Consider the following 113,938-nt stretch of genomic DNA (forward strand, 5'->3'; position numbering starts at 1 on the left):
AGCCTCGGTGGACCAGGTCGCCACCGGCTCGAACCTGGTCAACCAGGCCGGCGCGACCATGGGTGAAATCGTCGCCTCGGTGCAGCGGGTCACCGACATCATGGCCGAAATCGCCGCCGCCTCGCAGGAGCAGTCCGCCGGCATCGAGCAGGTCAACCAGACCATCACCCAGATGGACGAGACCACCCAGCAGAACGCCGCATTGGTCGAGGAGGCTTCCGCCGCCGCGCGCAGCATGGAAGACCAGGCGCGCCTGCTCAGCGAAGCGGTGTCGGTGTTCGCCATCCGGAACGATGCGATGGACGCGCGGCTCGCGGACGCATCGCAGGGACGAACCACCGGCGCGCTCCCGTCGCGGCCGCCCGTCTCTCCCGCGAAGGGCGTGCGCGCGCTCCAGAAGAACGCCCCGGCGCGGCCCGCACCCGCGCAGCCGGTCGCTTTGCCTCATCCTTCGCAGCGCACGCGCTGAGCCGGTCAGGGGCCGGCGGGAACCGCGCGGCGGCGCGTTATCGCTCCGCCTGCCGCGTGGTCACCAGCCGCAGGAAGGCTTCGTGCTGGTAACGGCTCATCCGCAGTTCCTGTCCAGTGTCCAGGGTGACCACGTGGTGGCCGTTGAACCATGGATGGATCGCCTTGACCCGGCGCACGTTGATGATCGCCGAGCGGTGGATGCGGGCGAAGTGCCGCGGGTCCAGGCGTTCGGCCAGGGTGGACATGGTCTCGCGCAGCTCGTGCACGCGATCGGCCAGGTGCAGTTCCACCGTGTTGCGACTGGCCTTTATCCAGACGATGTCGTCCACCGGCACCAGCACCACGTGCTCGTCCACGCGCACCGGAATCCGCTGCAGCCAGGCGTCGCGCTGGCGCAGGTCCTCCAGTGCCTGCAGGATCCGCCGGGATTCGCCGCCGTTCGGCGCGCGACCGGCCGATAGGCGCTCCTTGGCGCGCGCCAGCGTCGCCGCGAAGCGTTCGCGGCTGAACGGCTTGACCAGGTAGTCCACCGCGTTGGCCTCGAACGCCTTCACCGCGTACTGCTCGTAGGCGGTGACGAACACCATCGCCGGCATCCGCGCCTGGCCGATCGCGTCGACCACTTCGATGCCGGTCATCGCCGGCATCTGGATGTCCAGGAACACCAGATCCGGCGACTGCGCGCGGATCGCCGCCAGCGCCGAGGCGCCGTCGCCGCATTCGCCCAGCAACTCGATGTCCGGATCCGCGCGCAGCTGGCGGACGATCGCATGCCGGGCGATCGGCTCGTCGTCCACCACCAGCACGCCGATGCTCATGCGGGCACGTGCTCCGGCACGTCGTCCAGTTCCTCCAGCGGCCGGTAGGGCAGGCGGATGCGGCAGGCCACGCCCTGCGGCCAGGTCATGTCCAGGCGCAGATCGGCGTCCTCGCCGTACAGTTCGCGCAGGCGCAGGCGGGTATTGGACAGGCCGATGCCGTGGCCGCCGGGGCTGCCGCCTTCCTCCAGCGTGCTGTTGCCGTTGCGCACTTCCAGCAGAAGCTGATCGCCTTCGCGCCGCGCCTCGATCTCGACACGATCGGCGCCCACCCGCTGGCCGATGCCATGGCGGATGGCGTTCTCCACGATGGGTTGCAGCAGCAGGCTGGGCACCGCGCCATCGAGGGTGTCCGGAGCGATGTAGATCTGGGTGGTCAGGCGGTCGCCGTAACGCTTGCGCTGGATGCCCAGGTACAGATCCAGCAACGCCAGTTCGCGCCGCAGGGTGATCTCCTGGCCGTCGTAGTCCTCCAGGAACGCGCGCAGCAGATCGCTCAGCCGCAGCAGCATGTCCTCGGCGCTGACCTTGTCCTCGTCCAGCAGGGTGACGATGGCGTGCAGGGTGTTGAACAGGAAGTGCGGCTGCAGCTGGGTCTTCAGCACCTGCAGCCGCGACTGCGCCAGTTCGGTGGCCAGCTGGCTGGCTTCCAGCTCGCGGCGGGCCTTTTCGGCCTGGAAGCGCAGCGAGTGCTGGATGGCGACCAGCGCGCAATAGGTCACCACGCCGATGGTGATGTACTTGGTGAAGAACTGGAAGAGCTGTTCGCCGAAGGAGCTGGGCTCGAAGAAGGTCGAGATGAAGGCGCCGGCCACCATCGACAGCAGGGTCAGGCCGCTGGCGGCGAACAGATGGAACAGCAGCGGCCCGGCGCGGTACGGCGGCTGCACGGGATGGCGTTCGGCCAGCCGGAACACCCACGGCGCCAGCGCGGCCCAGATGTACCAGACGATGATCGACCAGCGCAGATAGTCGGTGAGCGCCCACAGTTGGCCGGAGGCCAGGTCGTCGATGATGCCCTGCACGACAAACACCAGGGTCACCGGCAGCCACAGGGCCAGGTAGCGGGCCAGTCCTATTTCGATGGTTCCCAGGCGGATCTTCATGCGGGTATCGCGGCGGGCGGCTGGCAAAGGGGCAGGGCATCCTAAGCGCACTTCGGCGCAAACAAAAAGCGAGGGGCGCTTCACTACGATTGGGAACACGGCCACGACGATTCGTCCCGCATCCGTTGCCGGGAGTGCGCGGGACGCCGCCTGATGCACGCAACGGCGGCCATGGCGGCGGCCGGTTGCCCCCGGAGACTCCACCATGCGTCAGCGTCATTCCTTCCCGATGGCCGCGCTCGTCGCGGCACTGATGATCCTTTCCGCGACCACCGCATCCGCTTCGGAGCCCGCGGCGTCGACCGGGATCCGTTACCTGGCGCTGGTCAACCGCGCCCACGACGGCATCGACCGGCTGGAAGTGGCCGAACCCGGCAGCGGCGCGTTCCAGGAAGTGCCCCTGGGCGAAACGGTGCGCGGCGGCGGGGATTCCTCGACCGTCGAACTGCGCGGGACCGGATGCCGCTACGACGTGCGCTTCACCTTCCGTACCGGCCGGCGCATGGTCTACGAGAACGTCGACGTCTGCCGGCTGCAGGCGCTGCGCGTGCAGCCGCCGCCGCGCGACCGCCTGGATCGGCGCCAGGCCACCACGCCCTGAGCCGACGCGTGGTTCAGCCGGCCGGGAAGCGCGCCGCGCGCAGCCAGCCGCGCGCGCTTTCGCGGGCCCGCGCGGCCTCGCCTTCCAGCCATTCGCCGAAACAGGCGATCTTGCGGCTGGCGTGTCGCGCCACCGGATAGGTGAACCAGAACGCGCGGCCATCGCCGGCGACGTGCGGATGCGCCGGCACCAGCCGGCCGGCGGCGATTTCGTCATGGAACAGCAGCGGCGAACCGATCGCGATGCCCTGGCCGGCGATGGCCGCGGCGATGTCCAGGTGTTCGGCGGACAACTGGGTGGCGAAGCGTTCGGGCGGCAGGGGCGTGTCGGCACCGACGCCGCGGAACCACAGCGCCCACCAGTCCGGCCGGCCCAGCAGCGGCACCGGCGACGATCGTTCCGGCCTCGCCAGATCGGCGGCGGCCTCGCGCAGCGCCGGCGCGCACAGCGGCATGAAGATGCTGGGGAACAGTTCGACGCTGCGCAGGCCGGGCCATTGCCCGTCGCCATTGCGGATCGCCGCGTCGAAACGGCCGCCGCTCAGATCCTCGGCCTGGGCCGACAGATCCAGCTCGATCGCGATGTCCGGATGGCGCCGGCGGAAACCGCCGAGTTTCGGGGTCAGCCAGCTCGCGCCGAGGGTCGGCAGGGTGGTCAGCGACAGGCGCGCCTCGTTGACCGCGGCCGCGCGGCTGAAACTCGCGCGCAGCGCGGCGAATGCGCGGATCGCTTCCTGGGCGACGATTTCGCCGGACTCGGTCAGTTGCACCCGGTTGGCGCCGCGCAGGAACAGCGGCGCGCCAATCTGCTGTTCCAGCCGGCGCACGTGGTAGCTGACCGAGGCCGCGGTGGTGTCCAGCTCCTCGGCCGCGCGCGCGAAGCTGCCCGACCGCGCGGCCGCCTCGAAGGCGCGGATGGCGGCTAGCGACGGAAAGCGATGGGGTTCACCGACCATAAGTGCGGCTTAGTCTGGGCACCGAGGTTCGCGTGGTCAACGTGCGCCGTGGCGCGCCAGCATGGCGGTGAATCTTCCTGCCACCGCCGGGACCGCCATGCCGAACGCCACCTCCCTCGAATTCGATGCGCAACGCCGCCGGGTACTGCTGGCGTTCGCCGCGGGCACGGCCTGCGCGCTGCCCTGGCCCACGCCGGCCGGCGCCCAGGCCAGCACGCGGCCGGCCGACCCGCGCGCGGATTGGCGCTGGCTGGTCGGCAACTGGGACGTCCGGCATCGCCGGTTGAAGGAGCGGCTGGCCGGCAGCGATCAGTGGGAGTCGTTCGGCGGCCGCAGCGCGGCCTGGTTGACCCTGGATGGACTCGGCACCATCGACGACAACGAAATGGAACTGCCCGGCGGCACCTATCGCGGTCTGGGCATTCGCGCCTTCGATGCCGCCTCCGGCCAATGGGCGATCTGGTGGCTGGACGCGCGCAATCCCCGCCATATCGAGCCGCCGGTGCGCGGCGGTTTCAGCGGCGACGGGGGAAGCTTCATCGGGCAGGACACCCTGCGTGGCAAGCCGATCCTCATGCGTTTCCGCTGGCACGACATCCATGGCGCGCGGCCATGGTGGGAACAGGCGTTCTCCGGCGACGGCGGCGGCAGCTGGGAAGTCAACTGGCGCAACTGGTTCACCCGCACGGCGGCCGAGCCCACGCCGCTGCCGCGGTTGGCGGACGCGCCGGACGACTGGAATTTCCTGACCGGCCGCTGGCAGGTGCGCCACCAGCGCCGCCCGCGCCTGTCGCGCGCGGATCGCTGGGACGAATTCGACGGCACGTTTCACAACTGGCCGGTGCTGGGCGGCTTCGGCAACGTCGGCGACAACCTGATGCGGATGCCGGACGGCGACTTGCGCGGCATGGGCATACGCGCGTGGGATCCGGCGCAGGGCGAATGGTCGAGCTGGTGGCTGGACGGACGCATGCCGGATCGCATCGGCGCGCCGCTGCGGGGACGGTTCCGCAACGGCGAGGGCGTATTCACCGGCGAGGAGATCGTCCAGGACCGCGCGATCCGCACGCGGGTGATCTGGTCGCGGATCACGCCGCGTTCGGCGCGCTGGGAGCAGGCCAGTTCCAGCGACGGCGGGACGAGCTGGGACACCGACTGGATCAGCGATTTCACCCGCATGGGCTGAGGCGACCGTGATGACGATGCGATGGATGGCGATGTTCCTGTGGACAGCGCTGGCCGGCGGTGGCGAACCACCGGCGCTGGCGATCACCGGTCAGGTCGAGCGTTTCGCACCGGGGGTCGTATCCACGTCCTTCAGCGAAATACGCCTGACCCTCAGTCCGGACGGTGGCACCGCGATCTGGTTCAGCCGGGATCGGCCGGGCGGCGCGGGTGGCTACGATCTGTGGATGTCGCGCCGCACGGGCGAGGGTTGGTCGGTGCCGGCACCGTTGCCGTTCAATAGCGCGGGCCGCGATTTCGATCCGGCGTTCTCGGCGGATGGGCGCCAGCTGTATTTCTGTTCGGACCGGCCGGGCGGCCTGGGCGGTGACGATCTGTATCGGGTTGCGGTCACGGGCGACGGGTTCGGCGCGGTGGAATGGCTGGGGCCGACGGTCAACAGCGCCGGCAACGAGTTCGCGCCGATGCTCTCGCCGGACGGCGGCCGCCTGCTGTTCTCCAGCGATCGCGCCGGCGGTGCCGGTCGCCAGGATCTGTATCTCGCCGCGCGGGACGGCAACGGTTTCACCCCGGCGCATGGTTTGCCGGGCAGCATCAACACCGTCGCCGACGAGTTCGATGCCACCTTCCTCGGCGACGGCGCCACCATCGTGTTCAGCCGCGCGGCGGATCTGCGACGCGACCGCGTGGACCTTTACGTCGCCGCCGCCGGGCCGGGCGGATACGCGGCGGGACAACGCCTGGCCGATGGCGTGAATCATCCCCGCCACGACAGCTACGCGCCGATGCTGGACTGGTCGCAGCCGGATCGGCTGCTGTTTTCCGGAAAGCGCGACGAGCATGGCGGCATGGATGTGCTCCGGGTGGCTTACGCGCTGCCGGCGACGCGGTGAGGTTCGATTCCATGGTCGCGCGCGGCCGCGTGGTTGGCAGGGCGGGGACAGCGGCCTAACCTGTTGCCTTCGCCGCGACCGGAAGGCTGCATGTACAGGGAACGTGTAGTGCTGCTGGGCGTGGGGCTGGCCATCGCCGCGAGCCTGGCCGCGCTCGCGGGAATGGGCTATCTGGGCTGGCAGTCCGGCCTGCGCCAGGAGCAGGCACAGCTGCAGCGGCATGCGGAACGCGCGCTCGGACATACCCGCGAGGCATTCGTGGAGGTCGGGGCAGCATTCGAGGAACTCGCGCGTTCCACCGCCGCGCCGTGTTCATCCCGGCACATCGAGGAGCTGCGCCGAGCCACCCTCGGCACCCGTTCGGCCGAGGACGTGGCCTACTTCCGCGATGGCCGGCTGCGATGCAGTTCATGGGGCGACCTGCGCGATCACGTTCCCCGCGCCGTGGTCGAATTCACCACCGCCGATGGCATCGGCGTGAGCACGCGGGTGCAGCCGCGCATCCGCAACGCACCACCGATGCTGGTGCTGCATCGTGGCGACTACAGCGCGCTGGTCAATCCCGAGCGGCTGCTCGACGTGCTGGCCGAGGACGACGTGCGGATCGCGATCCGCGCGCCGGGTGAGCACCTGCTCACCGCCAGCACGCCATCGACGGCGTCGCTGCTGGCGCGGTGGACGAAGGATTCCAGCGGCACGGCGGCGGGCCAGTTGTATGGCGTGTCCCGTCGCGATGGCTGGCAGGCGATCGCCACCCGTCCGCTGGCCGGGACCACCGGGCGCCTGCGCACGGATCTGCTGAAACTGCTGCCCCTGGCGCTGATCGTGCTGGCGGCGCTGGCCACGCTCTCGATCCGGCTGATCCGCCAGCGCCTGTCGCCGTTGGCCGAACTGGAGCGCGCGGTGCGGCGCCGGCAGTTCATCGTCCACTACCAGCCGATCATGGATCTGCGCAGCGGCGCCTGCGTCGGTGCCGAGGCGCTGGTGCGCCGGCACCACGAGGGCAGGCTGGTTCCGCCGGACGAGTTCATTCCCCTGGCCGAGGAAAGCGGATTGATCGAAGCGCTCACCGATCAGGTGCTGGATGGCATCGTCGGTGATCTGGAAGCGGAACTGGCCGCCGACCGGGCGCTGCACATCGCCATCAACCTGTGCGCGGCGGACATCCGCAGCGGCCGTTTCCTGCGTGTGCTCGAACAGGCGCTGCCACGCACCCGGATCCGGCCGGAGCAGATCTGGCTGGAGGCGACCGAACGCGGCTTCATCGACATCGAGGCGGCGCGGGTGACCCTGGCGCAGGCGCGAGCGGCCGGCCATTCGGTGGCCATCGACGATTTCGGCACCGGCTATTCCAGCCTGCGCCATCTCCAGGATCTGCCGCTGGACGCACTGAAGATCGACAAATCCTTCGTCGACGCCATCGGCCTGGACACGGCCACCAGCCTGGTCACCGCGCATATCGTCGAGATGGCGCAGGAACTGAATCTGCATATCGTCGCCGAAGGCGTGGAGACGCCCACGCAGCTGGATTATCTGAAGACGCGCGGAGTGGATTACGCGCAGGGTTGGTTGTTCTCGCGACCGTTGCCGGCGGCGGATTTCATCGTCTTCCTGCGCCATTCACGCGAAGCGCATGGCGCCGGCCCGGAGGTTATCCGCCGCCCGGAACGCTGAGCGTGGATGGGTCGCCCAGTCCTCTCACGCAAGCGGAGGATTGAGCCGAATCCGTGGTCGTTTTTTCTTCGCCGGAAACAGAAGATGGATCCGGCCGCCGCTTCCACCCCTTCCCCCGCGTGCGGGGGAAGGTTGGGATGGGGCGCTCTCGGCGGGATAAGCGGTACGGAGAGATCCTGCCCCCACCCCGGCCCTCCCCCGCAAGCGGAGGAGGGGGCGCAATGCGTGTCCGCTCGTTTTCCTGCGAACCATGAAGGCAGGAGTTGTATGGGTGAATCGTCCGCTTTTCCGCCGCAAGCAGAAGATAGAGCCGGCTGCCGCGTCCGCCCCTTCCCCGCGTGCGGGGGAAGGTTGGGATGGGGGCGCTTTCGGCGGGATAAGCGGTACGGAGAGATCCTGCCCCCACCCCAGCCCTCCCCCGCAAGCGGAGGAGGGGGGGCAATCCGTGTCCGCTCGTTTTCCTGCGAACCATGAAGGCAGGAGTTGTATGGGTGAATCGTCCGCTTTTTTCGCCGCAAGCAGAAGATAGAGCCGGCTGCCGCGTCCGCCCCTTCCCCCGCAAGCGGAGGAGGGGGTGCAATCCGTGTCCGCTCGTTTTCCTGCGAACCATGAAGGCAGGAGTTGTATGGGTGAATCGTCCGCTTTTTTCGCAGCAAGCAGAAGATAGAGCCGGCTGCCGCGTCCACCCCTTCCCCCGCGTGCGGGGGAAGGTTGGGATGGGGGCGCTCTCAGCGGGATAAGCGGTAATGGAGACGTCCTGCCCCCACCCCAGCCCTCCCCCGCAAGCGGAGGAGGGGGCCCATTCCGTATTCGCTCGTTTTCCTGCGAACCATGAAGGCAGGAGTTGTATGGGTGAATCGTCCGCTTTTTCGCCGCAAGCTAAAGATAGAGCCGGCTGCCGCGTCCGCCCCTTCCCCCGCGTGCGGGGGAAGGTTGGGATGGGGGCGCTCTCGGCGGGATAAGCGGCAAGGAGAGATCCCGCTCCACCCAAGCCTCCCACGCAAGCGAAGCAGGAAGCCGAATCCGCGTTTCGTTCGCGTCCCCGCGAACCATCAGCGGAACTGACGTGCGGCGACGGCTGGCTGGAGAGGGGATCACCAGGCCGCCCACCGCACGTCAGTAGTACCCGGTGATGTTGAGGAACCAGCCCTTGTGGCGATAGTCGAGCTGGGTGAGATCGCCGCTGAAGTCGGTGAAGTTGTAGCCCACGCCGACCTTGAAGTTCTCGCGGATCTGGCGATCCAGACCGACCAGCCAGCCGCGCCGGTCGCCACCGTCGCGGACCTTCAGCCAGCGGTATTCGGCCAGGCCGTCCCAGCGTCCAATCAAGTGATAGCGGATCTGGAGCGCGGCGAAGTCGGTGCGGCTGTCCAGCCAGGCGCCGCCGCCGCGGCCCATCCGGTAGTCGCCCCAGCGCCCGGCCAGTTTGCCTGCCAGCTGCCAGCGGTCGTCGAGTTGCGCGGTGCCTTCGAACGACAGCACGTGCGAGCGCTGGTCGTATTGATCGGCCTCTTCCTGGCCCGGCGAAGCGCGGTCGTACAGGTAGGTGTACTTGCCGAACGCGGCCCAGCGGGTGTTGTCGTGCGGGCGCCAGGCGAAGCCCAGGTTGGCCTCGGCCAGCCGCGCGCCGGCGGCGGGATTGAGATCGTCCTTGGTGTCGGCGTAGTTGGCGCGCAGCGCCAGCCGCCAGTCCTCGTCGACCCGGTAGAACAGCCGGTTGGTGGTCACCCATTGGGTGCGCTGTTCGGCGCCGCGATCGCGGCGGTATTCCAGCTTGCTCGACCAGTCGGTGCGCGCATCGGTGCGACCGCCGCTCACGCTGTAGGCGCGCCGATCGACCCGGCCGTCGCGCGCGTCCAGTTCGCCGTCCATCACCGTGAAGCCGAGGTTCCAGCCGGGCGCGGGCCGGAAATCCAGGCCGAAGGTGTGGACGATGCCGTCGCCGTCGCGGCGGTTGTCGCGCAGGTACTGGCTCTCGTTGTAGACGTTGACCTGGTTGTTGAGGCGCCAGCGCTGGCCCAGCGTCCAGCCGGATTGGAGCGCGCTGTCGAACAGGCCGTCGCGCTCGGTGCGATCGCTGCTGTAGTGGTAGGCGCCGTACAGGGTGTGGTCCGGGCTCAGGCGGTATTCCGCGTCCAGCTTGCCGCCGTGGCCGCGGCTGCCACTGCTGACTTCCGCACCGATGCTGGAGCGATCGCCGAACAGGTATTTTCCGCCCAGGGTGAGCAGATTGTTGCGGTCGTAGCGGCCATCGTCGTCGTCCAGGGTGTACTGGCCGACGCCGTAGAGTTCCCACTTGTCACCGAAGCGCTGGCGATAGCTGAGCGCCAGCAGGGTGGCGTCGGCGTCACGACCGCCGTCGCGTTCGCTCAGGTGGCGCAGTTCGCCACCCAAGCGGCCGTCCTCGGTCAGCTGCCAGTCGAAGGTCAGCTGGGTCTGCTCCAGTTCCTGCGCGCCGTGCGAGGCGTGGCTGTAGCGTCCGTACAGGCTGAAGTCGTCGTTGAGATGGCCGAGGAATTCCGCGCCGTATTCCTCGATCGCCAGGCCGGTGTCCTGGCGGCCGATCGAGAAGCCGGCGTCGACGTCGCGCCACCAGGCGCCCATCGACCATTCGCGGCGGGTCCAGCCCAGTTCCTGCAGGTTCACGCGCGCCTCGACCATGCGGGCGTCGCCGGACCGCGCGCCGCCGACCGGGTTGCGCTGGATGAAGCTCAGGCCGCCGTTGTCGGAATAGAAGATCGGCGCGACCGTGGATTCGCTGCGGGTGGCTTCCATGCGCAGGTAGGTGCCGCGCCCGGCCTGCAGGGTCAGATCCGCGCCCCTGAGCGAGTAGTCGTCGCCGCTGCGGTTCTCGTCGACATAGGTCGCGCCGACCGCGACGTGATCGCCGAGCCATTGGCGACCGCGCAGGCCGACGGTGGCGTCGTCCGAATCGAAACCGGACGGCACGTATTCGTAGTCCACCAGCAGCACCTGGCGATAGCCGTCCAGCGGCGTGTCGCGGGTCAGGGCGCGCACGTTCTCGCGGGTGATCTGCGACAGCGCGCGGGTCAGGAACAGGCGGCCCTGCAGATCATCCATCTCGTAGTCCACGCCCGGCCGCAGGTTCACCCGCGCCTCGACCCGCCCGGTGGTCGGATCGCGCACTTCCATCACCACCTGTTCGGAACCGGGCAGCACATCGGTGTGGCGCAGGTAGTACAGGCTGCCGCCGGTGCCGAGGAATTCGGTGTGGCCGAGCGCGGTGCGCGCCTCGGCGCCGAACACCTTCAGCAGGCTGCGCGGATCGCCCAGCGCGGTGGCCGCGTTCGAGCGCCAGTTCAGCGCCGCGCCGTACAGGGCGCGGTTGTACTGCGCGTACTCGGTGCCGGTGAAGCCGGTGGCGTAGTTGCCCCACAGCGCCTGGTTCTGATCCCAGTCCAGGCGCAGGTACAACTTGCCCTGGGTGTCGACGTCGCGCCAGGTGCGCGAATCGTCGCCATACACCGGGTAGTACAGATCCGGATCCAGGCGACGGAAGATGTCGGTCGGACGCGCGTCCAGGAAGCCGTCGAACAGCCGATCCAGTTCGTTCTCCCAGGTGTCGGCCTGCGCGGTGAGCAGGTAGCGGCCCTTCCATTTGCCCTTCGCATAGAAGGCCAGCCGGCCCTCGCGCAGGAAGCCATCGTCCTGGCGGATGTCGCCGGCCAGCGCATCCAGCCCGCCGCTGGCCCTGCTGCGTGACAGGGTCAGATCCGCGAGCGCGGTGACAAAGGCGTAGCGGCCGCTGACATCCACGTCCAGCGGCGTGTCGGCGATCAGCCCCTGCGCCGACTTCACCTGCACCCGGTAGCGATGCGGGCCGACCGGCTGCAGGAACTCGGCGACGAACTTGCGTTCCTGGTCGATCGGGAAACCCTGGCCGTCGATCACCACCTGCATGCCTTCGGGAATGTCGCGGCCGAGGATGCGAACGCGGGATCCGTATACCGGGATGTTGCGCAGGCGCAGATCGCTCTTGCCGTAGATCGACTCGATGATCTGCGTCGACTCGGCGGTGGCCGCGTCCAGGGTGTCGGCATGGCTGCGCTGCACCTCGTCGCGCAGCACCTGCGCGCCACGCGCGTAGTCGCCGGGCGTCACCAGCTGGATGCGGCGCGGATGGGTTTCATCGAAGCTGCCGTCGGGCGCGCGGGCGTGCGCGACGTATTGCAGGACGTCGCCCGCCTGCAGGCGCAGCCCGGCCGGCAATGCGCCGTCCCAGCGCGCATCGGTCACCGCGCCGACCGGCAGGGTGACGGTGGCCAGCGGGGTCACCCGATCGGTGTCGTCGCCGCGATAGATCATCACCTGCAACTGGTCGTAGAACGCGGCGTAGTTGCTGTAGGCGTGGAAGCGCACCGGCTGGGTGATGCGGCCATCCTCGAACGGCGCCAGCGATCCGGCCTGGACGTTGAGGATGGGCTGGCCCAGCGCCGGATCCTCGGTGGCCCACAGGGTGCCGCCCTGCGGCAGATCCACGGTGAAATGCCCGCTGATGCTGGCCTGTCCCTCGGCCAGCACCTGGCTGGTGCCCTGATAGGTCTGCGCGGTCACGGTTTCCACCCGCCGGTTCCGTTGCAGCGCGCCCGCGTCGTCGCCGCTGGCGACGGGCTGACCCTCGCCATGCGCGCTGATCCGGAACAGCGCGCCCTGTCCGTTGCGGCACCCCTGCGCGTCGCATTGCACCTGCGGGGCGGACGGGGCCGATGCGGGGGCACCCGCCGGCCTCGTCTGCGCCGCGGCGGCGCCGGCCAGCGACAGGCCAAACGCGGCCAGGAACACACGGCGGGGAATGTGTTTGCTGATATCCATGGTCATGTCCCCTCAGCGTCCTTTCCCGCGCGCGGCGGTGGGTGTGGGTGGTCCCGTTTCCACCCGCAGGCGCGTGCGTGCCGCGGGCGAGAGCCGCGCGGCCAGCGCCGCCGCGACCGCGTCGGCGCGATGCCGGCTCAGGCGCAGGTTGTGTTCTTCCGTGCCGCGCGCGTCGGCATGGCCGGTGATGCTCACGATCACCTCGGGCCCGCGTTCGATCCGCTCCGCGATGGCCTCCAGCAGCGGCCGGTACTGCGAACGGATGGCCGCGCTGTCGGTGTCGAACAGCAGGTTGCCCACGCCGATGTCCTGATCCAGCGTGACCAGCGCGGTCAGGCCGTCGACCTGCGTGCGCAATTCGATCGTGGTGGCCTGGCGCAGTCCGGCGTCCAGCCGCGCGTCCAGCGCGGCGCGCACCGCGACCGCGCGATGGAAGGCCAGTGCCAGTCCGTCGGCCTGGGCGGTGACGATCACCCGGCCGCCGTCGTCCTCGCGCAGGCGCTGGGCGATCCGCTCGAACAGGGGCGCGTGTTCCGCCGGTACCTCGGCGCTGCCGCTGGCGAAGAACACCTGGCCCAGATCGATATCGACCTCGCCGGTGCCACCGCCCAGCGGCATGCCGGGCACCTGCACGCCGAAATCGAAGCGCACCGGCACCCCGGGGGTGATGCGCAGGACGCGCGGATTCTCGGTGGTGAAGCGGCTGCCCGGCGGCAGCGTCGCCGCGTCCACCTTGATCAGGAAGTTGCGTCCGCGCGCCCAGCGCCCCCCATCGATGCCGGCCAGGTGGAAGCGGCCATGGCGATCGGTTTCGATCAGCAGGCCTTCGACCGTGCCCAGGCGCACGCCCGGCAGGCCACGCTCGCCCGGATCCTGGCGGCCGTTGGCGTTGGCGTCGTGGAAGACGCTGCCGATGATCAGGCTGTCGTCGAGCAGCGGATCGCCGGTGATTTCCACGTCGGCGGTGGCTTCGTTGCTCAGCGCGGCGCCTTCGTCGTCGCGGACGATGGCGCGGTTGGTGTGCACGCCCGGTCCTACGCCCGCGCCCACCCGCAGCACGTAGATGACGGTGGCGCTGCGGCCGGCGGCGATGTCCAGCGCGCCGATCCGCAGCGGGCGTGCGTTGGACAGCGCGCCGGCGGCATCGCCGTCGATGACCTGCAGCGATTCGGGCACCAGCACGAAGCCCTCGGGCAGGCGATCGAACAGGCTGACCTGCTCCGCATCGGCCTCGCCCACGTTGTCGATCCGCAGCGTGTAGCGCACCAGATCACCGACGCGCGCGCTGCGCTGCGCGGCGGTCTTGCCCAGGCGCAGGACCACCGGTACGGCCTCGACTTCGATCTCGACCGCCGCCTGTGCGCAGACCGGCGTCGGCACCGAGACATCGCACACCCGATACTCGAACCGGTCCAGGCCCACGTAGCGCGCGGTGGCGGTGTAGGTGCACACGCCCTGCGCGCAGACCACCTGGCCGTGCGCGGGCGCGACGATCACGCTCAGCGACGCCGGATCCAGCGGCGCATGTTCGACGGTGTCGTTGGCCAGCACCGGGATCGTCACCGGTGCCTGGCGCGCGCGGGCCTGGTCATCCACCGCGGTGACGGTGTTCGCCAGCACGGTGACGGTGACCGTGGCGGTGGCGCAGTTGGTGGGCACGGCCCGTTCGCAGGCGTCGTACTGGAAACTGTCGTCGCCGCTGAAGTAGCCGGTCGGCGTATAGGTCACGCCGCCGTCGGCATTGACCGCCACCACCCCGTGAGCGGGCGTGGTGAGGTTCTGCACCTGCACGCGGGTGGCATCCGCCGGCGCGCCCGCATAGGTGTCGTTGGCCAGTACCGGTATCACCAACGCGGTGCCCTGCGGGGTCTGGCCGGCGTCATCGCTGGCGGTGATCGCGGTGGCGTTGACCACGAGGGTGACCGTGGCGGTGGCGCAGTTGGCCGGGTTGATCGCGTCGCACAGCGTGTAGGTCAGCGTGTAGCTGCCGCCCGGCGTTCCAGCCGCCACGTCCACGCTGCCGTCCGCGTTGAGGGTCAGTGGCCCCTGCGTCAGCGGCGCGAGGATGACCGCGGGCGATGCCGCGGCGCCGCCGTCGTAGTGATCATTGGCAAGCACGTTGAGCACGCCGGTGGCGCCCGTGCCACCGGGGATCGGCGGTGCGGTGTCGTCCTGGGCATCGATGGCCGGCAGGGCGACCGCCAGGCTGGCGACGGCGGTGTCGCAGTTGGCCGGATTGAGGCGCTCGCACAGGCGGTAGGTCACCGTGTAGGTGCCGGCCGGCGTGCGCGGCAGCACCGTCACCGCGCCGCTGCCCGCCTGCAACTGCACGTTGGCGTGGGTACTGGCGGTCTGGCTGAGTTCGACCTGGGCCGGATCCACCGCCATGCCGTTGAGCAGGTCGTTGATGGCGACATTGGCGATCGCCTGGCCGCCGGCCACGGATCCGACCGGCGTCGGCGCGCTGTCGTCGATCGCATCGATCGCGGCGGCCTGCACCTGCACGGTCACGGTGGCCTGATCGCAATTGGCGGGATTGAGCAGTTCGCACAACCGGTACGTCACGGTGTAGCTGCCGGCGGGCGTGTTCGGCGCCACGTCCACCCGGCCGTCGGCCTGCACGGTCAGCGGTGTGTCGGCGGACAGCACGGTGAAGCCCACCTCGGAGGGCGCGACGGTGGCGCCATCGAGGGTGTCGTTGGCGAGCAGATTGACCACGCCGGTGGCCCCGGCCAGGCCGCTGACCGGCCCGGCCGGGTCGTCGATCGCGTTCACCGCCGCGGGATTGACGGTGACCGCGACACTGGCATCGGCGCAGTTCGCCGGCGCGGCCGCCTGGCAGATCCGGTATTGCAGCGTGTAGTTGCCGGCCGGCGTGGCGGCGGCCACCGTCACCGCGCCGCTGGAGGTATCCAGCACGATGCCGGGATGCGCGGGTGCGGCGACCTGGGTGAGGACGATGCTGGCCGGAGCTGGCGCGACGCCGTCCAACCGATCATTGGCCAGCACGCTGGCGATCGCGGTGCCGCCGCCGCGGCCCGCGGCGGAGCCGCTGTCGTAGCCCGCGCTGATCGGCAACGGCCCGGCGAGCACGTTCACCGTCACGCTGGCGGTGTCGCAGATCGCGGGTGCGCTGATGGCGCAGAGCGTGTAGGCGATGGGGTAGCTGCCGGGCGGCGTGCCCGGCGCGACGATCACGTTGCCGTTGGCGTCGACGCTCAGCGGCGGGGTCGCGGTCGCGCTGACGGTGGCGCTGGCGACGGTCGCGGTGGCGCCATCGACACTGTCGTTGCCGAGCACGTTGCCGGCGATGCCGCCGGCCGTGCCGTTGCCCAGGTTGAGACTGTCGTCCAGCGCGTCCACCACCACCACCGTCACATTGACGGTGGCGGTGTCGCAGTTGGCCGGGTGGCCGGTCTCGCAGATCGTGTAGGTGGCGCTGAGCGGGCCCGGCGGACTGCCGGCGGCGACCGACAGTACGCCGCTGGCGTCGATGCCCAGCGGCGCGGCAGCGGTGCTGGCCAGAGTGACGCTGCCCGGGGCCACGGCGGCGCCGTTGAAGATGTCGTTGCCCAGCATGTTGGCGACGCCGGCATTGCCGGTGGCGCCGTTCACCACGTAGGGACCGTCGTCGACCGCGTCGATCGCCGCCAGCACCTGCACGGTGACCGTCACCTGCGCGCTGTCGCAGTTGGACAGGTTGCCGGCTTCGCAGATCTGGTAGCTGGCGCCATAGACGCCGGCGGGCGTGCCGGCCGGTACCGAGACCACGCCGTTGGCGTCGATGTTCACCGGCGAAGCCGCGTTGGGGGTGAACACCACGTCGGCGAGCGTGACCGGCGCGCCGTTGAAGGTGTCGTTGTCCAGCACGTTGCCGGCGTTGGTGCTGCCGGTGGCGCCGTCGATCGGACCGAAACCGTCGTCGACCGCGTTCAGCGCCGCGTCCGCGATCACGTTGACGCTGACGCTGGCGGTGTCGCAGATGGACGGCGCCGCGACCTGGCAGATCTGGTAACTGGCCGTGTAGGTACCCGCGGCGGTGCCGGCGGTGACGGTGACGTTGCCGTCGGCGCCGATGGTCAGCTGCGGGGTATTCGACGGCGCGAGGGTGACCGCGGTGGTGGCGAATGGCGCGCCGTCGAGGCGGTCGTTGGTCAGCACGTTGCCGGCGCTGCCGCCGATTCCGCCGTTGACCGGCCCCAGGGTGTCGTCGACGGCGTCGAGCGTGCTGACCGCGACGGTCACGGTCGCGGTGTCGCAGTTGCCCGGATTGATGACCTCGCACAGATCGTAGGTGGCGGTATAGGTGCCGGCCGCGGTGCCGGCGGCCACCGAGACGGTGCCGTTGGTGCCGATGGTGATCGGGGCGACGTCGTGCGGCGTCACCGTCACCTGCGGCGCGGTCACCGGCGCGCCGTTGAGGGTGTCGTTGTCCAGGATGTTGCCGGCGGCCGCGCCGCCGGTGCCGCCATTGACCGGACCGAGCGCGTCGTCGACCGCGATCAGCGTGCCCGCCGCGACCGTGACGGTGATCGTCACGCTGTCGCAGATCGTCGGCTGCGCGACCTGGCAGATCTGGTAGCCGCCGCTGAGCGGGCCGGCGGGCGTGCCGGGCGCGATGGTGACGGTGCCATCGGGGGCGATGGTCAGCGCCGGGCCGCCGCCGGTCTGGGTCAGGGTGACCGCGCCGGGCGTGGCGGGCGCGCCGTCCACGAAGTCGTTGGTCAGCACGTTGCCCGCGTTGCCGCCCGCCGGCGCGGGACCGAGCGCGTCGGTCACCGCGTCGATGGTCGAGACCGTCACGGTCACCGTGGCGGTGTCGCAGTTGTCCGGCACCGCCGCTTCGCAGATCTGGTAGCTCGGCGTATAGACGCCGGCCGGCGTGTTCGGCGCGATGCCCACCGTGCCGTCGCCGGCAATGGTGACCGGACCGGCGTTGGTGGGCATCAGCACGATGTCGCCCGGCGTCACCGGATTGCCGTCGAGGGTGTCGTTGCCCAGCACGTTGCCGGCGTTGGGATTGCCGGTGACGCCGTTGATGCCGCCGAAGGCGTCATCGTTGGCGACCAGCGTGCCGGGGGTCACCACCGTGATCTGGACGCTGGCGGTGTCGCAGACCGTCGGCGCGTCCAGGTAGCAGATTGTGTAGCTGGCGGTGTGCGTGCCGGCGGCGGTGCCGGGCGGCACGGTGACGGTGCCGTCGGCGTTGAAGACGATCGCGGCGGTGCCGGCGCCGGCCAGGCTCACCGTCGCCAGCGAAGCGGGCGTGGCGCCGCCCGCGCTGTCGTTGCCCAGCACGTTGAGCAGGGAGGCCGCGCCGGTGGCGCCGTTGATCGGGCCGGCCACGTCGACGACCGCGTCGATCGGCGGAACCACGCGCACCGTCGCGGTGGCGCTGTCGCAGTTGCTGGGAACCGCGGTTTCGCAGATCTGGTAGGTCGCCGAATAGGTCCCAGGCGTCGCGGCCGGATCCAGTGTCACCGCGCCATCGGCGGCGATCGTCAGCGGGCCGCTCGGGGTGGAGGTCAGCGTGACCAGTGCCGGAATGATCGGAACGCCGGCCAGCGTGTCGTTGCCGAGCACGTTCTCGGTCAGCGCGATGCTGCCGGCCGCCTGCGGTGGCAGCGGGTCGTCGACCGCGTCGATGGTCGCGGCGGAATTGACCGTCACCGTGATCACGCCGGTATCGCAGTTGGCGGGATTGGCGGCTTCGCAGATCTGGTAGCCGGTCGTGTAGCTGCCATTGGCGGTGCCGGCCGGCACGTCCACCGAGCCGTCCGCATTGACGATCAGTTGTGCGGTGCTGGTCGGGGTGAAGATGACCTGCGCGGGGATTACCGCTGCGCCGCCGAGGGTGTCGTTGGCCAGCACGTTGACCACGTTGGCCTGGCCGGCGATGCCGTTGACCGGACCGGCGCTGTCGTCGACCGCCACGATCGGGCGCGCCGCCACCGGTATCGGCGGCACGCTGTCGGTGTTGTCGCCGGGATCGGGATCCGTGGTGCCCGGCGGCAGGGTGACGGTGGCGGTATTGGCGCCGATGGTCGAAGGCGTGGTCGGCGGTGCGGTGCCGGTGACGTCGACGGTGACGGTGCCGGCCGCCAGCAGGCTGACGACCAGGGAAACATTGCCGGTGCCGCTGGCGGCGCCGCAGCTGGATCCGGCGCTGGCCGTGCAGGTCCAGCCGACGTTGCCCAGTTCCGCGGGAACCGTGTCGGCGAGCGTGGCGCCGAGTGCGGCCGAGGGGCCGGCGTTGGTCAGGGTGAGCCGATAGGTGACCGTGCCGCCGGTGACGACCGGGGAAGCGCTCAGCAGTGTCTTGTCCAGCGTGAGCGCGGCCTCGGCCGCCAGCGCGTTGGTATCGGTGCCGCTGTTGTTGCCCGGTTGCGGGTCGGTCACCGTCGGCGGCAGCGTCACCGTGGCGGTGTTGCCCAGGTTGGCCGGATAGGTCTGCGCGGACGCGCCGGTGGCGGCCAACAGCCATCCCAACAGCACCACCGCGCCGCCCGCCACGCGCCGGAAGCCGGTGCGCGGCGGAACCATGGTCCTGGATGTCGATAGCGCTCGGGTGTCCATACGGTGTTCCTCGCGGTGGCTTGCGGCGTCGGGTGCGCGGACAAGCGGGGCGTGCAGGTGGGTTCGGTGCGATGCCGCGGGCATCGGTGGCGTGCGGTCAGTACGCCGCGGGGTCCGCGCTGAAGGAGACCGGGACGGTGATCGTCGCGGTGCCCGTCGCATCCAGGCTCACGCTCAGGCTGATCGCCGCGTCGCCGGCAGCGCCTCCGTTGGCAGGACAACTGCTGCCCGCTCCGATCGCCACGCATGTCCAGGGGGCGGAGAGCCGGGCGCCGTTGGGCAGGATGTCGTTGACCACCACGCCGCTGACCGCGTCGGGACCGGCGTTGGACACCGTGATCACGTAGCTGGCGCTGCCACCGGGCGTGTAGGTGCCGGAACCGTCGCTCTTGGTGACCGAGACATCGGAACGGAATGCGCGGCTGTTGGTGATCCGGCAGGTGATGCTGACCGGATTGGGGCCGGCGGCCGGCGCGGTCAGGCTGAAGCTGGCGCCGCTGCCGGAACTGATCGCGGTGCCGTTCTGATCAGTGCATGCCCAGGTGGTGGTGTAGCTGTCCAGCAGCGTGCCGGTGCCCGCGGTCTCGGCCAGGTCGTAGCTCAATCCGGGCGTGGTCAGCGCCGGCGCGGTGCTGCCGTTGTTGCCGACGTTGCTGGCCGAGGCCACCGTGGTGGCGCCCTGGCTGATGCTGAGATTGAAGCGGCCCGGATCCGTGGTGGGCGCCAGGATCTTGGCCAGCGCCAGGGTCGCGACGCAGGAACGGCTCACGCCTTCGACGGTGAACACCGCGTTGCCGACGCGGATGCCGAGCAGCGCCAGCAGGTTGTCGACCAGTCCGCCGAGCAACGCGGTCAGCACCGGTTGCAGCAGCGGCACCACCGCGCCCTGCAGGGTGGCTTCCACGGTATCGACGATGGTGTCCAGGATCGGCACCAGCGCGTCCGGCAGCGCGATCACCACCGGCGGCAGCGGGAATGGCGGATTCAGGGTGACCACCGGCGTTCCCCGGCTGACCTCGATGTCCAGGTTGTTGAGCAGATCCACGATCAGCGTGCCCGCGCTGACGGTGCCGCTGCTGGCGGTGCGCGTCTGCGGATAGGGCGCATTGACGGTGAAATTCTGTAGTGCCGGCGATCCGGTCGCGGCCGCGCGGCCGGTGACCGTCAGCGGCACCTGCACGTCCAGCAGGCCGACGCCCAGCAGGTTGAGGCGGAAACCGAGTTGCAGGTTGTTGATGACCACCGGCGACACGTCGGCATTGGTCACCACGCGCGAGCGGTTGAAGAAGATGCTGTCGGCGATGGTGCCGATGTAGAAGTTGACCAGGCCGGGACGGGCCTGGAACGTCACCGCGCCGGCGACGTAGTCGATCGCGGTGATCGTGCCTTCGGCGCGTGCGACGTCGGCGTACAACTGGAGCTTGAGCACGTCGGCGGTCAGGGTGATGTTGGCCAGCCCGAGGCCGGCCGCGTTGAGCGCGTTGATGATGGCCTGGGTGTTGAAACCCTGCAGCACGTCGACATTGAGCTTGATGCGGATGGCGCTGCTGTGGAAGGAAGTGCCCTGCGGACCGCAGACGATCACCGGCGGCTCCACCACCTGCAGCCACAGCTGAAGGTTGGCGACGCCGGTCAGCCCCAGCGCCGCGGTGTTGACCGCGATCGGCGTGGGCGTGGTCAGCACGTTGCGGAAGTTGTAGAGCTGGGCCGAACCGGTGACCAGATCCAGCACGTCCAGATCGATGTCCGCCAGCGAACCCTGCGGCAAGCTGATCTGCAGCAGATCGGCCAGGCGGATCTGGCCGGTCAGTCCGGCGAAGTTGAGCGGCAGCGCGTTCAACGCGTTGACGGCGGCGGTCTGGCCGTCGGCCTGCAGCACCTGCGCCATCGCCAGCTGCAACTGCGCCAGGGTGATGTCGGTGTTGAGCACCTGGCTGGTGTCGCTGATGCCGAGGTTCAATCCCAGCTGGGTGATCAACGCGTTGAGGTTGATGTCCGCACCGGCCAGCGCGTTCCAGTCCAGTACCGAGACGTTGACCGTGGTGCCGGGCAGCAGCGATTGCAGCAGCAGGTTGAGCACCGGTCCCTGGGTGCTGTCCACCGAGACCAGTCGCGGTCCGGCCGAGATGCAGGCGCCGGTGGTGCAGCCGGTCTGCGCCTTCAACGGCGCCGGGACGATCGCGAACGCGGTGATGGCCAGCAGCGTGGCCAGGATGACGCGGCGGAAAAAAAGCCGAACGAAGCCCTTCGTATCCATCAAACTACCCCCCGTAGTCGATGTACAAGTCCGTCTGAAATCGTTTTCGTTTTCTTGGATTCCGGATTACGCCTGCGGCGATCTTTCCGGTGTGCGGACAGTGCGACGAATGCCGTTGATAGATGGGCGCGCTGTCGTTACATTCCCCGGCGTCGTTACTAATCCGTGAGCGTTGCCTTGGCAACGCGCAGGAAATGCAGATGCAGTAAGAGACGCTTGCCGGTCATTTGATTTCGCGCCCGCGGACATTGGGGCGAGAGGGGAGGCAAGCGGAACCGGTCAAGTTTTGGACAGTGTCACTTGTGGGGCAGCAACACTGACTTTTGGTCCCAGCGGGAAAGGAGTTCCTGATGATTCCGATGGCATTGCGCATCCGGCGCGCGCGCGTCCTGGCCAACCTCTCGCAGGCGGAACTGGCGCAGAGAGCCGGCGTAAAGCGGAGCGCCGTCACACAATGGGAGCGCGAGGGCGGCACCCATCCCAGCCTCGAACACCTCACCTTGATCGCGGTGGCCACCCACGTACCGTTCGAGTGGTTGGCGACCGGTCGCGGCGAAGCCGGCAACCATCCCGTGTTCGAAGTACCCGCGGTCGCGCCTTCCGGGCAGGTACTCGATGACGTGGAAGCACGGGTCCTGGTGCTGTTGCGACGGATGCCGGTGCGCAAGCGCCAGGCGGTGTGTGCGTTGCTGGAAATGCTGGTATAGAAATGCCGGCGGGAACGGGCTCGTCCGGCCCCACCCCGCCCGCCCTGTCCCGGATACCTCCATCCCCGATGCTCCGCGCCCTCGAAACCCGCGTTCCGCCGCCCATCGTCCTGTTGATCGCCGCCTGCCTCATGTGGGGCCTGGCGCGCCTGTCGCCTGGACTGCGGCTGGCGTGGCCGGGAGCGGGATGGCTGGGCGCGGCCCTGGCGGTGATCGGGCTGGCCTTGAACGGGGTGCCGAAATGGTGGTTCGGCCGCGCCGGCACCACGGTCAATCCGTTGCGCCCCCAGGCCGTGCGGCAACTGGTGGTGGCCGGTCCCTATCGCTTCAGCCGCAACCCGATGTACCTGGGCCACGCGCTGTTGCTGCTGGCCTGGGCCAGCAGCCTCGGTCATCCGCTCGCGCTGGCCGGCGTCGTTTTCTACATGGCATGGGTGATCCGCTTCCAGATCCGGCCGGAGGAGCGCGTGCTCGCCGAGCGGTTTCCGGATGCGTATCGCGACTACCGCGGGCGTGTCCGCCGCTGGCTGTGATCAGCGGGAAGCGCGGCGCGTGCGCGACGCGCGGGTGGCCGGCGCGCAATAGGCATCGTACAGCGCCTGCATGACCCCGAACGCGGGTCCGGGCAGCGGGGAATACAGGATCGACTGGGCCACCCGCCGGTTGCCCACCAGCCCCGCTTCGCGCAGGACCGCCAGGTGCTGGGACAGCGCGGACATCGACAGCCCGGACAGCGCCTGCAGATCCGAGACGCTGGCTTCGCCTTCCAGCAGGCGGCACATCACCAGCAGCCGCGCCGGATGCGCCAGCGCCTTCAACAAGGCGGCCGCGTCCTCCGCGTGCCGGGTCATGCGTTGCATATCGGTAGGAGACGCCATGGCTTGATCGTTATTTAAGTCAATGCTAATTTAGCAAATACTTTAATAAAACTCAAGGAACAGGACCATGCCCATTTCCCCCGTCCGTCCTCGCGTCGACAGTTTTTTCCACGCCGATACCAATACCTTCACCTATGTGGTGTCCGGCACCGACGGCGGCGCCGCCGTCGTGATCGACCCGGTGCTGGACTACGACGCCGCCAGCGCGCGTACCGCCACGACGTCGGCGGATGCGGTGCTGGCGCACGTCCGCCGCCATGATCTGAAGGTCGAATGGATCCTGGAAACCCATGCCCATGCCGATCACCTCAGCGCCGGTGGCTACCTGCGCGAGGTACTGGGCGCGCCGCTGGCGATCGGTGAAGGCATCGTGCAGGTGCAGGCGCGCTTCAAGGACCTGTTCGGGCTGGGCGACGACTTCGTCGCCGACGGCCACCAGTTCGATCGCCTGCTGCGCGATGGCGAGCGCCTGGACGTGGGGGACATGGCGGTGCGCGTGATCGCCACCCCGGGCCATACGGACGACAGTCTCAGCTACGTGATCGGTGATGCCGCCTTCATCGGCGACACGATGTTCGCGCCGGAAACCGGCACCGCGCGGGTCGACTTTCCCGGCGGCAACGCGCGCAAGTTGTATGCCTCCATCCAGACCCTGCTCGGTCTGCCGCCGAAGACCCGCATATTCCTCTGCCACGACTATCCATCCGGGCGCGAGCCGCGTGCCGAGACCAGCGTGGCGGCGCAGCGCGAAGGCAACATCCATGTCGGCAACCAGCGCGGCGAGGAAGCGTTCGTCGCCCTGCGCGAAGCGCGCGACGCGACCCTGCCGGTCCCACGGCTCATCCTGCCGGCCTTGCAGGTGAACATCCGCGGCGGCCGGCTGCCGGCCGCCGATGCGAACGGCATCGCCTACCTGCGCCTGCCGCTCAATCAGTTGGGGCGTGCCCCGTGATGCCCTGGTCGGCCCTGACCGGCGGCGTCCTGATTGGCCTGGCCGCCACCGCGCTGCTGTGGTTCAACGGTCGCATCGCCGGTGTCAGCGGGATCGTCAACGGCCTGGCCAACCGGGCGGCGGGCGAACGCGGGTGGCGAATCGCGTTCCTGCTTGGCCTGGCCGGCGGCGGCGTGCTGGTGATGACACTGACCGGACAGGCGGTGGCATCACCGGCGAGCATGCCGATCCTGGTGCTGGCCGGCGTACTGGTCGGTTTCGGCACCCGCCTGGGCAGCGGCTGCACCAGCGGTCACGGTGTATGCGGATTGGGACGGTTGTCGTTGCGTTCGCTGGTCGCGGTGATGGTGTTCATGGGCTCGGCGATCGCCACGGTGTACGTCAGCCGGCACCTGCTGGCAGGCACGGCATGACCCGCTGGTTCGCGGCGTTGTTGGCGGGGGCGCTGTTCGGTGCGGGACTGGCGCTGTCGCGCATGACCGATCCGAACATCGTGCTCGGCTTCCTGGATCTTGCGGGCGACTTCGATCCGCGCCTGGCATTCGTGCTGGCCGGTTCGGTCATCACCACCCTCGTCGCTTTCCGCTGGGTGCTGCGGCGTCCGCGCCCGCTGCTGGATGATCGCTTCCGCCTGCCGCTGTCGCGGGCCATCGATCGGCCGCTGGTGACGGGCGCGGTGCTGTTCGGCATCGGCTGGGGACTGGCGGGTTATTGCCCGGGTCCCGCGCTGGTCGGGGCTGCCGCGGGCGTGGACAGCGCGCTGATCTTCGTCGCCGCGATGCTCGCGGGCAGCCTGCTGCAAGCGATGATGGCGCGCACACGGCCGGCGTGACCGGAAACGCGTGCCACCATTGGCACGCTGCTTTGCGCGCGAGCCATTGCAAACACGCCACGGCCTTCTAGACTTGCAGCTTCCGGTCGAGCAAGCGATGGCGAAGCGATGAACGATGTGATCCTGTTGTACGGCACCAACGACTTCGAGCGCGAGCGCTGGGATGATCTTCCCGATCTGGTCGAGCGCCGCGGCATCGTGCTGTCGCGCAAGGCCGGGCCGCGCACGCCACTGCCGACCGATCACGCCTGGGAGCCGGTATCGGTCTATGCCTCCGACGAACTGACCGAGGAGGAATTCCAGGAACTGTACGAAGCCAATCGCGCGCACGTCGCGGAGCTCAACCTCAAATACTGAATCCCGCGCTCGCGTCCGCGCGACCGGTGGATCATCCGTTCGCGCGCGGCGTGAGCTGGTGCAGCAGGATGGAATTGCCTTCGCTGTCCTCGCACACGGCCATCCGGCATACCGGGCTGTGGATGACGTCGCTGCGGAACGCGACCCCGCGCGCTTTCAACTGCGCCATCAGGACATCCAGATCCTCCACTTCGAACGCGATCGTGCCGCCGGCGCTGGCGCTGGGTTGATCCTCGATGAAGTTGGTCAGCGCCAGGCAACCGCCACCGGGCAGATCGTATTCCAGCCAGTATTGCTCGCCCTGGTTGCCGACCGAACCGGCCCGCAGGCCGAGCGCGTTCTCGTAGAAATCGCGGGCGCGCGCGACATCGCGGATCGGATACATCGTGAACGCCACTTTCTTCAGCATGGGACGACTCCGGTGAAGGGGCATGGGTCGAAAAGCGTGACCACGATACCGATACCGGGCTCGACCATGATGCGTCCCGCCTCTTCACCGCGCATTTCCGACGAACGGTCCATCCGGCGACCGGTCTCCGGTCGTGAAATGCGTTGTTCCTGCTGTTCCTGTCATGTTGCGCGCGGATATTGGGGGTGTCCGCCGACCAAGGAGGCATAAGGAGATGTTGTTGCAAGGACTCACCCAGGAAGGCAAGTGCGAAGTCATCGACGTCGAGGCCGAGCTGCAGCGGTGGCAGCATCTCGGCCCGATGCCCGGGCATCGCGACCATGAGGCGTTCCGCCGCTTCGAACCGACCTTCAGGTTCGCCTACGATCTCTATCTGCAATGGCATCGCGAGCCACTGGACGCGCTGGGCGATCGCATCGAAGGCGCCTACGAGCGCCAGTTGCCGCCGGGTGAACGCCTGGATCGCGAAACCGTGTTGACGATCGTGGCCGCGGTGTGGGAACGCATGGGCGGACGCATGCAGGCCTGCCGCATACCCGCCACCGCGCGTCCGCGCGCAACGTCGGGCGAGCGCCAGGCACCGCCGCCGGTCTGAGCGGACCTCGGACGATCTAGCCGTTTCGCCGCGGTGCGCTGTCCGGATCCTGCTGCGACAACCAGCGCCAGGCCTCGTGGATCAGCATGCGCGCCACCGGCCAGGCCGATACCGGCGGATTGGGCAGCGTGTCCCAGCGGATCTCCAGTTCACCCTCGACCTCCGCGTCGGTGCGTCCAGCGTGGCTGGCATGGGTCGCCAGTGCCAGCGCATAGGCCCGGCACGCATCGCTCCAGGCGAGATCCGGGTGCAGGCGTATCCGGCGCTGGAAGTCCTGCCGACTGAAGGCCTCGAAGTCCTCGGGAATGTCCGGGAGTTCATCGCGGGCCAGGCAGGCCGCGACCTGCTGGCTCGCGCGCTCCAGGCTGGCGCTGCCGTAGGAACTGCGAAGGTATTCCATGGGCGGACTCCGTGGGGTTTGCAGCGATTGTCGGCAGGAAGGGCATGACCATTCCGTGAAAACCCGGAGAAGGTTCCGTTGATGACTCGGCGGCGGATTAAAACCGGATTAAACCGGACATGCCTATCGTGCCGGACCCGCGTGTCCCCCACGCCCTTTCCGCAGGAGTCCGCATGTCGCCGTTCCGTCCCCTGGTTTTCCTGGGCTTGCTCGCCAGTGCCGCCGCGCCCGTATCGGCGCAGGTCGTCTCCGAATCCAATCGCGAGGCGGGGCAGGCCTCCGATTCACGCTGGCGGGTCGGACTGGCGGTCGCCAGTCGCGAAGGCGTCTACGCCGGCGAGGACAGTCGCACGCTGGTGTTCCCGAATGTCTCCTACGAAGGCGAGCGTTTCTTCTGGCGCGGCGTGCAGGCGGGCGCCCACCTGTTCTCGCGCGACGGTTTCGCGCTGGATGGCTATGTGGCCGGCCGCTTCGATGGCATCGACGCGGATGACTTCGGCATTCCCGAACTGGCGGAGCGCGGCATCGATCGCCGGCTGCTGGAGGATCGCGACGATGCCCTGGATGTCGGCATGAGCGCACGCTGGCGCGGCGCGGCGGGCGAACTGGAACTGGACGCGCGCGCCGACGTCACCGGCACCAGCGAGGGCTACCAGGCGTCGCTCGCGTATCGTCATCCGTTCCAGGCCGGCCATTGGCAACTCACCCCCGGCGTTGGCGTGCGCTGGTTGTCCTCGGATCTGGCCGACTACTACTACGGCACCCTGGACGAGGAAGTCGCGCGCGGCGTGGTGCGCTACCGGCCCGGCAGCGCCACCGTGCCCAATGCGAGCCTGACCGTGTTGCGCCCGTTCGCGGAGAAGTGGCTGTTCATCGCCAGCGCCGAGTACCGCCGGTTGCCGTCCGCGTTGCGTGACAGCCCCTTGATCGATCGCGACGCCGATGGCGGCACCACGGTGATGGTGGGGTTCTCGCGGGGCTTCTGAAGCCCCGCGTTGCGTACCGGCCTGGTGGATCGCGAGTCAACGGCTCGTGAATCCGCGACTCGTGAAACAGGGACGCGTCGCGTCCCTCAGCGGCTCATGGAGTAGGGGCGCGCCTCGCGCCCCCATTGGCGGTTCGGCTCCGCCTGCATCGTGAAGCGCAGCTCGCCGCCGGCGAGGATTTCGGCATGCTCCAGGTAGGCGCGGTCCAGCGGTTTGCCGTCGAGGGTCGCGCCGCCGATGTAGGGATGCGCCTCGTCCAGGCCCTCGGCGATCACGGTGAAGCGCTTGCCGTTGGGCAGGTTGAGCGTGGCGCGCGGCAGGAACGGCCGCCCGATCACGTACTGGTTGCTGGCCGGCGCGACCGGATAGAAGCCCAGCGCGGTGAATACGTACCAGGCCGACATCTGGCCGAGATCGTCGTTGCCGGCCAGTCCATCCGGACGCGGCGCATATTGGCTCGCCATGATCGCGCCCAGTCGCGCCTGCGTGCGCCAGGGCTGGCCGGCATGCGCGTACAGGTAGGCGACGTGGTGGCTGGGCTCGTTGCCGTGCGCGTACCAGCCGATCAGGCCGGTGATGTCTTCCATGTGGGCGAAGATCTTCGGATCGACCTTGGCGTCGAACACCGCATCCAGTCGCGCCAGCAGCTGGTCTTCGCCGCCGTGCGCCCGCGCCAGCCCGGCCACGTCCTGGGGCACGTACCAGGAGTACTGCCAGGCATTGCCCTCGGTGTAGTCGGTCCCGTAACCGCTGGCGGCGGGATCGAAGGGCTCGCGGAACGCGCCGTTGCGCTTGCGCGCGCGCATGAAGCCGGTGGCCGGATCGAACGCGTGTTTCCAGTTGGCCGCGCGCCGACTGAACTCGGTCGCGACGTCCTTGCGGCCCATCGCTTCGGCCATCCGCGCGATGGTCCAGTCGTCGAACGCGTATTCGAGTGTCTTGGAAGCCGCCTCGCCTTCCTCGTCGATCGGCACGTAGCCCAGCTCGCGGTACTGGGCGATCCCGTCATAGGGACCGTAGCTGGCGCTGGCGACCATCGCCTCCAGTGCCTCGTTGGCGTCGTAGCCGCGGATGCCCTTCATGTAGGCGTCGGCGATCACCGGCACCGCGTGGTAGCCGATCATGCACCAGGTCTCCTGGCCGTGGAACGCCCACACCGGCAGCACGCCGTAGGGACTGTGCCGGCGCGCGGCCAGCAGCGACTGCACGAAATCGTTGCTGCGTTGCTCCGGCTGCACCAGGGTGAGCAGCGGATGCAGCGCGCGATAGGTGTCCCACAGCGAGAACGTCGAATAGTGGGTGAAGCCCTTGGCCTGGTGCACCGCGTTGTCCGGACCGCGATAGCGGCCGTCGCTGTCCATGAACAGGGTCGGGCCCAGCAGCGCGTGGTACAGCGCGGTGTAGAAACTGCGGCGCTGCGGTTGCGGCGCGTCCACGTCGATTGCGCCGAGCGCCTGCGTCCACAGCCGGCGCGCGTCGGCGCGCGCGCCGTCGAAATCCCAGCCGGGCACTTCGGCGTCGAGGTTGGCGATGGCGTTGTCCTCGCTGACCGGCGAAATCGCGACCTTGACCAGCAGCGGCCCCTGCGCGTCGGCGAAATCGAAGGCGGCCACGATCTGGCGTCCTTCGATCTGCGCGCGCTGGCGGGGATCCTTTTCACCCGGTGGCGGAAAGCCCTTGTAGGCCACGTCCTGCTCGGTGTCGTGCAGTTGCCGGCCCTGGATCGGGCGCGAGAACCGCAGCGCGAAGTACAGCTGCCGTCCCGGCGCCCAGCCACGGGTTTCGCGAAAACCGGTGACGGTGCCATCCGGTCGCAGGCGCAGCCGCGACCACAGCACCTTGCCCGGATAGTCGTACAGGCTGGTGCGCAGATCGATCAGCACGTGGGCGGGTTTCCCGCGTGGAAAGGTATAGCGGTGCACGCCGACCCGCGCGGTGGCGGTAAGTTCGGCGCGCACCCCGTAGTCGTCCAGGGTCACCGCGTAGTAGCCGGGCTGCGCGGTCTCGCCGTCGTGGCTGAAGCGCGAGGTGTAGCCGCTGCCGGGCTGATCGGGGTTGCCGCGTTCCAGTTTCACTTCGCCGCTGATCGGCATCAGCAGCACGTCGCCCAGATCCGAATGGCCGGTGCCGGAGAAATGGGTGTGCGAGAAACCGACGATGGTGTGGTCGTCGTGGCGATAGCCGGCGGCCCAGCCGTAGGCATCCTTACGCGGCTGGATGCGGGTATCGGGGCTCAGCTGGACCATGCCGAAGGGGACGGTCGCGCCGGGATAGGTATGTCCCTCGCCGCCGGTGCCGATAAAGGGATCCACGTCGGCGAAGGCGCGCTCGCCCGCGGCCGGGGAGGGGGTGTCCGACCTCGCCGCCGCCGCCGGCAGCATCATCAGTCCCAGGCAGATCGCGCTGGCCGCGCGTGTCCACATCGTCCGCATGCCGCGTCCTCGTGATGGAGAGGGCGCGAACGTAGCATGCCGGGCGGGACACGCCCGGAACCGCGTCACGCCGCGCCTTCGCGTCGCAATAGTTCGCGCTTGCGATCCACGCCCCAGCGGTAGCCGGACAGCGCGCCGTCGCTGCGGACCACGCGGTGGCAGGGAATGGCCACCGCCAGATGGTTGGCGCCGCAGGCCTGCGCGACCGCCCGCACCGCGCGCGGCATGCCGATGCGCTGGGCGATCTCCGCATAGCTGGCGGTGCTGCCCGGCGGAATCTGCCGCAATGCCTGCCACACCCGCTCCTGGAAGGCGGTGCCGCGCACGTCCAGCGGCAGGTCCAGGCCGATGCCGGGTGCTTCGACGAAACCGACCACACGCGCCACCCAATCCTCGAAGCCGGCGTCGCCGCCGATCAGGTGGGCGCGCGGGAATTGATCCTGCAGGTCCCGCACCAGCGCTTCCGGATCCTCGCCCAGCAGGATCGCGCAGACGCCGCGCTCGCTGCGCGCGACCAGGATCGCGCCGAGCGAGCACTGGCCGATGGCGAACCGGATCTCGGCGTTCGCGCCGCCGGCGCGCCAGTCCTTCGGGCGCATGCCCAGGCGCTGGTTGGAGGTTTCGTAGAAGCGGCTGTTGGATCCGAAGCCAGCGTCGAAGATCGCGTCGGTGATCGAGGCGCCACCTTCCAGGCCCTCGCGCATGCGGCGCGCGCGCTGCGCCAGCGCGTAGGCCTTGGGGGTCACGCCGGTCACCGACTTGAACACGCGGTGGAAATGGTAGGGGCTCATGCCGGCGGCTTCGGCCAGCTGCGCCAGCGGCGCTTCTTCCTCGGCGTTCTCCAGTTGCCGGCAGGCGCGGGCGACAAGGTCGGCGTGATGGCGGGCCAGCGCCGTGCGATCGGCGGCGGCGCGGCGGCTGGGCCGGTACCCGGCCGCCTCGGCAGCCTCCGGGGTGTCGAAGAACTCCACGTTCTCAGGACGCGGCAGGCGCGAGGGGCTGCCCGGATGGCACCAGACACCGGTGGTCTTCACCGCGTAGACGAAACGGCCGTCGGCGGCCGGGTCGCGGGCGCGCAATGCGGCCCAGCGGGGATCGTCCTGGATGGCGGTGGCAGCGACCGTCGGGCGCCGGCGGGAAGAAATGGGTGTGTTCATGGCGAATGGGCGTGTCGTGGGGACGACGCCATCTTGGTTCCCGCCAGCCTAGCCGACACTCCGCGCCTTGCGATCAAATTCGTGCGCGGTGGGGGTATTCGCGCGTCGTTTGGCAATCCGCAAACGTCGGAACGTATTCACGCATGGCGCACTGCGACCCCCGGCAAGCCAAAGACCGACCCGAACCCGGACACCGTCCCTTCCCCCGCTCGCGGGGGAAGGTTGGGATGGGGGCCGCTCGCAGCGGACGCAGCAGTGGCGTTTCGCCCCCACCCCGGCCCTCCCCCGCAAGCGGGGGAGGGGGCCGTATCCATGCGTCGTTGTGCAATCCGCCAACGTTGGACCATCCGCCCACCGCGACCGCAAGCCAAAGGCGGCCCGACCCCGGACACCGCCCCTTCCCCCGCTCGCGGGGGAAGGTTGGGATGGGGGCCACTCGCAGCGGACACGGCAGTGCCGTTTCGCCCCCACCCCGGCCCTCCCCCGCACGCGGGGGAGGGGGTCGTATCGGTGCGTCGTTGTGCAATCCGCCAACGTTGGAACATCCGCGCACGGCGCACCGCCCCGCAAGCCAAAGGCGGCCGACTCCGGACGCCGCCCCTTCCCCCGCTCGCGGGGGAAGGTTGGGATGGGGGGCGCTCGCAGCGGACACGGCAGCGCCGTTCGCCCCCACCCCAGCCCTCCCCCGCACGCGGGGGAGGGGGCCGTATCGGTGCGTCGTTGTGCAATCCGCCAACGTTGGACCATCCGCCCACCGCGACCGCAAGCCAAAGACGCCCCGACCCCGGACACCGCCCCTTCCCCCGCTTGCGGGGGAAGGTTGGGATGGGGGCCGCTCGCAGCGGACAGGGCAGCGCCGATTCACCCACACCCGGATCTCTCCCACGAACGGGCTTCACAGGTTCTCCGGGCGGAAGGCCCGTCGGCGGCTGAGGGTGCGCCCGGAAATCATGAACTCGCCGTTGCCGCGGTAGTGGACGGTTTCCGGCAGGCGCGGCGAGGCGGCGACATGCGCGGCCACCACCTCCCAGATGAACAGGTGGTAGGCATCGGTCTGGCGCTGTTCGTACAGGCGGCACTCGAAATTGGCATGGCACTCGCGGATCAGCGGCGCGCCCACCTTGCTGGCGCGGCCGGCGGTGAGTCCGAAGCGTTCGAACTTGTCCACCTGCGCGCCGCTGCAGTTGCCGATGCCGACCACCACGTCCAGCAGGTCCGAGCCGGGCAGGTTGATCACGCATTCGCGGCTGCGCCGGACCAGCCCGTAGGTATGGTTGCCGCGCCAGAGATAGCAGGCGAACAGCGCCGGCTCGAAGCCCATCATCATGTGCCAGCCCAGGGTCATGATGTTGCGCTGGCCGGCATGGGCCGAACTGACCAGCACCACCGGGCCGGGTTCGAGGAAGCGGCGGATGTCGTCCAGCGGATAGGCGCGTTTGCGGCGTGTCTTCATTCGCATGTGCCGGCGGAACCTGCGCCTGGATTCCAGCATGCCGCCGTGCACGCGCGATGAAGGCAGGCGGTTCAGTTGCCCGGCAGCTGCGCCAGGAACGCCTCCAGCGCGGGCGAACGCCTCCGGTTCAGCAGCTCCAGCCGATACAGGCGACGGCTCAGCGCGGCCTGTCCGTCCAGCGACAGCGTGCGCACCCGGCGCATCGCGATCAGATCCTCCACCACCACCGAGGGCAGGATGGCGACGCCGGCGCCGGCGGCCACCGCGCGGGCGATCGCCTCGTTGCTGCCTATTTCCACCTGGTGCTTCGGGGTGATGCCGTGCGCCTGCAGCAGGCGCTCGGCCACCCGGCGCGTGCCCGAGCCTTCCTCGCGCAGCAGCCAGGTCTGTTCGCTCAGGCTGGCGGCCGAGGCCAGCCGGTTGCCGCTGGCACCCAGATCGTCCGGGGCGATCACCACCAGCGCCTCTTCGCGCCAGACCCGCCGATCAATGCGCGGATCGTCCACCGGCCCTTCCACGAATGCCGCGTCCACCGTGCAGTCGATGATGGCCTGGGCGATCTGGGCGGTGTTGGCGACCATCACCTGGGTGCGGATGTCCGGATGCCGGCGGGCATAGCCGGCCACGTGCACCGGTAGCCAGTAGCCGGCCACCGTGGTGCTGGCGCCGATCCGCAGCTCGCCCTTGCGCAGGCCGACCCGTTCGCGAATGTCCTCCAGCGCGATCCGCTCCATCGCGAAGATGCCGCGCGCGTGCTCGTACAGCGCCTGTCCGCCTTCGGTCAGGCGAATGCCGCGCATGCCGCGCGCGCCGCCGGGGGCACGGTCGATCAGCGGCAGGTCGAGCTGGTGTTCCAGCTCGCGGACCGCCTTGGAGACCGCCGATTGGGTGATGAACATCGTCTCGGCTGCGCGCGAGAAGCCCTGCTGCTCGACCACGCTGACGAACACCCGCAGCAGATGGAGGTTAAGTGAATGAGGATTATTCATGCATGAGGGAATTATATGCATTGGACTCATTCCAAGGGCGGGACTAAGGTGCCGTCCGTCGGCGGATTTGTCCCGCCCTTGTCTCCCGTCAGTCCTCCGGTTTCCCGATGTCCAGCCAATCGATGTCCTCCGTGTCCGTCCCTCCGCATCGCCAGTCCGGCTGGTGGCTGGGGCTTGGCCTGGCCGCGCTGCTGGCGGCGGCGGGACTGTGGATGGCCAGCCTGCCGACCGTGCAGGGCTGGGGAATCAGCGCCCTGACCGCCGCGATCCTGCTGGGCATCGTCGCCGGCAACACCGTGTTCCCGCGCATCGCCGCGCGCACGGCCCCGGGCGTGGATTTCGCCAAGAGCACCCTGCTGCGCCTGGGCATCGTGCTGTACGGCTTCCGCGTGACCGTGCAGGACATTGCCCAGGTCGGCATGGCCGGGCTGGTGATCGACGTGATCGTCGTGGCCTCGGTATTCCTGCTGGCGGTGTGGCTGGGCACGCGCCTGTTCAAGCTGGATCGCGAAACCTCGATGCTGATTGGCGCGGGCAGCGCGATCTGCGGCGCGGCGGCGGTGATGGCGGCCGAGCCGGTGGTGAAGGCGCAGGCGCACAAGGTGGCGGTCGCGGTGGCCACGGTGGTGGTGTTCGGCACCGTGGGCATGTTCCTGTATCCGGCGCTGTATCCGCACCTGGGCATCGATGCGCACGCCTATGGCGTGTATGCCGGTTCCACCATCCACGAAGTCGCGCAGGTCGTGGTCGCCGGCAAGGCGGTCAGCGAGACCGCCGCCTCGGTGGCGGTGATCGAGAAGATGATCCGGGTGATGCTGCTGGCGCCGTTCCTGCTGATCCTGTCCGCGCGCCTCGGCGCGGAAGCCGGCACCGATGCCGGCGGCGCGCGGCCGAAGCTGATGATCCCGTGGTTCGCGGTGATGTTCATCGTGGTCAGCCTGTTCAACTCGCTGCACCTGCTGCCGACGCAGTGGGTGTCGGTGATCGTCCAGCTGGACACCGTCCTGCTGGCGACCGCGATGGCCGCCCTGGGCCTGCGCACCCACGCCGGCGCGATTCGCCAGGCCGGCGTGAAGCCGCTGCTGCTGGCACTGAGCCTGTTCGCGTTCCTGTTGCTGGGCGGCGGTGCGATCAACTGGCTGGTGATGCGCCTGTTCGGCTGACGTTCCCGCCGCGCGTGCCGGTGGCCTGATCCGCTGCGACGCTTCCGGCACCTCCCGCATCCAGGAGGAAGTGGGCCGTCCGAGGGGACGGTCCGTTTCTTTCCGCGCCGCTGCAACCTTTCGGCTTCGGCCCGCATCGAAACCGGATGCTGCCCGGGAAAGGGGCGCCACTGGATCGGGATACGCATGAGAACCCTGCCGTTGCTGTTCGCCGCATGGATGACCCTGTGGCAGATGTCGTCCACCGCCCTCGCGCCCGCGGGTGGTTCGGCCTCCACCGCCACCTCTTCCGCGAAGCCCGCGCCGATCGCGACGACGGCGGCGCCGGCGGGGCTGGAGGATTACCTGCACGAGAAGATGGCGCGCCGGCGCATCCCCGGCATGCAGGTCGCGGTGGTCCGCGATGGCCGCATCGTGTTTTCCGGCAGCTACGGCAAGGCCAACCTGCAGGACGACATCGCGGTGACCCCGGACACCGTGTTCTCGATCAACTCGGCGACCAAGACCTTCACCGGCGTGGCGATCCTGCAACTGGCGCAGGCCGGCAAGCTGTCGCTGGACGCGCCGGTGTCGCGCTACCTGGATGGCCTGCCGCCGGCCTGGCAGCCGATCACCGTCCGGCAATTGCTCAACCACACCTCCGGTTTGCCCGACATCCTGGTGCCGCCACGCGGGCAGGGCACCGGCGGGCTGGTGGGCGAGGGCGGCGAGGACGCGGCGTGGGACGCCGTGCGGAAACTGCCCATGGATTTCCCCACCGGGACGGCCTACCGCTACAACCAGACCAACTATGTGCTGCTGGGACGGATCATCGATTCGCTCGGCGGCATGCCGTTCACCCGCTTCATCGCCGAGCGCCAGTTCGCGCCGGCGGGCATGGTCCACGCGGGATTCGGCGATTCGCGCGACGTCACCCCGCACCGCGCGCAGCCGTATCGCTATGCGGGCGGCGCCACCGGTTCCAGCCCGGGCGCGCTTGAACACGCTTTCGACGAATTCCCGCGCATGCTGCGCACCGGCGCCGGCATCAACACCACCGCCACCGACGTCGCGAACTGGTTGATCGCCCTGCAGGGCGGTCGCCTGCTCGATGCCGGCAGCCTGCGCGAGCTGTGGGCGCCGGGCCGGTTCAACGATGGCCGCGCCACCTCCTGGGCGTCGGGCTGGCCGCGGATTGATCGCGAGGACCATCCGGCGGTGGCGGGCATCGGCGGTCGCCGTTCCGCGTTCTTCGTGTATCCGCAGGATCACCTGGCGGTGGTGGTGCTGACCAACCTGGCCGGCGCCAACCCGGAGGAGTTCATCGACGAAATCGCCGGCTTCTACGTGCCGGATCTGAGCGTGCAGAACGGCGGTGGATTGCCGCGCCGGGTCAAGGCGCTGCGGAGCGGGCTGATCGCGCGTGGCTGGGAGCAGGGCATGGCGGTGGTCGCCGATCTCAAGCGCAAGGATCCTGGCTACGCGCTGCGTGAGGACGATCTCAACGCGTGGGGCTATCGGCTGGTCCAGGATGGCCAGGTGAAGGAAGGCCTGGCGGTGCTGAAGCTCAATACGGATCTGTATCCGCGCAGCGGCAACACCTTCGACACGCTGGCCGAAGCCTATGCGATCAGTGGCGATCGCGAGGCGGCGATCCGCAACTACCGCCTCTCGCTGGAACGCGATCCCGGCAACCGCAATGCGGTCGACCAACTGCGCGCGCTGGGCGCGCCGGTCGCATCCGGAGCGCCACCCCGGCAATGAGCCGGCTTGCCCACTGGCGCGGACTGATATCCAATCGGTCCGTTGACCACGGGGAGCGGTACACATGCATGAGGGGCCCGCCGGTATGCTCGGCCGACGCACTTTCCTGGGAGCCGCGGTGGCCGGCGCGGCGCTCGCGGCGCTGCGTCCCTCGCCGCTGCGCGCGGCGGATCCGGCGCAATACGACCATCCGTGGATTCCGTCCGATGCGTTCCTCGCCGGATTGCCGGAATGGATGCGCGCCTTCGGCGTGCCGGGCCTGGGCATCGCGGTGGTCGAGGACGGCGAGGTTGCCTGGCATCGCGCCGTCGGCATCGCGGACACGTCGGCCGGCACGGCGGTGGACGCGGACAGCGTGTTCGAATGCGCCTCGCTGAGCAAACCGGTGTTCGCCTACATGGTCCTGCAACTGGTCGACGCCAACCTGCTGCGGCTCGACCAGACGCTGGCCCACTACCATCGCCCCGACTACCTGGCCAAGGACGATCCGCGCCTGGATCGGATCACGGTGCGCGATGTGCTGCGGCACAGCAGCGGCCTGCCGAACTGGCGCGAGCATCCGGATCGCGAACCGTTGCGGACGCTCGCCGAACCGGGCCAGGGCGTGAACTATTCGGGCGAGGCGTTCTACTGGCTGCAGCAGGTGGCGGAGACCGTCACCGGAGAAAGCCTGGATCAACTGGCCTGGCGGCACCTGTTCGAACCGGCCGGCATGCGGGCCAGCACCTACACCTGGAACGCGCACGCGGCGCGGCACTCGGTGATCGGCCAACCCGCACCGGGAACCACGCCGACCGTGCAGACCTTCCATCGGCAATGGTCGCTGCTGCAACCCCTCGCCGAGGCGCGCGGCAAGCCGCTGCGCGAATGGACCTGGGACGACGCGGTGCGCGCGCTGCCGCAGGCACGGGCGTCCGCGCCCGAGGGCATGTTCGTGTGGCCGGGCGATCTCCTGGCCAATGCCGCCGCCAGCCTGCGCGGGCCGGTGCAGGACTATGCGCGCTTCATCGCCCATGTCATGTCACGCCCATCGCGCGGTTCCTGGGAAATCAGCGAAACCACCCGCCAGGCCATGTTGGCGCCGCAGATGCCGTTGCGCGCGGGCTGGCTCGACAAGGGCCTGGGCTGGAACCTGGAAAGCATCGACGGACAGACGCGCTGGTTCTTCCATGGCGGCGCCAACGCCGGCCGCTACAAAACCTTCACGCTGGGCGATCCGCAGCGTCGCCGCGGACTGGTGGTGATGACCAACGGCGGTGGCGGCACCGGTGTCTACCAGCGCGTCGTCCGTGCCGCGACCGGGCGGGATCTGCTCGCGTTCGATCTCTGATTCCGGACCCGTTCCGGAAAAAAGCGCGGCAATCACCGCGCTGACGCGGTTCCGTCATCCGCGCCGCGTACTCTGCCGCCCGCTCAGGGGGCAGTCACACGATGAAATCACGCGGTTACCGGATCCTTCCCGTTCTGTTGGCGCTTGGCGCCTGCCAGCCGTCAGCGCCCGTGGCGGTGACGTCGGCACCCTCCGCGCAGGCATCCGCGCCCGCGGTGTCGCCGGATGGCGCCATCGACAACAGCGAGCTGCTGCGCCTGGCCGCACAGGCGTTGCAGGCGCAGCGCCTGTACGCGCCGGCGGGCGACAATGCGGTGGAGTTCTATCTGGCCGCGCGCGCCAGGCGGCCGGATGACATCGCCATCCGGGCGGCGTTGACCGAGCTCCAGCCGTATCTGCTGATCGCGACCGGACAGGCACTGGAGCGGCGCGATGGCATCGAGGCCGCGCGCCTGTTCGAACTGCTGCGTCGACTGGATCCGCAGGCGCCGGCCCTGCCGCGCCTGCAGGCAGGCCTGACGGCACTGCCGGCCGCACCGGAAACCGTACTGGCGCCACCCGCGATCCCGTTGCCCAACGCACCGGCCGCACCCGCCGTGTCGCCAGCGGCATCCGCGCAGCCGCCGCGCCCGTCCGGGATCGCGACGGCATCGCCGCCACCCACCACGCTGGAACGGCCCACGCCGGACGAAGTGGTGATGGCCCCGGTGTCCACTGCGACCGCATCGCCCCCGCCGGCACCGGCGCGTGCGGCCACGCCATCGGCGCCCCGCCTGCTGCAGGACGCGCAACCACGCTATCCGTTGCCGGCGCTGCGCAACCGGCTGGAAGGGGAAGTGGAGCTGGCGTTCGTGATTCGTCCCGATGGCAGCGTCGGCGATGTGCGCCTGACCGCGGCGCAGCCGCAGGGCGTGTTCGACGCGGCCGCGGTGGCGGTGGCATCGCGTTGGCGTTTCGAGGCCACCGGGCGCTCGCAGGCCTGGCAGCGCACCGTGCGGTTCCGGCTGCCACCGCAGTAGGTCGCTGGCACCGGTGCGGCGGTACGGCGACAATGGCGGCATGAACGACACCGTCACCGAACTGCTGGAAACCGTGGAACAGGAAACCGGCGCCGCGCCGGCCTGGTCCGTGCTGTGGCTGCATGGCCTGGGCGCCGATGGCCATGATTTCGCGCCGATCGTGCCCGAACTGGTGCGACCGGACTGGCCCGCGCTGCGCTTCGTGTTCCCGCATGCGCCGGTGCGCGCGGTGACCATCAACAACGGCGTGCGCATGCGCGCCTGGTACGACATCGTCGGGATGGACTTCGCCACCCGCGCGGACGCCGACGGCATCGAGGCATCGCTGGTCCAGGTCGATGCGCTGATCGCGCGCGAGCTCGCCCGCGGCATCGCGCCGGAGCGCCTGCTGCTGGCCGGCTTCTCCCAGGGCGGCGCGATCGCGCTGTCCGCGGCGCTGCGGCGCAAGCTGCCGCTGGCCGGGGTGATCGCATTGTCGACCTACCTGCCCGGCGCCGAGGCGGCCCACCGCCATCTCGACACGGCCGCGACGCGGCAACCGGTATTCATGGCGCACGGCATCGGCGACCCGGTGATTCCGCTGGTGCACGCCGAACGCAGCGCGCAGGCCCTGCAGGCCATGGGATTTGCCGTGGACTGGCACCGCTATCCGATGGCCCACCAGGTCTGCGCGGAGGAAATCCGCGATCTCGGTGACTGGATGTCGCGCGTTTTCGCGTTGTAACCGGAGAAACCGCGATTCTTCGCCATGGATGACGTCCGCAACGACGGGGGCTAACATCGGTGGAGACGTCCCTGGCGTTCGAACGAGAGGAACCTCGTGCCGTGAAGGTAGTCATTGCCGACGACGAACCGCTGGCCCGCGAGCGCCTGCGCGCGCTGCTGGCTGAACAGCCCGGCGTGGAAGTGGTGGCCGAGGCCGAGAACGGGGTGGAAGCCCTGCAGGCCTGCGCCGAGCACAGGCCCGACGTGGTGCTGCTGGACATCGCCATGCCCGGCGTCGACGGACTGGAAACCGCGCGTCACCTGGCGGCATTCGATCCGCGTCCGGCGGTGGTGTTCTGCACCGCCTACGACGCGCACGCGTTGTCGGCCTTCGAGGCCGCCGCGATCGACTATCTGATGAAACCGATCCGCGCCGAGCGCCTGTCCGCGGCGCTGGAGCGCGCGCGGATGTTCGTGGCCGGCCGGGCCAATGGCAACGGCCACGACCCGCAGGCCGGGCCCGCCCGCCAGGTCCGCACCCATTTGTGCGCGCGCATGCGCGGCAGCCTGCGGCTGATCCCGATCGAGGAGGTCCACTACCTCCAGGCCGAGGAGAAGTACGTGGTGGTGCACCACGCGCGCGGCGAGGATCTGATCGAGGAATCGCTGAAGTCGCTGGAAGAGGAATTCGGCGACCGCTTCGTGCGCATCCATCGCAACTGCCTGGTGGCACGGCACGAACTGGTGGAACTCAAGCGCGCCGGCGACGGCCATGTCCAGGCCATCCTGCGCCACGGCAAGGCGCCGCTGGAAGTCAGCCGCCGCTGCGTGGCCGGCCTGCGCGAGACCGTGCGCCACCTCTGACGCCCCGGCCGTGCCCGCCGGCGCGAGGTGCGGGATAATGCGCGGATGAAACTCCGCATCGCCACCCGCAAGAGCCCGCTCGCCCTCTGGCAGAGCGAACACGTCGCCGAACGCCTGCGCGCCGCCCACCCGGACCTGGAGGTGGAACTGGTGCCGATGAGCACCCGCGGTGACGAGGTGCTGGATCGTTCACTGGCCGCCATCGGCGGCAAGGGCCTGTTCCTCAAGGAACTGGAAGTGGCGATGCTGCGCGACGAGGCCGATTGCGCGGTGCACTCGCTGAAGGACGTGCCGATGGATCTGGAGCCGCCGTTCGCGCTGGCCGCGATCCTGGCGCGCGCCGACGCGGCCGACGCCTTCGTGTCCAACCGCTACGAGGATCTGGACGCGTTGCCGCAGGGCGCGATCGTCGGCACCTCGTCGTTGCGCCGACAGGCGCAGCTGCGCGCGCGCCGCCCGGATCTGCAGCTGCGCGATCTGCGCGGCAACGTCAACACGCGGCTGGCGAAACTGGACGCCGGCGAATACGACGCCATCGTGCTCGCCTGCGCCGGACTGCAACGGCTGGGTTTCGACGCGCGCATCCGCGCGCGCCTGCTGCCGCCGGAATGGTTGCCCGCACCCGCGCAGGGCGCGGTGGCGGTGGAATGCCGTGCCGGCGATGCCGCGACCATCGCGCTGTTCGCCGCGCTGGATGATGCCGACACCCGTTGCTGCGTGGAGGCCGAGCGGGCGATGAACCGCGCCCTGCACGGCAGTTGCCATGTGCCGGTGGCGGCTTTCGCCACACTGTCGGCCGATGGCGCGGAACTGCATCTGCATGGCCTGGTGGGGTCGGCGCAGGATGGCCGGGCGGTGCGCGCGGACGGCAGCGGATCGTCGCGGTTTCCGGAAGAACTGGGCAAGGCCGTCGCCGCCGAACTGCTGGCGCATGGCGCGGGCGAACTGCTCGACGCCGCGCTGGCCTGAAAGCAAATCCCCCTCGGTCCCCCTTTTGCAAAGGGGGAGGCAAAAAGCAGCCGGCCCCTTTTCAAAAGGGGAAGCAGGGAAGCAGTTAGCCCCCTTGGAAAAAGGGGGCGGGCACCCGCGCCAGCGGGTGACGGGGGATTTGCGCGCTGGAGTGGGGAAAGCAGGCGCGCCCGGCGTGGCGCCAGCCTGAAAAGCCAATCCCCCTCGGTCCCCCTTTTGCAAAGGGGGAGGCAAAAAGCAGCCGGCCCTTTTCAAAAGGGGAAGCAGGGAAGCAATTAGCCCCCTTGGAAAAAAGGGGGCGGGCACCCACGCCAGCGGGTGGCGGGGGGATTTGTGTGCAGGAGTGGGGAAAGCAGGCGCGCCCGGCGTGGCGCCAGCCTGAAAAGCAATCCCCCTCGGTCCCCCTTTTGCAAAGGGGGAGGCAAAAAGCAGCCGGCCCCTTTTCAAAAGGGGAAGCAGGGAAGCAGTTAGCCCCCTTGGAAAAAGGGGGCGGGCACCCACGCCAGCGGGTGGCGGGGGATTTGCGTGCAGGAGTGGGGAAAGCAGGCGCGCCCGGCGTGGCGCCAGCCTGAAAAGCAATCCCCCTCGGTCCCCCTTTTGCAAAGGGGGAGGCAAAAAGCAGCCGGCCCTTTTCAAAAGGGGAAGCAGGGAAGCAGTTAGCCCCCTTGGAAAAAGGGGGCGGGCACCCGCGCCAGCGGGTGACGGGGGATTTGCGCGCTGGAGTGGGGAAAGCAGTTGCTCACGCCGACCGATCGAATACGGAAAAGAAGCAGACACCGTCGACACCGCGATGGGTGAAGCAAACTCCGGTATCGCGTCAGCGGAGCACGCGCCGCTCTACTTGAACTTGTAGACCACGTTCATGGTGGTCAGGGTGTCGGTGCGCTTGAGGTTCTCGGCGGCATCGCTGTTGTGGCGCGCCTGCCAGCCGGCTTTCAGCGCCAGGTGCGAGTTCATCGTCACCGACAGGCCCAGATCGTTCTGGGCGAAGGTGTTGTACTCGCCCGATTCCACCAGCAGCTTGTTGACCAGTTCGGTGTTCTCGCTCAGCGATACCCGCAGATCCACCAGGCCGCGTCCGATCACGCTGGATTCGTTGCGCTCTTCCAGGGTGTCGTAGGCGCGGCGGAAGCCCGGACCCACCTGCAGATCCAGTTGGGTGCGATCGCCATCGACCACGCGGTTGCCATAGCTGACGCTGACCGAGGTCTGCCGGCTGAAGGTGCCGAAATCGTCTTCCTCGTGGCGCAGCGACGTGTTCACGGTGCCGCGCGAGTCGGTCCGGTAGGCACCGTTGCCGGTCAGCGTGTAGCGGTTGGCGGTGGTACGCCGATCGCGCTTGACCGAACCGTCGGCCTGGGTCGACTTGTATTCGGAACTGGCACGCAGGCCGGACAGGCTGCCGCTGTATTTCCACGCGCCGCCATCGGCGTAGTTCAGATCCAGGCGCGCATTGAGGCTTTCCGTGCTGCTGTTGCCGTGGGCCGAGGCGAAACCGAGCTCGCCACCGCCGCTCCAGGGCGAACTGGGCTGCAGCGGTTCGGCGGGAACGCCGGTGTCGGGACGCGGCGGCGGAACCGGCAGCGCCGGTCCCTTGTGGCTGACCGCAAGGGATTCCTTCTGGGTCACCGCGCCGCCGGCCTTGGCCTTGGCGGCGGAGGCGGCACTGCCCGTTTTCAGGTTGTCGTCCTGTGGAATGCCGTCCTGCGCATGCGCGAGCGGCGCGCCGGCCAGGCACAGCAGGGAGAGGGACAGGGCGAGCAGGTTGGGACGGGGCATGAAGGGCCTCGGCGGGCGGGGACGCGCTTGCGGCGTCAGCGCCGTGTGAACGTCGAAAACGGTTACAGGATAACAATCCAAACCCCTTGCCTCAAGGCAAGTGATTGTTTGGATTCAGATTCGTGTCCGATTCTGCCACGCTTTTATTCACATTTGTCGCGTCCCGACGCCCCCGGATCAGGTGAGTTTCACGTTTTCGCACTTCCGGGCGGATAGGGCGTTCAACGCATGCACCGGAACGCGTATTCATCCAGTTCCCGGCCCAACTGCTCGCGGCCGGGGTCGCTGAGGTCGGTCATCAGGCCGTCCACGTTCTGGCGGATGCGCCGGCAGGGATCGGTGTCGTAACCCGGCCCGGCGAACAGCAGGCCGATGAACCTGACCACCTGTTCCGGGCTGACCGAACGGTGCATCACGAAACGACCCGGGCGATCGCCGCCGGGCAGGCGCGCGTGGCGCTGGCGCAACGGATTGCTGCCGAAGTCCGGCTTCGGCGCGGAGGCGTTCGCCCAGGCCGCGCCCTGGGCGAGGAGATCGGCCGCGGAGGCGGGAAGCGGATCGGGGTCGGCGACCTGGACCGCCGCCTGCGCGGACCCGGTCGGCGGCGTTGGCGCGGGAGTACGCGCGGGGCGGGGGGATGTCGCGGTCGCGGCGCGGATCGGTTCCGATGTCCGCACCGGCGCTTCGCGCGGCAGGAAACGGATGCGCGGACCGGATTCGCGCGCGGCGGTCGCGTCGGAAGTCGTCGGCAGGCGCCAGAGCAGGCTCACCATCAAGGCATGCAATGAAACGACGACGAGCACGGCGATGCCGTTGTGCTTGATGCGTTCGGACAATCCTGTCGCTCCCCCTTCCCGGTCCCGGAGTGTGGCCGTGCGCGGGTTAAACAGGAGTTACGCATGACCATCCGCACGGGCATGACGTCCGGACGTTCCCGCCATCGCGCCGCGCCGGCGGAATCCGGACGATGCCGGTTTCCGCCGGCCGGACACGGGTGCTCGCCATGCCCAGGAAGATCCCAATCGGTCTGTTGATGGTGGCGCTGGCCTGCGCCATCGCCGGTTCCGGCTATGCCTTCGGCGAATACCTGGCGCAGCGTGACCGCGCAGGCGAGGCGCCCGCCGCGATCGGCTAGGGCGACTCGATGGTGATGGCGGGATCGTCGAAGCGCGAGTACGCCAGGGTCATGGTGTAGGGACCGCTGGCGGTCTCGCCGCTGTGGCGCAGTTGCAGCGGCCGGCCATCGCGATCGATCCAGTACAGGAATTCACCGGGTTCGGGCTGGGTGTGGCGCACCCGGTAGCGGCGCGCGCGCTGGCCGTCCACGTTTTCCTCGCCGAGGAACTCGGTGGACATCCCGCTGCGGTTCTCGCGGATCTTCATCGGATCCCGCCACTGGCTGACCGTGCCTTCCGGGATCGGCACCTTCGTCTGCTGCCCGTGCATCTCCATGTACATGGTGTCGCCGATGATCACCTGGGTGCCGACCGGCATGATCATGCGATAGCGATCCGGCGCGACGAAGTCCATCTCGTTCTGCATCGGCTGGCTGCCTTCCACGGTCATCACCGCATGGAAACTGCGCGCGGCCAGGAACCGCTCCATCGAGGCGGTGACCTCGGCCAGCGCGTCCACCGTCGGCGCCGCGGGCGCCGGCGCCGCTACGTCTTTGGCCGCGGTCGCGGTTGGCGCCGGTTCCGGCTGCCGGGAGCAGGCGCCGGTCGCGACAACGACCAGCAGCAGGCCGGGAAGCCATCCGGCCGGGCGGGAGGACAACACGCGGGGGAGGGACATGGCGGGCTCCAGAGTACGGAAACAGTGGCCGCTTGGGTCCGTGCGTTGGGGGAGTCCGGGCGGCGCGTCCGCGCGCCGGGCCCCTGGCACCGCACGGGCCCAAGCGGCCCGGGCGGTGCATATTCCCAAGCGAACCGGGCGGCGAAAACGGCCACGGCTCGGCCATAATCATGGCATGGACAAGATCGAACGCATCACCGCCCTGCATCGCATCCTGAAGGCGTCGCGCTACCCGGTCACGGTCAAGCGCCTGCAGGAGGAACTCGGCTGCTCGCGCGCCACCGTCTACCGCGACCTGGCATACCTGCGCGATGCGCTGATGGCGCCCATCGAGGGCGACGGCGAAGCCGGCTTCCGCTACGAGGCGGCCGAAGGCGAACGGTTCGAGCTGCCCGGCCTGTGGCTGAGTTCGGAAGAACTCTACGCCTTGCTGGCGGCCCAGCAGCTGCTGGTGCGCACCGGCGGCGGCGTGCTGTCCGGCGCGCTGGCGCCACTGCAGAAGCGCATCGAGGGCCTGCTTGCCGATCATGCCGGCGTCTCGCAATGGCCGGTGGACCGGGTGCGGGTGATTCCGCACCGCGGGCGCCGGCTGGACGAAGCCAGCTTCCGCACGGTGGCCTCGGCGGTGCTGGAGCGCAAGCAGCTGGCATTCGAATACCGCGCCCGTTCCACGGACGAGCGCACCCGCCGCACGGTTTCGCCGCAGCGCATCACCCACTACCGCGACAACTGGTACCTGGACGCCTGGGATCACGAACGCAAGGCGTTGCGCAGCTTCGCCGTGGATCGCGTCGGCGGCGCCCGCCTGCTGGAGGATGCGGCGCAGGATCTGTCCAACGAGGATCTCAACCAGCACCTGGCGTCGAGCTACGGCATCTTCTCCGGCGAGCCCAAGGGCTGGGCGACGATCCTGTTCAGCCCCAAGGCCGCGCGCTGGGTCGCCGACGAGCAATGGCATTCCAAGCAACAAGGGCGCCTGTTGCCGGATGGCCGCTATGAACTGAAGGTGCCCTACAGCGTTTCACGCGAGCTGTTGATGGACATCCTGCACTACGGCGCCGACGCGGAAATCGTCGAACCGTCGGTGCTGCGCGAGCAGGCCAAGTCGCTGCTGGAACTGGCGCTGTCCAACTACGACAAGAAGCGCTGAGCGGCGGGCACGGAAAAACGCTTTGAACGGCAGGTCAACCACCGTGCCGCAGCGACGGTGGCGGAGAAAGATCGCTCCGATAGCCCCCTTCGCAGAAGGGGGCGGGCACCCGCGAAGCGGGTGACGGGGGATGGACCCGCCATTCGGCTGTTGAGGAGCGCTTGCTCTTCGCGCAGGAAACAAACGCCTCCCGGCGCCCGGACGGTCAATTCCCCTTAAGTCCCTCGGTCCCCCTTTCCCACGCTCCTCAACAGCCGAATGGCGGGTCGAGGGCGAGCCGAAGCGGAACCTGACTCCGATTCCCGATTCCCGATTCCCGATTCAGGGATTCTTCGGATCCGCGAAGCCCGGTTGGCCCACCTGCGCCGGGGTCTGCGGCTCGCGGACGAGCTGGCGCGCGTTGACGCCGTAGTCGCGCATCTTGCGGATGAGCTGCTGGTAGAGCGCATCGTCCATGTCCGGCGAGCGCGAGAATATCCAGCCCAGATCGCGCTCGGGATAGCTGATCAGCGCCCAGGAATAGTCCGGCGCGACCTCCAGGATGTGGAACTTGGCCGGGACCACGCCGACGAACCACAGGGTCCAGTCGCGGTTGCCGCTGCCGCCCTTCACCGAGGCGCGCGCTTCGCGGACCTGTTCAGGCTCACCGAAGCCCTCGCGATGCAGGTAGCGCACGCCGATGCGGTCGCCTTCGCGGGCGGTGTACTCGTAGCGTCCGGTCACGTGGCCACGCTCGGCGAAGTACGGAATGTGCGCCGTCACGTACCACGTCCCCATGAAGCGCGGCAGGTCGATCTCCGCCGCCTGCACCGTCTCCAGGCCCATCGGCCGGGTTTCGCTCTGGCTGGCACAGGCAGTCACCGCGGCAATCAGGGCGCACGTCAGGACGGCGCGAAGACGGCACAGCGATGGGGACATGCAGGACTCCTGGGTGATGGATCGTCGCGACCCGTCGCGGGAACGCCGGGCAACGCGAATATCGCATATCGGCATGAAGGCGAGAATCTCCGGCCGGCGCGAAGCGTCGCAGCCCGTGAGAAGGCGGCGCGGCAGGCTGGAGCCCTGTCCACCGGAGCCCTGCCATGCGCGACTTTGTACATTCGATTTCCGCCGACGCCCGCCTGTCCCGCGCGCCGGACCCGCAGCTCGAAAGGTTGTTGCGCCGCGTCGTTGCGATTGGCCTGGCGCTGGTGCTGCTGTTCCCGCTGGCCCGCGGGCAGATCCCCTGGCTGGGGTGGGCGCCGTTGTGGCTGGTCGGCATGCCGCTGGCGGCCTGGTGGGCGCTGCACCGCTTCCGCCTGCCGCAATGGCCGAGGCACCGCGAGGCCGGGCGCCGACGCAGCGGCCCGCAGGCGCGGCGCCGGGTCCGGACTCCGCGCGCCGCCTGGCTGCGCGCGGCCTGAGCGGCCAGGCCCGCCCTGGCCGGACTGACGTTCGACAGGGGAGGGCGGTCGCGGACTTGTGCTAGCGTGAAGGAATTGTCTTCGATCCGGAGTTTCCTTCATGTCCAAGCTCGTCCATGCCTGCCTGGCGGCAGGCCTTGCCGCCGCCGCCGTCAGCGGCCACGCCCAGGAGCAGAAAACCGTGGCCAACGACCCCTACGCGTGGCTGGAAGAGGTGGAAGGCCAGAAGCAGCTGGACTGGGTGCGCGCCCAGAACGCCAAGGCCGAGGCGGAAATCGCTTCCACGCCGGCGTTCAAGGAACTGGAGGCCAGCATCCTGGCCATCCTGGATTCGGACGCCAAGATTCCGGGCGTGCAGAAAATCGGCCCGTACTACTACAACTTCTGGAAGGACAAGCAGCACGAGCGCGGCCTGTGGCGCCGCACCACGCTGGAGGAATACCGCAAGCCGCAGCCGCAGTGGGAAACCGTGCTGGACCTGGACGCGCTGAACAAGGCCGAGGGCAAGAACTGGGTCTGGCACGGCGCGGATTGCCGCAAGCCGGACTACACCCGCTGCCTGATCGCGCTCTCGCGCGGCGGCGCCGACGCCGACGAGACCCGCGAATTCGACCTGACCACCAAGACTTTCCTCAAGGACGGCTTCTATCGTCCGGAAGCCAAGGGCGGCCTGGGCTGGAAGGACGCCGACACCGTCTACGTCTTCACCGATTTCGGCGAAGGCAGCATGACCACCTCCGGTTATCCGCGCATCGTCAAGGAGTGGAAGCGCGGCACCCCGCTGTCGGCGGCCAGCGTGGTCTACGAAGGCAAGCCGGACGACATGTACATCGCCGCGTTCCACGACGACACGCCGGGTTTCCAGCGCGACTTCGTCAGCCGCACCCTGGCGTTCTACAACGACGAACTGTTCCTGCGCGGCGCGGACGGCAAGCTGGTCAAGATCGATGTGCCCAACTCGGTCAACAAGGGCGCGTTCCGCGAATGGCTGACCCTGGAACTGCGCGAGCCGTGGACCGTCGGCGGCAAGACCTACAAGGCCGGTTCGCTGCTGGTCTCCAGGATCGATGACTTCATGGCCGGCAAGCGCGAATTCGACGTGCTGTTCGAGCCGACCGATCGCACCTCGCTGGCCAGCTTCACCTTCACCCGCCATCACCTGGTGCTGAACGTCCTGGAGGACGTCAAGAACAAGCTCAGCGTGCTGACCCCCGGCGAAGGCGGCTGGAAGAAGAGCGCGTTCGTCGGCGCGCCCGCGTTCGGCACCCTCGGTGTCAGCGCGGTCGATGCGGACGAAAGCGACGCGGTGTGGCTGACCGCCACCGACTACCTGACCCCGACCACCCTGTCGCTGGCCGAGATCGGCAAGCAGCCGGAACAGCTGAAGACGATGCCGGCGTTCTTCGACGGCTCCAAGGACGTCATCGAACAGCACTTCGCCACCTCCAAGGACGGCACCAAGGTGCCTTACTTCGTGGTGCGCCCGAAGGACCTGAAGCTCGATGGCAACACCCCGACCCTGCTGTACGGCTATGGCGGCTTCGAAGTCTCGCTGACGCCGGCCTATTCCGGCGCGGTCGGCAAGGGCTGGCTGGAGAAGGGCGGCGTGTACGTGGTCGCCAACATCCGCGGCGGCGGCGAGTACGGCCCGCGCTGGCACCAGGCCGCGCTGAAGGCCAACCGCCACAAGGCCTACGAGGACTTTGCCGCAGTCGCGCAGGATCTGGTCGCGCGCAAGATCACCACCGCCAAGCGCCTGGGCACCCAGGGCGGCAGCAACGGTGGCCTGCTGATGGGCAACATGCTGACCCAGTATCCGGAACTGTTCGGCGCGGTCGTCGTGCAGGTGCCGCTGCTGGACATGAAGCGTTACAGCCACCTGCTGGCCGGCGCATCGTGGATGGCCGAGTACGGCAATCCGGACACGGCCGACTGGGACTACATCAAGACCTTCTCGCCGTACCACCTGTTCGATCCGGCCAAGACCTATCCGGCGACCCTGTTCACCACCTCCACGCGCGATGACCGCGTCCACCCCGGCCACGCGCGCAAGATGATGGCCAAGATGCTGGAAGCCAACAAGGACGTGCGCTACTACGAGAACATCGAAGGCGGCCACGGCGGCGCGGCCAACAACGCCCAGGCCGCGCACATGAGCGCGCTGGCCTACACGTTCCTGTGGCAACAGCTGGCCAAGTAAGCGCAAGCGCATGAAGGCCTTCCCCGTTCACGGGAAGGCCGGACAGTTTCCTTCCCCCGCGTGCGGGGGAAGGTGCCCGAAGGGCGGATGGGGGCGAACCCGCGGCCGTGACGCAACCGCCGCCAACCCCGATCGCCCGACCATTGCATCCCGCCGGAACGGACCCCATCCATGAAAACGACCTCCCTCCTGTTCGCGACCGTACTGATGACCGCTCACTTCGCTTCCGCCGCCGCCGACCTCACGCCGCCCGATGCCGCCAGGAAGCCGCATGTGGTCAAGGCACCGTTCGGCGCCGAGCGCAATGACGAGTACTACTGGCTGCGCGACGACGATCGCAAGAACCCCGAGATGCTGGCCTATCTCAAGGCCGAGAACGAGTATGCCGACGCGCTGATGGCGCCGCTCAAGCCGCTGCAGGAAGCGCTCTACAAGGAGATCGTCGGCCGCATCAAGCAGGATGACAGCAGCGTGCCGTACCGCGAGCGCGGCTACTGGTACTACACCCGTTTCGAGACCGGCAAGGACTATCCGGTGCATGCCCGCCGCAAGGGCAGCATGGAAGCGGCCGAGGAAGTGCTGCTGGACGTCAACGCGCTGGCCGAAGGCAAGGGCTATTACAGCGTCGGCGACTACGAGGTCACCCAGGACAACGGCATTCTCGCCTACGCCGAGGACGCGGTCGGTCGCCGCCAGTACGTCATCAAGTTCAAGAACCTGGCCACCGGCGAGTTGTACCCGGACCAGATCACCGGTGTGTCGCCCAACCTGGTCTGGGCGGACGACAACAAGACCCTGTTCTACGTCGAGAACGATCCCGAGACCCTGCTGACCGTACGGGTGAAGAAGCACGTGCTGGGCACGCCGGCCTCGCAGGACGTGCTGGTCTACGAGGAGAAGGACGACAGCTTCTACATGGGCATCGGCCGCACCCGCGACGACAAATTCATCTGCATCGGCGTGGAAAGCACGGTCTCGTCCGAGTCGCGCTGCGCGCCGGCCGCCAATCCGGCCGAGTTCACCGTGCTCGCGCCACGCGAGCGCGACGTCGAATACAGCGCCGATCACCTGGACGGCCGCTGGGTCATCCGCACCAACTGGAACGCGCAGAACTTCAAGATCATGACCGCGCCCGATGGCGCCACTTCCCGCGACCAGTGGAAGGAGTGGGTGCCGCACAGCGACAAGGTCTACATCGAGGGCTTCGAACTGTTCGACGGCTTCACCGCCATCAGCGAGCGTTCCGAGGGCCTGGAGCGGATCCGCCTGCTGCGCGCCGACGGCAAGGAGGAATACGTGAAGGCCGACGAGCCGGCCTACTCGATGGGCCTGGACGTCAATTCCGAGCACGACACCGACTGGCTGCGTTACAGCTACACCTCGATGACCACGCCGGCCACGACCTATGAACTGAACACGAAGACCGGGGAGCGTCGCCAGCTCAAGCAGCAGCCGGTCATCGGCTATGACGCAACGAAGTACACCACCGAGCGCGTGTGGGTCGAGGCCCGCGACGGCACCAAGGTGCCGGTGTCGCTGGTCTACAAGAATGGGTTCAAGAAAGACGGCACCGCCGCCCTATTGCAGTACGGCTACGGCAGCTACGGTGCGTCGATGGATCCGGGCTTCAGTGGTCCGGTGGTCAGCCTGCTGGATCGCGGCATGGTCTACGCCATCGCCCACATCCGCGGTGGCCAGGAAATGGGCCGGGCCTGGTACGACAACGGCAAGCTGCTGCACAAGAAGAACACCTTCACCGACTTCGTCGACGTCACCGACGCGCTGGTCAAGCAAGGTTATGCGGCCAAGGACCGCGTCGCCGCGATGGGCGGCAGCGCCGGCGGCCTGCTGATGGGCGCGATCACCAACCTGGCGCCGGACAAGTACCGCGCGATCGTCTCGCAGGTGCCGTTCGTGGACGTGGTCACCACCATGCTGGATCCGACCATCCCGCTGACCACCAACGAATACGACGAGTGGGGCAATCCGGAGAAGAAGGAGTTCTACGACTACATCGTCACCTACTCGCCATACGACAACCTCAAGTCGCACGCCTATCCGGCAATCTTCGTCGGCACCGGCCTGTGGGACTCGCAGGTGCAGTACTGGGAGCCGGCCAAGTACGTCGCCCGCCTGCGCGACGTCAACACCGGCAAGCTGCCGGTGCTGTTCCGCACCAACATGGAAGCCGGCCACGGCGGCAAGTCCGGCCGCTTCCGTCGCTACCAGGAAATGTCGGAGTACTACGCGTTCGTGCTGGATCAGCTGGGTGCGGACACCGCGGTGAAGTAACCCACCGCGCTTCATCGTGATGCTTGCAGGAGAGCCGGGCCACGCCCGGCTCTTTTCTTGTGTCTGGTTTGTCGAGCGGTTGGTACATCGCTCGCCCCATCCCAGCCTTCCCCCGTGAACGGGGGAAGGGGCTTTCTTTCTCTTCGCTCATTTCTCCGCCACCGGAAAAAAGCGGCTCCCTCCCCCGCTTACGGGGGAGGGTTGGGGTGGGGGCAGGCCGGCATCGGTGACGTCGGTGGGCCAGGAGCAGGCAGCGAACGCTGCAACGTCTGCCTCAATCGATGCTCCTCTCTTTGCTCGCCCCCATCCCAGCCTTCCCCCGTGAACGGGGGAAGGGGCTTTCTTTCTCTTCGCTCATTTCTCCGCCACCGGAAAAAAGCGGCTCCCTCCCCCGCTTGCGGGGGAGGGTTGGGGCGGGGGCAGGCCGAGCCAGTGACATCGATGCGCCGGGATCAGGACAGGACCCGCCATCCAAACGCCCGAGTGCCTCCCTCGCTCGCCGACAAGACGCGACTGGCCAGGAAATCCGCACGTGATGCCCGACAACCTGATGGCGGCCATGCATCCGCGACACCTTGAAATCGCTCGATGGAACTGGACGCCCGCATGGCCTGTGTCACCCGACGGCTGACGCAATCCGCCCACATGCGGTAAAAGGTGCCGGTGAACGACGACACGCCTCCGCCGGCTTCCTCGCGCCGCTTCCGCTGGGCCTGGTGGCTGCTGGCCTACGCCAGCCTGGGCACCGGCATCCTGGGCATCTTCGTGCCGGGGCTGCCGACCACGGTATTCATCCTGATCGCGGCCTACGCGGCCTCGCGCGGGTCGGACCGCCTGCACCATTACCTGATGACGGACCCGCGCTTCGGGCCGATGATCCGTGACTGGCAGGCCCATGGCGCGGTGTCGCGGCGGGCCAAGTGGGCGGCGACCTGGGCGATGCTGGCCTGCGCGCTGATCCTGCTGGCGGTGATGCTGATCGCCGGTTCGCACCGGCTGTGGATGGTGCTGCTTCCCATCGGCTGCATGGCGGTGGTCGCCACCTGGCTGTGGCGGCGCCCGGAACCACCGCGCTGACGTCATTCCGATTCATCCCCGGCTGGCTATACTGCGCCGCATGAACCGATCGCTCCGCCTGCTGTCCGCCGCCATCGCCATGGCGCTCCTCGCCGCCTGCGGCGCCAAGGGCCCGCTGTTCCTGCCGGAGAAGCCGGCGCCGGAGACCGAAGTCCCGGCCGAGGCGCCGGTCGAGGCGCCGGTCGAACCGGCTGCGGAAGGCACGCAGGCCCCGCCGGCGGATTCGACCGACACCGCGACGCCGCCCGCCGAACCCACCGAGCCGGCCAACCCGCCCAGCACGCCATGAGCGCGCGGCCTCCGGCCTCGTCGATGGGTTTCACCAAGATGCACGGCGCGGGCAACGACTTCGTCGTGCTCGACCTGCGCGGCGACGTCCCACCGCCGGGGCCCGAACTCGCCGCGCGCTTGGCCGACCGCCATTTCGGCGTCGGTTGCGACCAGATCCTCACCATCGAACCGCCGCGCAGCACCGGCGCGGTGGCGTCCTACCGGATCTGGAATTCGGACGGCTCCACCTCGCAGCAGTGCGGCAACGGCGCGCGCTGCGTGGCCGCCTGGCTGATGCGCGACGGGACCGCGAGCGGCGAACGGTTCCGGGTCGACAGCCCGCTGACCACGCACGACGTCGAGCATCTGGGCGGTGATCGCTATGCCATCGCCATGGGCGTGCCGGAGTTCGTGCCGGCGCGGATTCCGCTGGCCGGTTTCGATCAGGCCCAGGGCGAATACGACGCCCGCATCGACGAGCACCTGCGCCTGAGCTTCGGGGCGGTGTCGATGGGCAACCCGCACGCGGTCATCGAGGTGGCCTCGGTGGCCGACGCGCCGGTGCTGCGGGCCGGACCGGCGCTGCAGCAGTCGCACTGGTTTCCGGAGTCGGTCAATGTCGGTTTCGCCGAAGTGCTCGCGCGCGATCACGTCCGCCTGCGCGTCTACGAGCGCGGTGTCGGCGAAACCCTGGCCTGCGGCAGCGGCGCCTGCGCCGCGGCGGTGGTGCTGATGAAGCGCGGCCGCATCGATCGCGCGGCGACGGTTTCGCTGCCGGGCGGCGACCTGTACATCCAATGGCCGGCCGACGATGCCGAAGTGGTGATGTCCGGCCCGACCGCATTCGTATTCGAAGGGGAATGGAACGCATGAACGAGAACGAGAAGCTGGGTGCCCACGAAATCGCCGCCTGGCTGCGCCGCCACCCCACCTTTCTGAAGCAGTTTCCGGATCTGGCGCTGAGCATGGTAGTCCCGCGCGACGACGGCCGTACCGCCTCGCTGGCCAGCTACCAGCTGGAAGTGCTGCGCGACAAGAACCGCGAACTGTCCAAGCGCCTGGGCGATCTGTTCGCCAATGCTCAGGAAAACGAGCGGCTGGCGGTGCGCACCCACCAGCTGACCCTGTCGCTGCTCAAGCAGAACAACGCCGCCGACACCCTGCGCGCGATGGCCGCCTCGCTGGCCGAGGACTTCAACGGCGACCGCGTCAGCATCGTGCTGCTCAAGCCGGTCGCCGGCCTGGAGGACGCGGAGTGGTTGCAGATCATCGCCGAAGGCAATGCGATTCTCGCGCCGTTCCGCGACTGCCTGAAGGACGGCGAGCCGATCTGCGGCCGCCTGCAGCCGGAAAAGAACGTGGTGCTGTACGCCGCCCGCGCGGAGGAAGTGCAGTCCTCCGCGCTGCTGCCGCTGCCGGGCGTGGGCTTGGTCGCGGTCGGCAGCCTGGACGGCAATCGCTTCTATCCCGGCATGGGCACGCTGTTCCTGCGCATGATGGGCGAAGCGCTGACCGCGGCGCTGAAGCGTTTCGAGGCCTGAGCGGCACGGCGTCCCGACTCCCTGCGCATCCCCGAGCGTCATTCCAGCGCAAGCTGGAATCCATGTTCGGCCGGTTCCGCGTGGAGGGGACACAAGGGCAAAAGCCCGATGGATCCCGGCATCCGCCGGGATGACGACGTTGGAATTCATGGGGCGGGGCGAGATTCGCGCGGCGTATCTCACCCCGTCGTTCCAGCGTATGCTGGAATCCATTGCGCAGGACGCAAGCGCGGTAAGCGATGAGCAGGGCCCGTCAGCACAAGTCAAATATCGAACCCGCACCGGCGGCTCGCCAAGGTGAGGCCGGCCACGGCGAACCCCGCGGCGCCATCGACGAATTCCTCGCCCACCTGCAGATCGAGCGACGCATGTCCGCGCACACGCTGGACGCCTATCGGCGCGATCTGATCGCGCTCGCGGCCTGGGCGACGGAGCAGGGCGCCGACATGGTGGGCCTGCATACCGAACAACTGCGCAGCTTCGTCGCCAGCGAACACCGTCGCGGCCTCTCGCCCAAGAGCCTGCAACGCCGATTGTCGGCCTGCCGCAGCTTCTATCAGTGGCTGCTCAAGCACGGACGCATCACCGCCAGCCCGGCCGCCGCGCTGCGCGCGCCGAAGGCGCCGCGCAAGCTGCCGCAGGTGCTGGATGCCGACGAGGCCACGCGACTGGTCGAGGTGCCCACCGACGTGCCGCTGGGCCTGCGCGACCGCGCGCTGTTGGAACTGTTCTATTCCTCCGGCCTGCGCCTGAGCGAACTGTGCGCGCTGCGTTGGCGCGATCTGGATTTCGCGTCCGGCTTCGTCACCGTGCTCGGCAAGGGCAGCAAGCAACGCAAGGTGCCGGTCGGCTCGCACGCGCGCAACGCGCTGGAGGCGTGGCGTGCCGAGCAGGGCGGCGCCAACGAGGCGCATGTGTTTCCCGGCCGCGGCGGCGGCCCGATCTCCCAGCGCGCCGTGCAGATCCGGCTCAAGCAACTGGCGCAGCGCCAGGGCTTGTTCAAGCACGTGCATCCGCACATGCTGCGGCACAGCTTCGCCAGCCACATCCTGGAATCCTCCGGCGACCTGCGCGGCGTGCAGGAACTGCTCGGCCACGCCGACATCGCCACCACCCAGATCTACACCCATCTGGATTTCCAGCATCTGGCGAAGGTCTATGACGCGGCGCATCCGAGAGCGAAGCGGAAGCGGTGAGCTTCGCCTCTCCCTTTGAAAAAGGGGGCTATTTCTCGCATAAGCTGTTATTGCCTCCCCCTTTGCAAAAGGGGGACTGAGGGGGATTTGCTTTTGGCGCCAAAAGCAAATCCCCCGTCACCCGCTAGCGCGGGCGCCCGCCCCCTTCTTCGCTTTCAACAGCCGAATGGCTGGTCAAGGGAGCTGAGCCCCTCCCCAAAAGTCACGCTTGATCCACCCCCGGGCGTCCCCACCTCAGGGAGAACCCCCCGGAGGCCCCCATGGACCCCAGCCAGAATCCCAACGTGTTCCACGCCACCACCATCATTTCGGTCCGCCGCGACGGTCATGTCGCCGTGGCCGGCGACGGGCAGGTGACGCTGGGGCATACCGTCATGAAGGGCAATGCGCGCAAGGTGCGCCGACTGGGCCGCGACGGCCAGGTGCTGGCCGGTTTTGCCGGCGCCGCCGCCGATGCCTTCACCCTGTTCGAACTGTTCGAGGCCAAGCTGGAAAAGCACGGCCAGTTGCAGCGCGCCGCCGTCGAACTGGCCAAGGATTGGCGCACCGAGCGTCGCCTGGGCAAGCTGGAAGCGCTGCTGGCGGTGGCCGACAAGGAAACCTCGTTGATCATCAGCGGCACCGGTGATGTCATCGAGCCGGAGGACGGCATCATCGCGATCGGTTCCGGCGGATCCTACGCGCTGTCCGCCGCGCGCGCGCTGCTGGCGCATACCCAACTGGACGCGAAGTCGATCGCGGTCGAGGCGCTGAACATCGCCGGCGATATCTGTATCTATACCAATCGCAACGTAGTCGTCGAAGAGCTCTAGTCCGGGATTGGGGATTCGGGATTTGGGATTCGCGAAAGCGGATCCGTACCTCGACCCTCCCATTGCCGCTTTCCTTCCCTGTTTCCCACGAATCACGAATCCCCCATGGCCAATCCCGAATCTTCCACCATGACCCCGCGCGAAATCGTGCAGGAACTGGACCGGCACATCGTCGGCCAGCATGCGGCCAAGCGCGCGGTCGCCATCGCCCTGCGCAACCGTTGGCGGCGCATGCAGCTGCCCGAGGCGCTGCGCAACGAGGTGATGCCCAAGAACATCCTGCTGATCGGCCCCACCGGCGTCGGCAAGACCGAGATCGCGCGTCGCCTGGCGACGCTGGCGAACGCGCCGTTCGTCAAGGTCGAGGCCACCCGCTTCACCGAGGTCGGCTATGTCGGCAAGGACGTGGAGCAGATCATCCGCGATCTGACCGACACCGCGGTCAAGATGTACCGCGAACAGGCCAAGGTGCGGGTGCGCACCCAGGCCGAGGAACGCGCCGAGGATCGCATCCTCGACGCGCTGCTGCCGCGCCGCAGCGTCGGCGTGGGCTTCGATCCGGAAGCCGCGCGCCATGAGCCGTCGGCGCAGGACAACGACACCCGCATCAAGTTCCGCAAGATGCTGCGCAACGGCGAGCTGGACGAGCGCGAGATCGAGCTGGAACTGGCCGCCAATGTCGGCGTGGACATCATGACCCCGCCGGGCATGGAGGAGATGGGCCAGCAACTGCGCCAGATGTTCTCCAACCTGGGCGGCGCCAAGACCCACAAGCGCACGGTCACCATCAAGGCCGCGCGCCCGCAGCTGATCGAGGAAGAGGCCGCCAAGCTGGTCAACGAGGACGACATCCGTGCCGCCGCCATCGAGGCCTGCGAGCAGAACGGCATCGTCTTCATCGACGAGATAGACAAGGTGGCCAAGCGCGGCGACAACGTCGGCGGCGGCGACGTCAGCCGCGAGGGCGTGCAGCGCGACCTGCTGCCGCTGGTGGAAGGATCCAACGTCAGCACCAAGTACGGCACGGTCAAGACCGACCATATCCTGTTCATCGCGTCCGGCGCGTTCCATCTGGCCAAGCCCAGCGATCTGATTCCGGAGCTGCAGGGCCGCTTCCCGATCCGGGTGGAACTGTCGGCGCTGTCCAAGCAGGATTTCATCCGCATCCTGACCGAGCCCAAGGCCGCGCTGACCAAGCAGTACGTGGAGCTGATGCGGACCGAGGGCGTGGCATTGGATTTCAGCGACGACGCGGTCGACCGCCTCGCCGAGATCGCCGCGCAGGTCAACGAGCGCCAGGAGAACATCGGCGCGCGCCGCCTGCACACCGTGCTGGAGCGCCTGCTCGACACCCTGAGCTACGAGGCGCCGGATCGCGACGGCCAGGCGGTGTCCATCGACCGCGCCTACGTCGATTCGCACCTGGGCGAACTGGTGCAGGACCCGGATCTGAGCCGGTACATCCTGTAAGCGCGGAATCGCGACCGTCCACGACGGTCGCGCCATCTTCGCGATGGGCGGTGCGGATGCGCCGCCCGTTTTCGTTTGCGGGAACCGGAAACCGGGACGAACCGGTCAATCCGCCGCCCGCGCCGCCTCGTCGATCAATCCCGCCACCGCCGCGGCCTGCGAGGCCAGCGAGGCGTGGCTGGCGTCCAGCGCCAGCAGCGTGCGCGGATTCATCCGCTCGGCCATGCGCTTCTGGTTGTCCGGATGGATCATGCGGTCCTGGGTCGACAACTGGTACCAACTGGGTTTCTTCTTCCACGCCGGCGCGGTGACGGTATCGCCGAAGGTGCTCGCCAGCGGCGCTTTCTGAGTGACCGCCATGACCAGGGCGTCGTCGGCGTCCAGGTCCTGGCAGAAGCTCTCGTGGAACTTGTCGTCCTGGATCCACAGGTAGCCGTCGCTGTCCGGGGCGAGGTTGGCGATCGCGGCAGGAGGGTGCGCCTGGCTGATGCCGCCGGGGCTTTCGCCGGCGTCCGGCGCGAAGGCGGCGATGTAGACCAGGCCGACGACGTTCGGTTGATCGCCGGCTTCGGTGATCACCGCGCCGCCGTAGGAGTGCCCGACCAGCAGTACCGCTCCCGATTGCTGGGCGACCATCCTGCGCGTGCGTTCGGCGTCGTCGGCCAGCGAGGTGAGAGGGAGTTCGACCGCGCGGATGCGGTCGTGGCCCTTGCGCGCGAGTTCGAGGATGACGTTCCGCCAGTGCGCCGCGCCGCCCCAGAAGCCATGAACCAGGACGAGGGTGGGTGTGCTGCTCATGAGCCGACTCCCTTGGTTGGAGGATGTTGCCGGTGACCGCCGTTGGCACCGGGCGGGGCGCCGGTGGGAGCCGGACTATGCCACGACGATTGTTCAGTCCGGGTCTGCGTTCGACGTTGCCCGGATGACGGCGGAGGGCGGCGGGCTTCAGATGATCCGCAGGGTGATCGCCTTGAGCACCGCGCGGGTGCGATCGCGGGTGCCGAGCTTGTCGAACACCTCGGTCAGGTAATTCTTCACCGTGCCCTCGGTGACGTGGATGACCTGGCCGATTTCGCGGTTGGTATAGCCGCCGGCCAGCAGGCGCAGGATGTCGATTTCGCGCTGGTTGAACTGCCCGGACGGCGGCACGCGATCGCGGTAGGTGTAGCGCTCGCGGATGGCGTCGGTGGCCACCGGCGCGATGGCCTGGCGGCCGGTGGCGACGTCCTCGATGGCTTCCACCAGTTCCAGCGGCGAGGCGTCCTTGAGCAGGTAGCCGCGCGCGCCCGCGCGCGCCGCCGCCAGCGCCTGGCCGGGATCGTCGAAGGTGGTCAGCAGGATCACCGGCGGCGCGCCCGGCAGGCGGCGCAGGCGCGCGCAGACTTCCAGGCCGCCCAGGCCAGGCATGCGCACGTCGCACAGCACCACGTCCACCGGCTTGCCGTCCAGCGCCGCCAGCAGGCCTTCGCCATCGGTGGCTTCGGCCACCACTTCGAATTGTTCGAAACCGCCGAGCAACGCTTTCAGGCCGCTCAGCACCAGTGCCTGATCGTCGGCCAGGGCGATGCGTATGGGTGTCGGCGCGTTCACACCGGCACGCTCGCGCGCAGCAGGAAGCCGCCGCCATCGGAGGGTCCGAACGCCAGCGCGCCGCCCACCGCGTGCAGGCGCTCGCGCATGCCGCCCAGGCCGTGGCCGGGCGCGGCGTCCGCGTCGATGCCGTGGCCGTCGTCGCGCAGCTCCAGCACCAGGTACCCGTCGTGGCGGTACAACCGGGCCCACAGATGATTGGCCTCGCCGTGGCGCGCGGCGTTGGTCAGGCCTTCCTGGAATGCGCGCAGGATGGCGTCGGCCTGTTCGAGCGTGCGCACGCGCGCATCGGGTTCCACTTCCAGATGCACGTCCGGACGCGGGAACGGCGCCGCCATCCGCGCCAGGGTGGGGCCGAGTTCCAGTCCGTCGTGCAGGCGCAATTGATGTACGACGCCGCGCAGATCGTCCAGCAGCTCCTCGGTCAGCCGGCTGCACAGCGCCACCGTTTCGGTCACGTCCAGGCGGCGGTTGTGGCCAAGCGCGGCCAGGTTCAGGCGCAGCGCGGTGAGCTTGTGGCCGGCCACGTCGTGCAGTTCGCGCGACAGGCGCAGGCGTTCCTGCCCGCGCGCGGCTTCGGACAGCAGGCCGCGGGTGGCGAGCAGTTCGGCATGGGTCCGCGCCAGTGCGGCGCGCGCGCGCTCGGCGCTCTGCATCGACCGCACCAGCAGGATGGCGAACAGTTGCAGGCTCGCGTGCACGCCGACGTGGGTGTACGGCGCATCCATGCCGCGGAAGGCCAGCACCACGCCGAGCAGCGCCAGGTTGACCGCGACAAAGACCACGGCCAGCGCGCGCACGCCCAGCAGGTAGGCGAATTCCACCATTGGCACCACCAGCAGCGCGGCGGCGGAGTTGTAGCGGTACGAGGCGACCAGCAGCAGCGCGTCCAGCACCAGCAGCGCCGCCACGGCCAGGCGCGCCTGCGGCGACAGGCGCAGGCACAGGAACACCAGTTGCAGGACACCGAACAGCAGGTGCAGGGTCCGCACCAGCGCGGTGACGGCGGACGGATCGACCAGGAAGGTGCTGGCCATCACCGGCCGCATCCACAGTTCCAGCCCGACCGCGGCCCAGGCCAGCAAGCCGGCCACCGCCAGCGCGGGATTGCGGAGGGTGGAGGTCTGGTCCATGCGGGCTAGCTTCGCGTCGGCGGGGCGTCGTGACAAGGCGCGCGATGCAACCGATGACTTTCGTCACCGCGCCCGGTGGCTTCCTTCATCTGTCCGGCCGGCGCGGGGGCCGCGAGACTGCCGGCGTCCATTCGGGAGTCCCGTCGATGAAGATCCGACCCTGGAAGGCCGTTGTCATCGGCCTGTCCGCCTGCCTTTCGCTGGCCGTCGCCGTGGCCGCCCTTCCGCCGTTCCGCACCGGGGAGCGCAACGCCTTCGCCACTTCCCTGCCGCCTGCCCGCGTGGTCGATCCGGGCGCGCTGGCGCAGGCGCACGCGTTCCTGGTCCACGAGACCCGCTTCGATGCCTTCGTCGCCCTGCACGAGGGACGGCAGTTGATGGCGTGGGGAGAAGCGGACCTGCCCATCAACACCCATTCGGTGCGCAAGAGCCTGCTCAGCGCGCTGTACGGGATCGCCATCGCCAAGGGATATCTGCGGCTGGACCAGACCCTGGCCGAGCTGGGCATCGACGACGCGGTGGTGCCGCTGACCGCCACCGAGAAGCAGGCCACCGTGCGCGATCTGCTGATGTCGCGATCCGGCATCTACCTGGAGGCGGCGGGCGAGGTGCAGGCGATGAAGGACCGACGTCCGCGCCGCGGCTCACACCGGCACGGCGAGCATTTCTACTACAACAACTGGGACTTCAACGTGCTGGGGGTGATTTTCGAGCGGCGCACCGGCCTGGGCATCGGCCAGGCGTTGTACGAATGGATCGCCCGGCCGACCGGCATGACCATGTTCAAGCCGGAACATGTGATCTACGAACAGGCCCGTCATTCGGAGCATCGCCAGTTCGTGATCTTCATGTCGGCCGCGGATCTGGCGCGTTTCGGCATGCTGTATGCCGATGGCGGGCGCTGGCGTGGCCGGCAGATCATTCCGGCGGCGTGGGTGGAGGAAAGCGCGCGGCTGTGGTCGGCGGTGGCCGACCCACCGCCGTTCGACGGCTACGGTTACCTGTGGTGGATCGATCGCGACGCCGGCACGTTCTGGGCCGATGGCTGGGGCGGACAGTTCCTGCTGGTGGATCCGCGTCGGCGGCTGGCGCTGGTTTCGCGCAACGACACCGGCCGCAGTCGCCTGCAACTGGGCTGGTTCGTGCTGTTCGACGACGATGGCTGGCGCAGCCACCATGAGTGGCTGCACCGCTGGATGATCCAGGCGGTCAGGCATGGACAAGGTGCCACCGCCTTGAAATGAGCAGGGCAGCCGAGCCGATGTAACTTGACAACCAGTTTCCATTAATGGAAACTGGTTGTCATTACTGGTTTCCGCGATACAACCATGGCTGCCGCCGTTATCGATCCCCTTACCGGCATTATGCTGTCGGTGTTCCGCGTCAACGCACGCCTGCTGGAAAAAGGCGATGAATTGGTTGCTCCGCTGCAGCTCACGAGTGCGCGGTGGCAGGTTCTTGGAGCGATTGCATTGGCCGACGGTCCGCTGACCGCGCCGCAGATTGCCACCGCCATGGGCGTTACCCGCCAAGGCGTTCAGAAACAACTCAACCTTGCGATGCAGGAGGGTTGGATTCAGCCAGGCGATAATCCTCGTCATGAACGTTCACCGCTCTATGCGTTGACCCGCGCGGGGCATCGCGTATACGACGCTGCGATGGCGCTGGAGCAAAACTGGTCGGAAGCGCTGTCTGCCGGCTTGGATGCCGGGGAACTGGCAGTGGCGCTTCGGGTCCTGAAAGCGCTGGAAGAGCGCCTGGCGGTGACGCCATTGCCTGTACGGGGACGGCGCGCGTGATCAGGATGATCCATCGGGGGGTGAGTGTCCTGGCGATACTCCTGGTCGCCATGTTCTGGTGCTCGTCGGTCGTGGCCGAACTCGCGAGGTACCCCGACGGAGTGGCGATGGTCAAGCGCACCATCGCGCTCTACGGAACTCCGTTGCTGGTAGTGACGATGGCCGCACTGGGTGGAACAGGGCGGGTTCTGGCGAAACGGCGCCGGGGCAGCATTCTCTCCGGAAAGAAAAAGCGCATGATGATTCTGGCTGCCAACGGAGCCTTGCTGCTGATTCCCGCCGCCTGGTTCCTGCACTACCGTGCGTCGACGGGCCGTCTTGACGGGGTGTTTCAACTCGTCCAGATATTCGAACTCGCCGTGGGCCTGATCCAACTGAACCTAATGCGCCTCAACGCGCGCGACGGGCGCATGCTGGGGAGAGCCCCGCGCCAGGCATAGCGACCGATCAATCCTCGCCGATATCCTCGTTCCAGACTTCGGGATTGGCGCGGATGTAGTCGCCGAGCAGGGCGATGCATTCCTCGCTCTGCAGGTCGATGACGTTGACGCCGTTCTCGCGCAGCCAGTCGATGCCGCCGCGGAAGTTCACCGATTCGCCCACCACCACCGTGCCGATGTTGAACTGGCGTACCAGCCCGCTGCAGTACCAGCACGGCGCCAGGGTGGTGACCATGATGGTGTCGCGATAGCGGCGCTGGCGTCCGGCCTTGCGGAAGGCGTCGGTCTCGCCATGCACGGACGGGTCGTTTTCCTGGATGCGCCGGTTGTGGCCGCAGCCGAGCAGGCGGCCATCGTCGTGGTACAGCGCCGCGCCGATCGGGATGCCACCTTCGGCCAGGCCCTGGCGGGCTTCGGTGATGGCGGTCTCAAGCAATGCGCGATAGTCGATGGACATGGACGATTCCGGGTGGCGGGCTGGGCGTGATACTGCCATGCTCGGCCATCGGAGCGGGCGTGGGGCCCCGCGCCGTCTGGCCGCAACCGGAATGCCGGGAAAAAAAGGGGAGCCGCATGGAACACCGGAATCTATCGTCGCGCTGGCACGCCGCGTGGTTCGCCTGCCTCGCGATGGCGGGAGCCGCCTTCGGCGCGGCGGACGCGCGGGCGCAAACCACGGATACCACCATCGTCCAGGGCCGCCTGGCCCTGCACTGGGGCGATCCCGCGCCGGTGGCGGGGCCACGGATCGCGCGTCCGGCGCGCCTGCGCGCGGTGCTGCTGGCCGATGACGGCCGCAGCATTCCGCTGGATCCCGATCAGGCGAAACGCGCCGCGGTGGACCTATACGCGCTGGCCAACCGTCGGGTTGCGGTGTCGCTGCCGACCCGGATGCAGGGGGTTTCCGCCAGGGAACGGTTCGCAGACGCGATCGTGCCCGCGGACGGGTTGGCCCAGGCGGCGCCGGTGCTTGGCGGCAAGCAGGTGTCCGCCGCCGCCGCGGTGATGGGCAACACCCGCTGGGTGACCGTGATGTGCAAGTTCTCCGACATCGCCACCGAACAGAAGGACAAGGCGTTCTTCACCAGCCAGTACGGCAATGCGGTGGGACAGCTGGGGCATTACTGGAGCGAGGTTTCCTACGGCCAGATCAATCTGGCGGGAAGCTCCGCCTATGGCTGGTTCACGCTGCCGAAGCCGAGATCCGGCTACGTGACCACCGTCGATGGCAAGGACGATGCCAACCTGGACAGCCTGTTCCAGGATTGCGTCGCCGCGGCGGACGCGCAGGTCGATTTCACCGGCGTGCAGGGCATCAACATGATGTTCAACGGCGATCTGGACGGCTATGCCTGGGGTGGCGGCGCATGCGCGGTGATGGATGGCGCGCGCCGATGCCCGCGCGCGACCTGGAATCCGCCGTGGTCGTTCGCCAACCTGGCGCCGCTGGCGCACGAGATGGGACATGGCTACGGCCTGCCGCATTCGGACAACTCGGATGGCGACGACGATACCTACGACAATCCGTGGGACGTGATGAGCGATGGCTGGCGCAACGCGGTCGCCGACCCGGTCTACGGTACGCGGCCCAAGCACATCAACATGATCCAGCGGGACCGCCTGGGCTGGGTGGCCAGCGCGCGTAAATGGGTAGTACCCGATGGCCTCAGTGGCAGCTGGCAGTTCGAACTGGAGTACGCGGCGCTGGCCGATGGCACCGGCCGCCAGCTGGTGGTGCTGAACACGCCGGATCAGATCGATCCCGCCTTCACGGTTTCCTACACGCTGGAGGCGCGCAACCGGGCCGGCGCCTACGAGGGCGGACTCGCCGGCACCGCGGTGATCGTGCATCGCGTGCGTGGCGGAACCGCCTACAGCGAGGATGCCGATTTCCCGCCGGCGAACGTGGCCAACAACGAAGGCTCGATGTTCAAGGTCGGCGAGACCTGGTCCTCGCCGAATGGCGGCTATCGGCTGCGCGTGGACGGCGCCACCGCGCGCGGGTTCCTGGTCACGCTCACCGCGGGAGGGCAGGTCACCGGCGGTCCCCTGCGCCCGCGCACGGGCACGCCGCCGGCCAGTTCGCAGGCACCCGCGGCGGTCGGGAACCACCGCATCAGTCCGCGTCCGGCGCTGCAGCGACGCGCGCCATTCCGGGATCGCCGCCGGATCCGCTGATGCCTGTGTTTCAGCGGGCGGCGGCGGTATCCACGCTGACCACCACCGACATGCCCGGGCGCAGCCGGGCCGCGGCGGCCTGTCCGGAATCGATCGCGATCTTGACCGGAATGCGCTGGGCGATCTTCACGTAGTTGCCGGTGGCGTTGTCCGGCGGCAGCACGCTGAACTCCGAGCCGGTCGCCGGCGAGATTTCCAGCACCCGTCCGCGCAGGCGTTCCCCGCCCAGCGCATCCACGGTGAAGCTGGCCGGCTGGCCCAGCCGCACCTGCGCCATCTGGGTTTCCTTGAAATTGGCGATCACCCACATCGTGTCCGGGACCAGCGCCATCAACTGGGTGCCGTTGGTGACGTAAGCGCCCTGGCGCACGGTGACCTGGCCGAGCTGGCCGTCGCGCGGCGCGTGGATGCGGGTGTTGTCGAAATTGATCTGCGCCAGCTGCACCGCGGCGCGCGCGCTGGCCACCGCCGCTTCCAGCGCGGCGTGGTTGACGTCGACGCTGCGCACGCCCTGGCGGGCGACTTCCAGCCCCGCCCGGGCCTGGCTGAGGTTGGCCTCGGCCTGCGCATTGGCGGCGAAGGCGGTATCGCGATCCTGTTCCGAGAGCAGCCGCTCGTGGGCGAGTTGATCGGCGCGGCGCAGCGCCGAGCGGGTGCGCTGCTCCTGCGCGGCATTGCTGGCGATCACCGCGCGGCTCTGGGCGACGTTGGCCTCGGCGCTGCGGTGCTGCTGGGTCCAGTTGGCGAGATTGGCCTCGGCGGCCTGCAACTGCGCGCGCGCCTGATCCAGTTGCTGGCGATGGATGCGATCGTCGATCGCCACCAGCAGCGCGCCCTTGCGTACGTGCTGGAAATCCTGCACCGGCACCTCGGTGACATAGCCGCTGACCTGCGGACTGATCAGCGTGGTCTGTCCGCGCACCATCGCATTTTCGGTGGTCTGCAGCGCACTGGTAAACGGCGGCAGCTGCCAGGCATAGAGCACGATGCCCACGCCCAGCAGGGCGAGCAGCGCGAAACCGGCTAGGCCGAGCAGGCGGCGTCGGCGACGTGCGGCCCGGCGGGCGGCCGGTTCGGCGTCGGGAGAAGCGGAGGCGGCTGTGTTCATGCTTGCGTCGGTTGCGGTGAAGGAGAAGAAGGTGGCGCGGTGGAGGGCGCGGCCGGGGTGGGTGGATTCAACCGCCGCCACCACAGATCCGCGTAGATCCAGAGCAGGGTGAGGATCGCCAGCCAGGCCACCACCAGGAACACGTCGTTGTAGGCCAGCACATTGGCTTCGCGGGTGACGGTCGCGCCCAGCGCGCGCATGCCTTGGGCATTGCGCAGCGAGGGATCGCCGACGTTGTGCGCGTAGCCGGCGACCGTGCCCTGGAGCCGCGCCGCCACCTGCGGATCCAGCAGGGTGACGTGTTCGGCCAGCTGGCTGGCATGGAACTTCTCGCGCATGACCTGGAAGGTGCCCAGCAGCGCCGAGCCGAGCAGGCCGCCCATGTTCTGGGTCATGCCGAACAGCACCACGAAACTGATCAGGTTGCCGGGCTGGGCGAGGATCGCGCCGATGCCGCTGATCATCGCCGGGCCGATGAAGAAAGTGCTGCCGAACGCCAGCAGGAACTGGCTGACATACATCTGCGCAGGACGGGTGAGGTTGTTCGAATGCGCATCCATGAACGCGCCGGTGGCGATCAGCAGCACCGCGAACATCAGGTGCTGGGCGGTGTGCTGCGGGCGGATGAGCAGCGCGCTGGCCGCGATGCCGGCCACGCAACCCACCAGCACCCAGGCATACAGCGTGTGCAGTTCGTCGTTGTTGAGCCCAAGGTTCTGCATGAAACCCACCGCACCGACACTCTGCTCGGACAGCACGATGCGGATCAGCAGGATCGACAGCGCCAGCCGCAGCATGGTGCCGCTGGCCAGCCACCGCGTGTTGATGAGCGGATTCCTGCGGTAGTGCTCGATCGCCACCGAACTGACCAGCAGGACGATCGCCATCGCCAGGGCCACCCCCAGCCACGGATTCTCGGTCCACCACAGATAGCGACCCAGCGACAGCACCGCGGCCAGGCACGCCGCGCCGCCGGCGAACAGGGTGAAGGTCAGGAAATCCAGTTTCTCGAAGACCTTCGTGCGATCGCTGGGAGGCAGCTTCAGCACCAGCACGCACGCCAGCGCCACGATCGCCAACCCCAGTTCGAACAGGTACAGGCCGCGCCACTCGCCGTATTGCAGCAGTTCGGTGGAGAACAGGCGCGCCAGCGGCAGCGCCAGCTGGCTCAGGCCCAGGCCGATCACCACCGCCTTGAGGCGCATCCGCGCCGGGAACGCCTGGATCATGTAGTACAGGCCCAAGGTGCTGAGCGCCGCGCCGACCAGGCCGTGCGCGGCGCGCACGGCGATCGCCGAGCCCAGGTCGTTCACGAACAGGTGGGCAAAGGCGATCAGCGCATACAGGACCAGGAAGATCTCGGTGAACAGGCGCAGGCCGTACTGCTGGCGGAACTTGACCAGCAGCAGGTTGGCCGAGACGTTGGTCATCACGTAGGCGGCCGGCAGCCACGCCATTTCCCAGGCGTAGGCCCCCAGGGTGCCCTGCAGGTTCAGCAGGTTGGCGGTGACCAGCGCGTTGCTCAGGCCACCGGTCAGGGCGACCACCACGCCGACGATGGCGAACTGGATGCGGCGGCGGACCGGGTGCAGCGGTGTGGAGGGCGACCCGGGGAAGGTGGGGCGCTCGTGCGGCAGCCATTCGCGGGGGACGTAGCGGCTGCTCACGGGCGGGTCGGCATCCTCTGGAAGACGAATGGCGTTGTCACCACGGTATTGTCCCACGGGCGCGCCGGCAAGATGCCGCCGACGGTGCGATAATCCGTCCCATGAGCGAATCCCCCTACCAATCCGGCACCACCCATTTCGGTTTCCGCGACGTCGCCGCCCGCGACAAGCAGAAACTGGTCGGCGAGGTGTTCACCTCGGTCGCAGGCAAGTACGACCTGATGAACGACCTGATGAGCCTGGGCATCCACCGGGTCTGGAAGCGCTATTTCGTCGGCACCTGCCAGGTCAAGCGCGGCGACCGCGTGCTGGATCTGGCCGGCGGCACCGGCGACATCGCCGCGCTGCTCAAGGACCGGGTGGGCGAGACCGGCGAGATCGTGCTCGGCGACATCAACGCCGGCATGTTGTCGGTGGGGCGTGACCGCATGACCGATCGCGGGCTGGTGTCCGGGCTGGATTACGTCCAGTGCAACGCCGAGGCGCTGCCGTTTCCCGACCAGAGTTTCGATCTGGTCACCATCGCCTTCGGCCTGCGCAATGTCACCGACAAGGACGCGGCGCTGCGCGAGATGCACCGGGTACTGAAGGTCGGCGGCCAGGCGCGCGTGCTGGAGTTCTCGGAAGTCACCGCCGAGTGGTTCAAGCCGGTCTATGACTTCCATTCGTTCAAGGTGCTGCCGAAGCTGGGCCAGCTGTTCGCCCGGGATGCCGGCAGCTACCAGTACCTGGCCGAGAGCATCCGCAAGCATCCGCCGCAAGAACAGCTGAAGGCGATGATGGACGAAGCCGGCTTCGCCCGCGCCAGCTACAAGAACCTCAGCGCCGGCATCGTCGCGGTGCATACGGGTTATCGGGTGTAAGGCGGTCCTCCCTCTTCATGGAAGGGGGAGCCAGGTTCCGCGCGAAGGGCAAGCGCTCCTCAACAGCCGGATGGCGGGTCAATCCCCCGACACCCGCTGGCGCGGGTGCCCGCCCCCTTTTGCAAAGGGGGGGCTGACCAGGCGGCGGTGCATTTGGAAGTGAAAGCCATGCTTTTCCTCCCCCTTTGGAAAAAGGGGGTATCACATCGTCATGTGCTCGCAATGGCCGGCTTTTCCTCCCCTTTGACCCGCCGTTCGGCGGTTGAAAGCGAAAAAGGGGGACCGAGGGGGATTTGCCTTTGGAGCCACCCCAAGCTGCGCCGCATCAAGGCATCCCGGCGGCGGGCAGGTAAACTGCGCGCTTCCCTGACGCAGGAATCCCTGATGCGCGCCGTAATGTTGTCCCTGTCCTGCGCCGCCGTGCTGGCGGCCGGCTGCTCCCAAGAATCCGCCCCCGCCCCCGAGGCACCCGCCGCCAAGCCCGCGCCGACCGCCGTGAAGACCGAACGCAGCCACGATGAAAGCTCCTACGCCGAACCCGGCAAGGTCGTCATCAAGGATCTCGCGCTGGACCTGGCGGTCGACTTCGACAACAGGCAACTGGCCGGCACCGCCAGCTACACGCTGGAGTGGAAGGACAAGGCCGCCAGGCAACTGGTGCTGGACACCCGCGACCTGGGCGTGGAGAAGGTCGAAGGCCAGGACGCGGCCGGCGCCTGGGCGCCGCTGCAGTTCAACCTGGCCCAGGCCGACAGGATCTTCGGCAGCAAGCTGACCATCGAGGCGCCGGCGCAGAACGCGCACGTGCGCATCACCTACAAGACCTCGCCGCAGGCGTCCGGCCTGCAGTGGCTCGAACCGTCGATGACCGAAGGCAAGCAGCTGCCCTTCATGTTCAGCCAGTCGCAGGCCATCCATGCGCGCAGCTGGGTGCCGCTGCAGGACACCCCGAGCGTGCGCTTCACCTACAGCGCGCACGTGACCTCGCGTCCGGACGTGATGGTGCTGATGAGCGCCGACAACGATCCGGCCGCGCCGCGCGATGGCGACTACAGCTTCAAGATGCCGCAGCCGATTCCGTCCTACCTGCTGGCGATCGCCGCGGGCGACCTGGCCTTCAAGCCGATCTCCAACCGCAGCGGCGTATGGGCCGAGCCGGCGATGGTCGAGAAGGCCACGAAGGAGTTCGAGGACACCGAGAAGATGATCGGCGTGGCCGAGTCGCTGTATGGCCCGTACCGCTGGGAACGCTACGACATGCTGGTGCTGCCGCCGTCGTTCCCGTTCGGCGGCATGGAGAATCCGCGCCTGACCTTCGCCACCCCGACCGTGATCGTCGGCGACAAGTCGCTGGTCTCGCTGATCGCGCATGAGCTGGCCCACAGCTGGTCGGGCAACCTGGTGACCAACGCCAGCTGGAAGGACATCTGGCTCAACGAAGGCTTCACCACCTACGTGCAGGACCGCATCACCGAGGCGCTGTACGGCAAGGAACTGGCCGAGATGGAGCGCCAGATCGACCAGACCGAACTGCTGGGCGAAGTGAAGAACATGTCGCCTGCGGATCAGGCGCTGGCGCTGCCACCGCTGACCGATCGCGATCCGGACGATTCGCTGAGCCAGGTCGCCTACGTCAAGGGCGCGTGGTTCCTGAAGTTCCTGGAAGAGCGCTTCGGCCGCGCCGCCTTCGATCCATTCCTGCGCAGCTGGTTCGATGATCACGCCTTCCAGAGCGCGACCACCGATCAGTTCGTCGACTACCTGAAGAAGAACCTGCTGCCGAAGAACCCGAACGCGGTGACCGAGGCCGAACTCAATGCCTGGCTCAATGAACCCGGCATTCCGGCGTTCGCCGCCAAGGCGCAGTCGCGCGGCTTCTCCAGCACCGACACCGCGCGCATCGCGTGGCTGGGCAGCGGCCAGTTGCCGAACCCGCAGGTGACCTCGGGCTGGGTGACCCAGCAGTGGGTGAACTTCATCAACGGCATGGGCGAGAAGCTGACCGTCGAGCAGCTGGCGCAGTTGGACAAGGCCTACCACTTCACCGGTACCCAGAACGGCGAGATCGCCATGCGCTGGTATCCGCTCGCCGTGCGCAGCGGCTACCTGGACGCGCGTCCGGAGCTGGGCAAGTTCATCGAGCGCGTCGGTCGCCGCAAGTTGATCATGCCGATCTACGAGGAACTGGTGAAAACCCCGGACGGGCTGGCCTTCGCCGAGGAAAGCTTCGCCCGCGCCAAGCCGGGTTACCACCCGATCACCACCGCGTCGGTCGAGGCCCTGCTGGCCAAGGCCAAGGCGGGCGAAAGCAAGTAAGCGATGCGTCGCCGGCGCATCTCCTGGAAAACGGTCGCCATCGTGGCGACCGTTTTCGTTTGCGCGCTGGCCCTGTGGGTCTGGCGCGATCCGATGGTCCTGGTGCGCGCGGAGTTCGCGCGGCAGCGCTGGTCGGCCGGATTGTCCCCGCGTGAGGTCGAGGTGGCCGGACATCGCTGGGCCTATGTCGAGCGCGAGGCGAAGGATCCGGCGGCACCGACGCTGGTGATGATCCACGGCTTCACCGGCAGCAAGGAGAACTGGTATCCGCTGGCCGAACGCCTGGCGGGCCAGTACCGGGTGGTGATTCCGGATCTGCCGGGCTGGGGCGCGAGCGAGCGCAAGCCCGGCGAGGACTATGGCTTCGACGCGCAGAACCGGCGGGTCGCGGCATTCATCGCCCGGGTCGCGCGTCGCCCCGGCAGCCCGCTGGTGCTGCTGGGACACTCGATGGGCGGCGGCATCGTCGCGCTGACCGCGGCGGACCGCCCGGATCTGGTGGATCGTGTCGGCCTGGTCGACGCCGCCGGCGTGCGCTTCCGCGACAACGTGTTCGGCGAGCAGGTGCTGGCCGGGCACAACCCGTTCGCGGTGCGGGATGAAGCCTCGCTACGGCGCTACCTCGATACGGTGTTCCATCGCGAGGAAGCCAAACCGCTGATTCCCTGGCCGGCCTCGCGCGCGGTCATCGACTGGCGCCGCGCGCAGGCGCCGTTCGAGCAGGCGGTGCTGGATCGGATCGGCCGCGGACCGGAGGCTTTCCTGCCCGGCCAGGCCGCCGCGCGCATCCGCCAGCCGACCCTGCTGCTGTGGTGCGCGCAGGATCGCGTGATCGATCCCAGCGCGCTGGACCTTTACGGCGAACGCATCCCGCAGGCGGTTAAAGTGCGGCTGTCCGACTGCGGCCACATGTCCATCATGGAGCGTCCCGACGAGGTCGCCGCCGCCGTCGATTACCTGATACGCAATGGAGTCCCCCGATGAAACGCATCCTGATCGTTCCCGTCCTTGCCGGCGTCCTGGCCCTGTCCGCCTGCGGTGACCGCGAGGCCGAGCAGCGCGCCGCCGCGCAGGCGCAGGCGGCCGCCAACGAGGAATCGGCCAACCAGTTGGCCGGAAAATTCGATGCCGCGCAGGCGTCGCGCGACTGGGACATGGCGCGCATCCACGGCGTCGCCCTGCTGGATCAGTATCCGGACACGCAGGCCGCCGCGCGGATAAAGCCGTTGCTGGAGGAAGTGAAGGCCAAGGCCGAGGGCGCGCGCGAGGAACGCCGCCTGCAGGCGCTGTGGGACTACGCCCAGATCGCCGCCGATGGCGGTACCCAGCGCACCGCCGCCATCCATGGCAAGGATCCGGTGGACGTGGACGGCAGCGGCGCCAAGCCGGTGCAGCTGATCTTCCGCGACCACCCCAAGTGGAAGCGCAGCAGTTACCTGGTGCTGCAGGCCGGTGATTTCCGCTGTGCGGGCGGTTGCAAGGTCAAGGTCACCGCCGATGGCGCGCCCGCGCGCACGATGGACGCGTGGCGCCCGGATACCGACGAGGCCATCGCCATGTTCATCACCGACCAGAAGGCGCTGTGGAAACTCGCGCGCAAGACCCGGGTGCTGGAAATCGAATTCCCGGTGAAGGCCGGCGGCACCCGCAAGGCGATGTTCGAGACCGGCGGCCTGGATGGCAGCCAGATGCCCGGCTGGGACTGAGCAACGCAGGCCGCCCGGCGTTTGCCGGACGGCGGCCTACCGTGCCGGCGACGACAACGCCCGTTCCATCCGGTTGCGGCCGTTGAACTTGGCCTGGTACAGCGCGTGGTCGGCGTGCTTGAGCAGTTGTTCCAGCGGTTCCCCGGCGGCCAGCGGTGGTTGCATCGCCAGGCCGATGCTGATGGTGATGTCCAGCCGGCGGCCGTCATCCAGTTCGAACGGCTGCGCCGATACCCGCAGCAACTGATCGGCCAGCCGCAGCGCGTCCCGTTCGCCGGCTCCCGGCATCAGGATGGCGAATTCCTCGCCGCCGAAGCGGCCCAGCAGATCGCCTTCGCGCAACAACCGGTGCGCACGCTCGGCGAACGCCACCAGCACCGCGTCGCCGGCGGCGTGTCCATGGCGGTCGTTGATGGCCTTGAAGTGATCCAGATCGACCATCAGCACCGCGACCGCGCCGCCCTGCGCCCGCGCGCGTTCGACCGCGGCCTGGCCCCGGCGCTCGAAGGCGCCGCGGCTCAGCGTCTGGGTCAGCGCATCGTGGTTGGCGGCGTGGTTGAGCGCGTCGAGCAGGCGGTTGCGGGCCGCGTGCGCGCCGGCCACGGTCAGCGGCGCCACCGCGACCAGCGCCATGCCGATGCGCATCGACACGATCGCGGCCATGTCGTCCTGCACGTGCAGGTCGATCCAGCCATTGGCGATGCCCACCAGGGTCCAGACGCACAGCAGCGCGGTCGCGCTGGCGGTGGTGAACAGGCGATAGCTCAGCGCGCACCACAGCAGGGCCGGGACCGGGAACGCGATGGCGCCGGGGCCGCCGACCGCCACGCCCAGCAGCACCGTCGCCAGCAGGGACAGCGCCGGTAGCCGGTGCCCGGGTTCATGCAGGAAGCGCGCCAGCGGGCCGCGCCAGGCCTGGCCCAGGCTGCGCGGGGAGGGCAGCAGCAGGACCACCGGCACCAGGGCCACGTAGCTGACCAGTTCGGCCGAAAACCAGATGCCGATGGCCTGGAGCAGGTCGGCGCCGATCACCGAACGCGCGATCAGGCAGCCGGACACCGCCGCGGCCAGGGCGGCGCCGGCACACACCATCAGCACCCGCAGCATCGACTGCGCGCGCTGCAGGCCCAGGTCCTCGCGGCGGAAGCGGTGGAACAGCAGGCAACCCACGGCCACTCCGGCCAGGTTGGCGCCGGTCAGGCGCAGGGTCGCCGACAGGCTGCCGCCGGTGAGCAGATCCGCGCCCAGATAGCCGGCGGCCGCGGCCAGCCAGCCCAGCGGGGTCGCCAGCGAGGGTCGGCGGGCGAACACGCCCAGCAGCAGGGCATTGGTGGGCCAGAAGGAGGCGAGCTGGTGCTCGGGGCGGCTCAGGATGCCGAGCCAGGAGGCGGCCAGGACCATCAGGCCGATGCCGGCCGCCGTGGCGAACGCGTGGAAAACGCGGGAAAAACGGGAGGGCGGGACCGCCGGGGCGCTGTCCTGTGGGTTCCCCTCGCGGGGCCGTCCGTCTTGCGTTCCTGCCATTGCCGCCTTGCATGGGCAGTGGTGGTACCCGCCCTTGCCGCCACCTTACGCCGGATGGGTGACGGTTTTCATCCCGTCGCCCCGGCCGGGCCCTGCCGGATCGGTCAGATCCGCCGGATCAGCCGGATCAGAGGGAATATCCGAACTGCTGCTTGAACTGTTCGTTGAATTCTTCGAAGTCGAAGCGCTGGTTCTGGGTGCCGGGATGCTCGACCTTGAGCGCGCCCATCAGGTTGCCCATCCGGCCGATGGTCAGCCAGTCGTAGCCCTTCTCGATGCCGTAGATCAGGCCGGCGCGGAAGGCGTCGCCGCAGCCGGTCGGGTCGGTGACCCGGCGCTCGTGCGCCGGCGGGATGTCGTAGGTCTTGTCCGGGGTGTGGATCTGCGAGCCGTGCGGGCCGCGGGTGGTGATGTAGGCCTTGACCCGCTTGACGATGTCGGCCTCGCTCCAGCCGGTGCGCTCCTGCAACAGGTTGGATTCGTAGTCGTTGACCGTCACGTAGTCGGCCAGCTCGATGAACTGGCGCAGTTCCTCGCCGTTGAACAACGGCATCGCCTGGCCGGGGTCGAAGATGAAGGGAATGCCGGCCCCGGCGAACTCGGCGGCGTTCTGCAGCATGCCCTCGCGGCCATCCGGACTGACGATGCCGAAGGTCACCCCGGGCACGTCCTTCACGTGGTTCTCGTAGCTGCGCATCATCGCGCCCGGGTGGAACGCGGTGATCTGGTTGTTGTCGTGGTCGGTGGTGATGAAGGCCTGCGGGGTGAACAGTTCCTCGATCACCTTGACCTGGCTCAGGTTGATGGCCTGTTCCTGGAACCATTCCCGGTACGGGCCGAAGTCCTGGCCCACGGTGGCCATCGGGATCGGATCACCGCCCAGCAGCTTCAGGTTGTAGGCGATGTTGCCGGCGCAGCCGCCGAACTCGCGGCGCATGCGCGGGACCAGGAACGACACGTTCAGGATGTGCACCTTGTCCGGCAGGATGTGGTTCTTGAACTGGTCCGGGAACACCATGATGGTGTCGTAGGCGAGGGAACCACAAATCAGTGCGGACATCGGCAAGGCTCGGCGGGTGGGCGGCGGCCGGCCGTGCCTGGCCGGTCAAGAAAAACGGGACGGCCACCCCGGTTCGGGCGGACCGGTGCGAAGGTTACCGGCTGAGGCGGCGCGGGGCCAGTCTTGATCCGTCCGCGGCGAACCGTACGCGGGGAGCGCCGGCGGTATCGCTTCCTGTCCGCCGAGTCCTCGTCATGCGTGTTTTTCCCGCGTTTTCACGAGATTTTTCCTTGCCCGCGCACAGGCGGGTTGCTAGGCTAGCCGACTTCGTTTCGTGCCCAAAAAATCGCCAGCCCCGCTGCGCGATCCGCCACCAGCAGGACCCACTCCCCGATGTTCAAAAAGCTCCGCGGCATGTTCTCCAACGACCTGTCCATCGATCTGGGCACGGCCAATACCCTCATCTACGTACGCGGACAGGGCATCGTGCTGAACGAACCGTCGGTGGTGGCGGTGCGCCAGGACCGGGCGATCGGTGGCTCCCGCTCGGTCGCGGCGGTCGGCGCGGAGGCCAAGCAGATGCTCGGCCGCACCCCCGGCCACATCACCACCATCCGGCCGATGAAGGACGGCGTGATCGCCGACTTCACCTACACCGAGGCGATGCTCAAGTACTTCATCAAGAAGGTGCACAAGTCGCGCGTGCTGCGTCCCAGCCCGCGGGTGCTGGTGTGCGTGCCGGCCGGCTCCACCCAGGTCGAGCGCCGCGCCATCAAGGAATCGGCCGAGGAGGCCGGCGCCCGTGACGTGTACCTGATCGAGGAACCCATGGCCGCCGCCATCGGCGCCGGCATGCCGGTCACCGAGGCCCGCGGCTCGATGGTCATCGACATCGGCGGCGGCACCACCGAAGTGGCGGTGATCTCGCTGAACGGCATCGTCTATTCGCAGTCGGTCCGCATCGGCGGCGACCGCTTCGATGAGTTCATCACCAACTACGTCCGCCGCAACCACGGCATGCTGATCGGCGAGGCCACCGCCGAGCGCATCAAGCTGGAAATCGGCTGCGCGTACCCGCAGCCGGAACTGCAGGAAATGGAAATCTCCGGCCGCAACCTCGCCGAGGGCGTGCCGAAGATGATCAAGATCAACTCCAACGAGGTGCTGGAAGCCCTGCACGAGCCGCTGTCGGGCATCGTCAGCGCGGTCAAGCTGGCGCTGGAGCAGACCCCGCCGGAACTGTGCGCCGACGTGGCCGAGCGCGGCATCGTGCTCACCGGCGGCGGCGCCCTGCTGCGCGACCTGGATCGCCTGATTTCCGAGGAAACCGGCCTGCACGTGCAGGTGGCCGACGATCCGCTCACCTGCGTGGCGCGCGGCGGCGGCCGCGCCCTGGAGCTGGTCGACATGCACGGCAACGAGTTCTTCGCGCCGGAATGAGGCAGGAGATGGGGAACCGGGGACGGAGAATGGAAGTCTGTTCCTGCCGAGTTCCCGCTTCCCGCGCCTGTCCGCCGGGGCGACATCCGGCAGTTGCAACCTCTGAAACCCACGATCCGGAACGCTGCCCGCGCGCGTTCCGGCATTCCCGATCCATCACCCCCGATTCCCGGCCCTGATGCCTCCCTACGCCGGTCCACCCATCGCCTCGCGCCCTGGAGAAGTCGCCAGTACCCTGCGCTTGCTCGGGTACCTGGCGCTGGCGATCGCCCTGATCGTGCTGGACCACCGCGGCGGCTGGCTGTCGCAGGCGCGCGCCCAGGTCGGCGTGGTCACCCAACCGCTGTGGTGGCTGGCCGGACTGCCCGGCCGCGTGGGCACGCGGGTGAAGGATGACGCGGTCACCCGCACCCGGTTGATGGAAGAGAACCGCCAGCTGCGCAACGATCTGCTGGTGGCCAATGCCCGCCTGACCCGGCTCAGCACGGCCGCGGCCGACAACATGCAGCTGCGCGCGCTGCTGGGGGTGGCCGAGAGCCGCGGCCTGGACGTGCAGCTGGCGCCGATCCTGGATATCGATCTGGATCCGACCCGCCAGCGCCTGGTGCTCGATGCCGGCAGCGGCGACGGCGTGCGGGTCGGCCAGCCGGTCATCGACGCCGGTGGCCTGATGGGCCAGATCATCCAGGTCACGCCGGCGCACGCGATCGTCCTGCTGCTCACCGATCCTGACCACGCGGTGCCGGTGGTGGTGGCCAGCAGCGGCGTGCGCCTGATCGCCTACGGGCGCGGCCGCAGCGATCTGCTGGAACTGGCCGACATTCCGCTCAACAGCGGGGTCAAGGTTGGCGACGTGGTGGTCACCTCCGGCCTGGGTGGGCGTTTCCCCGCCGGATTCCCGGTCGGCACCATCACCGCGCTGCGACCGGACGACAGCCACGCCTTCCTGGTCGGCGACCTGCATCCCGCCGCGCAACTGGATCGCGGCCGCGATGTCCTGCTGCTGCGCTCGGCGCCACCGCTGCGCCTGCCGCTGCCGGCCACCCGGCCCGGCGCGGCGCCGGTGGATCCGGCCACGGTGCCCGCCGCGCCCGCCGTCTCCACCCCGACCGGACCCGCTTCCGCCGGCACCGCCGCCATGGGCGCGGCGCCCACCGGCAGCCACACCGCCGCGGGCAACCGCGCCACCGGAATCCCACAGGGCGCTTCGCCGGCCAACGCCGCCTCCGCCGCCAACCCGGCCCGCACGCCGGCGAATGCCGCCGCGAACGCACCGGTCACGCCGCCACCCGCCACGCCGGCCACGGAGCCCACGCGATGAGCCGCATCCGCAGCGGCTGGATCCTGCCGCTCAGCTTCGTTGCCGCCCTGCTGCTGGGCCTGCTGCCGCTGCCGGAAATGCTGCAGCCGCTGCGTCCCTACTGGCTGGCGCTGGTGCTGGCCTACTGGGTGATCGAGACGCCCGAACGCGCCGGCCTGGGCGTGGCGATGGCGGTCGGCGTGATCGCCGACGTGATGTTCGGCAGCCTCCTCGGCGAACAGGCGCTGCGGCTGGTGATCATGGCCTTCATCCTGCAGCGCTTCCGCCTCCAGCTGCGCTTCTTCCCGGTATCGCAGCAGGCGCTGGCGATTGGCGGCCTACTGCTCAACGACCGCATCGTCGACGCCGCGATCCACTGGCTGCTCGGCGAACCCCGGCTGCCCTGGAATTACTGGTGGGCGCCACTGCTGGGGATGCTGCTGTGGCCGCTGATCTACGTGCTGCTGGACATGCTGCGCCAGGGCCGGCGCGGTTGAGCCGGCGATGATCAGTCGCCGCGCCGCCAAGAATCCGCACGCCGAGGCCGAGCAGTTCCGGCGCCGCGCGGTGCTGGGCTTCGTGGTGGTGGCGCTGGCGCTGATCGGCCTGGCCGGCTGGTATTTCAAGCTGCAGGTGCTGGATCACGACGAGTACGCCACCCGCTCCGAGGCCAACCGGATCAAGCCGCGGCCGGTGGTGCCGGGACGCGGCGCCATCTACGACCGCAACGGCGTGCTGCTGGCCGAGAACGTGCCGGCCTTCCGCCTGGACGTCACCCCGGACAAGGCGGGTGATCCCAAGCGCCTGATCAAGGAACTGGGCGAAATCATCGCCCTGGCGCCGGAGGACATCGAGCGCTTCGAGGCCAGCCGCAAGGGCGCGCGCGGGTTCCGCCCGATCACGCTCAAGCTGCGCGTGGGCGAAGATGAGATGGCCCGCTTCGCGGTGGACCGCTGGCGTTTCCCCGGGGTGGAACTGGTGCCCTACCTGACCCGGCGCTATCCCTACGGCGATCTGTTCGCCCACATCATCGGCTACGTCGGCCGCATCGATGAAAAGGATCTGGAAGTGCTGGGCGAGGGCAACGCCGCGCTCACCCATATCGGCAAGACCGGACTGGAGCGCTATTACGACGAGGCGCTGCGCGGCAAGGTCGGCTACGAGAAGGTCGAGACCAACGTGGAAGGACGCGCGCTGCGCGTGGTCGGCCGGGTGCCGGCGGTGGCGGGCACCGATCTGTGCCTGAGCGTGGACCTGAAACTGCAGCAGGCGCTGGTCGCCGCGTTCGGCGAACACGAAGGCTCGGCCATCGCGATGGATCCGCGCACGGGTGAAATCCTGGCGATGGTCAGCCTGCCGAGCTACGACCCGAATCTGTTCGTCAACGGCATTTCCAGCAAGGACTTCAAGGCGCTCAACGAGAATCCCTCGCGCCCGCAGTTCAACCGGCTGGTGCTGGGCGGCGTCGCGCCCGGCTCCACGCTCAAGCCGCTGATCGCCCTGGCCGGCCTGGACAGCGGCATGCGCCGGCCGGAGGACAAGGTGCTGTCCACCGGCATGTTCTACCTGCCGGGCACCAGCCGCGGCTGGGGCGACGCGCATCGCGGCGGCCACGGCTGGACCGATCTGCGCAAGTCGATCGCTCAGTCGGTGAACACCTATTACTACCGGCTGGCGTTGGATCTGGGCATCGAGCGCTTCGACGACTACATGACCCGCTACGGCTTCGGCCAGCCGACCGGCATCGATCTGACCGGCGAGATCAGCGGCATCCTGCCGTCGCCCGCGTACAAGGCCAAGAGCCGCAAGGAACGCTGGTATCCCGGCGACACCGTCAACATCAGCATCGGCCAGGGCGACTGGAAGGTCACCCCGCTGCAACTGGTGCGGGCGATCTCCGCCGTCGCCGACGGCAACCTGCGCCAGCCGCACCTGGTGCGGGACCAGCGCACCGGTTTCGACGCCGCGTGGACCCCGCTGCCGGTGGCCACGCCGATGCCGATCAGCCCGACCCCGGCCAATGTGCAGGTCGTGCGCGAAGGCATGATGGCGACCATGCAGCCGGGCGGCACCGGTGCCTCGATGGCGCGCGGCGCGCCTTACCTGATGGCGGGCAAGACCGGCACCGCGCAGGTGATCAGCCGGCGCGGCACCGCCGCGATCAATCCCAAGAGCCTGCCCATGCACCTGCGCCATCGCTCGCTGTTCGTGGGCTTCGCCCCGGCCGACGCGCCGGCGATCGCGATTGCGGTCGCGGTCGAGGGCGGCGGCTACGGCGGCACCACCGCCGCGCCGATCGCGCGCAAGATCCTGGATGCCTTCATGCTCGGCAAGATGCCGGACGGCGTGGACGATCCGGACGCGTCCAGCAGCGATCCCGAGCAGTTGCCGGGGAATGCCGCGGCGCCCGCCACGACACCGGCGACGGGCGGCACATCCGCGTCCACGCCCGCCGCGCCATCGCCGGCGCCCGCTCCGCCGCCGGGACGCACGCCATGATCGAACTGCTGCGCTGGGCCATCGATCTGCTGCGCTACCTGTTGCGCACCCTGGACTGGCCGTTGCTGGGCGCGCTTGGCGCGTTGATGGCGATCGGGCTGGCGGTGCTGTACAGCGCCGGCGGCGAGGATCTGGGTTCGCGCCTGCTGCTGGCGCAGGGCGCGCGCTTCGCGGTCGGGCTGGTGGCGATGTGGGCGCTGTCGCGGGTGTCGCCGGTGCGCCTGCGTGGCTGGACACCGGGCGTGTTCGCGGCATCGCTGCTGCCGCTGCTGCTGGTGCTGTTCATCGGCACCGGCAAGCATGGCCGCCACTGGATCGACCTGAAGGTGTTCTACCTGCAGCCGTCCGAGCTGCTCAAGATCACCCTGCCGATGATGATGGCCTGGTACCTGCATCGCGAGCCGCTGCCGCCGCGGATCCGGACGGTGATCGTGGCCGGCGTGCTGATCGCCATTCCCACCGGATTGATCCTGCTGCAGCCGGATTTCGGCACCGGCATGCTGGTGGCGGCCAGCGGCGTGTTCGCGTTGTTGCTGGCCGGCCTGCCGTGGTGGTGGGTGGGCGTGGGCGTGGGCAGCGTCGCGGCGGCCGCGCCGGTGGCGTGGTTCTGGTTCCTGCGGCCGTATCAGAAAGACCGCATCCTGACCTTCCTGAATCCGGAAAACGATCCGCTCGGCACCGGCTGGAACATCATCCAGTCCAAGATCGCGATCGGCGGCGGCGGCCTGGCCGGCAAGGGCTGGGGGCAGGGCTCGCAGTCGCACCTGAACTATCTGCCCGAACACACCACCGACTTCATCTTCGCGGTGCTGTCCGAGGAGTTCGGCTGGATCGGCGTGGCGGTGGTGCTGGCGCTGTACCTGTTCGTGGTCGGACGCTGCCTGTGGATCGCGATCGAGGCGCGCGACACCTATTCGCGCCTGCTGGCCGGCTCGCTGGGCCTGGCCTTCTTCGTCTACGTGATCGTCAACGGCGGCATGATCTCCGGCCTGCTGCCGGTGGTCGGCGTGCCGATGCCGCTGCTGAGCTACGGCGGCACGTCCGCGGTTTCCCTGCTGGCCGGCCTTGGCCTGGTGATGGCCGTGCGCGCGCACCGGCCGGTGCATGGGTATTGAGGGCGGGGATTGGGGATTCGGGATTGGGGATTCGTGAACAGCAAAAGCGCTGCTTCTGCCTTTGCGAATCCCGTATCCCGAATCCCCAATCCCCGCCGCACAAACATTCACGATTCCCGGCGTTGAGCGTGCTAACCTCGCGCCCGATGATTCGACGCGCCCTTGTCTGCCTGATCACCTTCGGCCTGGTTGCCTGCGCGACTCCGCCGAAGACCCCGCCGACCGCCGCGCCCGCGGCGAGCGGAGCCCAGTCACCCCGGCCTGATGCCACGGCCGCCACGCCGGCGGAGGGATCGGTCGAGCGCGTGGCCGACGTACCGATCGTGGTGGAGGACTTCGCCACCGCGCGCGCCAAGTTCGTGCGCGACACCGCGGCGCGCTATGGCGTCGATCCGACGTACATCGACTCGGTGCTGTCGCAGGCGGTGTTCCGCGACGACGTGATCGCGCTGATGTCGCGCCCGGCCGAGCGGGTCAAGCCGTGGAGCGAGTACCGGCCCAATTTCATCACCGCCGCGCGCATCAGCGGCGGACAGGCGTTCCTGGCCAAGCACCGTGACGCGCTGTCGCGCGAGGAAAAGGCCTACGGGGTGCCGGCGGAGATCATCGTCGCCATCATCGGCGTGGAGACCAGCTACGGCGGCTACACCGGCAAGCATCGCGTGCTGGATGCGCTGTACACGCTGGCGTTCCGCTATCCGCGCAGCGGAAATCCCCAGCGCGCCGCCTACGAACAGCGCCGCGAGCTGTTCTTCCGCGACGAGCTGGCGCAGCTGTTCGCGCTGGGCCGCGAGGAGAAGCTGGACATCACCACCTTGATCGGCAGCTACGCCGGCGCGATGGGCCTGGGCCAGTTCATGCCGTCCAGCTACCGCGAATTCGCGGTCGATGGCGACGGCGACGGCCGTCGCGATCTGTTCAACAGCGTCGACGACGTGTTCGCCTCGGTTGCCAATTATTTCCGCAAGAAGGGCGGCGAGCGCGGTGGCTGGGTCCCCGGTGGCCCGGTGGTGGCGCGCGCCGAACTGCAGACCGGCTATCCCGAATTCAATCCGGATACCTGGACCCCCGACTACACGCTGGCCGATCTGGCCCAGCGTGGTTACCGCCCGCTGGAGCCGGTCGCGCCGGATGCCACCGCCACCCTGGTGTCGCTGGAAGGCAGCGCCGGCAAGCAGTACTGGCTGGGCTTCCAGAACTACTACGCCATCACCCGCTACAACAACTCCAAGATGTACGCGATGGCCGTGTACCAGTTGTCCCAGGCCATCGCCGGCCGCGAGATTCCACCCGCATGAAATGGCTGCTGCCCGCGCTGCTCACCCTCAGCCTGGCGGCCTGCAGCACGGCGCCCAAGAAGCCGGTTCCCCCGCCGCTGTCGAGCAAGGGCAAGCCGGGATCCTCGACCGCGCACCCTGGCCGCGGTTCCGCCACCGGCAAGGATTGTTCCTTCTATGCCCCGGCGCAGGAAGACCCGTCCACGCGCGGTGACTACACCGCCGGTGGCCTGTACAAGCCGGGTGTCTCCGATACCACGCCGGATCACCTGCCGGACCTGGATTGCATCGCCGAGCCGAGGGTGACCGCCGAAGCGCGTTCGCCGATCGGCAACCGTTCGCCGTACACGGTGCTGGGCAAGAAGTACCGGGTGCTGGACAAGGTCGACGGCTACGTGGAGCAGGGCACCGCGTCGTACTACGGCAACAAGTTCCATGGCCGCCGCACTTCCAACCAGGAGGTGTACGACATGTACGCCTTCACCGCCGCCCACAAGACCCTGCCGCTGCCGAGCTTCGCGCGGGTGACCAACCTCGACAACGGCCAGTCGGTGATCGTGCGGGTGAATGATCGCGGGCCGTTCCATGACGGCCGCGTGATCGATCTGAGCTACGCCGCCGCCTACAAGCTGGGCATCACCCAGCGCGGCACCGGCCGGGTGGAAGTGCGCGCGCTGACGCCGGGCGAGGAAGGCCGCGCCCAGGCCGCCACGCCCAGGCCGACGCCGGCCGCGCCGGCGAGCAGCGGCATGGACGCGCTGGTCGAGAAGCTGCCGGCTTCGACCCCCGCGCCGACCGCCGCGCCTGCCGCCGCCGCCGCGAACGCTGCGAACGCCGCGAACGCCGCGGTCGTGGCCACGGTGGATCGGGATCGGCGCGGCAGCCACCGCTACCAAGTGATTCCGGATACCGGGAACCCCGCCAGCGCCGAACGCTTCGATGCCTGGATGCAGGCCAACGGCGTGCGCGTGGCGACCGGCAAGCCGGCGTCGATGACGGCGAACGCGCGTGCGCCGGGCGCATCCGATGCGACGACGGCCGCCACTTCCATGCCCGCCCGCGCGACCGCGCAGGCGCCCGCCACCGCGTCCGCGGGCGCGGCGATCACGCCCGGCGTGCCTCCGCGCGCGCTGGCCTCGCCGTTGCAACTGCAGGTGGGCAGCTTCGCCAGCCGCGAAAACGCCGATCGGGCCCTGGCCCGGCTGGTCGCGGCGGGCATCGCCGGCGCCAGCCTGAGCGATGTGCAGAGCAATGGACGGGTGCTGTGGCGGCTGCGGGTCGGCGCGACCGACCCGGCCGGCGCCGATGAACTGGCCGGCCGCATCGCCAGACTGGGCTTCGGACGCCCGCAATTGGTCCGCGACTGAGCCGCGTGGCGGATTTTTCGCCTGTTTTTGCCTGTTTCCGGCCCCGGCGGGATTCCCAGCCGCCGATGCCTGCCTAAAATGTCGTTTTCGTCGAACGGGCCTCGCGCCCAGTCAGGAGTTCGCAGCAGATGAAGTTCCGTTTCGCCCTGGCCGCCCTGGCCACCGCCGCCTTCGGCGCGGCGATCGCGCAGACCCCGGCGCCGCAGCCGGCGCCCGCCGCCCCGCCGGCCGAGTCCGTCGCCATTCCGCCGCCGCCCAAGCCGGCGGGCACCGCCTGGGTGCTGATGGACTACATCACCGGCCAGGTGCTGGCGGGCGAGAACTACGACCAGCGCGTCGAGCCGGCCAGTATCACCAAGGTGATGACCTCCTACGTGCTCGCCGCCGAGCAGAAGAACGGCAAGATCCGTCCCGATGACCAGGTGATGATGAGCGAGCGCGCCTGGCGCGAGGGCGGCGCCGGCACCGACGGCAGCTACAGCGGTTTCGCCGTCAACAAGACCGCGCCGCTGCTGGACATGGAAAAGGGCATGGCCGTGCAGTCGGGCAACGACGCCGCCATCGCGCTGGCCGAACACGCCGCCGGCAGCCAGGAAGCCTTCGCTTCGCTGATGAACAACTATGCCGCCAAGATCGGCATGAAGGGCTCGCACTTCGTCAACGCCCACGGCCTGTCGGCGCCGGAGCATTACTCCACCGCCTACGATCTGGCCCTGCTCGGCCGCGCGTTGATCAGCGACTACCCGGAAACCTACGCGTTCAACAAGATCAAGGAATTCACCGTCGGCACCATCACCCAGCCGAACCGCAACCTGCTGTTGTGGCGCGACGGCAGCGTGGACGGCATCAAGACCGGCCACCACTCCGGCGCCGGCTACTGCCTGATGAGCTCGGCCAAGCGCGGCGACCAGCGCCTGATCGCGGTGGTGATGGGTTCGACCTCCGAGAAGCAGCGCGCCGACGACAGCCTGGCGCTGCTCAACTGGGGCTTCCGTTTCTACGAAACCCATCGCCTCTACGAACCGGGCAAGGTCATCGCCAGCCAGCGCGTGTGGAAGGGCCAGGCCAAGGAAGTGCAGTTGGGCGTCGCCCAGCCGATGCTGGTCAGCGTGCCGCGTGGTCGCTACGGCGACCTGAAGCCGAGCATGAACGTGCCCAAGACCCTGGTCGCGCCGATCACCCAGGGCCAGGCCATCGGCGACGTCAAGGTCACCCTGGACGGCAAGGTCATCGCCCAGGCCCCGCTGGTGGCGATCAACGCCGTCGAGGAAGCCGGCTTCTTCAAGCGCCTGTGGGATGCGTTCTGGATGTGGTGGGAGTCGGACTGAGTTCCGTGCGCCCAATGCAATGAACAGGAAAGCCGGCGCAAGCCGGCTTCTTTTTGCGTGGGGAATCAGCGGTTCTGATCTGCTGAAGACAGGAGTGTGGAAATTGTTCCTTGTGGATCATTGCTCGAATCCGGGCAGTCCGTCACTAGGAATGCTCTGAAAAAACAAATGAAGCTCCCCGCCCAGACCAATCCTTGTGCTTCAAATGCCTCCTGGCCGCCCAGCAATCCTCGCGATGAGACCTGGGCAAAAAAGGGAATTCTTGAAGCGCAAGGGGAAACACATGCAAGAACGTCATGCGAGGTCTGGTTCATCAAGATTCTTGGGGAAGGGGGTGGCGCTGGTATTGGTCGGCGCAATCCTGATGTTCCCCTTTCAGCGGGATGCCCATGCCAACCCAGGCCAAGCTCAGGAGTCCGGCTGCAAAGCCGAGTTCGACGCCGCGAAGATCGCAGTCTCCAGCGAGATAAAGGGTCATGGAGCGCAGCAAGGCCTCACCGCCCATCTGAATGCGGCCTGGAGCATCTTCTGGAAATCGAAGCAGCCCTCTCAGGCCATTGAAGCGCTGGACAAGCTCGATCTGGTGATCGGGAGCAATGGGGTGAGAGGAAACTCCGCCGAAAGCAAGCAGATTGTCCATGAGTTCATTGATGAACTGCGCCAGTGCGTCGCGAGGGGAGGAGCGCCCAAGCGGACCCTCCTCGATGTTGAAGTCTTCCGTTTCAACGAAACAAGGCCGGATGGAAGGGGCGACCGCGCGGGGGATGAAGTCTATCTGTTCGTGGATGGAACCTACCTCAAATCGACGGACACGGATGGACGGGCGCGGCTGGAGGTTCCCGCTGGACTGGTCACCGTCCAGGCCATCGTTCCATCCAGCGCGATCGCCACCGCCACGGTGCAGGCGATGGCCGGAAAGACCGTGCCGCTGCAACTGATCCTGGACGATGGAAAGGAAGTGGTTTCGCCGGCAGAGATTTCCATCAGCTCTGTAAAAAACGGAATATTTCCCATGGATGCCAACGATTTCACGATAACCCTGCTGGAAGGCGGCGTGCCGCGACCGGTCGACCATGTGGGGCAGGTGGAATTGGAGGACGACATCGGGAACTGGCTGGCCTTTCTGACGGACGACTTCCGGGTGGATGCGGAAGGTCGCCTGTATCCCGTGACGATGGACGTCATCAGGAAGGCCATCGCGCCATACGCAGGCAGAAGCCTTCGATTGAGCGTCAATGGGGTGGATGCGCTCGGCTTCACGTTAGGCGGATACCACCCCTTGTATCTCGGCCAGCACGTACTCAACGTGGTACTGGAGGCGCCGCCGTCTAATCCATCCCTGCCGGTGGCGGGCATCGAGGTCACCTACAACCTGATGGGAACGGACCTGACCTTGACCCGGACCACCGATGCCGCGGGCGCCGTCTCGTTCGGGCCGGTCCCCTTGGGAAACGCCACGTTGAAAGGCATGACCATCGACGCGGGGCTCCACTACCATGGAGACGCCATGTTCTTCCTGCGTCAATCCAGCCTGGTCAAGGTCCTGATGGCGCATCCCAAGGATATCCTGGCGGGCCATGCCCAGTATGAGCTGGTGCCCTTGGCATCGCCCAACAGGAGTGTTCCGGACGGAAGCGGGCAGTGGTTGCGCGACGCGGAAGAAGACAAGGCCAGGAGGCGCCTGCATCGTGCTGTCGAGCCTCTTGAGCGAACCGACGCAATGGAATCAGGAGGCATCAGTCTGCGGGTCGGAGCGGCCAGGGCGGGTCAACCGGTGACGGCTTCCCGGACATTGACGATCCCACGGGGGACACAGCGGGTGTTGCTCCGATATAACGTCTCCACTGCCGAGTATCCGGATTACGTGCAGAAGCAAAGCGTATTCAACGACACCTGGTCGCTGCGCTTGTCCGCAAATCAGGGGGGAGGCCAGCTGTTCACCATCGGCAGCAATGTCAATGCGCAACTCCGGGGAGCGCCCGCGTGGCGCGCGGACGGCACGACGGGATACATCAGTCAATACTTCGACGTGGGGTCACTCACTGTGGATGGAACGGCCGATCTTATATTGACGGCCACGGCGATGAATGTGGCAGACAGCCTTCTTCCCACGGTCGTGCATGCGAGCCTGGGTGAGGACCTTGGGGAAATGATAATCACCGAGGTCGTACCGGATGATCTCTCGAAAACCAAGGGGGATCACGCGACCTACAGCATCCCGTTCCAGGGAGAAAACAATCAAATCTCCCGGTGGTATTCATTGAAACTGGACAAGCCCGCTGGTGCCAGGGTTACCCGCGTCCGTGCCGAACTTGAGCATGGCAGCGGCAGCATGCGGGGCGGCCTGGTACTGGACGAGGGTATCGGCCAGAACGTACGCATGGTTGACGACGATACGGTTCGGGTCCGGGTGACGCTTCACTCCGGGAGTGGCATCAATACCGTTCCCCCACCGGCGCACACGATCTACCACAAGTTCACCGTCGAAGCGGAGATGCCAGACGGAAACCAGGTATCCGCAGAAGCATCCGGCGCACCCAGGCGGGCCTTGTGGCGCATGCAGGAGGCATGGCGGGTTCCCGAGCGGCGCTACGGCATGCGCGACGTGGGGGGCGATGACTGGCTATCGGCACGCACGTGGGAATACATCGACCGACATGGAAGGTTGCTGACCCGGATCGACGATATCTCCGGAGAGCATGGAAGCGACATTGGCCACAAGACGCACGATGTCGGTACCGATATCGACCTGTACCACGTATACCAGTTTCCGGGGGCTATTAGGGGCGAAGACAACTACGTCGCGCTTCGTCGTGCGGTGATCCGAGTCCTTTCATTGCCAGAACAGGAAGCCGCGAATGACAGGACAAGAGTGTTGGCCTGGATTTCCCAGACGCGCGCAAGATTTGCCGAGATTCTGACCACGACCGATGCAGAGGCTGTTTACTACTCCGTGGGAAGCGCGCATGTTGTTGGGGGAGTGAGATTGCCTCACGGTTGGGCCAGAAGCCTTTTGGTCGACGGCGTGTTGACGGTTCCCGGTCACCGATTTGATGCGGGGCTGGGGGCATGGGGCTTTCCGCAGGAGCGCCTTGGCTACGACGAAGTTCACAACAGCCACTTTCACATCAAGAGGCCGCGAGAACGCTGAGCTAGTTCTGCTGATGAACAGCTGAAATCACATGGTCTCATGGGACTTCAGTTACTGGTCGTTTGACGGACTCCATCATCTTTCGGGGACTTTTCGTCCACGCCGGGAAAATGGCGAACCCATCGTTCCCTTCAGTGCACGCATCGAAGCTGTGTTGAGAATCCGCCGGAACGTCGGGCACTCCATGTGGCTGGGCGCGCGACAGGCGGCCGCGTGGCGCAGGCCGTCGCGCATCGCGCCGAGTAGACGGATGGTGCGATCCAGCTCGTCGCTCTTGTCCAGCAGGCGCTTCCGATCGATGCGCGGCTGGCCGTCGGCGCCGAACATTCCGGCGATCTCGTCCAGCGAAAAGCCGGCGGCGCGGCCCAGCGCGATCAGCGCCAGCTGGTCCAGCACGCGGGCGTCGAACACGCGTCGCAGGCCGTGCCGACCGATGGCGCGGATCAGGCCTTTTTCCTCGTAGTACCGTAGGGTCGAAGCGGCTACGCCGGTGCGTTCGGCCACCTGGCCGATATCCAGTTCCTGCATGGGCTTGACTTCAAGTCGACTTGAAGTTGCAGAGTGCGCTTCCTCCTTTGCGGACACAAGCGGGTGCGGCTGACCATGGACACGACCGGGATCGCGGACGAGCAGGCCAGGCTCTGGAACGGCGTGGGCGGGCAGGCGTGGGTGGATTATCAGGCCCTGCTGGATGCGATGCTGGATCCCTTCATCGCGGTGCTGCGGGAGGCGCTGGATGACGTGCCCGCCGCGCGCGTGCTGGATGTCGGTTGCGGCACCGGCGCCACCACCCTGGCGATGGCGCGCCAGGCGAGAGGGCAGGGCGAATGCGTGGGCGTCGACATTTCCGCGCCGATGCTGGCGCTGGCACGCGAGCGCGCACGCCGCGAGGACCTGCGCGTGGACTTCATCCAGGCCGATGCGCAGGTGCATCCGTTCCCGCCGGCTCATTTCGATCGGATCATTTCGCGCTTCGGCGTGATGTTCTTCGGCGATCCGGTGGCGGCATTCGCCAACCTGCGCCGATCCGCGAAGGCGGATGCACGGCTGCGTTTCGTGGCCTGGCGGGGGCCCGCGGACAATCCCTTCATGACCACCGCCGAACGCGCCGCCGCGCCGTGGGTCGCCTTGCCCGGGCGTCGTGCCGATGGCCCCGGCCAGTTCGCGTTCGCCGATCCGCAACGGATCCACGCGGTGCTGGACGATGCGGGCTGGCGTGACATCGGCATCCATCCGCTCAACCTGCCCTGCTCGCTGCCCGAGTCGATGCTGGTGCCCTACATCACCCGCCTCGGCCAGGTGGGGCTGGTCCTGCAGGATGCGGATGCCGACACGCGCGAACGGGTGATCGCGGCGATGCGCGAGGCGTTCCAGCCGTACGTGCATGGCGCCGAGATCCGTTTCACCGCCGCCTGCTGGCAGGTGGATGCGCATGCCGGAGGCGTGGCGCCATGACGCCGGCCGTGGATTTCGTGATGGATGCGATCGTGCTTGGCCTGGGCGCCACCGCGCTGATGGATGCCTGGGTCTGGCTGCGTCGCCGCTGGCTCGGCCTGCCGGGCTTGAACTACGCCTGGGTCGGGCGCTGGGTGGCGTATCTTCCGCGTGGCCGTTTCCGCCACGCGCCGATTGCCGCGACGCCGCCGGTGCGCGGCGAGCAGGCCATCGGCATCGTGGTGCACCTGCTCACCGGCGTCGCCTTCGCGGGCATCCTGCTGGCGCTGTGGGGATCGACCTGGCGTGATCGGCCCACGCTCGCGCCGGCCTTGATCGTCGGCATCGGCAGCGTGGTCGCACCGTTCCTGTTGATGCAGCCAGGCATGGGCGCGGGTATCGCCGCGCGCCGCACGCCCAATCCGGCGAAAGCCCGCCTGCACAGCCTGGTCACGCATGCGGTTTTCGGTGTCGGCCTGTACTTGAGCGGGTGTGCTCTCGCCAGCTTGCGCTGAAACGACACGGTACCCCTGTCGGCGTGCGTCCGCGCAAGCGACCTCGGCTGCCCCGGGTGGCAGGAAGACCCGAAGACTTCCGGCACATGCCGACGCAAGAGGCCGCCACCACGATGCCTTGGTTCCCTTTCGTCGCGCGGTGGTGCGCACATGAACCCGCATCATTTGGTTGTGCAGCGGTATGCCCGGCGTTTTCTGCCTGGCGTGTCAGGACTGATCCTGCTGGCGGCGCTGGCCACGGGCGCCGGCGCGGTGGAACCCCGGCTTCGGGCCAGCGGCGCCCGCGTGGAATCGTTCGAACCGCCCGCGCGAATCGACGTTCCGGCGGCCGCCCACTATCTGGGCAATCGGCGCTGGGTCCTGTACGGGTATGCCGACTGCGATCGTCACCTGTACGTGCAGAAGAATGCGCAGGGCGTGGTGGAACGCCTGTACTGGATCCAGTCGGAGGGCTACATCCCCAGCCGCCCGGAACTCACGCACGCCGGCGACTACGCCAAGTCGCGCCTGTTGACGGTGGACGGGTTGGACTTTCACCTGGATACCTGGGGACGAGCCCTGAGTACTTCGGCGCCAGCTGATTCGGATCTGGAGCAGGTCGAGCAACTCATCGCCGCGGCGAACCTGCGCTTGCCGGAAAACATGGCCTTCGTCCGCCTGGTGCATCTGCCGGACGCGGCGCAGCGCAAGGAACTCATGCTGATCTATGCCGAACGCGCGGCCAGCGACGTGGAGCCTGACGATGGCGTGATCGCGCGCATGCGCAAGGCCATGACCGTCGAGCGTTTGCCGGAACGATGACGTTCCCGCGCGGGGGCCGGGAGTCAGGGTGACCAACGGCCATTGTTCCGCCACGGTCGCAGTCCGTAGCGTGGCGTCATTCCCCCCGGAGTGATGGAACATGCGCGTGGCATTGAAGGCGATGGTGGTGTGCATGGTGCTGGGCGGCCTGCCGCTGCCCGCGGGCGCGGCCGATGCGCCGAAGGCGAACGAGCCGGTCATCGACATCAGCGATGTCGATCGCTTCTACCGGTTGTACGAGCGGACCCAGGGACAGCCGACCGCCGAGCAGTTGCAGCGGGACTATCTGGACGGTGGCTCCGCGGGATTGCACCAGTTCGCCAAGGCACGCCGGATCACCGGCGAGGCCATCGCCGCCAACCTGGCCAGGAACCCGCAGGTCTACGTGGACGCCAGACGCTGCATGGCGGTGTTGCCCGCCAGCAGGGCCCGGCTCAAGGCGTCATTGCAGAAGCTGGTCGAGCTGTATCCGGAGGCACGCGTGCCCGCGGTCACCATCGCAGTGGGCCGCGGCAAGCCGGTCGGCACCGCCAGCGCCGATACCGGCGTGCAGATCGGCCTGGAGGCGCTGTGCGCGACCGACTGGATCAACCCCGACGTGGAGGACCGCTTCGTCTACGTGATCGCGCACGAGTATGTACACGTCCAGCAGCTGCCGGCGTTCGTGGAGACCGAACAGGCCACGGTGCTGGAAAGCGCGCTGATGGAAGGCGCCGCCGAATTCGTCGGCGAACTGATTTCCGGCGAGGTGGCCTACCTGCATCTCAAGCACAACACGAAGGGCCTGGAAAAGGCCATCGAGACCAAGTTCCAGGCGGACATGGACAAGCGCGATCTGTCCGACTGGATCTACAACAGCAAGCCCGGCAATCCGGGCGACCTCGGCTATTGGGTCGGCTATCGCATCGTGAAAGCCTACTACCGGAACGCCAGCGACAAGCGCCAGGCGCTGCGCGACATCATCGGACTGCGCGACGCCAGGCAGTTCCTGGCGCGCAGTGGCTGGCAGCCCGGCATGGATCTGCGCTAGCGGCACCTCATGGGCGAGTGCGCAGGTGTGGCCGGCCCACGCCCATCGCGCCCCAACCGGTGCCGTGGTCGTAGGTGGAATTGCGCGCCGGGTGGATGAAGTGATCGCCGAAGCAGAGCTTGCGCAGGATGGCGTCGGGACGCAGGTGCCAGCTCGCCCAGCCCAGCGGCGAGTCGCCATTGCGATCGCGCGCATCGACGCGCGCCCCTGCCGCCAGCAGCAGGTCGATGGCCTTCTCGCTGCCGAACGCCGCCGCGCGATGCAGCGGCGTCTCGCCCCGGGTGCGGACATCGCGCATGAAACCGCCGGTTTCCACCCCGGGCAGGGTGGCGCGATCGGGATTCGCGCCTGCCGCGAGCAGCAGTTCCAGGATCAGGTCGTAGGCCGGACGGTTGGCCTTGCACAGTGCCAGATGCGGGAGTGATTCGCCGGTTTCGGGCACGACATGGTCGGCGCTCGCGCCCTGTTCGAGCAGGAACTGGCACAGCGGCCAGTGGCCGTGGAAGACGGCATCGCCCAAGCCGAGGTTGTCACCGAGCGAGGCGAGTGTTTCGCCATGCATGAGCAGGAAGCGGACGGCGCTGGCATCGCCGTAGTAGGCGCACCAGCGGATGAGCCGGACGCCATGGGCGTCGGTGTCGGTCGCCGCTTGGCCGTCGGCGATGTGCTCGAAGACCAGATCGGTGCGTCCGTCGCGGATGCGTTCCAGGCGTTCGCTGTTCACGGGAGTCTCGCCTGCTCCTGTTGTATGGCGTTCCGGTCCGGTGGCTGGATTCTGCCACTGGAATCCATGCGCTTCCTTCGCCGTTCGTCAGACGCCCGCCGGTCGATCGCGGGGTCAAGGCAGGGTATGCGTGCCGGACCGCGCGGCGGCGCGGAAAAGCAGTGCCGACACCAGCCATAATGCAGTGAACGCCACCGTCGCCAGCCACGGATGCGCCATGCCATTGATCTGGGCGACCAGGCCGACCGCCGCCTGCGTGATCGCCGCGGCGGTGAAGGTGGCGGCCATGCCGCGCGGACGGAAACGCGCGATGAGTGCGCCGATCACGGCCACCGCCAGCACGCCGGCGTACCAGAGGTTGTAGGCATTGCGTTCAGTGCCGACGAAGCCCACCGCCAGGTTCACCCACGCCAGCAGGAAACCGGTGGCGACGGCGAGGAACGCGCCGATGCGATACAGGCGATTGCCCCGGCTCAGCCGCACCGCCAGTTCGCAGGTGCCGCAGGCCAGCGCCAGCATCGCGCCGAACACGGCGAAATCGAACGGCGTCCAGTCCACCTCGTCGGTGAACTGCATGGCGATTAGCGGTAGCAACAACAAGGTCGCGGCGCCGCCCCACATCAGCAGGCGCCAGCCGGGCAGGTGCGGACCACGGGGGTATTGCGTGTCTGCGGCCATGATCGGGTCTCCCTCCAGAGGTGTCCCCAGCGTGCGAGGCGAACATGGAGCAAACAGGGCGGTTGTGTGAAGCAGGCAAGAAGTCGGGACGGCGAAAACGGTTGAACCAATGCCTGAGCCCGCCATCGTGAACGCCGCGATCGCCTCTGCGCCCTGTTCGAAGACGTGACCCGTGCCTACACGCGCGCATTGCTAGGCTCCGCCGCGCAATCCCGTCACGAGGTATCGCGCCATGACCGGTTCGCCGCGTGGAACGCGCCATTCGCTGGGCCTGATCCTGTTCGCCGCCATCGCGGTTGCCTTCCTGGGCGCGTACGCGCAGGGCGCGGGCGGAGCGGCCGCACTGCCGCGATCTTCCGCCGATGCGAGCCATGCACCGGCGACGCTCGCACCTGCGAGGACCGCGCCCGGGGAGGCGCTCGATCTCGTCGCGACCGCCATACCGCCCGCCGGCACCCGCGACACGGTATTGATCGGACCGCCGGTGCCGCGTCCGTCGGGCACGCCGTGCGTGGTTGAATTGTTCCGCGACGCCGCGTTGCCGGAAGCGGGTATCGCCTGGTTCAACGGCGATGGCGTCTTTCCATATGCGCCTCCCGCGCAATGCCCGGGGCCGTGGGCGAAGGTGATCCTCAAGGTGTCTTTCCGCAACGACGCGCCCGCCAGTTATCTGGACGGCCTGATGCTCGCGCAGGTGTCGCTGTCCGGTGTCCCGCTCTACAGTGGCGGCGGCCAGGACAACGACGTGCCGACGCACTGGCGGGTCGAGCGCGACGTCACCGACTACAGCGCGCTGCTGGCGCAACCGGGCGACGGCACCCTGGAAGCCCGCGCCTCGCCGCGCTACCCGCCGGACTTCCAGCAACCCTTCTACGCGTCGGCCACGCTGCTGTTCTATCCGCCGACGCCGGTCAACCGCGTCCCGCGCGTGGCGGATGAAGTCCATCCGCTGACGTCGAACGGCTGGCAGCAGGTCAGCACGCCCGCGAATCAGGTGGGCACGACGCTGACCCTGCCGCGCAATGTCGAACGCGCCTACCTGGACGTGATGGCGCATCCAAGCTACGGCAACGACCTGTTCTGGTTCACCTGCATGCCCGATGCGGCGATGAGCGCCTTCCCCGAACTCGCCAGCCGGCTGGCGATCGGTCCCAACCGGCGCGGACTGGAAGGCGATCTGCCCAGCCAGGGCTGTCGCGGCGGCAGTTTCCGGCAGGTGCTGGTGCGCATCGACGATGAACCGGCTGGCCTGGCCGCGGTGTTTCCGCGCCTGTATCCGCAGGTCAATCCGGATCGCGGTCCACGGCTGGCGCAGCCCGCGCCGCCGCCGCTGGCGCTGAACTTCATGCCCTACCGGGTGGATCTGTCGCCGTTCGCCGGCAAGCTCAGCGATGGCCAGCCGCACAAGGTCGCGTTGTCCATGGTCAGCGGCGGCACCATCACCGCCTTCGACCTCACCGGCACGCTGCTGGTCTATCGCGATGCCGGCACGCCGCAGATCACCGGCGCGGTCACCGGCAATACCCTGGCGGGGGCGTCATTGGATCCCATCGTCGACACCTCGCTGGCGCGCGATGCCGCGACCGGCCGGGTCGGCGGCACGGTGACCACGACATTCGCGCACAGCCATGTCATCGAGGGCTACGCGGAAACATCGCGTGGACGCATCCAGCATCGTGTCGAGCAGCGCCTGGCGTTCAACAACCGGCTGATGCCCGACGCGCTGGGCACCGGTGAAGGAGAACAGGACGACTATCGATTGCAGGTACGCCTGGACAGCACGATCACCGGCATCAGCCGGCGGACCCGGGGCGTCACCGTGCTGGCCGAGGACACGGAAACCTTCGCCTATCCGCTGGTGCTGGACTACCACGGCGCATCACTGGATCTGCAGCAGGCGTTCACCCGCAACGGCGCGCATTCGCGCCCCGGCGTGGTTCGTTACTACACCCGCCTGGAGCGCCGGGCCAACGTCGCCATCGATGCGGATCAGCAACTGGGCGATCAACGCTACCGGTTCCGTGATTCCCACGGTGGCTGCTACAGCGCGGACATGGCGGCCGAAGACAGTGCGCTGGTGGCGTACACGCAGGGCACGGACTGCCCGGATGGGCGCAACCGGCTGTTCTGGGCCTCGCATCCGGATGGCTCGCCGGAAGGCCTGGGCTGGGCGGAACGGTAGCGCTGGGTGCATCGCAGCGCCGCATTCGCGCGGCGGTGCGATGATCGTGCGTCAGGCGGCAGCGCGCTTTGCGCGTCGGCGTCGCCAGTACCGCCAGAGCGCGAACACGCCGCCCAGCACCAGCAACCCGCCGGCGCCCAGCACGCTCATCCGCACCGCGACGCCGTGCTGGAACACTACTTCCTCGCCTTCGCCGTCCAGCGCGTAGGCGATCACGTAGTCGCCCATCGGGCCGAGGCCTTCGCGACCGCCGGCGGCAATCACGACGTACTGGCGGCCGTTCACCGCGTACACCGAGGGCGTGGCCTGTCCGCCGGCCGGCAGCTTGGCGTCCCACAGCACCTTGCCGGTCGCGCTGTCGAGCGCGCGGAAGCGCGCGTCGGCCGAGGCGCCGATGAAGGTCAGGCCGCTGGCGGTGGTGACCGCGCCGCCCAGCACCGGCATGCCGATGTTCAAGGGCAGCCACGGCAGCTCTTCCTCCAGCGTGCCGAGCGGGCGTTCCCACAGCACCTTGCGTGCACGCAGATCCACCGCCACCACCCGGCCCCAGGGCGGCTTCACGCACGGCGTTCCCTGCGCCGAGGCCAGCACGCCGCGACGCATGCCGTAACCGGTGCCGTCCATGCTGTTGAATTCCTGCTCGGGAAACGCGTCGTCCTTGTCCCAGTCGAACGCCTTGCGTGGAATCAGCGCCACCTGCATCGGCAGATCCGACACCGGCAGGATCGCGATCTGGCGTTGCGCATCGATCGCGATGCCGCCCCAGTTCACTCCGCCGGCCCAGCCGGGCAGGGCGATGGTGCCGCGCACGCTGGGCGGGGTGAAGATGCCTTCCGAACGCATGCCCGCGATCAACCGCGCGCACTCGCGGCGTTCGCCGGGCGTCGGGCCCCACGCGTCCTCCGGCGTGAGCGGCGCGTGGCGTGCCAGCCGCAGCGAGGGTTCCGGCATGGGCTGGGTCGGCCACGCCTGTTCGCCCGGGACGTCCGAGGCGGGCACCGGCACTTCGGTGATCGGGAACACCGGTTCGCCAGTGCGGCGATCGAACGCGAACAGGAAGCCGGTCTTGGTCGCCTGCAGCACCGCCTCGCGCGGACCCTGCGCGGTCTGCACGGTGGCCAGCGCCGGCTGCGACGCCAGGTCGTAGTCCCACAGATCGTGATGCACCAGCTGCTGCGCCCACACCCGCCGGCCGCTGTGCAGATCCAGCGCCACCAGTGAATTGGCGTCGCGGTTCTCACCCAGGCGCTCGGCGCCGGCGTAGTCGGGGCTGGCCGAACCGGTCGGCACGTAGACCAGGCCCAACGCCGGATCCACCGACAGCGGCGCCCACGCGTTGGCCGCGCCCACGGTGCGCGCCTGCTCCGGTTGCCAGCCGCGCGCGGCGGCTTCGGCCGGATCCCGCGGCACGGGATCCCAGCGCCACAGTTCCCGCCCGCTGCGCGCGTCGTAGCCGCGCACGACGCCTTCTTCCAGTGCGTGCGCGCGGTTGTCGCCGACCGAACTGCCGACCACCAGCACGCCGTCGGCGACCACCGGCGGCGAGGTCACCGCGTAGTTGCGCCACTCGCTGTCGGGCTCGTCGTGGAGGGTGATGCCGGCGCGCAGGTCGACCGTGCCCGCGTCGCCGAAACCCGCGCAGGGTTTGCCGTCGCGCGCATCCAGCGCGATCAGGCGCGCGTCCAGGGTGCCGTAGACGATGCGTTCGCGACAGGCCGCGCCCTCGGCGGCCTGCGGATCCCGCCAGTAGGTCACCCCGCGCGAGGCCGGATCGCTGTAGCGCTTGGTCCGCGCCACCTTCGCGTTGAACGACCACAACTCGCGGCCGGTCGCGGCATCCAGCGCGAAGGCGATGCCGGTGCCGGTGTTGAGGTACATGCGGCCGCCCACCACCAGCGGATTGGCCTCGAACCGCCGCCGCTCGGGATCCGGCAGGCCGGCGCCCAGTTCGCCGGTGCGGAACGACCAGGCGATGCGCAAGCGGCCGACATTGGCGGGAGTGATCTGGGTGAGCGGCGAATGCTGGCCGCCACCGGGTGCGCCGCCGTAGCTGGACCAGTCGCCCGGGTCCGCCGCGCGACTGCCCGCACCCGCCAGTGCCAGGGCGATGCCGCCCATCCACGTCCACCACGCCTTGCCCGTCATGTGTCCACTCCCGTGTCGTTGCGGCGGGAGTGTGCATGCAGCCTGCGTGGCGAGGGGAAGCGAAGGGATGGAGCGCGGGGCGCAGGGACGAACGGCGGGACGACGGGGGCCAACGGTGCGACCGGATCGACGTCAGGCGTAGGCCACCCAGCCGCGGAAGGTGAAGCCGACGTGGAACAGGCTGACGCCGGTGAAGCCGGCTTCCGCCAGGATCGCCTCGTCCTGGTCGGGCGTGAGCAGATGCAGGTGCCGATCGATGGCGCTGCGTCCGGCTTCGGCCTGCGCCGGGTCGATGCCGGATGCCGCCGCGAAGGCGGCGTAGCGCGACAGCCAGCGCTCGCGCTGTTCGCCCGTCTGCGGAAAGCTCGCGTGTGCCACCACGAACGGCGCGCCAGGGCGCAGGCGCCGGTGAACCTGCCGCAGGGTCCGCAGACGCTCGACCGCGTCGAGGAAATGCAGGGTCAGCAGGCAGGCGCCCGCGTCGAACGGGCCTTCGGGTGCGTCGTCGATGACGCCGTGGATCCATTCAACCCGCGCGGCCAGCGGCCCGAGCGTGGTCGCCGCCAGATCCAGCATCGGCCGCGCCGGATCCACCCCGGTGAATGACCAGCCCGCATGCGCCTGGGCGAAGGCTTTCAGTTCCAGCCCGCCGCCCGCGCCGAGCACCAGCACCTTCGCGTCCGCGGGGGCGCGCTCGGCCAGCAGGATTCCCGCCATCCGTTGCAGGTCGGCGAAACCGGGCACCAGGCGCGGCGGGCCTTCGGCGTAGCGCGCCACGGCGTCGGCATCGGAGAACGCGGAGGAGGGCGAGGTCATGGGAATGATGTCGGGCGGCGGGGCGGGCGCTCAGCCTTCGCCCTGCGCCAGCGCCGCCGGTTCCGGCTCCGGCTCCGTCGGTTCCCGCCCGGTTTCCGCGACCGGCGCCTGCGGACGATCGCCGTCGGCGCTCACCCGTCCCACCCACGCGATGGCGATCAGGGACAGCGCCACCGCCACCCAGCCGGCGGTGCCATAGCCGCTGATCGGGCCGGTCGGTGTCGGCGAAGACAGCATCAATCCACCCAGCCACGCGCCGCAGCCGGTGCCCATCGCCTGCACCGCGCTGTTGGCGCTGAGGAAAGCGCCGCGCTGGTGGGGCGCCGGCACCGTGGTCAGCAGCGCCTGCATCGGAATCATGCGGCCGGACATCAGCACCATGAAGAACGGGAAGAACGCCAGCATCGCGACGAAGCCGATGTGCGGCAGGTGGGTCACGAACAGCATCGGCGCCAGCGACAGCAGCACCGCCACCCGGAACACCCGATGCTTGCCATGCCGGTCGGCCAGCTTGCCGATCGCGCGCGAAGTGAAGAACGTCGCCGCGCCACCGACCATGTACAGCCACGACAGCTGGTCCGGGGCGATGCCGTGGTTGGCCACCAGGATCGGCGACATGAACGGAATCACCAGCATCGAGGCGACCATCAGCAGCAGCGTCAGCACGAACGCGTTGAGGTAGCGCGCCCGGGTGAACAGGCCAAACAGCTCCGGGAACGCCTGCCTCCACGGCACCGCCTGCCGCGCCAGATGCTGATCCAGCGGCGGCAGCACGCGCGAACCGGCGAACCAGATCACCACCGACAGCCCGACCAGCAGCCAGAACGGCGCGGCCCAGCTGTAGTGCGCGCCCAGCAGCACGCCGGCCGGCACGCCCAGCACCGAGGCCAGCGAGAACGCCATCATCACCGTGCCGGTGGCCGCGCCGCGGCGCGGACCGGGAATCACGTCGGCGATGATCGCCATCACGATGGAGCCGAGCACGCCGCCGCTGATGCCGGCCAACGCGCGCGAGGCCAGCAGCAGCGCATAGCTGTCGGCCAGCGCGCAGGCAAGGTTGGACAGCGCGAACAGCGCATACACGACCAGCATCAATTTGCGCCGGTCGAAACGATCGATATAGGTGGCGGCCAGCAGGCCGGACAGGCCGGCGCACCAGGAATAGGCCGACACCGCGGCCGCGAACGCGGCGGGAGTGATGTGAAAGGCCTGCATGATCTGCGGACCCAGCGGCATCATCACCATGAAATCCATGATGAGGGTGAACTGGGTCAGCATCAGCAGCCACAACAGGCGCCGCTCGTGCGGCGCACTCAACGTATACATGCAGCATCCTTGCGGTCGTGGGGACCGGAACAGGGGAAAAAGGGAATCAGTCTTCGAGGTTTTCGTGCACACCCGGCGCGCCGCGCTTCCAGTAAGCGGCGGCGCGGATGCGCGATTTGTCGATGCCGCGCTCGCCGACCAGATGCTGGCGCACGGCGCGGATGTCGGCGGATTCGCCGGCGGCCCAGACATAACCGTCACCGTCCGGCAGCGCCAGCGCGCGCACCGCCGACAACAGCGGCGGAACGCCCGGCGTGGCGTCTTCGCGATGGCACCAGACGATCTGCAGATCGGCGCGGGTCTCGAACGCCAGGCGTGCGGAAGCGTCGGCGACCTCCAGCACCGCGATCGCGCGCGCGCCGGCCGGCAACTCGCGAAGACGACGCGCGATGGCGGGCAACGCGGTGTCGTCGCCGATCAGCAGATGCCAGTCAAAGCCCGTGCCGATCACCAGCGAACCGCGCGGACCGCCCACGCCCAGCCAATGGCCCGGCCGCGCCTGCGCGGCCCAGTCGGTGGCGGGGCCGGCGTCGTGCAGGGCGAATTCCAGATCCAGCTCGCGCGCGTGCGGGTCGTAGCGGCGCGGGGTGAAGTCGCGCATCACCGGACGCGGCGCGCCTTCGCGGAATTCCACGCCGTTGGGGCCGAGCGCCGGCAGTTCGGGGCGTTCCTCGCCCGGCGCGGGAAAGAACAGCTTGACGTGATCGTCGAACGAGGCGGACACGAAGTCCTGCAGATCCTCGCCCACCAGGGTGACCCGGCGCAGGTGCGGGGTGATGTCGTGCACGCGCGCGACCTGCAACAAGCGCAGCTTGAGGGGATGACGGACGCGCATGACCGTCCGGTTGGCAGCTTCTGGCATGGGGAACCTCATGGGGGAGGAATGAAGCGGTTCCGCCGCCCGGAGGCGGCGGAGGAAGCGTGGGCTCAGCGGTCTTCGCCGCCTTCGATCTCGCGGGTGGCGCGTTCCAGGATCGCGGCGATGCGTCGTTGCTCCGCCGCCGGAACGCCATCGCGGCGCACCAGCGCATGCTTCAGCGCGTGGCGGGCGCGGACCAGTTCCGGCACCCAGCCGCCTTCGTCCACGTCGGCCGGCGGTTCGCCGGCGAACGCGCGCCGCACCGAATCCATCTTGCGCGCGATGTGCGACAGCTTGGCCAGCATCAGCTCGACCCGCTCGCGGTTCGCCTCCAGGTGCTCGCGTCCCGGCGCCGCCAGCGCGTAGCGCTTGCGGTTGCCTTCGGCCTCCACGTCCACGTAGCCCAGCTCTTCGAGGTAGGTCAGGGCCGGATAGACCATGCCGGGGCTGGGGCTGTAGAAGCCGTTGGAACGGGCCTGCAGGGCCTTGATCAGCTCGTAGCCGTGACTGGGCTGGGCTTCCAGCAGGGCCAGCAGCAGCAGTTGCAGATCGTCGGAACTGAACTTGCGGCCACGGGTCAGGCCGTCCTCGCCAAAACCGCCGAAGCCGCCGGGAAAGCCGGGGCCGGGACCGTGGCGATGACCGCCGCGGCCGCCATGGCGACGGCCGATGGCCTGCCAGAGGGAATACGGCGAAAAGCGTTCGGAGAAGGGGAAATCGCCGCCGCAATCCTCTTCGCGGCGGTCATGTTGGGGGTGATGACGGCGCATCGCACACTCCAGGTGTGTCATAAGATGGGTCGTACGATATATATCGTACGACTGTCAGTCAAGCCCTTGAGCAGGACTCGCCAACCAGAGGAACGAGGTCGGCCGCCAGATCGGAAAGACCCGACTTCCGGCGAAATCTAGAGGTTGAGCCGGGGGAACCAGACGCCCTGGATCTGCAGGGGACCGGCATTGGGTGCGACGTGTCCGGCGTCCAGATCGGCAAACCGGATTCCGGCGATCACCTCGATCACCTCCACGCCGGGTTCCGGCAGGCCGTGCCTGGCCAATAGGCGCTCGGCAACTTCCAGCGTCGGCGCGGTGACGCCATAGCCCAGTCCACGGGAGGTTCGAAACCAGAAGGGGATGAGCATGCGATACATCCGATTGAGCAATAGTGGTGGGACGGACGCCTGCCTATGACCGTCTGACGTGCGGCAAGGCGCGTCGTGACATGCCCGGGGGTCAATCCGGCGCTACATGCGGTGCGCCGGCGCGCGCAATCAGCAGGATGCGTTCTTCTTCTGGGTGTGGGTAGTGGACGAGCTATCGGATACGTGGCTTGCCGGGCTCCCTGGCCGCCACGACGCTTGCCGTAATCCCGGATCTGGCGCGTGCGGCGGGGAGAGGCGATATCCGGGGCGCCATTCGTCGCCCAGCCTGGCCGTTCGCCCCGGGTCGCGGCGTTGCGATCCACATCAATCCCGGTGAGGAGGACGCGCATGGTCAGGCTTCCGAAGGCAGGTGGACTCGCGTTGTCGGTGATGCTGGCGCTTTCGTCCGCCGAAGCCCGTGCCGACGTGATCACGGACTGGAATCGCACGGCCGCCAGGATCGTGGCCCAGGCCAAGCCGGGGACACCCGTGGCCAACCGCATCATGGCGCTGGTGCAGACCTCCGTGTACGAATCGGTCAACGCCATCACCCGGCGCTATCCCGCCGATCCGTTGACGCCGCCGCATATCGCCCGCGCCTCCGTGGAGGCGGCGGTGGCGGCGGCCAACCGCGCGGCGTTGATGGAGCTGTTGCCGAAGCAGGCCGAAGCGATCGAGGCCGCGTACCGCGACGCGCTCGCCTCCGTGGCCGAAGGCGAGGGCAAGCGCGACGGCATCGCCCTGGGCACGCGCGCGGCGGCCGCGGTGCTGGCGTTCCGCCAGGACGATGGCGCGCTGGCATCGGAGCGCTACCGGCCCGCGACCAGCCCGGGCGTCTACGTGCCTACCGTCCTGCCCGCCGTTCCCCAATGGCCCCAGCGCAGACCCTGGCTGATGGCCACGGCGTCGCAGTTCCGGCCGGTGCCGCCGCCGACGCTGGACAGCGTCGCCTGGGCGCGCGATTACAACGAGATCAAGGCGCTGGGCGGACGCGAGAGCCGGCAGCGCACGCCGGCGCAGCTGGAGCAGGCCAGATTCTGGGAAGCCTCGTTTCCGGCGATCTATTACGGCGTGGTGTATTCGGTGGCCGAACGGCCCGGGCGCGATGCCTCGCGCAACGCGCGCCTGCTGATGGCCGTCACCCAGGCCATGGACGATGCGGCCATCGCCGTGTTCGACGCCAAGTACCACTACCAGTTCTGGCGTCCGGTGACCGCCATCCGCAATGGTGATCGCGACGGCAACGACGCCACCGAACCCGACGCGGGCTGGGTGCCGCTGATCGATACGCCGATGCACCCGGAGTACCCGTGCGCGCATTGCACCATCGGCAGCGCCGTGGGAACGGTGCTGGCGGCCGAACTGGGCAAGGAGCCGATGCCCCGCCTGGCCACGACCAGCGAGAGCGCGCCGGGCATCGAGCACAGCTGGACCAGCGTCGAGGCGTTCGTCGACGAGGTCTCGCAGGCGCGGATCTTCGACGGCGTCCATTTCCGCACGTCCACCGAGGTCGGCAAGGACATGGGAAGCAAGGTGGGCCGGCTGGCGGCGCAGCGGTACCTGGGCGCGGCACCGTAGCGTCGCCGGTCTCGCCGCGCGGACAGCGGGTTGCCGGACCGCCGGCTGCCGGAAGGGCGCCGGCTGGAGTATGGTTCGCCCCGGCGCGATGGCGTGAGATCCCATGAAGGCATCCGGACCGGCCCCCGGCAAAGGCGGGCGAGAGCAGAAACCCCGACAGCTGCGAGGCGGCCAGGATCCGGACCTGCTGCGCCGTTTGCTGCGCGCCAAGGATCGGATGGACGCGGCCTCGCACGAGGACTGGCCGGTGTCGCGGCTGGCGCAGGTCAGCCATGTGTCGGAGGCGCACTTCGCGCGCTGCTTCAAGGATGCCTTCGGAGTGCCGCCGCACCGTTACCTGCTCACCCGTCGTATTGAACGCGCCAGGGCGCTGCTGCGTGACACCGAACTTCCCATCCTCGACATCGCCCTGCACACCGGCTGGAACAGCCTGGGCACCTTTGGCCGCACCTTCCGCGACATCACCGGCGAAAGTCCGAGTGAAATCCGCGCGCGCGAGCAGGCCGCCCGCGAGGCGGCGCGGCGGATGCCCGCCTGCTACGCCAGCGCCGCGCACCGGCCCGCCATGACAATCGCAGTTTCGGAGAAGCGGCGGCGGGAGGCCGATGCTACAAAGACCGCCCCATCGAAACCGGAGGTCACATGAGTCAGGGTGTTGGAGTGGTTGGGCTGTACGTACGCGATCAGGACGAAGCCCTGGAGTTCTACGTCGGCAAGCTCGGCTTTCGCGTCCATACCGACGTGAACGGCGGCGACTACCGTTGGCTGACCGTGCAGCATCCGGATCAGCCGTCCTTCCAACTGGGCCTGTTCAAGCCGCAGGAGCCGCTGCTGGACGCGGCCACCGTGCAGACCGTGCGCGAAATCGTCGCCAAGGGCGCGATGCCGCCGCTGATCCTCGATGTCGAGGACTGCCGCGCGGCCTATGAAGACCTGAGCGCGCGCGGGGTGGAATTCACCCAGCCGCCGGAGGAGCGCTACGGCAACGTCGACGCGAACTTCCGCGACCCGTCCGGCAACGGCTGGAAGATGATCGAATCCCGACGCGGCAAGCACTGAAATCCGTTCGACCCGCGCGGTGTCCGGCGACACCGCGCGGCGCCGCATCGTCCGGCCTATGCATGCCCGCCCGGGGCGTCCCGGGCCACGTCCAGAGGAAATCCCGATGAACAAGTGGATCCGCCAGTTCCACCGCTGGCTGTCGATCATCTTTACCCTGACCGTCCTCGCCAATCTCGTCGCCCTGGCGATGCAGAAGCAATCCACGTGGGTGGGGTTGATGGCGCTGTTTCCGTTGATCCTGCTGATGATCACCGGCCTGTATCTGTTCGCGCTGCCGTATCTGGGCAGGCGGACATCGCGTGCGGATGCGGGCGCCAATCCGGGCTAGGCATCGACGACGGCAGGTATCGACAAGTGGGAAGCGGTGCCGCGACTCCACACGAGCGCGGCGCACGCGCGTGATGCCGCGTGGTGCCGCGTCGTCATCCGCCTAACATTGAACGTCAAAGCATTGAACGCGCCTGGGCACGGCGGCAGACTCGTCGCCGGAGCTAGAACCTCCACAAACAGTGGTGCCCACCGCCATAACGGGTGGATTTTTTATGTCCGAACTCACATTGGGGCATAATTTTCCGGCGCGTCTCATGCGCCGGGAGTGGGCTAATACAACACCCGAAAGGGAAATACACCTGGCCGACTGTTTGCGGTTTCTAGCTCCCGGCATCCCTCCTGCAACGAGACAGGAGGGGTTTTTTCTACGGAATGGAGTACCGCCAATGCGTTCAACGTCCCCCGCGCCCACCGCGCACCAGACCGGCTTCCTGTTTCCCGAACCGGCCTTCTACCAACTGCGGCAACTGCGTGAACAGCTCAAGCTGATGGGCTACCTCAGCGCCGCCTGCGCCGGCGATGAAACCCGCGAACCGACCATGGCCATCCATCGCTGGCATGCCGGCTTCGAGGCGCTGGAACAACAGGTCGGCCACATCCTGAGCCGGGCCCGATGGGTATCGCTCCAGCAGAAAAAGAGCGGGAACAAGGGAAAGAAGCTCAAACGCGCCAAAGCAAAAGGCGACCAGCCGTAACGGCGTTCGCGGGCCGGGTCCGGTTCCTGTCCAACGCGCGTGCCGCTCCGATCAGAATCGGGGTGGCACGATCAGCAGCACGCCGATCACGCCCAGCGCCAGCGTCCACAGGCGTGCGTAGATCGCGCTTCGCCAGCGACGGGTTCCGGCGCGCAGTCCGCGCCACGCGGCATGCGCGAGTACGCCGGTGACCGCGAGCATCGCCGCCATGTGCACGCCGACGGCGGCCAGCAGCAGCAAAGACGCGCCGGAAGCCGCGAATTCGCGCCAGGGGCCGGCGGACAGGCACAGCGGCACCAGCGCCGGGACCAGCACCATGCCGAGCCCGTGCGCGGTGGCCATCAATGCCGACCACAGCGCCAGTCCGGTCGCACCCAGCCGTTGCGTCGCGATGCCGTCATGCGCGCGGTGCCCGCGCAGCAGGCGATGGACGGCCAGACCGAGCAGGGCGACGCCGGCGATGCGCGCGGTGAGCTCCGGATCCACTTTCAATCCCTGGGCGAAGGCGACGGCGATCAGCAGGATCGCCGCCGCGTGTCCCACCGCGATCGGCAGCAGCGCGCGCCAGGCCGGGCCCGCGCGATCCGAGTGGATCGCGCGGGCGGCGGCGAACATCCAGCCGTTGGCCGGATGCAGCCCGTGCAGGGCGCCGAGTCCGGCGATCACCAGCCAGGGCCAGGGAGTGGTCATGGCGACGCGATCCCGGCGATCAGCCGTGGCAGCAGGTGCTTCTGGCGCCCGCCTGCTCGTAGAGATCGTGGTGGCGCACCCACGACATCGTGTCCTCCAGCCCGGCTTCGTCGCGGCCTTTCGGAGTGAGGTCGAGCAGCGGGTAGGTACCCATCATCACTTCCACGCCACGTCCGAAACGCGAATAGGTGTGGAAGACCGTGCCGTCGTCGTCGCGATGGAACACGCTGATGCCGGGCGCATCCGGATGCGGGAAGTATTGGTGGGCGTAGTTGTAGTCGACCGCGCCGGTGGCCATGTCCTCGGGCGTGAAGCTCACCCCGAAGTCGTAGTTGAAGTCGCTGTCGAACGAGGACACCCACGGGAACTTCCAGCCCATGCGCGCGCGGAAGCGCAGGATGTCGGCAAGCGGCGCGCGCGAGATCGCCAGCAGGGTGGTGTCGCGCTGGGCCAGGTGCGGCAGCGCGCCGTCGCTGTGGTCGGCCATGTAGGAACAACTGCGGCAGCCCTGTTCGCGGCCGGGCGTGAACATGAAGTGCTGGACCAGCAACTGGTGGCGGCCATCGAACAGTTCGGCCAGCCGGCGCGGGCCATCGACCGTATCGAACACATAGTCCTTCTCGACTTTCACCCACGGCAGGGCACGCCGTTCGGCGGCGACGCGGTCGCCCAGGCGGGTGAGTTCCTTCTCGCGCGCGAGCAACTGCAAGCGTTCCTTCAACCATTGTTCGCGGTTGATGATGCGGGGGGCGGTGGTGGGGATGTCTGCGATGAGGTTCATGAGTCTTCTCCTGGTGGGTGCGGTGCTGGGGGGAGGCGGTTGCGATGGGTGGCTGCCCCTTCGAAGAAGGGGGCGCCGGAGGCGGAGGGGGTCTGTTTTTTGCGCGGAAGAGCAAATCCCCCTCAGTCCCCCTTTTACAAAGGGGGAGGTAAAAACAAATCTCCCTCCAGTGCTTTTCAGTTGCCGAATGGCTGATCGAGGGGGAAGCAAGGCATTTCTAAGGGGTAGGCAAAGCAGATCTGCTTGGTGATCCAACCCCCTTCGAAGAAGGGGGTGGGCGCCGGAGGCGACCGGGGGATTTGCTTTTCGCGCGGAGAGCAAATCCCCCTTAATCCCCCTTTTAAAAAGGGGAGGTAAAAACAAATCTCCCTCAAGTGCTTCTCAACTGCCGAATGGCTGATCGAGGGGAGGTGGAAACAAAATTAGTCTGGTGATCCAACCCCCTTCGAAGAAGGGGGGGGCGCCGGAGGCGACCGGGGGATTTGCTTTTCGCGCGGAGAGCAAATCCCCCTTGATCCCCCTTTTAAAAAGGGGGAGGTAAAAGCAAATCTCCCTCAAGTGCCTCTCAACCGCCGAATGGCTGATCAAGGGGAAGGCAAAAGCATCAATCTGCGATCAGGTGTTTACGAGGCGGCGGCGCGGAATGTGGTCAGTGGCCCGCGCCGCGCGTCACGCGGCGTGTCGCGGCCTGCGTACCGCGCGGACCTTGCCGGTGAAACCGCCGCCGGCGTAGAACAGATCCGCGCCGTCGGATTCCAGGCCGCTGACATTGGTGCCGGCCGGCATCTGCAGGCGTTCCAGCACGTCGCCGCTGTCCGGATCGATGCGGCGGATTTCGCTTTCGTCGCCTTCCCAGGTGCCGTGCCAGAGTTCGCCGTCCACCCAGGTGACGCCGGTGACGAAGCGGTTGGACTCGACGGTGCGCTGGATCGCGCCGGTGGCCGGATCGATGCGATGGATGCGGCGATCGCGGTACTGGCCGACCCACAGGCTGCCTTCGGCCCACGCCAGTCCGGTGTTGCCGCCCTGGGCGGGGGCGGGAATCGAGGACACCACTTCGCCGTTGGCCGGATCGATCTTCTCGATGCGCGAATCGACGATCTGGTACAGGTACTTGCCGTCGAACGCGGTGCCGGCGTCGCAGGGACGTTCCAGCTTGCGCACCGATGCGCCGCTGTCCGGATCGATGGCGATCAGGCGCTCGTTGGTGGCGGCCCAGATGCGGGTGCCGTCGTAGGTCACGCCATGCACGCCTTCGACGCGGTCGAGCGGATACTCGCGGACGATCTCGGCGGTGCTGGCGGGGGCGGCGGAATGGACGGCGGTGCGGGTCATGGCCTGGATTCCTGCGGTATGCGCCGGGCGTGGCGCGATGGAAACACTCTAGCCAGCCGGCAGCGCGGCGGGGAGTAACAAGATCGTCGTGAATCCGGTCAGTGGTGGCGCCACCCAGCGCTGCGCGCGGGCCCGGCCGATTGCCCTCGCGCGGCCGTCGGTTTCCAGCTCGGCAAGCGCGCGCTGCACGGTGCGCTGGCTGGTATCCAGCGCCAGCGCCAGCGCCGAGGTCGACCAGGCCGCGCCGTCGGCGAGCAGGGCCAGCAGTTCGGCCTGCTCGCTTTCCAGCGGCGGCACCAGCAGCGCCACTTCGCGCGCATCGTGGGGAATCAGCACGAAGCCGCGCGCGCTGGCTTCGATGCGCGCCAGCGGTGCGGCGAACGCGCGCAGGCGGCCGATCTCCACGCGCAGGCGCGCGCGGTGGGTTTCGTCCGGATCGCGGGTACGGAATGCCTGCGCGATCAAGTGTTCGCGGCTGGCGTCGTCCGGCCAAGCTTCGGCCAACGCGCGCGCGAGCGCGAACAGCACCGGCCGCCGCGCCAGCGGATACCACGCGCCATCGCGGCGCAGCCCGCGCCGGCAGGCGTCGATCACCAGCGCGCCGGAGCCCAGCAGGGCTTCGACTTCGTCCAGCCGCAGCGCCTGTTCGCCATCGGCATGCCGGCGTCGCGCGGCGGGACGCGCGAGCAGGCCGCGGGCGTCGGCGATTTCCGCCAGCAGCGCCGGAATGCCCGCCTGCGTGGCGGCCTGTCCGGCGCGCTCCAGCGCGGCCCGGGCCACGCCGGTGCGCAGGCCGCGCAGCGCCAGTTCGGCGCGGGCGAGTTGGGCGATCGCGGCCAGCGCGGGCGACAAGCGGCCGCGCGCCAGCGCCGCCAGGGTGGCGGCGGCCGCGTCGAGACGGCCGAGCAGCAACTGCCGGCGTGCGGCGATCAAGCGGCCCTGGCTGGCGTTGAGGTGATCGGCGTGCGCTTCCAGGGTGGCGATGGCGCCTTCCAGCGCACGTGGGGTGGCGTCCAGATCCCGCATCGCCAGCGCCACTTCCGCCTCGGCCACCACGCAGCGGGCACGCGGCAACGGCTCGCGCGCGCCGAAGCCGCGCGCGGCCCGGCGCAGCAGTTCGCGCGCGCGCGGATGTTCGCCCAGCTGGGCCATGGCGATGCCGCGCAACGCCAGCGCCGGCGGGTCCTCGCGCAGGGCGATGCGCTTGAGCGCGCCCAGCGCGTCGCCGGTGGCGAGCGCGCGGGCGGAAGCGTTGATCAGGGCGTCCATCGCGACAGGCTAACCCGGCGCGGGTGACGGGGGCGAATCACCGCGAGGAGGCGATGCGTCGCGCCGGCGGGGCGTGCCCGCCGGCGTCGCGGCGCGGGAGGTCAGCCCTCCGCGCGGTATTCCTTCTCTTCGATGAAGGCCGAGCCGCCCTGCTGGTTGATGGCGTTCTTCAGGCCCACCCGGTGGCCGTTGTGCCGGGCGACGGCGCGCGCCAGCTGGATGAACTCATCGTCGAACACCTGCGCGGCTTCCTTCGCGCGCAGGGCGTCCTGCACGTCCCACATGCGCTCGTTGGCCTGTTTCAACTGCACCTTGAGATCGGCCATGGACGCGTGGCGAGCGGCAATCGGCTCCCACAGCGGCAGCAGATCCTGCAATTCGGTGATCACGTTGCGGCGCTTGCCTTCATCGGCGATGCGTTCGGACTTGATCTCCAGGATGGTGATCTTGTCCGCCAGTTCACCGATCGACACCGGTACCCGAATCGAATCCACGCGCGCATTCCTGTCCTGGGAGTGCGCGGATGATAGCGGATTGGCGACGGCGGGCGCCTCAGTCCGCGACCCGCACCACCAGCTTGCCGAAGTTGTGGCCCTGCAGCAGGCCGGAGAAAGCGGCCGGGGCCTGTTCCAGACCATCCACCACGTCCTCGCGCAGCCGGATGTCGCCGTTCGCGATCCACTCCCGCATGTCGCGACGGAATGCATCGAAGCGGTCCGCGTAGTGATCCAGGATGATGAAGCCCTGCATGCGCACGCGCTTCTGCAGGATCGTCGCCAGCAGTTGCGGACGATGATCGATCCGGCCGGCGGCGTCGCGATCGTTGTAGTGGGCGATGAAGCCGCACACCGGCACGCGCGCATGCAGGTTGAGTAGCGGCAGCACCGCGTCCAGCACCTCGCCGCCGACGTTCTCGAAGTACACGTCGATGCCGTCGGGGCAGGCGGCGGCCAGGCGCGCGGCCAGATCGCCCTCGCGCCGATCCAGGCAGGCGTCGAAGCCCAGTTCCTCCACCGCGAACCGGCACTTGTCGGCGCCGCCGGCGATGCCGACCACGCGCGCGCCTTTCAACTTCGCGAGCTGGCCGACCACCGCCCCGACCGCGCCGGTGGCCGCCGCCGCCACCACCGTCTCGCCGGCGCGCGGCTGGCCGATGTCGAGCAGTCCGACGTAGGCGGTGAAGCCGGGCATGCCCAGGCCGCCGAGCGCGAGCGAAGGCCGCGGCAGGCCGTCGAGCGAAGCCAGGTCGGCGCCGTCGGACAGCGCGTAGTCCTGCCAGCCCGCGTTGGCGAGCACGATCTGGCCTTCGCGGAAATCCGGATGGCGCGAGGCCTCGACCCGGCTGACCGTGCCGCCGACGATGACATCGCCCAGCGCCAGCGGCGGCGCGTAGCCCGGCCCGACTTCGTCCATCAGGTTGCGCATGTACGGATCCAGCGACAGGTGCAGCGTGCGCAGCAGCACCTGGCCTTCGCCCGGCGCCGGCGCCGGCTCGGTGATCAGGCGGAAGTCGGTCGCCACCGGAAGGCCGCGCGGGCGCGCGGCGAGGGTGATGCGGCGGTTGAGCGGAGCGTTGGCGGGCGTGGACATGAGCGGCTCGTGATGTCAGTGGAAACCCTGGCGCGACGGCATCGCCTCGCCCGCGGTGAAGGCGGCCGGGCGCGGTCCGTGGCGCAGGGTCAGCAGGGTGCCGAGGGTCATCATGATGACCGCGAACAGCGGTCCGCCGATCGCGCCGACATGATCCACCAGCAGGCCGCCGCCGATCGCGCCGGTGGCGATGGCGATCTGGAACGCCGCCACCAGCAGGCCGCCGGCGCCTTCGGCCTGGTCCGGCGCGGCGCGGATGATCCAGATCTGGAAGCCGACCGGGAACGCGCCGAACGCGAAGCCCCACAGCGTGATCGCGATGGCGGTGATCGCCATCGACTGGCCGGCCAGCAGCAGGGCGATGGCCAGCAGCGCGATTAGGGTGCCGCCGAATACGATCGCGGTGCGTTCGCTGCGCCCGGCCAGATAGCCGCCGGCGAAGTTGCCGAAGAAACCGCCGACGCCGTAGCCCAGCAGCACCGCCGAGATCGCGCCGACCGACAGGTGGGTGATGTTCTCCATCAGCGGACGCAGGTAGGTGAAGCCGGCGAAATGGCCGGAGATCACCAACAGCACCGCCAGCAGCGCCATGCGCACGCCCGGCCGGCGCAACAACTGGCCGAGCACGCGCAGATCCGGATTGGCCATCGGCGGCAGCGAGGGCAGGGTGAACGCCTGCGCCAGCAGGGTGATCACGCTGAGCGCGCCGGCGGCGACGAACGCGCTGCGCCAGCCCCACAGTTCGCCCATCCACGCGCCCACCGGCGCGGCGCACACGGTGGCGACCGACACGCCGGTGAGGATGAACGACATCGCGCGCGGGAATTTCGATTCCGGCACCAGCCGCATCGCCAGCGCCGCGGCCATCGACCAGAAACCGCCCAGCGCCACCCCCAGCATCACCCGCGCCGCCAGCAGCGGCCACAGGCTGTCGGCGGTGACCGCGATCGCGTTGGACAGCACCAGCAGCGTGGTCAGCGCCAGCATCACGTGCTTGCGATCCAGGCGCCGGGTCAGCAGCGGAATCGATGGCGCGGCGATCGCGCCGATCAACGCGGTGGCGGTGACGGTCTGCCCGGCGGCGCCTTCGCTGATGGACAGGTCGGCGGCCAGGGGGGTGAGCAGGCTGGCCGGCAGGAATTCGGCGGTGACCAGCCCGAACACGCCCAGCGCCAGCGAGGACACGGCGGCCCAGCGGGCGGGAGCTTCGGTGTCGGCGGGCGATGCAGAGGCGGGGGAACCGGGGGAAAGCGCCTCGGCGTCGTCGAGGAGCGCGTCGGCGGTGCAATCGGAGCAGGAGGGGGAGGACACGGGGGCAGCCTGTGGGGGGCGGATCGGCAGATTAGGCGTATGATGCTGGCGTTTCCATGCCGGAAAGGCCTGAATGATTGCTCATTCGTCCAGCGCCTTGCGCGCCAAGGCGCCCGTGAAGGCCGGGCCCGCGTCGGCCGACGGACGCGATCTGCTTACCCAGGTTCTGCTGGGCCTGCGCCTGGACGGCGTGGAGTACGGCCGCTGCGTGATGCGCGCGCCTTGGGCGGTGGCCTTCCCGGAAAGCCGCGAGGCGCGCTTCCACTTCGTGGCCCAGGGCGGATGCTGGCTGAAGCTGCGCGACGCCGACTGGGTGCGGCTCAACCCGGGCGACGCCGTGCTGCTGCCGCGCGGCAGCTTCCACGTGATCGCCAGCGATCCCGACGTGCCGGCGATCGACATCGACGCGCTGGCGCGGGTGCCGGTGTCGGACGACATCTATCTGGTCAGGACGGATGCGCAGGCGGGAGAAGACGACGGCGAACGCAGCGTGATGTTCTGCGGCAGCATGCGCTTCAACCTGGATCCGCTGCATCCGCTGCTGGCGATGAT

Annotated in this window: 102 protein-coding genes (1 of these 102 cut by a window edge); 60 read left to right on the forward strand and 42 right to left on the reverse strand. The window is 68.5% G+C overall.

All coding sequences use genetic code 11. The annotated features are described in order from the left end of the window. Positions 1-469: methyl-accepting chemotaxis protein (locus AC3DE2_RS10835; protein WP_488426158.1), on the forward strand; the 469-nt coding region annotated here is incomplete at its 5' end. A 37-nt stretch (positions 470-506) separates the two neighbouring features. On the opposite strand, the gene AC3DE2_RS10840 is transcribed toward AC3DE2_RS10835, so the two are convergent. Beyond that, the gene (locus AC3DE2_RS10840) at positions 507-1,289 is read right to left on the reverse strand and encodes a LytR/AlgR family response regulator transcription factor (RefSeq protein WP_488426159.1); all 783 of its coding nucleotides are present in this window, start codon (positions 1,287-1,289) and stop codon (positions 507-509) included. Beyond that, positions 1,286-2,395: a sensor histidine kinase gene (locus AC3DE2_RS10845; protein WP_488426160.1), complete on the reverse strand. Its 1,110-nt coding sequence runs from the start codon at positions 2,393-2,395 to the stop codon at positions 1,286-1,288. Before AC3DE2_RS10845 ends, AC3DE2_RS10840 begins: the two co-directional genes overlap by 4 nt. A gap of 205 nt (positions 2,396-2,600) precedes the next feature. On the opposite strand from AC3DE2_RS10845, the gene AC3DE2_RS10850 reads away from it, so the two are divergent. Beyond that, positions 2,601-2,996, forward strand: a complete 396-nt coding sequence (locus AC3DE2_RS10850) for a hypothetical protein (protein WP_488426162.1) — start codon at positions 2,601-2,603, stop codon at positions 2,994-2,996. 13 nt (positions 2,997-3,009) lie between these two features. On the opposite strand, the gene AC3DE2_RS10855 is transcribed toward AC3DE2_RS10850, so the two are convergent. Continuing rightward, on the reverse strand, positions 3,010-3,951 hold the full coding sequence (locus AC3DE2_RS10855) for a LysR substrate-binding domain-containing protein (protein ID WP_295375267.1): 942 nt from the start codon (positions 3,949-3,951) through the stop codon (positions 3,010-3,012). Positions 3,952-4,048: 97 nt separating this feature from the next. Between AC3DE2_RS10855 and AC3DE2_RS10860 the strand changes: the two genes are divergently transcribed. From AC3DE2_RS10860 to AC3DE2_RS10870, 3 genes are all read left to right on the forward strand, one after another. Next, on the forward strand, positions 4,049-5,137 hold the full coding sequence (locus tag AC3DE2_RS10860; RefSeq protein ID WP_488426163.1) for a hypothetical protein: 1,089 nt from the start codon (positions 4,049-4,051) through the stop codon (positions 5,135-5,137). A 10-nt stretch (positions 5,138-5,147) separates the two neighbouring features. After that, entirely contained in the window at positions 5,148-6,029 is an 882-nt protein-coding gene (locus AC3DE2_RS10865) for a TolB family protein (RefSeq protein ID WP_488426164.1), read from the forward strand. Between the two features lie 90 nt (positions 6,030-6,119). Beyond that, complete coding sequence (locus AC3DE2_RS10870) at positions 6,120-7,703, forward strand: EAL domain-containing protein (RefSeq protein WP_488426165.1); 1,584 nt, start codon at positions 6,120-6,122, stop codon at positions 7,701-7,703. 1,116 nt (positions 7,704-8,819) lie between these two features. Here the strand turns inward: AC3DE2_RS10870 and AC3DE2_RS10875 are convergent. The 3 genes from AC3DE2_RS10875 to AC3DE2_RS10885 all read right to left on the reverse strand — a co-directional run bounded on the left by AC3DE2_RS10875 (position 8,820) and on the right by AC3DE2_RS10885 (position 21,369). Beyond that, positions 8,820-12,536 carry a hypothetical protein gene (locus tag AC3DE2_RS10875; RefSeq protein ID WP_488426166.1) on the reverse strand — a complete coding sequence of 1,239 codons (3,717 nt, stop codon included), beginning with the start codon at positions 12,534-12,536 and terminating at the stop codon, positions 8,820-8,822. Positions 12,537-12,548: 12 nt separating this feature from the next. After that, positions 12,549-19,079: an Ig-like domain-containing protein gene (locus tag AC3DE2_RS10880; protein WP_488426167.1), complete on the reverse strand. Its 6,531-nt coding sequence runs from the start codon at positions 19,077-19,079 to the stop codon at positions 12,549-12,551. 130 nt (positions 19,080-19,209) lie between these two features. Beyond that, positions 19,210-21,369, reverse strand: coding sequence for a hypothetical protein (locus tag AC3DE2_RS10885; protein WP_488426168.1), 2,160 nt, complete (start codon positions 21,367-21,369; stop codon positions 19,210-19,212). Between the two features lie 350 nt (positions 21,370-21,719). Here AC3DE2_RS10885 and AC3DE2_RS10890 point away from each other — a divergent pair, with 350 nt between their 5' ends. Together AC3DE2_RS10890 and AC3DE2_RS10895 are read left to right on the forward strand one after the other, a co-directional pair. Beyond that, a complete protein-coding gene (locus tag AC3DE2_RS10890) occupies positions 21,720-22,076 on the forward strand; it encodes a helix-turn-helix domain-containing protein (RefSeq protein WP_295375457.1) in 357 nt (118 codons plus the stop codon). Positions 22,077-22,144: 68 nt separating this feature from the next. Further along, positions 22,145-22,609, forward strand: coding sequence for a methyltransferase family protein (locus AC3DE2_RS10895; RefSeq protein ID WP_488426169.1), 465 nt, complete (start codon positions 22,145-22,147; stop codon positions 22,607-22,609). Here AC3DE2_RS10895 and AC3DE2_RS10900 read toward each other — a convergent pair whose 3' ends face one another. Continuing rightward, positions 22,610-22,927 (reverse strand): ArsR/SmtB family transcription factor, encoded by a 318-nt coding sequence (locus AC3DE2_RS10900; RefSeq protein ID WP_295375453.1) that lies wholly within the window; start codon positions 22,925-22,927, stop codon positions 22,610-22,612. It lies immediately after the preceding gene. Positions 22,928-23,021: 94 nt separating this feature from the next. On the opposite strand from AC3DE2_RS10900, the gene AC3DE2_RS10905 reads away from it, so the two are divergent. The 4 genes from AC3DE2_RS10905 to AC3DE2_RS10920 all read left to right on the forward strand — a co-directional run bounded on the left by AC3DE2_RS10905 (position 23,022) and on the right by AC3DE2_RS10920 (position 25,095). Further along, the gene (locus tag AC3DE2_RS10905; RefSeq protein WP_488426170.1) at positions 23,022-23,906 is read left to right on the forward strand and encodes an MBL fold metallo-hydrolase; all 885 of its coding nucleotides are present in this window, start codon (positions 23,022-23,024) and stop codon (positions 23,904-23,906) included. After that, positions 23,906-24,319, forward strand: coding sequence for a YeeE/YedE family protein (locus tag AC3DE2_RS10910; protein WP_488426171.1), 414 nt, complete (start codon positions 23,906-23,908; stop codon positions 24,317-24,319). Before AC3DE2_RS10905 ends, AC3DE2_RS10910 begins: the two co-directional genes overlap by 1 nt. After that, positions 24,316-24,738, forward strand: coding sequence for a DUF6691 family protein (locus AC3DE2_RS10915; protein WP_488426172.1), 423 nt, complete (start codon positions 24,316-24,318; stop codon positions 24,736-24,738). Before AC3DE2_RS10910 ends, AC3DE2_RS10915 begins: the two co-directional genes overlap by 4 nt. A gap of 108 nt (positions 24,739-24,846) precedes the next feature. Next, positions 24,847-25,095 carry a hypothetical protein gene (locus tag AC3DE2_RS10920; protein WP_295375446.1) on the forward strand — a complete coding sequence of 83 codons (249 nt, stop codon included), beginning with the start codon at positions 24,847-24,849 and terminating at the stop codon, positions 25,093-25,095. A 31-nt stretch (positions 25,096-25,126) separates the two neighbouring features. Here AC3DE2_RS10920 and AC3DE2_RS10925 read toward each other — a convergent pair whose 3' ends face one another. After that, positions 25,127-25,504: a VOC family protein gene (locus AC3DE2_RS10925; RefSeq protein WP_488426173.1), complete on the reverse strand. Its 378-nt coding sequence runs from the start codon at positions 25,502-25,504 to the stop codon at positions 25,127-25,129. Between the two features lie 214 nt (positions 25,505-25,718). On the opposite strand from AC3DE2_RS10925, the gene AC3DE2_RS10930 reads away from it, so the two are divergent. Further along, complete coding sequence (locus AC3DE2_RS10930) at positions 25,719-26,099, forward strand: hypothetical protein (RefSeq protein ID WP_488426174.1); 381 nt, start codon at positions 25,719-25,721, stop codon at positions 26,097-26,099. 16 nt (positions 26,100-26,115) lie between these two features. Here the strand turns inward: AC3DE2_RS10930 and AC3DE2_RS10935 are convergent, their stop codons facing one another. Continuing rightward, positions 26,116-26,499, reverse strand: coding sequence for a hypothetical protein (locus AC3DE2_RS10935; RefSeq protein WP_488426176.1), 384 nt, complete (start codon positions 26,497-26,499; stop codon positions 26,116-26,118). A gap of 173 nt (positions 26,500-26,672) precedes the next feature. On the opposite strand from AC3DE2_RS10935, the gene AC3DE2_RS10940 reads away from it, so the two are divergent. Beyond that, positions 26,673-27,485: a MipA/OmpV family protein gene (locus AC3DE2_RS10940; RefSeq protein WP_488426177.1), complete on the forward strand. Its 813-nt coding sequence runs from the start codon at positions 26,673-26,675 to the stop codon at positions 27,483-27,485. A gap of 86 nt (positions 27,486-27,571) precedes the next feature. Here AC3DE2_RS10940 and AC3DE2_RS10945 read toward each other — a convergent pair whose 3' ends face one another. The 4 genes from AC3DE2_RS10945 to AC3DE2_RS10960 form a co-directional block, all read right to left on the reverse strand. Further along, entirely contained in the window at positions 27,572-29,866 is a 2,295-nt protein-coding gene (locus tag AC3DE2_RS10945) for a GH92 family glycosyl hydrolase (protein WP_488426497.1), read from the reverse strand. 116 nt (positions 29,867-29,982) lie between these two features. Further along, entirely contained in the window at positions 29,983-31,074 is a 1,092-nt protein-coding gene (gene ada, locus AC3DE2_RS10950) for a bifunctional DNA-binding transcriptional regulator/O6-methylguanine-DNA methyltransferase Ada (RefSeq protein WP_488426178.1), read from the reverse strand. An 895-nt stretch (positions 31,075-31,969) separates the two neighbouring features. Beyond that, positions 31,970-32,527 carry a flavin reductase family protein gene (locus tag AC3DE2_RS10955; protein WP_488426179.1) on the reverse strand — a complete coding sequence of 186 codons (558 nt, stop codon included), beginning with the start codon at positions 32,525-32,527 and terminating at the stop codon, positions 31,970-31,972. 71 nt (positions 32,528-32,598) lie between these two features. After that, complete coding sequence (locus AC3DE2_RS10960) at positions 32,599-33,516, reverse strand: LysR substrate-binding domain-containing protein (protein ID WP_488426180.1); 918 nt, start codon at positions 33,514-33,516, stop codon at positions 32,599-32,601. Between the two features lie 107 nt (positions 33,517-33,623). Here AC3DE2_RS10960 and AC3DE2_RS10965 point away from each other — a divergent pair, with 107 nt between their 5' ends. The 7 genes from AC3DE2_RS10965 to hemC all read left to right on the forward strand — a co-directional run bounded on the left by AC3DE2_RS10965 (position 33,624) and on the right by hemC (position 41,309). Continuing rightward, the gene (locus AC3DE2_RS10965; RefSeq protein WP_488426181.1) at positions 33,624-34,679 is read left to right on the forward strand and encodes a YeiH family protein; all 1,056 of its coding nucleotides are present in this window, start codon (positions 33,624-33,626) and stop codon (positions 34,677-34,679) included. A gap of 186 nt (positions 34,680-34,865) precedes the next feature. Beyond that, the gene (locus AC3DE2_RS10970) at positions 34,866-36,422 is read left to right on the forward strand and encodes a serine hydrolase (RefSeq protein WP_488426182.1); all 1,557 of its coding nucleotides are present in this window, start codon (positions 34,866-34,868) and stop codon (positions 36,420-36,422) included. An 85-nt stretch (positions 36,423-36,507) separates the two neighbouring features. Beyond that, complete coding sequence (locus AC3DE2_RS10975) at positions 36,508-37,752, forward strand: serine hydrolase domain-containing protein (RefSeq protein WP_488426183.1); 1,245 nt, start codon at positions 36,508-36,510, stop codon at positions 37,750-37,752. A 101-nt stretch (positions 37,753-37,853) separates the two neighbouring features. Beyond that, the gene (locus AC3DE2_RS10980) at positions 37,854-38,771 is read left to right on the forward strand and encodes an energy transducer TonB (protein WP_488426184.1); all 918 of its coding nucleotides are present in this window, start codon (positions 37,854-37,856) and stop codon (positions 38,769-38,771) included. 40 nt (positions 38,772-38,811) lie between these two features. Next, positions 38,812-39,495 carry an alpha/beta hydrolase gene (locus tag AC3DE2_RS10985; protein WP_295376066.1) on the forward strand — a complete coding sequence of 228 codons (684 nt, stop codon included), beginning with the start codon at positions 38,812-38,814 and terminating at the stop codon, positions 39,493-39,495. A gap of 101 nt (positions 39,496-39,596) precedes the next feature. Beyond that, positions 39,597-40,340 (forward strand): LytR/AlgR family response regulator transcription factor, encoded by a 744-nt coding sequence (locus AC3DE2_RS10990; protein ID WP_295376068.1) that lies wholly within the window; start codon positions 39,597-39,599, stop codon positions 40,338-40,340. A 45-nt stretch (positions 40,341-40,385) separates the two neighbouring features. After that, on the forward strand, positions 40,386-41,309 hold the full coding sequence (gene hemC / locus AC3DE2_RS10995; RefSeq protein ID WP_488426186.1) for a hydroxymethylbilane synthase: 924 nt from the start codon (positions 40,386-40,388) through the stop codon (positions 41,307-41,309). 837 nt (positions 41,310-42,146) lie between these two features. Here hemC and AC3DE2_RS11000 read toward each other — a convergent pair. Both AC3DE2_RS11000 and AC3DE2_RS11005 read right to left on the reverse strand, forming a co-directional pair. Further along, the gene (locus AC3DE2_RS11000; RefSeq protein ID WP_295376073.1) at positions 42,147-43,088 is read right to left on the reverse strand and encodes a DUF481 domain-containing protein; all 942 of its coding nucleotides are present in this window, start codon (positions 43,086-43,088) and stop codon (positions 42,147-42,149) included. Between the two features lie 221 nt (positions 43,089-43,309). Beyond that, positions 43,310-43,924, reverse strand: a complete 615-nt coding sequence (locus AC3DE2_RS11005; protein ID WP_488426188.1) for a hypothetical protein — start codon at positions 43,922-43,924, stop codon at positions 43,310-43,312. Positions 43,925-44,091: 167 nt separating this feature from the next. On the opposite strand from AC3DE2_RS11005, the gene AC3DE2_RS11010 reads away from it, so the two are divergent. Further along, the gene (locus tag AC3DE2_RS11010) at positions 44,092-44,223 is read left to right on the forward strand and encodes a hypothetical protein (RefSeq protein WP_295376076.1); all 132 of its coding nucleotides are present in this window, start codon (positions 44,092-44,094) and stop codon (positions 44,221-44,223) included. Here AC3DE2_RS11010 and AC3DE2_RS11015 read toward each other — a convergent pair. Next, positions 44,220-44,882, reverse strand: a complete 663-nt coding sequence (locus tag AC3DE2_RS11015; protein WP_488426190.1) for a hypothetical protein — start codon at positions 44,880-44,882, stop codon at positions 44,220-44,222. The two genes, AC3DE2_RS11010 and AC3DE2_RS11015, sit on opposite strands and share 4 nt — an antisense overlap. 175 nt (positions 44,883-45,057) lie before the next feature. On the opposite strand from AC3DE2_RS11015, the gene AC3DE2_RS11020 reads away from it, so the two are divergent. Further along, a complete protein-coding gene (locus AC3DE2_RS11020) occupies positions 45,058-46,032 on the forward strand; it encodes a helix-turn-helix transcriptional regulator (protein ID WP_295382355.1) in 975 nt (324 codons plus the stop codon). Positions 46,033-46,353: 321 nt separating this feature from the next. On the opposite strand, the gene AC3DE2_RS11025 is transcribed toward AC3DE2_RS11020, so the two are convergent. Beyond that, entirely contained in the window at positions 46,354-46,950 is a 597-nt protein-coding gene (locus AC3DE2_RS11025) for a lipocalin family protein (RefSeq protein WP_488426191.1), read from the reverse strand. A gap of 164 nt (positions 46,951-47,114) precedes the next feature. Between AC3DE2_RS11025 and AC3DE2_RS11030 the strand changes: the two genes are divergently transcribed. From AC3DE2_RS11030 to hslU, 10 genes are all read left to right on the forward strand, one after another. Then, positions 47,115-47,435, forward strand: a complete 321-nt coding sequence (locus AC3DE2_RS11030) for a hypothetical protein (RefSeq protein WP_488426192.1) — start codon at positions 47,115-47,117, stop codon at positions 47,433-47,435. A gap of 100 nt (positions 47,436-47,535) precedes the next feature. Further along, on the forward strand, positions 47,536-49,635 hold the full coding sequence (locus AC3DE2_RS11035) for a prolyl oligopeptidase family serine peptidase (RefSeq protein ID WP_488426194.1): 2,100 nt from the start codon (positions 47,536-47,538) through the stop codon (positions 49,633-49,635). A 171-nt stretch (positions 49,636-49,806) separates the two neighbouring features. Beyond that, positions 49,807-51,927, forward strand: coding sequence for a S9 family peptidase (locus AC3DE2_RS11040; RefSeq protein WP_488426195.1), 2,121 nt, complete (start codon positions 49,807-49,809; stop codon positions 51,925-51,927). A gap of 663 nt (positions 51,928-52,590) precedes the next feature. Next, a complete protein-coding gene (locus AC3DE2_RS11045) occupies positions 52,591-53,004 on the forward strand; it encodes a YbaN family protein (protein ID WP_488426197.1) in 414 nt (137 codons plus the stop codon). Positions 53,005-53,044: 40 nt separating this feature from the next. Continuing rightward, entirely contained in the window at positions 53,045-53,293 is a 249-nt protein-coding gene (gene lptM / locus AC3DE2_RS11050; protein WP_488426199.1) for an LPS translocon maturation chaperone LptM, read from the forward strand. Next, positions 53,290-54,147 carry a diaminopimelate epimerase gene (gene dapF, locus AC3DE2_RS11055; protein WP_488426201.1) on the forward strand — a complete coding sequence of 286 codons (858 nt, stop codon included), beginning with the start codon at positions 53,290-53,292 and terminating at the stop codon, positions 54,145-54,147. Before lptM ends, dapF begins: the two co-directional genes overlap by 4 nt. Beyond that, complete coding sequence (locus AC3DE2_RS11060) at positions 54,135-54,815, forward strand: DUF484 family protein (RefSeq protein WP_488426203.1); 681 nt, start codon at positions 54,135-54,137, stop codon at positions 54,813-54,815. Before dapF ends, AC3DE2_RS11060 begins: the two co-directional genes overlap by 13 nt. Positions 54,816-55,054: 239 nt before the next feature. After that, positions 55,055-56,011: a tyrosine recombinase XerC gene (xerC, locus tag AC3DE2_RS11065; RefSeq protein WP_488426204.1), complete on the forward strand. Its 957-nt coding sequence runs from the start codon at positions 55,055-55,057 to the stop codon at positions 56,009-56,011. A 260-nt stretch (positions 56,012-56,271) separates the two neighbouring features. Then, positions 56,272-56,823 carry an ATP-dependent protease subunit HslV gene (gene hslV / locus AC3DE2_RS11070; protein WP_141455391.1) on the forward strand — a complete coding sequence of 184 codons (552 nt, stop codon included), beginning with the start codon at positions 56,272-56,274 and terminating at the stop codon, positions 56,821-56,823. Positions 56,824-56,928: 105 nt separating this feature from the next. Further along, entirely contained in the window at positions 56,929-58,293 is a 1,365-nt protein-coding gene (gene hslU / locus AC3DE2_RS11075) for an ATP-dependent protease ATPase subunit HslU (protein ID WP_295382337.1), read from the forward strand. Positions 58,294-58,398: 105 nt separating this feature from the next. On the opposite strand, the gene AC3DE2_RS11080 is transcribed toward hslU, so the two are convergent. From AC3DE2_RS11080 to AC3DE2_RS11090, 3 genes are all read right to left on the reverse strand, one after another. Beyond that, entirely contained in the window at positions 58,399-59,091 is a 693-nt protein-coding gene (locus tag AC3DE2_RS11080; protein ID WP_488426205.1) for an alpha/beta hydrolase, read from the reverse strand. A 147-nt stretch (positions 59,092-59,238) separates the two neighbouring features. Further along, positions 59,239-59,883, reverse strand: coding sequence for a response regulator transcription factor (locus AC3DE2_RS11085; protein WP_488426206.1), 645 nt, complete (start codon positions 59,881-59,883; stop codon positions 59,239-59,241). Beyond that, a complete protein-coding gene (locus AC3DE2_RS11090) occupies positions 59,880-61,016 on the reverse strand; it encodes a sensor histidine kinase (RefSeq protein WP_488426207.1) in 1,137 nt (378 codons plus the stop codon). The genes AC3DE2_RS11085 and AC3DE2_RS11090 overlap by 4 nt, the downstream gene beginning before the upstream one ends. Before the next feature lie 146 nt (positions 61,017-61,162). Here AC3DE2_RS11090 and AC3DE2_RS11095 point away from each other — a divergent pair, with 146 nt between their 5' ends. From AC3DE2_RS11095 to AC3DE2_RS11105, 3 genes are all read left to right on the forward strand, one after another. Continuing rightward, entirely contained in the window at positions 61,163-62,260 is a 1,098-nt protein-coding gene (locus AC3DE2_RS11095) for a serine hydrolase domain-containing protein (RefSeq protein WP_488426208.1), read from the forward strand. Positions 62,261-62,344: 84 nt separating this feature from the next. Then, positions 62,345-62,815, forward strand: coding sequence for a MarR family winged helix-turn-helix transcriptional regulator (locus AC3DE2_RS11100; RefSeq protein WP_488426209.1), 471 nt, complete (start codon positions 62,345-62,347; stop codon positions 62,813-62,815). 107 nt (positions 62,816-62,922) lie between these two features. After that, positions 62,923-63,255: a hypothetical protein gene (locus AC3DE2_RS11105; protein ID WP_488426211.1), complete on the forward strand. Its 333-nt coding sequence runs from the start codon at positions 62,923-62,925 to the stop codon at positions 63,253-63,255. Between the two features lie 7 nt (positions 63,256-63,262). On the opposite strand, the gene AC3DE2_RS11110 is transcribed toward AC3DE2_RS11105, so the two are convergent. Further along, positions 63,263-63,712: a nucleoside deaminase gene (locus AC3DE2_RS11110; RefSeq protein WP_488426213.1), complete on the reverse strand. Its 450-nt coding sequence runs from the start codon at positions 63,710-63,712 to the stop codon at positions 63,263-63,265. Positions 63,713-63,828: 116 nt separating this feature from the next. Here AC3DE2_RS11110 and AC3DE2_RS11115 point away from each other — a divergent pair, with 116 nt between their 5' ends. Next, positions 63,829-65,433: a metallopeptidase domain-containing protein gene (locus AC3DE2_RS11115; RefSeq protein ID WP_488426215.1), complete on the forward strand. Its 1,605-nt coding sequence runs from the start codon at positions 63,829-63,831 to the stop codon at positions 65,431-65,433. A gap of 10 nt (positions 65,434-65,443) precedes the next feature. Here the strand turns inward: AC3DE2_RS11115 and AC3DE2_RS11120 are convergent, their stop codons facing one another. Together AC3DE2_RS11120 and AC3DE2_RS11125 are read right to left on the reverse strand one after the other, a co-directional pair. Next, complete coding sequence (locus tag AC3DE2_RS11120) at positions 65,444-66,541, reverse strand: HlyD family secretion protein (protein ID WP_295382324.1); 1,098 nt, start codon at positions 66,539-66,541, stop codon at positions 65,444-65,446. Next, positions 66,538-68,208 carry an MFS transporter gene (locus tag AC3DE2_RS11125; protein WP_488426216.1) on the reverse strand — a complete coding sequence of 557 codons (1,671 nt, stop codon included), beginning with the start codon at positions 68,206-68,208 and terminating at the stop codon, positions 66,538-66,540. The genes AC3DE2_RS11120 and AC3DE2_RS11125 overlap by 4 nt, the downstream gene beginning before the upstream one ends. A 101-nt stretch (positions 68,209-68,309) precedes the next feature. Between AC3DE2_RS11125 and ubiE the strand changes: the two genes are divergently transcribed. The 4 genes from ubiE (at position 68,310) to AC3DE2_RS11145 (ending at position 73,093) form a co-directional block, all read left to right on the forward strand. Continuing rightward, positions 68,310-69,071, forward strand: a complete 762-nt coding sequence (gene ubiE, locus AC3DE2_RS11130; protein ID WP_295382321.1) for a bifunctional demethylmenaquinone methyltransferase/2-methoxy-6-polyprenyl-1,4-benzoquinol methylase UbiE — start codon at positions 68,310-68,312, stop codon at positions 69,069-69,071. 384 nt (positions 69,072-69,455) lie between these two features. Continuing rightward, positions 69,456-71,387 carry a M1 family metallopeptidase gene (locus AC3DE2_RS11135; protein WP_488426218.1) on the forward strand — a complete coding sequence of 644 codons (1,932 nt, stop codon included), beginning with the start codon at positions 69,456-69,458 and terminating at the stop codon, positions 71,385-71,387. A gap of 3 nt (positions 71,388-71,390) precedes the next feature. Then, positions 71,391-72,371 (forward strand): alpha/beta fold hydrolase, encoded by a 981-nt coding sequence (locus AC3DE2_RS11140; protein ID WP_488426220.1) that lies wholly within the window; start codon positions 71,391-71,393, stop codon positions 72,369-72,371. After that, positions 72,368-73,093, forward strand: coding sequence for a hypothetical protein (locus tag AC3DE2_RS11145; RefSeq protein WP_295382317.1), 726 nt, complete (start codon positions 72,368-72,370; stop codon positions 73,091-73,093). The genes AC3DE2_RS11140 and AC3DE2_RS11145 overlap by 4 nt, the downstream gene beginning before the upstream one ends. A gap of 36 nt (positions 73,094-73,129) precedes the next feature. Here AC3DE2_RS11145 and AC3DE2_RS11150 read toward each other — a convergent pair whose 3' ends face one another. Further along, positions 73,130-74,494 (reverse strand): GGDEF domain-containing protein, encoded by a 1,365-nt coding sequence (locus AC3DE2_RS11150; protein ID WP_488426222.1) that lies wholly within the window; start codon positions 74,492-74,494, stop codon positions 73,130-73,132. A gap of 250 nt (positions 74,495-74,744) precedes the next feature. Continuing rightward, positions 74,745-75,677, reverse strand: coding sequence for a carbohydrate kinase family protein (locus AC3DE2_RS11155; protein WP_295382314.1), 933 nt, complete (start codon positions 75,675-75,677; stop codon positions 74,745-74,747). Between the two features lie 333 nt (positions 75,678-76,010). Here AC3DE2_RS11155 and AC3DE2_RS11160 point away from each other — a divergent pair, with 333 nt between their 5' ends. The 8 genes from AC3DE2_RS11160 to AC3DE2_RS11195 all read left to right on the forward strand — a co-directional run bounded on the left by AC3DE2_RS11160 (position 76,011) and on the right by AC3DE2_RS11195 (position 85,943). Then, on the forward strand, positions 76,011-77,057 hold the full coding sequence (locus tag AC3DE2_RS11160; RefSeq protein WP_141455404.1) for a rod shape-determining protein: 1,047 nt from the start codon (positions 76,011-76,013) through the stop codon (positions 77,055-77,057). Positions 77,058-77,235: 178 nt separating this feature from the next. Continuing rightward, entirely contained in the window at positions 77,236-78,378 is a 1,143-nt protein-coding gene (gene mreC / locus AC3DE2_RS11165) for a rod shape-determining protein MreC (protein WP_488426224.1), read from the forward strand. Further along, the gene (mreD, locus tag AC3DE2_RS11170) at positions 78,375-78,854 is read left to right on the forward strand and encodes a rod shape-determining protein MreD (protein ID WP_295382310.1); all 480 of its coding nucleotides are present in this window, start codon (positions 78,375-78,377) and stop codon (positions 78,852-78,854) included. Before mreC ends, mreD begins: the two co-directional genes overlap by 4 nt. 7 nt (positions 78,855-78,861) lie before the next feature. Beyond that, entirely contained in the window at positions 78,862-80,856 is a 1,995-nt protein-coding gene (mrdA, locus tag AC3DE2_RS11175; RefSeq protein WP_488426226.1) for a penicillin-binding protein 2, read from the forward strand. Next, the gene (gene rodA, locus AC3DE2_RS11180; RefSeq protein WP_295382306.1) at positions 80,853-81,971 is read left to right on the forward strand and encodes a rod shape-determining protein RodA; all 1,119 of its coding nucleotides are present in this window, start codon (positions 80,853-80,855) and stop codon (positions 81,969-81,971) included. Before mrdA ends, rodA begins: the two co-directional genes overlap by 4 nt. A gap of 146 nt (positions 81,972-82,117) precedes the next feature. Continuing rightward, entirely contained in the window at positions 82,118-83,269 is a 1,152-nt protein-coding gene (mltB, locus tag AC3DE2_RS11185) for a lytic murein transglycosylase B (RefSeq protein ID WP_488426499.1), read from the forward strand. Further along, complete coding sequence (locus tag AC3DE2_RS11190) at positions 83,266-84,615, forward strand: septal ring lytic transglycosylase RlpA family protein (RefSeq protein ID WP_488426228.1); 1,350 nt, start codon at positions 83,266-83,268, stop codon at positions 84,613-84,615. The genes mltB and AC3DE2_RS11190 overlap by 4 nt, the downstream gene beginning before the upstream one ends. Positions 84,616-84,743: 128 nt before the next feature. Then, entirely contained in the window at positions 84,744-85,943 is a 1,200-nt protein-coding gene (locus AC3DE2_RS11195; protein WP_295382303.1) for a D-alanyl-D-alanine carboxypeptidase family protein, read from the forward strand. A gap of 65 nt (positions 85,944-86,008) precedes the next feature. Here AC3DE2_RS11195 and AC3DE2_RS11200 read toward each other — a convergent pair whose 3' ends face one another. Further along, the gene (locus tag AC3DE2_RS11200) at positions 86,009-86,257 is read right to left on the reverse strand and encodes a hypothetical protein (protein ID WP_488426229.1); all 249 of its coding nucleotides are present in this window, start codon (positions 86,255-86,257) and stop codon (positions 86,009-86,011) included. A gap of 20 nt (positions 86,258-86,277) precedes the next feature. Here AC3DE2_RS11200 and AC3DE2_RS11205 point away from each other — a divergent pair, with 20 nt between their 5' ends. Continuing rightward, complete coding sequence (locus tag AC3DE2_RS11205) at positions 86,278-89,094, forward strand: hypothetical protein (RefSeq protein WP_488426230.1); 2,817 nt, start codon at positions 86,278-86,280, stop codon at positions 89,092-89,094. Positions 89,095-89,169: 75 nt separating this feature from the next. Here AC3DE2_RS11205 and AC3DE2_RS11210 read toward each other — a convergent pair whose 3' ends face one another. Further along, complete coding sequence (locus AC3DE2_RS11210) at positions 89,170-89,622, reverse strand: helix-turn-helix domain-containing protein (protein ID WP_488426231.1); 453 nt, start codon at positions 89,620-89,622, stop codon at positions 89,170-89,172. 75 nt (positions 89,623-89,697) lie between these two features. Between AC3DE2_RS11210 and AC3DE2_RS11215 the strand changes: the two genes are divergently transcribed. The 4 genes from AC3DE2_RS11215 to AC3DE2_RS11230 all read left to right on the forward strand — a co-directional run bounded on the left by AC3DE2_RS11215 (position 89,698) and on the right by AC3DE2_RS11230 (position 92,874). Continuing rightward, the gene (locus AC3DE2_RS11215; protein ID WP_488426233.1) at positions 89,698-90,549 is read left to right on the forward strand and encodes a class I SAM-dependent methyltransferase; all 852 of its coding nucleotides are present in this window, start codon (positions 89,698-89,700) and stop codon (positions 90,547-90,549) included. Then, positions 90,546-91,043: a DUF2938 domain-containing protein gene (locus AC3DE2_RS11220; protein ID WP_488426234.1), complete on the forward strand. Its 498-nt coding sequence runs from the start codon at positions 90,546-90,548 to the stop codon at positions 91,041-91,043. Before AC3DE2_RS11215 ends, AC3DE2_RS11220 begins: the two co-directional genes overlap by 4 nt. Before the next feature lie 204 nt (positions 91,044-91,247). After that, positions 91,248-91,844 carry a hypothetical protein gene (locus tag AC3DE2_RS11225; protein ID WP_488426235.1) on the forward strand — a complete coding sequence of 199 codons (597 nt, stop codon included), beginning with the start codon at positions 91,248-91,250 and terminating at the stop codon, positions 91,842-91,844. A gap of 100 nt (positions 91,845-91,944) precedes the next feature. Then, a complete protein-coding gene (locus AC3DE2_RS11230) occupies positions 91,945-92,874 on the forward strand; it encodes a DUF2268 domain-containing putative Zn-dependent protease (RefSeq protein WP_295382294.1) in 930 nt (309 codons plus the stop codon). 7 nt (positions 92,875-92,881) lie between these two features. Here the strand turns inward: AC3DE2_RS11230 and AC3DE2_RS11235 are convergent, their stop codons facing one another. Next, positions 92,882-93,598, reverse strand: a complete 717-nt coding sequence (locus AC3DE2_RS11235; RefSeq protein WP_488426237.1) for an ankyrin repeat domain-containing protein — start codon at positions 93,596-93,598, stop codon at positions 92,882-92,884. Between the two features lie 114 nt (positions 93,599-93,712). Beyond that, a complete protein-coding gene (locus tag AC3DE2_RS11240) occupies positions 93,713-94,276 on the reverse strand; it encodes a hypothetical protein (RefSeq protein ID WP_488426238.1) in 564 nt (187 codons plus the stop codon). A 232-nt stretch (positions 94,277-94,508) separates the two neighbouring features. On the opposite strand from AC3DE2_RS11240, the gene AC3DE2_RS11245 reads away from it, so the two are divergent. After that, positions 94,509-96,458 (forward strand): peptide-N4-asparagine amidase, encoded by a 1,950-nt coding sequence (locus AC3DE2_RS11245; RefSeq protein WP_488426239.1) that lies wholly within the window; start codon positions 94,509-94,511, stop codon positions 96,456-96,458. 51 nt (positions 96,459-96,509) lie between these two features. Here AC3DE2_RS11245 and AC3DE2_RS11250 read toward each other — a convergent pair whose 3' ends face one another. From AC3DE2_RS11250 to AC3DE2_RS11275, 6 genes are all read right to left on the reverse strand, one after another. Beyond that, entirely contained in the window at positions 96,510-98,603 is a 2,094-nt protein-coding gene (locus tag AC3DE2_RS11250; protein WP_488426240.1) for a pyrroloquinoline quinone-dependent dehydrogenase, read from the reverse strand. Between the two features lie 132 nt (positions 98,604-98,735). After that, positions 98,736-99,419 carry a class I SAM-dependent methyltransferase gene (locus AC3DE2_RS11255; RefSeq protein WP_488426241.1) on the reverse strand — a complete coding sequence of 228 codons (684 nt, stop codon included), beginning with the start codon at positions 99,417-99,419 and terminating at the stop codon, positions 98,736-98,738. A gap of 30 nt (positions 99,420-99,449) precedes the next feature. Further along, positions 99,450-100,745 (reverse strand): MFS transporter, encoded by a 1,296-nt coding sequence (locus AC3DE2_RS11260; protein ID WP_488426242.1) that lies wholly within the window; start codon positions 100,743-100,745, stop codon positions 99,450-99,452. 46 nt (positions 100,746-100,791) lie between these two features. Beyond that, the gene (locus AC3DE2_RS11265) at positions 100,792-101,607 is read right to left on the reverse strand and encodes a siderophore-interacting protein (RefSeq protein WP_488426243.1); all 816 of its coding nucleotides are present in this window, start codon (positions 101,605-101,607) and stop codon (positions 100,792-100,794) included. Positions 101,608-101,672: 65 nt separating this feature from the next. Further along, on the reverse strand, positions 101,673-102,374 hold the full coding sequence (locus AC3DE2_RS11270; RefSeq protein ID WP_488426245.1) for a PadR family transcriptional regulator: 702 nt from the start codon (positions 102,372-102,374) through the stop codon (positions 101,673-101,675). 137 nt (positions 102,375-102,511) lie between these two features. After that, a complete protein-coding gene (locus AC3DE2_RS11275; protein ID WP_488426246.1) occupies positions 102,512-102,745 on the reverse strand; it encodes a hypothetical protein in 234 nt (77 codons plus the stop codon). Positions 102,746-103,093: 348 nt separating this feature from the next. Between AC3DE2_RS11275 and AC3DE2_RS11280 the strand changes: the two genes are divergently transcribed. From AC3DE2_RS11280 to AC3DE2_RS11300, 5 genes are all read left to right on the forward strand, one after another. Then, the gene (locus AC3DE2_RS11280) at positions 103,094-104,323 is read left to right on the forward strand and encodes a vanadium-dependent haloperoxidase (protein WP_488426247.1); all 1,230 of its coding nucleotides are present in this window, start codon (positions 103,094-103,096) and stop codon (positions 104,321-104,323) included. Positions 104,324-104,540: 217 nt separating this feature from the next. Continuing rightward, positions 104,541-104,969, forward strand: a complete 429-nt coding sequence (locus AC3DE2_RS11285) for a helix-turn-helix transcriptional regulator (RefSeq protein ID WP_488426501.1) — start codon at positions 104,541-104,543, stop codon at positions 104,967-104,969. Then, complete coding sequence (locus tag AC3DE2_RS11290; protein ID WP_488426248.1) at positions 104,966-105,382, forward strand: VOC family protein; 417 nt, start codon at positions 104,966-104,968, stop codon at positions 105,380-105,382. The genes AC3DE2_RS11285 and AC3DE2_RS11290 overlap by 4 nt, the downstream gene beginning before the upstream one ends. Before the next feature lie 106 nt (positions 105,383-105,488). Continuing rightward, on the forward strand, positions 105,489-105,713 hold the full coding sequence (locus tag AC3DE2_RS11295) for a hypothetical protein (RefSeq protein ID WP_295382459.1): 225 nt from the start codon (positions 105,489-105,491) through the stop codon (positions 105,711-105,713). A 388-nt stretch (positions 105,714-106,101) separates the two neighbouring features. Further along, positions 106,102-106,410 carry an XAC0095 family protein gene (locus tag AC3DE2_RS11300; protein ID WP_488426249.1) on the forward strand — a complete coding sequence of 103 codons (309 nt, stop codon included), beginning with the start codon at positions 106,102-106,104 and terminating at the stop codon, positions 106,408-106,410. Between the two features lie 51 nt (positions 106,411-106,461). Here AC3DE2_RS11300 and AC3DE2_RS11305 read toward each other — a convergent pair whose 3' ends face one another. The 7 genes from AC3DE2_RS11305 to AC3DE2_RS11335 form a co-directional block, all read right to left on the reverse strand. Continuing rightward, complete coding sequence (locus AC3DE2_RS11305; protein ID WP_488426251.1) at positions 106,462-107,100, reverse strand: hypothetical protein; 639 nt, start codon at positions 107,098-107,100, stop codon at positions 106,462-106,464. Positions 107,101-107,119: 19 nt separating this feature from the next. Further along, positions 107,120-107,881, reverse strand: a complete 762-nt coding sequence (locus AC3DE2_RS11310) for a DUF899 domain-containing protein (protein WP_488426252.1) — start codon at positions 107,879-107,881, stop codon at positions 107,120-107,122. 669 nt (positions 107,882-108,550) lie between these two features. Further along, entirely contained in the window at positions 108,551-109,216 is a 666-nt protein-coding gene (locus AC3DE2_RS11315) for a Vgb family protein (RefSeq protein WP_488426253.1), read from the reverse strand. Positions 109,217-109,264: 48 nt separating this feature from the next. Further along, complete coding sequence (locus AC3DE2_RS11320; protein ID WP_488426254.1) at positions 109,265-110,485, reverse strand: helix-turn-helix domain-containing protein; 1,221 nt, start codon at positions 110,483-110,485, stop codon at positions 109,265-109,267. A 101-nt stretch (positions 110,486-110,586) separates the two neighbouring features. After that, the gene (locus AC3DE2_RS11325; RefSeq protein ID WP_488426255.1) at positions 110,587-110,979 is read right to left on the reverse strand and encodes a DUF6165 family protein; all 393 of its coding nucleotides are present in this window, start codon (positions 110,977-110,979) and stop codon (positions 110,587-110,589) included. Positions 110,980-111,037: 58 nt separating this feature from the next. Continuing rightward, positions 111,038-112,075, reverse strand: a complete 1,038-nt coding sequence (locus AC3DE2_RS11330) for an NADP-dependent oxidoreductase (protein WP_488426256.1) — start codon at positions 112,073-112,075, stop codon at positions 111,038-111,040. 15 nt (positions 112,076-112,090) lie between these two features. Then, on the reverse strand, positions 112,091-113,386 hold the full coding sequence (locus tag AC3DE2_RS11335) for an MFS transporter (protein WP_488426257.1): 1,296 nt from the start codon (positions 113,384-113,386) through the stop codon (positions 112,091-112,093). Positions 113,387-113,459: 73 nt separating this feature from the next. Between AC3DE2_RS11335 and AC3DE2_RS11340 the strand changes: the two genes are divergently transcribed. Next, positions 113,460-113,938: the 5' end (the start) of an AraC family transcriptional regulator gene (locus AC3DE2_RS11340; RefSeq protein WP_488426258.1), read on the forward strand. 568 nt of this gene lie beyond the right edge of the window; only the first 479 of its 1,047 coding nucleotides appear in the window; it begins with the start codon at positions 113,460-113,462; its stop codon lies off the right edge, out of view.

The organism is Pseudoxanthomonas sp. 68-E7 (assembly GCF_057773145.1).

Coding starts and splice junctions, on each gene's coding strand:
- AC3DE2_RS10840 (WP_488426159.1), bottom strand. CDS start 1,289: ATGAGCATCGGCGTGCTGGTGGTGGACGACGAGCCGATCGCCCGGCAT.
- AC3DE2_RS10845 (WP_488426160.1), bottom strand. CDS start 2,395: ATGAAGATCCGCCTGGGAACCATCGAAATAGGACTGGCCCGCTACCTG.
- AC3DE2_RS10850 (WP_488426162.1), top strand. CDS start 2,601: ATGCGTCAGCGTCATTCCTTCCCGATGGCCGCGCTCGTCGCGGCACTG.
- AC3DE2_RS10855 (WP_295375267.1), bottom strand. CDS start 3,951: ATGGTCGGTGAACCCCATCGCTTTCCGTCGCTAGCCGCCATCCGCGCC.
- AC3DE2_RS10860 (WP_488426163.1), top strand. CDS start 4,049: ATGCCGAACGCCACCTCCCTCGAATTCGATGCGCAACGCCGCCGGGTA.
- AC3DE2_RS10865 (WP_488426164.1), top strand. CDS start 5,148: ATGACGATGCGATGGATGGCGATGTTCCTGTGGACAGCGCTGGCCGGC.
- AC3DE2_RS10870 (WP_488426165.1), top strand. CDS start 6,120: ATGTACAGGGAACGTGTAGTGCTGCTGGGCGTGGGGCTGGCCATCGCC.
- AC3DE2_RS10875 (WP_488426166.1), bottom strand. CDS start 12,536: ATGGATATCAGCAAACACATTCCCCGCCGTGTGTTCCTGGCCGCGTTT.
- AC3DE2_RS10880 (WP_488426167.1), bottom strand. CDS start 19,079: ATGGTTCCGCCGCGCACCGGCTTCCGGCGCGTGGCGGGCGGCGCGGTG.
- AC3DE2_RS10885 (WP_488426168.1), bottom strand. CDS start 21,369: ATGGATACGAAGGGCTTCGTTCGGCTTTTTTTCCGCCGCGTCATCCTG.
- AC3DE2_RS10890 (WP_295375457.1), top strand. CDS start 21,720: ATGATTCCGATGGCATTGCGCATCCGGCGCGCGCGCGTCCTGGCCAAC.
- AC3DE2_RS10895 (WP_488426169.1), top strand. CDS start 22,145: ATGCTCCGCGCCCTCGAAACCCGCGTTCCGCCGCCCATCGTCCTGTTG.
- AC3DE2_RS10900 (WP_295375453.1), bottom strand. CDS start 22,927: ATGACCCGGCACGCGGAGGACGCGGCCGCCTTGTTGAAGGCGCTGGCG.
- AC3DE2_RS10905 (WP_488426170.1), top strand. CDS start 23,022: ATGCCCATTTCCCCCGTCCGTCCTCGCGTCGACAGTTTTTTCCACGCC.
- AC3DE2_RS10910 (WP_488426171.1), top strand. CDS start 23,906: ATGCCCTGGTCGGCCCTGACCGGCGGCGTCCTGATTGGCCTGGCCGCC.
- AC3DE2_RS10915 (WP_488426172.1), top strand. CDS start 24,316: ATGACCCGCTGGTTCGCGGCGTTGTTGGCGGGGGCGCTGTTCGGTGCG.
- AC3DE2_RS10920 (WP_295375446.1), top strand. CDS start 24,847: ATGAACGATGTGATCCTGTTGTACGGCACCAACGACTTCGAGCGCGAG.
- AC3DE2_RS10925 (WP_488426173.1), bottom strand. CDS start 25,504: ATGCTGAAGAAAGTGGCGTTCACGATGTATCCGATCCGCGATGTCGCG.
- AC3DE2_RS10930 (WP_488426174.1), top strand. CDS start 25,719: ATGTTGTTGCAAGGACTCACCCAGGAAGGCAAGTGCGAAGTCATCGAC.
- AC3DE2_RS10935 (WP_488426176.1), bottom strand. CDS start 26,499: ATGGAATACCTTCGCAGTTCCTACGGCAGCGCCAGCCTGGAGCGCGCG.
- AC3DE2_RS10940 (WP_488426177.1), top strand. CDS start 26,673: ATGTCGCCGTTCCGTCCCCTGGTTTTCCTGGGCTTGCTCGCCAGTGCC.
- AC3DE2_RS10945 (WP_488426497.1), bottom strand. CDS start 29,866: ATGCTGCCGGCGGCGGCGGCGAGGTCGGACACCCCCTCCCCGGCCGCG.
- ada (WP_488426178.1), bottom strand. CDS start 31,074: ATGAACACACCCATTTCTTCCCGCCGGCGCCCGACGGTCGCTGCCACC.
- AC3DE2_RS10955 (WP_488426179.1), bottom strand. CDS start 32,527: ATGAAGACACGCCGCAAACGCGCCTATCCGCTGGACGACATCCGCCGC.
- AC3DE2_RS10960 (WP_488426180.1), bottom strand. CDS start 33,516: ATGAATAATCCTCATTCACTTAACCTCCATCTGCTGCGGGTGTTCGTC.
- AC3DE2_RS10965 (WP_488426181.1), top strand. CDS start 33,624: ATGTCCAGCCAATCGATGTCCTCCGTGTCCGTCCCTCCGCATCGCCAG.
- AC3DE2_RS10970 (WP_488426182.1), top strand. CDS start 34,866: ATGAGAACCCTGCCGTTGCTGTTCGCCGCATGGATGACCCTGTGGCAG.
- AC3DE2_RS10975 (WP_488426183.1), top strand. CDS start 36,508: ATGCTCGGCCGACGCACTTTCCTGGGAGCCGCGGTGGCCGGCGCGGCG.
- AC3DE2_RS10980 (WP_488426184.1), top strand. CDS start 37,854: ATGAAATCACGCGGTTACCGGATCCTTCCCGTTCTGTTGGCGCTTGGC.
- AC3DE2_RS10985 (WP_295376066.1), top strand. CDS start 38,812: ATGAACGACACCGTCACCGAACTGCTGGAAACCGTGGAACAGGAAACC.
- hemC (WP_488426186.1), top strand. CDS start 40,386: ATGAAACTCCGCATCGCCACCCGCAAGAGCCCGCTCGCCCTCTGGCAG.
- AC3DE2_RS11000 (WP_295376073.1), bottom strand. CDS start 43,088: ATGCCCCGTCCCAACCTGCTCGCCCTGTCCCTCTCCCTGCTGTGCCTG.
- AC3DE2_RS11010 (WP_295376076.1), top strand. CDS start 44,092: ATGCCCAGGAAGATCCCAATCGGTCTGTTGATGGTGGCGCTGGCCTGC.
- AC3DE2_RS11015 (WP_488426190.1), bottom strand. CDS start 44,882: ATGTCCCTCCCCCGCGTGTTGTCCTCCCGCCCGGCCGGATGGCTTCCC.
- AC3DE2_RS11020 (WP_295382355.1), top strand. CDS start 45,058: ATGGACAAGATCGAACGCATCACCGCCCTGCATCGCATCCTGAAGGCG.
- AC3DE2_RS11025 (WP_488426191.1), bottom strand. CDS start 46,950: ATGTCCCCATCGCTGTGCCGTCTTCGCGCCGTCCTGACGTGCGCCCTG.
- AC3DE2_RS11030 (WP_488426192.1), top strand. CDS start 47,115: ATGCGCGACTTTGTACATTCGATTTCCGCCGACGCCCGCCTGTCCCGC.
- AC3DE2_RS11035 (WP_488426194.1), top strand. CDS start 47,536: ATGTCCAAGCTCGTCCATGCCTGCCTGGCGGCAGGCCTTGCCGCCGCC.
- AC3DE2_RS11040 (WP_488426195.1), top strand. CDS start 49,807: ATGAAAACGACCTCCCTCCTGTTCGCGACCGTACTGATGACCGCTCAC.
- lptM (WP_488426199.1), top strand. CDS start 53,045: ATGAACCGATCGCTCCGCCTGCTGTCCGCCGCCATCGCCATGGCGCTC.
- dapF (WP_488426201.1), top strand. CDS start 53,290: ATGAGCGCGCGGCCTCCGGCCTCGTCGATGGGTTTCACCAAGATGCAC.
- AC3DE2_RS11060 (WP_488426203.1), top strand. CDS start 54,135: ATGGAACGCATGAACGAGAACGAGAAGCTGGGTGCCCACGAAATCGCC.
- xerC (WP_488426204.1), top strand. CDS start 55,055: ATGAGCAGGGCCCGTCAGCACAAGTCAAATATCGAACCCGCACCGGCG.
- hslV (WP_141455391.1), top strand. CDS start 56,272: ATGGACCCCAGCCAGAATCCCAACGTGTTCCACGCCACCACCATCATT.
- hslU (WP_295382337.1), top strand. CDS start 56,929: ATGGCCAATCCCGAATCTTCCACCATGACCCCGCGCGAAATCGTGCAG.
- AC3DE2_RS11080 (WP_488426205.1), bottom strand. CDS start 59,091: ATGAGCAGCACACCCACCCTCGTCCTGGTTCATGGCTTCTGGGGCGGC.
- AC3DE2_RS11090 (WP_488426207.1), bottom strand. CDS start 61,016: ATGGACCAGACCTCCACCCTCCGCAATCCCGCGCTGGCGGTGGCCGGC.
- AC3DE2_RS11095 (WP_488426208.1), top strand. CDS start 61,163: ATGAAGATCCGACCCTGGAAGGCCGTTGTCATCGGCCTGTCCGCCTGC.
- AC3DE2_RS11100 (WP_488426209.1), top strand. CDS start 62,345: ATGGCTGCCGCCGTTATCGATCCCCTTACCGGCATTATGCTGTCGGTG.
- AC3DE2_RS11105 (WP_488426211.1), top strand. CDS start 62,923: ATGGTCAAGCGCACCATCGCGCTCTACGGAACTCCGTTGCTGGTAGTG.
- AC3DE2_RS11110 (WP_488426213.1), bottom strand. CDS start 63,712: ATGTCCATCGACTATCGCGCATTGCTTGAGACCGCCATCACCGAAGCC.
- AC3DE2_RS11115 (WP_488426215.1), top strand. CDS start 63,829: ATGGAACACCGGAATCTATCGTCGCGCTGGCACGCCGCGTGGTTCGCC.
- AC3DE2_RS11120 (WP_295382324.1), bottom strand. CDS start 66,541: ATGAACACAGCCGCCTCCGCTTCTCCCGACGCCGAACCGGCCGCCCGC.
- ubiE (WP_295382321.1), top strand. CDS start 68,310: ATGAGCGAATCCCCCTACCAATCCGGCACCACCCATTTCGGTTTCCGC.
- AC3DE2_RS11135 (WP_488426218.1), top strand. CDS start 69,456: ATGCGCGCCGTAATGTTGTCCCTGTCCTGCGCCGCCGTGCTGGCGGCC.
- AC3DE2_RS11140 (WP_488426220.1), top strand. CDS start 71,391: ATGCGTCGCCGGCGCATCTCCTGGAAAACGGTCGCCATCGTGGCGACC.
- AC3DE2_RS11145 (WP_295382317.1), top strand. CDS start 72,368: ATGAAACGCATCCTGATCGTTCCCGTCCTTGCCGGCGTCCTGGCCCTG.
- AC3DE2_RS11150 (WP_488426222.1), bottom strand. CDS start 74,494: ATGGTCCTGGCCGCCTCCTGGCTCGGCATCCTGAGCCGCCCCGAGCAC.
- AC3DE2_RS11155 (WP_295382314.1), bottom strand. CDS start 75,677: ATGTCCGCACTGATTTGTGGTTCCCTCGCCTACGACACCATCATGGTG.
- AC3DE2_RS11160 (WP_141455404.1), top strand. CDS start 76,011: ATGTTCAAAAAGCTCCGCGGCATGTTCTCCAACGACCTGTCCATCGAT.
- mreC (WP_488426224.1), top strand. CDS start 77,236: ATGCCTCCCTACGCCGGTCCACCCATCGCCTCGCGCCCTGGAGAAGTC.
- mreD (WP_295382310.1), top strand. CDS start 78,375: ATGAGCCGCATCCGCAGCGGCTGGATCCTGCCGCTCAGCTTCGTTGCC.
- mrdA (WP_488426226.1), top strand. CDS start 78,862: ATGATCAGTCGCCGCGCCGCCAAGAATCCGCACGCCGAGGCCGAGCAG.
- rodA (WP_295382306.1), top strand. CDS start 80,853: ATGATCGAACTGCTGCGCTGGGCCATCGATCTGCTGCGCTACCTGTTG.
- mltB (WP_488426499.1), top strand. CDS start 82,118: ATGATTCGACGCGCCCTTGTCTGCCTGATCACCTTCGGCCTGGTTGCC.
- AC3DE2_RS11190 (WP_488426228.1), top strand. CDS start 83,266: ATGAAATGGCTGCTGCCCGCGCTGCTCACCCTCAGCCTGGCGGCCTGC.
- AC3DE2_RS11195 (WP_295382303.1), top strand. CDS start 84,744: ATGAAGTTCCGTTTCGCCCTGGCCGCCCTGGCCACCGCCGCCTTCGGC.
- AC3DE2_RS11200 (WP_488426229.1), bottom strand. CDS start 86,257: ATGAACCAGACCTCGCATGACGTTCTTGCATGTGTTTCCCCTTGCGCT.
- AC3DE2_RS11210 (WP_488426231.1), bottom strand. CDS start 89,622: ATGCAGGAACTGGATATCGGCCAGGTGGCCGAACGCACCGGCGTAGCC.
- AC3DE2_RS11215 (WP_488426233.1), top strand. CDS start 89,698: ATGGACACGACCGGGATCGCGGACGAGCAGGCCAGGCTCTGGAACGGC.
- AC3DE2_RS11220 (WP_488426234.1), top strand. CDS start 90,546: ATGACGCCGGCCGTGGATTTCGTGATGGATGCGATCGTGCTTGGCCTG.
- AC3DE2_RS11230 (WP_295382294.1), top strand. CDS start 91,945: ATGCGCGTGGCATTGAAGGCGATGGTGGTGTGCATGGTGCTGGGCGGC.
- AC3DE2_RS11240 (WP_488426238.1), bottom strand. CDS start 94,276: ATGGCCGCAGACACGCAATACCCCCGTGGTCCGCACCTGCCCGGCTGG.
- AC3DE2_RS11245 (WP_488426239.1), top strand. CDS start 94,509: ATGACCGGTTCGCCGCGTGGAACGCGCCATTCGCTGGGCCTGATCCTG.
- AC3DE2_RS11250 (WP_488426240.1), bottom strand. CDS start 98,603: ATGACGGGCAAGGCGTGGTGGACGTGGATGGGCGGCATCGCCCTGGCA.
- AC3DE2_RS11255 (WP_488426241.1), bottom strand. CDS start 99,419: ATGACCTCGCCCTCCTCCGCGTTCTCCGATGCCGACGCCGTGGCGCGC.
- AC3DE2_RS11260 (WP_488426242.1), bottom strand. CDS start 100,745: ATGTATACGTTGAGTGCGCCGCACGAGCGGCGCCTGTTGTGGCTGCTG.
- AC3DE2_RS11265 (WP_488426243.1), bottom strand. CDS start 101,607: ATGCCAGAAGCTGCCAACCGGACGGTCATGCGCGTCCGTCATCCCCTC.
- AC3DE2_RS11270 (WP_488426245.1), bottom strand. CDS start 102,374: ATGCGCCGTCATCACCCCCAACATGACCGCCGCGAAGAGGATTGCGGC.
- AC3DE2_RS11275 (WP_488426246.1), bottom strand. CDS start 102,745: ATGCTCATCCCCTTCTGGTTTCGAACCTCCCGTGGACTGGGCTATGGC.
- AC3DE2_RS11280 (WP_488426247.1), top strand. CDS start 103,094: ATGGTCAGGCTTCCGAAGGCAGGTGGACTCGCGTTGTCGGTGATGCTG.
- AC3DE2_RS11285 (WP_488426501.1), top strand. CDS start 104,541: ATGGACGCGGCCTCGCACGAGGACTGGCCGGTGTCGCGGCTGGCGCAG.
- AC3DE2_RS11290 (WP_488426248.1), top strand. CDS start 104,966: ATGAGTCAGGGTGTTGGAGTGGTTGGGCTGTACGTACGCGATCAGGAC.
- AC3DE2_RS11295 (WP_295382459.1), top strand. CDS start 105,489: ATGAACAAGTGGATCCGCCAGTTCCACCGCTGGCTGTCGATCATCTTT.
- AC3DE2_RS11300 (WP_488426249.1), top strand. CDS start 106,102: ATGCGTTCAACGTCCCCCGCGCCCACCGCGCACCAGACCGGCTTCCTG.
- AC3DE2_RS11305 (WP_488426251.1), bottom strand. CDS start 107,100: ATGACCACTCCCTGGCCCTGGCTGGTGATCGCCGGACTCGGCGCCCTG.
- AC3DE2_RS11310 (WP_488426252.1), bottom strand. CDS start 107,881: ATGAACCTCATCGCAGACATCCCCACCACCGCCCCCCGCATCATCAAC.
- AC3DE2_RS11315 (WP_488426253.1), bottom strand. CDS start 109,216: ATGACCCGCACCGCCGTCCATTCCGCCGCCCCCGCCAGCACCGCCGAG.
- AC3DE2_RS11320 (WP_488426254.1), bottom strand. CDS start 110,485: ATGGACGCCCTGATCAACGCTTCCGCCCGCGCGCTCGCCACCGGCGAC.
- AC3DE2_RS11330 (WP_488426256.1), bottom strand. CDS start 112,075: ATGTCCACGCCCGCCAACGCTCCGCTCAACCGCCGCATCACCCTCGCC.